This window comes from Neorhizobium sp. P12A, from assembly GCF_008365395.1.
GTDB lineage: Bacteria > Pseudomonadota > Alphaproteobacteria > Rhizobiales > Rhizobiaceae > Rhizobium.
In genome coordinates, this window is sequence record NZ_QOVX01000022.1 from 1 (window position 1) to 83681 (window position 83681).

77 protein-coding genes and 5 pseudogenes are annotated in these 83681 nt (G+C 57.0%); 46 read left to right on the top strand and 36 right to left on the bottom strand.

What is annotated here, in order from left to right; genetic code table 11:
• The first annotated feature begins 159 nt into the window (after window positions 1-159).
• Together DTW90_RS31430 and DTW90_RS31435 are read left to right on the top strand one after the other, a co-directional pair.
• Window positions 160-651 carry a hypothetical protein gene (locus DTW90_RS31430; protein ID WP_149343472.1) on the top strand — a complete coding sequence of 164 codons (492 nt, stop codon included), beginning with the start codon at window positions 160-162 and terminating at the stop codon, window positions 649-651.
• Window positions 652-1070: 419 nt separating this feature from the next.
• Window positions 1071-2786 (top strand): GGDEF domain-containing phosphodiesterase, encoded by a 1716-nt coding sequence (locus DTW90_RS31435; protein ID WP_246665125.1) that lies wholly within the window; start codon window positions 1071-1073, stop codon window positions 2784-2786.
• Between the two features lie 113 nt (window positions 2787-2899).
• Here the strand turns inward: DTW90_RS31435 and DTW90_RS31440 are convergent, their stop codons facing one another.
• Complete coding sequence (locus DTW90_RS31440; RefSeq protein ID WP_149343476.1) at window positions 2900-3265, bottom strand: hypothetical protein; 366 nt, start codon at window positions 3263-3265, stop codon at window positions 2900-2902.
• A gap of 620 nt (window positions 3266-3885) precedes the next feature.
• On the opposite strand from DTW90_RS31440, the pseudogene DTW90_RS31445 reads away from it, so the two are divergent.
• Window positions 3886-4071, top strand: a pseudogene (locus DTW90_RS31445) (EAL domain-containing protein); the annotation flags it as partial.
• Window positions 4072-4615: 544 nt separating this feature from the next.
• On the top strand, window positions 4616-4864 hold the full coding sequence (locus DTW90_RS31450) for a hypothetical protein (RefSeq protein ID WP_132528773.1): 249 nt from the start codon (window positions 4616-4618) through the stop codon (window positions 4862-4864).
• 27 nt (window positions 4865-4891) lie between these two features.
• Here DTW90_RS31450 and DTW90_RS31455 read toward each other — a convergent pair whose 3' ends face one another.
• Complete coding sequence (locus DTW90_RS31455) at window positions 4892-5107, bottom strand: hypothetical protein (RefSeq protein ID WP_149343480.1); 216 nt, start codon at window positions 5105-5107, stop codon at window positions 4892-4894.
• A 291-nt stretch (window positions 5108-5398) separates the two neighbouring features.
• On the opposite strand from DTW90_RS31455, the gene DTW90_RS31460 reads away from it, so the two are divergent.
• Window positions 5399-5887, top strand: coding sequence for a BA14K family protein (locus DTW90_RS31460; RefSeq protein ID WP_149343482.1), 489 nt, complete (start codon window positions 5399-5401; stop codon window positions 5885-5887).
• A gap of 211 nt (window positions 5888-6098) precedes the next feature.
• Window positions 6099-6335: a hypothetical protein gene (locus tag DTW90_RS37375; RefSeq protein ID WP_188080115.1), complete on the top strand. Its 237-nt coding sequence runs from the start codon at window positions 6099-6101 to the stop codon at window positions 6333-6335.
• Between the two features lie 711 nt (window positions 6336-7046).
• Here DTW90_RS37375 and DTW90_RS31470 read toward each other — a convergent pair.
• The 3 genes from DTW90_RS31470 to DTW90_RS31480 all read right to left on the bottom strand — a co-directional run bounded on the left by DTW90_RS31470 (window position 7047) and on the right by DTW90_RS31480 (window position 10952).
• On the bottom strand, window positions 7047-7955 hold the full coding sequence (locus DTW90_RS31470) for a hypothetical protein (protein ID WP_149343485.1): 909 nt from the start codon (window positions 7953-7955) through the stop codon (window positions 7047-7049).
• Between the two features lie 270 nt (window positions 7956-8225).
• Window positions 8226-10373, bottom strand: coding sequence for a catalase C (catE, locus tag DTW90_RS31475; protein WP_149343487.1), 2148 nt, complete (start codon window positions 10371-10373; stop codon window positions 8226-8228).
• Window positions 10374-10445: 72 nt separating this feature from the next.
• On the bottom strand, window positions 10446-10952 hold the full coding sequence (locus DTW90_RS31480) for a ferritin-like domain-containing protein (protein WP_149343489.1): 507 nt from the start codon (window positions 10950-10952) through the stop codon (window positions 10446-10448).
• Between the two features lie 329 nt (window positions 10953-11281).
• Here DTW90_RS31480 and DTW90_RS31485 point away from each other — a divergent pair, with 329 nt between their 5' ends.
• Complete coding sequence (locus DTW90_RS31485) at window positions 11282-11761, top strand: MgtC/SapB family protein (protein ID WP_149343491.1); 480 nt, start codon at window positions 11282-11284, stop codon at window positions 11759-11761.
• An 80-nt stretch (window positions 11762-11841) separates the two neighbouring features.
• Here DTW90_RS31485 and DTW90_RS31490 read toward each other — a convergent pair whose 3' ends face one another.
• Window positions 11842-13056 (bottom strand): DUF2252 family protein, encoded by a 1215-nt coding sequence (locus DTW90_RS31490; RefSeq protein WP_149343493.1) that lies wholly within the window; start codon window positions 13054-13056, stop codon window positions 11842-11844.
• A 40-nt stretch (window positions 13057-13096) separates the two neighbouring features.
• Between DTW90_RS31490 and DTW90_RS31495 the strand changes: the two are divergent.
• Window positions 13097-14045 (top strand): annotated as a pseudogene (locus DTW90_RS31495) (zinc-binding dehydrogenase); the annotation flags it as partial.
• Window positions 14046-15121: 1076 nt separating this feature from the next.
• Here DTW90_RS31495 and DTW90_RS31500 read toward each other — a convergent pair.
• On the bottom strand, window positions 15122-15370 hold the full coding sequence (locus tag DTW90_RS31500) for a hypothetical protein (protein ID WP_149343495.1): 249 nt from the start codon (window positions 15368-15370) through the stop codon (window positions 15122-15124).
• A 312-nt stretch (window positions 15371-15682) separates the two neighbouring features.
• Window positions 15683-15988 carry a hypothetical protein gene (locus DTW90_RS31505; RefSeq protein ID WP_149343496.1) on the bottom strand — a complete coding sequence of 102 codons (306 nt, stop codon included), beginning with the start codon at window positions 15986-15988 and terminating at the stop codon, window positions 15683-15685.
• Window positions 15989-16136: 148 nt separating this feature from the next.
• Between DTW90_RS31505 and DTW90_RS31510 the strand changes: the two genes are divergently transcribed.
• Window positions 16137-16652, top strand: coding sequence for a GFA family protein (locus DTW90_RS31510; RefSeq protein ID WP_149343599.1), 516 nt, complete (start codon window positions 16137-16139; stop codon window positions 16650-16652).
• 778 nt (window positions 16653-17430) lie between these two features.
• On the opposite strand, the gene DTW90_RS31515 is transcribed toward DTW90_RS31510, so the two are convergent.
• On the bottom strand, window positions 17431-17688 hold the full coding sequence (locus DTW90_RS31515) for a hypothetical protein (protein ID WP_149343498.1): 258 nt from the start codon (window positions 17686-17688) through the stop codon (window positions 17431-17433).
• Window positions 17689-17713: 25 nt separating this feature from the next.
• The gene (locus tag DTW90_RS31520; RefSeq protein WP_149343500.1) at window positions 17714-17926 is read right to left on the bottom strand and encodes a hypothetical protein; all 213 of its coding nucleotides are present in this window, start codon (window positions 17924-17926) and stop codon (window positions 17714-17716) included.
• Window positions 17927-18322: 396 nt separating this feature from the next.
• Here DTW90_RS31520 and DTW90_RS31525 point away from each other — a divergent pair, with 396 nt between their 5' ends.
• The 9 genes and pseudogenes from DTW90_RS31525 (at window position 18323) to DTW90_RS31580 (ending at window position 28204) form a co-directional block, all read left to right on the top strand.
• Complete coding sequence (locus tag DTW90_RS31525) at window positions 18323-19213, top strand: DUF72 domain-containing protein (RefSeq protein ID WP_149343502.1); 891 nt, start codon at window positions 18323-18325, stop codon at window positions 19211-19213.
• Between the two features lie 154 nt (window positions 19214-19367).
• On the top strand, window positions 19368-19955 hold the full coding sequence (locus DTW90_RS31530; protein WP_246665126.1) for a nutrient deprivation-induced protein: 588 nt from the start codon (window positions 19368-19370) through the stop codon (window positions 19953-19955).
• Window positions 19948-20364 (top strand): phage holin family protein, encoded by a 417-nt coding sequence (locus tag DTW90_RS31535; protein WP_149343504.1) that lies wholly within the window; start codon window positions 19948-19950, stop codon window positions 20362-20364. Before DTW90_RS31530 ends, DTW90_RS31535 begins: the two co-directional genes overlap by 8 nt.
• Complete coding sequence (locus DTW90_RS31540) at window positions 20364-21362, top strand: DUF3618 domain-containing protein (protein ID WP_149343506.1); 999 nt, start codon at window positions 20364-20366, stop codon at window positions 21360-21362. Before DTW90_RS31535 ends, DTW90_RS31540 begins: the two co-directional genes overlap by 1 nt.
• Window positions 21363-21446: 84 nt before the next feature.
• Window positions 21447-22442, top strand: a complete 996-nt coding sequence (locus DTW90_RS31545; RefSeq protein WP_149343507.1) for a YihY/virulence factor BrkB family protein — start codon at window positions 21447-21449, stop codon at window positions 22440-22442.
• Between the two features lie 630 nt (window positions 22443-23072).
• Window positions 23073-23330 carry a GlsB/YeaQ/YmgE family stress response membrane protein gene (locus DTW90_RS31555; protein WP_149343511.1) on the top strand — a complete coding sequence of 86 codons (258 nt, stop codon included), beginning with the start codon at window positions 23073-23075 and terminating at the stop codon, window positions 23328-23330.
• 1112 nt (window positions 23331-24442) lie between these two features.
• Complete coding sequence (locus DTW90_RS31565; RefSeq protein ID WP_149343513.1) at window positions 24443-24883, top strand: PAS domain-containing protein; 441 nt, start codon at window positions 24443-24445, stop codon at window positions 24881-24883.
• Between the two features lie 746 nt (window positions 24884-25629).
• A pseudogene (locus DTW90_RS31575) lies at window positions 25630-26642 on the top strand (IS110 family transposase).
• A 599-nt stretch (window positions 26643-27241) separates the two neighbouring features.
• The gene (locus DTW90_RS31580) at window positions 27242-28204 is read left to right on the top strand and encodes an MYG1 family protein (RefSeq protein WP_149343604.1); all 963 of its coding nucleotides are present in this window, start codon (window positions 27242-27244) and stop codon (window positions 28202-28204) included.
• Window positions 28205-28282: 78 nt separating this feature from the next.
• On the opposite strand, the gene DTW90_RS31585 is transcribed toward DTW90_RS31580, so the two are convergent.
• Together DTW90_RS31585 and DTW90_RS31590 are read right to left on the bottom strand one after the other, a co-directional pair.
• Window positions 28283-28642 carry a type II toxin-antitoxin system RelE/ParE family toxin gene (locus DTW90_RS31585; RefSeq protein ID WP_149343517.1) on the bottom strand — a complete coding sequence of 120 codons (360 nt, stop codon included), beginning with the start codon at window positions 28640-28642 and terminating at the stop codon, window positions 28283-28285.
• Entirely contained in the window at window positions 28632-28901 is a 270-nt protein-coding gene (locus DTW90_RS31590) for a type II toxin-antitoxin system ParD family antitoxin (protein ID WP_149343519.1), read from the bottom strand. The genes DTW90_RS31585 and DTW90_RS31590 overlap by 11 nt, the downstream gene beginning before the upstream one ends.
• A 254-nt stretch (window positions 28902-29155) precedes the next feature.
• Between DTW90_RS31590 and DTW90_RS31595 the strand changes: the two are divergent.
• Window positions 29156-29587, top strand: a pseudogene (locus tag DTW90_RS31595) (transposase); the annotation flags it as partial.
• Between the two features lie 413 nt (window positions 29588-30000).
• On the opposite strand, the gene DTW90_RS31600 reads toward DTW90_RS31595, so the two are convergent.
• Genes DTW90_RS31600 through DTW90_RS31610 form a run of 3 tightly spaced genes read right to left on the bottom strand, consistent with a single transcriptional unit; the run spans window position 30001 to window position 33190 of the window.
• Window positions 30001-30834, bottom strand: a complete 834-nt coding sequence (locus tag DTW90_RS31600; RefSeq protein ID WP_149343521.1) for a TIGR01459 family HAD-type hydrolase — start codon at window positions 30832-30834, stop codon at window positions 30001-30003.
• A complete protein-coding gene (locus DTW90_RS31605; protein ID WP_149343523.1) occupies window positions 30831-32105 on the bottom strand; it encodes an FGGY-family carbohydrate kinase in 1275 nt (424 codons plus the stop codon). The genes DTW90_RS31600 and DTW90_RS31605 overlap by 4 nt, the downstream gene beginning before the upstream one ends.
• Window positions 32105-33190: a class II aldolase/adducin family protein gene (locus DTW90_RS31610; protein WP_149343525.1), complete on the bottom strand. Its 1086-nt coding sequence runs from the start codon at window positions 33188-33190 to the stop codon at window positions 32105-32107. The genes DTW90_RS31605 and DTW90_RS31610 overlap by 1 nt, the downstream gene beginning before the upstream one ends.
• Window positions 33191-33386: 196 nt before the next feature.
• Here DTW90_RS31610 and DTW90_RS31615 point away from each other — a divergent pair, with 196 nt between their 5' ends.
• The 6 genes from DTW90_RS31615 to DTW90_RS31640 all read left to right on the top strand — a co-directional run bounded on the left by DTW90_RS31615 (window position 33387) and on the right by DTW90_RS31640 (window position 40131).
• Complete coding sequence (locus DTW90_RS31615; RefSeq protein ID WP_149343526.1) at window positions 33387-34166, top strand: DeoR/GlpR family DNA-binding transcription regulator; 780 nt, start codon at window positions 33387-33389, stop codon at window positions 34164-34166.
• Window positions 34163-35572, top strand: coding sequence for a carbohydrate kinase (locus DTW90_RS31620; protein WP_149343528.1), 1410 nt, complete (start codon window positions 34163-34165; stop codon window positions 35570-35572). The genes DTW90_RS31615 and DTW90_RS31620 overlap by 4 nt, the downstream gene beginning before the upstream one ends.
• A gap of 8 nt (window positions 35573-35580) precedes the next feature.
• Window positions 35581-37119 carry a sugar ABC transporter ATP-binding protein gene (locus tag DTW90_RS31625; RefSeq protein WP_246665128.1) on the top strand — a complete coding sequence of 513 codons (1539 nt, stop codon included), beginning with the start codon at window positions 35581-35583 and terminating at the stop codon, window positions 37117-37119.
• A 34-nt stretch (window positions 37120-37153) separates the two neighbouring features.
• Complete coding sequence (locus DTW90_RS31630) at window positions 37154-38137, top strand: ribose ABC transporter permease (RefSeq protein ID WP_132528174.1); 984 nt, start codon at window positions 37154-37156, stop codon at window positions 38135-38137.
• 73 nt (window positions 38138-38210) lie between these two features.
• Window positions 38211-39149 (top strand): ABC transporter substrate-binding protein, encoded by a 939-nt coding sequence (locus DTW90_RS31635; RefSeq protein ID WP_132528175.1) that lies wholly within the window; start codon window positions 38211-38213, stop codon window positions 39147-39149.
• A gap of 85 nt (window positions 39150-39234) precedes the next feature.
• Window positions 39235-40131 carry a sugar phosphate isomerase/epimerase gene (locus DTW90_RS31640; RefSeq protein ID WP_149343532.1) on the top strand — a complete coding sequence of 299 codons (897 nt, stop codon included), beginning with the start codon at window positions 39235-39237 and terminating at the stop codon, window positions 40129-40131.
• A gap of 401 nt (window positions 40132-40532) precedes the next feature.
• Here the strand turns inward: DTW90_RS31640 and DTW90_RS31645 are convergent, their stop codons facing one another.
• On the bottom strand, window positions 40533-41417 hold the full coding sequence (locus DTW90_RS31645; protein WP_188080116.1) for a type 1 glutamine amidotransferase domain-containing protein: 885 nt from the start codon (window positions 41415-41417) through the stop codon (window positions 40533-40535).
• Window positions 41418-41606: 189 nt separating this feature from the next.
• Window positions 41607-42179, bottom strand: coding sequence for a TetR/AcrR family transcriptional regulator (locus DTW90_RS31650; protein ID WP_149343537.1), 573 nt, complete (start codon window positions 42177-42179; stop codon window positions 41607-41609).
• A gap of 385 nt (window positions 42180-42564) precedes the next feature.
• Between DTW90_RS31650 and DTW90_RS31655 the strand changes: the two genes are divergently transcribed.
• The 3 genes from DTW90_RS31655 to DTW90_RS31665 all read left to right on the top strand — a co-directional run bounded on the left by DTW90_RS31655 (window position 42565) and on the right by DTW90_RS31665 (window position 44293).
• Window positions 42565-42990: a MarR family winged helix-turn-helix transcriptional regulator gene (locus DTW90_RS31655; protein WP_149343539.1), complete on the top strand. Its 426-nt coding sequence runs from the start codon at window positions 42565-42567 to the stop codon at window positions 42988-42990.
• Between the two features lie 73 nt (window positions 42991-43063).
• A complete protein-coding gene (locus DTW90_RS31660; protein WP_149343540.1) occupies window positions 43064-43816 on the top strand; it encodes an SDR family oxidoreductase in 753 nt (250 codons plus the stop codon).
• Window positions 43817-43996: 180 nt separating this feature from the next.
• A complete protein-coding gene (locus DTW90_RS31665) occupies window positions 43997-44293 on the top strand; it encodes a DUF1330 domain-containing protein (RefSeq protein ID WP_149343542.1) in 297 nt (98 codons plus the stop codon).
• 91 nt (window positions 44294-44384) lie between these two features.
• Here the strand turns inward: DTW90_RS31665 and DTW90_RS31670 are convergent, their stop codons facing one another.
• Entirely contained in the window at window positions 44385-44576 is a 192-nt protein-coding gene (locus DTW90_RS31670; RefSeq protein ID WP_149343544.1) for a hypothetical protein, read from the bottom strand.
• A gap of 279 nt (window positions 44577-44855) precedes the next feature.
• Here DTW90_RS31670 and DTW90_RS31675 point away from each other — a divergent pair, with 279 nt between their 5' ends.
• Both DTW90_RS31675 and DTW90_RS31680 read left to right on the top strand, forming a co-directional pair.
• Window positions 44856-45473: a glutathione S-transferase gene (locus DTW90_RS31675; RefSeq protein ID WP_149343546.1), complete on the top strand. Its 618-nt coding sequence runs from the start codon at window positions 44856-44858 to the stop codon at window positions 45471-45473.
• 24 nt (window positions 45474-45497) lie between these two features.
• Window positions 45498-47570: a pyridoxamine 5'-phosphate oxidase family protein gene (locus tag DTW90_RS31680; protein ID WP_149343548.1), complete on the top strand. Its 2073-nt coding sequence runs from the start codon at window positions 45498-45500 to the stop codon at window positions 47568-47570.
• Between the two features lie 8 nt (window positions 47571-47578).
• Here the strand turns inward: DTW90_RS31680 and DTW90_RS31685 are convergent, their stop codons facing one another.
• From DTW90_RS31685 to DTW90_RS31700, 4 genes are all read right to left on the bottom strand, one after another.
• Window positions 47579-48475, bottom strand: coding sequence for a LysR family transcriptional regulator (locus tag DTW90_RS31685; RefSeq protein ID WP_149343549.1), 897 nt, complete (start codon window positions 48473-48475; stop codon window positions 47579-47581).
• Between the two features lie 109 nt (window positions 48476-48584).
• The gene (locus DTW90_RS31690; protein ID WP_246665129.1) at window positions 48585-49076 is read right to left on the bottom strand and encodes a hypothetical protein; all 492 of its coding nucleotides are present in this window, start codon (window positions 49074-49076) and stop codon (window positions 48585-48587) included.
• 84 nt (window positions 49077-49160) lie between these two features.
• Window positions 49161-50363: an MFS transporter gene (locus tag DTW90_RS31695; protein WP_246665130.1), complete on the bottom strand. Its 1203-nt coding sequence runs from the start codon at window positions 50361-50363 to the stop codon at window positions 49161-49163.
• Window positions 50364-50421: 58 nt separating this feature from the next.
• Window positions 50422-50979 carry a TetR/AcrR family transcriptional regulator gene (locus DTW90_RS31700; RefSeq protein ID WP_246665131.1) on the bottom strand — a complete coding sequence of 186 codons (558 nt, stop codon included), beginning with the start codon at window positions 50977-50979 and terminating at the stop codon, window positions 50422-50424.
• Between the two features lie 318 nt (window positions 50980-51297).
• Between DTW90_RS31700 and DTW90_RS31705 the strand changes: the two genes are divergently transcribed.
• From DTW90_RS31705 to DTW90_RS31725, 5 genes are all read left to right on the top strand, one after another.
• Window positions 51298-52257: an alpha/beta hydrolase gene (locus tag DTW90_RS31705; RefSeq protein WP_149343553.1), complete on the top strand. Its 960-nt coding sequence runs from the start codon at window positions 51298-51300 to the stop codon at window positions 52255-52257.
• Window positions 52258-53625: 1368 nt separating this feature from the next.
• Window positions 53626-55029, top strand: coding sequence for a glycosyltransferase family 39 protein (locus DTW90_RS31710; protein ID WP_149343555.1), 1404 nt, complete (start codon window positions 53626-53628; stop codon window positions 55027-55029).
• A complete protein-coding gene (locus DTW90_RS31715; RefSeq protein ID WP_149343557.1) occupies window positions 55019-55198 on the top strand; it encodes a hypothetical protein in 180 nt (59 codons plus the stop codon). The genes DTW90_RS31710 and DTW90_RS31715 overlap by 11 nt, the downstream gene beginning before the upstream one ends.
• A complete protein-coding gene (locus DTW90_RS31720; protein ID WP_149343559.1) occupies window positions 55165-56115 on the top strand; it encodes a glycosyltransferase family 2 protein in 951 nt (316 codons plus the stop codon). The genes DTW90_RS31715 and DTW90_RS31720 overlap by 34 nt, the downstream gene beginning before the upstream one ends.
• Entirely contained in the window at window positions 56112-56897 is a 786-nt protein-coding gene (locus DTW90_RS31725; RefSeq protein ID WP_149343561.1) for a ChbG/HpnK family deacetylase, read from the top strand. The genes DTW90_RS31720 and DTW90_RS31725 overlap by 4 nt, the downstream gene beginning before the upstream one ends.
• A 245-nt stretch (window positions 56898-57142) precedes the next feature.
• On the opposite strand, the gene DTW90_RS31730 is transcribed toward DTW90_RS31725, so the two are convergent.
• The 4 genes from DTW90_RS31730 to DTW90_RS31745 all read right to left on the bottom strand — a co-directional run bounded on the left by DTW90_RS31730 (window position 57143) and on the right by DTW90_RS31745 (window position 62245).
• On the bottom strand, window positions 57143-58252 hold the full coding sequence (locus tag DTW90_RS31730; protein WP_149343562.1) for a sulfite oxidase: 1110 nt from the start codon (window positions 58250-58252) through the stop codon (window positions 57143-57145).
• A 510-nt stretch (window positions 58253-58762) separates the two neighbouring features.
• The gene (locus tag DTW90_RS31740) at window positions 58763-60469 is read right to left on the bottom strand and encodes an adenylate/guanylate cyclase domain-containing protein (RefSeq protein ID WP_149343566.1); all 1707 of its coding nucleotides are present in this window, start codon (window positions 60467-60469) and stop codon (window positions 58763-58765) included.
• Window positions 60470-60860: 391 nt separating this feature from the next.
• Window positions 60861-61097 (bottom strand): hypothetical protein, encoded by a 237-nt coding sequence (locus DTW90_RS37550; protein WP_210251444.1) that lies wholly within the window; start codon window positions 61095-61097, stop codon window positions 60861-60863.
• A gap of 59 nt (window positions 61098-61156) precedes the next feature.
• Window positions 61157-62245: a GSU2403 family nucleotidyltransferase fold protein gene (locus DTW90_RS31745; protein ID WP_149343568.1), complete on the bottom strand. Its 1089-nt coding sequence runs from the start codon at window positions 62243-62245 to the stop codon at window positions 61157-61159.
• Window positions 62246-62685: 440 nt separating this feature from the next.
• Here DTW90_RS31745 and DTW90_RS37380 point away from each other — a divergent pair, with 440 nt between their 5' ends.
• Window positions 62686-62877, top strand: a complete 192-nt coding sequence (locus tag DTW90_RS37380) for a hypothetical protein (RefSeq protein ID WP_188080117.1) — start codon at window positions 62686-62688, stop codon at window positions 62875-62877.
• 304 nt (window positions 62878-63181) lie between these two features.
• Here DTW90_RS37380 and DTW90_RS31755 read toward each other — a convergent pair whose 3' ends face one another.
• Entirely contained in the window at window positions 63182-63628 is a 447-nt protein-coding gene (locus DTW90_RS31755; RefSeq protein WP_149343570.1) for a DNA-binding protein, read from the bottom strand.
• 381 nt (window positions 63629-64009) lie between these two features.
• On the opposite strand from DTW90_RS31755, the gene DTW90_RS31760 reads away from it, so the two are divergent.
• From DTW90_RS31760 to DTW90_RS31770, 3 genes are all read left to right on the top strand, one after another.
• On the top strand, window positions 64010-65260 hold the full coding sequence (locus DTW90_RS31760) for an ATP-binding protein (RefSeq protein ID WP_149343572.1): 1251 nt from the start codon (window positions 64010-64012) through the stop codon (window positions 65258-65260).
• A 105-nt stretch (window positions 65261-65365) separates the two neighbouring features.
• A complete protein-coding gene (locus DTW90_RS31765; protein WP_132528610.1) occupies window positions 65366-65608 on the top strand; it encodes a type II toxin-antitoxin system ParD family antitoxin in 243 nt (80 codons plus the stop codon).
• Window positions 65605-65898, top strand: coding sequence for a type II toxin-antitoxin system RelE/ParE family toxin (locus tag DTW90_RS31770; protein WP_132528611.1), 294 nt, complete (start codon window positions 65605-65607; stop codon window positions 65896-65898). Before DTW90_RS31765 ends, DTW90_RS31770 begins: the two co-directional genes overlap by 4 nt.
• 110 nt (window positions 65899-66008) lie before the next feature.
• Here the strand turns inward: DTW90_RS31770 and DTW90_RS37855 are convergent.
• The 3 genes and pseudogenes from DTW90_RS37855 to DTW90_RS31785 form a co-directional block, all read right to left on the bottom strand.
• Window positions 66009-66206 (bottom strand): annotated as a pseudogene (locus DTW90_RS37855) (hypothetical protein); the annotation flags it as partial.
• A gap of 182 nt (window positions 66207-66388) precedes the next feature.
• Window positions 66389-68086 carry a GMC family oxidoreductase N-terminal domain-containing protein gene (locus DTW90_RS31780; RefSeq protein ID WP_149343576.1) on the bottom strand — a complete coding sequence of 566 codons (1698 nt, stop codon included), beginning with the start codon at window positions 68084-68086 and terminating at the stop codon, window positions 66389-66391.
• Window positions 68087-68089: 3 nt separating this feature from the next.
• Window positions 68090-68818 carry an SDR family oxidoreductase gene (locus DTW90_RS31785; protein ID WP_149343577.1) on the bottom strand — a complete coding sequence of 243 codons (729 nt, stop codon included), beginning with the start codon at window positions 68816-68818 and terminating at the stop codon, window positions 68090-68092.
• 603 nt (window positions 68819-69421) lie between these two features.
• On the opposite strand from DTW90_RS31785, the gene DTW90_RS31790 reads away from it, so the two are divergent.
• From DTW90_RS31790 to DTW90_RS31805, 4 genes are read left to right on the top strand one after another with little or no spacing between them, the layout of a single operon-like run.
• Window positions 69422-70684 (top strand): toxic anion resistance protein, encoded by a 1263-nt coding sequence (locus DTW90_RS31790; protein ID WP_149343579.1) that lies wholly within the window; start codon window positions 69422-69424, stop codon window positions 70682-70684.
• A complete protein-coding gene (locus DTW90_RS31795; RefSeq protein WP_149343581.1) occupies window positions 70681-71067 on the top strand; it encodes a hypothetical protein in 387 nt (128 codons plus the stop codon). Before DTW90_RS31790 ends, DTW90_RS31795 begins: the two co-directional genes overlap by 4 nt.
• A gap of 12 nt (window positions 71068-71079) precedes the next feature.
• Window positions 71080-72018, top strand: a complete 939-nt coding sequence (locus DTW90_RS31800; protein WP_149343583.1) for a heavy metal-binding domain-containing protein — start codon at window positions 71080-71082, stop codon at window positions 72016-72018.
• Between the two features lie 2 nt (window positions 72019-72020).
• Window positions 72021-72836 (top strand): heavy metal-binding domain-containing protein, encoded by an 816-nt coding sequence (locus tag DTW90_RS31805; RefSeq protein WP_149343585.1) that lies wholly within the window; start codon window positions 72021-72023, stop codon window positions 72834-72836.
• A 504-nt stretch (window positions 72837-73340) separates the two neighbouring features.
• Here the strand turns inward: DTW90_RS31805 and DTW90_RS31810 are convergent.
• Entirely contained in the window at window positions 73341-74402 is a 1062-nt protein-coding gene (locus DTW90_RS31810) for a nitronate monooxygenase (RefSeq protein ID WP_149343587.1), read from the bottom strand.
• A 103-nt stretch (window positions 74403-74505) separates the two neighbouring features.
• Window positions 74506-74745: a 4-oxalocrotonate tautomerase family protein gene (locus DTW90_RS31815; RefSeq protein WP_132528617.1), complete on the bottom strand. Its 240-nt coding sequence runs from the start codon at window positions 74743-74745 to the stop codon at window positions 74506-74508.
• 477 nt (window positions 74746-75222) lie between these two features.
• Between DTW90_RS31815 and DTW90_RS31820 the strand changes: the two genes are divergently transcribed.
• Entirely contained in the window at window positions 75223-75753 is a 531-nt protein-coding gene (locus DTW90_RS31820; protein ID WP_149343589.1) for an NUDIX domain-containing protein, read from the top strand.
• A gap of 517 nt (window positions 75754-76270) precedes the next feature.
• On the opposite strand, the gene DTW90_RS31825 is transcribed toward DTW90_RS31820, so the two are convergent.
• The 4 genes from DTW90_RS31825 to DTW90_RS37385 all read right to left on the bottom strand — a co-directional run bounded on the left by DTW90_RS31825 (window position 76271) and on the right by DTW90_RS37385 (window position 80114).
• A complete protein-coding gene (locus tag DTW90_RS31825; RefSeq protein ID WP_348642673.1) occupies window positions 76271-77392 on the bottom strand; it encodes a HAMP domain-containing sensor histidine kinase in 1122 nt (373 codons plus the stop codon).
• A 35-nt stretch (window positions 77393-77427) separates the two neighbouring features.
• A complete protein-coding gene (locus DTW90_RS31830; RefSeq protein WP_246665132.1) occupies window positions 77428-78132 on the bottom strand; it encodes a response regulator in 705 nt (234 codons plus the stop codon).
• Window positions 78133-78179: 47 nt separating this feature from the next.
• The gene (locus tag DTW90_RS31835; RefSeq protein ID WP_149343593.1) at window positions 78180-79673 is read right to left on the bottom strand and encodes a DUF4173 domain-containing protein; all 1494 of its coding nucleotides are present in this window, start codon (window positions 79671-79673) and stop codon (window positions 78180-78182) included.
• Window positions 79674-79946: 273 nt separating this feature from the next.
• Window positions 79947-80114, bottom strand: coding sequence for a hypothetical protein (locus DTW90_RS37385; RefSeq protein WP_188080118.1), 168 nt, complete (start codon window positions 80112-80114; stop codon window positions 79947-79949).
• A 518-nt stretch (window positions 80115-80632) separates the two neighbouring features.
• Between DTW90_RS37385 and DTW90_RS31840 the strand changes: the two genes are divergently transcribed.
• Together DTW90_RS31840 and DTW90_RS31845 are read left to right on the top strand one after the other, a co-directional pair.
• A complete protein-coding gene (locus DTW90_RS31840; protein WP_348642675.1) occupies window positions 80633-82474 on the top strand; it encodes a methyl-accepting chemotaxis protein in 1842 nt (613 codons plus the stop codon).
• Window positions 82475-82868: 394 nt separating this feature from the next.
• The coding region (locus DTW90_RS31845; protein ID WP_149343597.1) for a cache domain-containing protein at window positions 82869-83681 on the top strand (813 nt) is incomplete at its 3' end.

An 83681-nucleotide genomic window follows, 5' to 3' on the forward strand; every position in this document is an offset into this window, starting at 1 on the left:
GCGTTGTTCCCGTCATACAGCACGGCAGGGTTTGCGACCGTTCCTAATTCGGGAAAAGCCTCTAGGGGGACTGATACTTTCATGATCAAACGCATTGCCGGATCGGTGGAACGACAACGCACGATTTGACGTAAATGGTCACTTTGTCAACAGGGCCTAGTGCTCCGCGCCATCGCCTCGATCGAATCAACGACGGGACAACGGATCAGGAGCTGGAATGTCAGGTCATTCCCCAGCGTCAACACCCGATCGATCCTTGTAGAGGAGGGCGGTTTTCTCTACGATTCCGACTCTACCAACGATGAACTTCCCTATTTTGTCGATCATGCCGGCAAACCACTTCTCGTCGTGCCTTATTCCAAGGTCTACAACGACGTGAAATATCTCGTCGCGCCAAGCTATGCGACGCCGAACGACTTTTTCACGACCCTGGAGCTTGCCCTCGACTACCTCGTAGATGAAGCTGATCGCGGTCACGGCGGCCGGATGATGACCGTTGGATTGCATCCCCGGTGGTCTGGTCAGGCGGCCCGCGCTTCTGCCGTGATGCAGTTCGTCGAATATGTTCTTGCCAAAAAAGGTGCAGGCTTTATGAGGCGACTCGATATCGCCGAGCACTGGGACAGGAATTTCCGCCCGCCCAGAGTGTAGGAGAGCCAAAACGAACAACAATCGCACTGAACCAAAAATCTATTGATTACAGTATCGGCTCTGTTTGATCGACGATCAGATTCAGTTGATGGGTGAAGTGTGTTTATCGATCGCCGCGTGCCTCCGTCTCAAATCGCTCTCATAACGATCGTTCCGCGAGCTCGCGTTTAATCGTCCCACAGTGTTCATTGCCCTTGTAGATCATAATCCGGTGCCCACGGAAGCAGCGCTCCGGTTCGAAACGGAACATGATCGGAGACTATCGGTAGGTGCAGGCAGCGTTTGTCGGGATCTCGTCTGAAGCTCTCTTGGCGTATTGTCTGGATTCATGAGAAAACAAAGCATATGTCTCTGTTTAGCTTTAGTTTTCGATAAGTACTTTGTGCCACGATACTTCCCTATGCGGGGATGGGATGGTTATGGGCAATAGCAAGCTGTCGACGAGCGACGAATTGGAAAACCTGATCAGGCAGCTTGGGTTGGCCCTCGAAGCATCTGGAATTGGCATATGGCAACACAACATCAGCCGAAACCAGACGCGTTGGGACGAGCAATTGAAAGCAATCTACGGCGTTCCGAAGGGGCCACTGGACGTCGTGTGGCTGGAGAGCCTGCATCCGGAGGACGTAGAGGCAACCAACCATATCTTTCAAACCGCCATCAGACAAAAGACAGATTACGCTTCGCAATTCCGTATCATTCGACCAGACCACTCCATCCGCCACATACGTTCACGTGCCAGGTACTTCATCGATGTCAACGGCGAACCGTGCTTCATCGGGGCCGAGTGGGACGTTACCGAGGATGTGCTCCGCAATCAGGAGCTGCAGCAACGCCAAGCCGAAGCCCGCTATGCCGCTGACCATGATTATCTCACGGGGCTTCTTAATAGGCGTAGTTTCGATACAGCCTTGGCCACGCTGGCACAGAACCCCGATACCCATGTCTCCATTTGTCATATCGACATTGATCGGTTCAAGGAGATCAACGATCGACTCGGTCACGCCGGCGGTGATATCGTCCTGCACCATCTCAGCCTAATTTTGTCGCAAACTGTCGGTGACAAAGATGTTGCCGCGCGGCTGGGCGGTGATGAATTCGCGGTGCTTTGCGTTGATTCAAGTGATTGTTCGATCGATGGCGTCGCCAAACGTATTCAATCAGCTTTGGAGCAACCGATCCCAGTCAATGGCCAATTTCTGACAGTTCAATGCTCGATCGGCATTGCCAGCGCCAAAAGCAATGATCTGACAAAACTTTTGTCACATTCTGACGTGGCGCTTTACCAGGCAAAAAGAAATGGCCGAAACCGCTGCGAAACCTTTTCACCGGCGATGGCATCGAACATGGCTGGTGAACGGCAATTGGTTGCTGACCTTCGAGCCGCATTGGAAGTTGGGCAAGTCGTGCCATTCTACCAAGTCCAGGTCGATGCCAAAACGCTTAAAATAAGTGGGATCGAGGCTCTAGCGCGTTGGCGTCATCCTTCAAGAGGCCTTTTGCAGCCGGCGGAATTTCTGGCAATTGCCACGACCAATAGCCTGATCGCGGCGATTGATGAAGCAATCCTCAAGGCCGTTTTGGCGGACGTTGATTTATGGTCAATGCGTGGGGTCGAAGTTCCTCGCATATCTGTGAATTTGTCGGCAGAGCGGCTCAATGATCCCCTTTTGATCGAAAAGCTCAATCGACTGAATATCCCGGCAGGACGCATCAGCTTCGAATTGATCGAAACCATTTTTCTCGATTCGCTAAACGACCAGATCAAGGCCAATCTCGAGGGCATCCGAGACCTCGGCATCGAAATCGAAATCGATGATCTAGGATCGGGTCACGCGTCGCTCTTGGGACTAGTGGAGCTTCGGCCAGATCGAGTTAAGATCGACCGCCAGCTCGTCGCGCCAATCCTGCAGTCGGTGACCCGACGCCGCCTCGTTGGTTCACTGGTCGATATTGCAAAGACGCTCGATATCCAGGTCGTCGCCGAGGGCGTGGAAACGTTCGAGCATGCCGACGTCCTTGCGGATTTGGGAGTGGAGTTTTTACAGGGATATGCGTTTGGACGCCCTGAAGTCGCCCATGATTTCGAAAAGCGGCTGCGGGGCACGCCGTTACCTGTGCGAAGGCTGGCCTGAAGACGACCGTCAGACTGGCACGAAGCCTACGCAACAGTCCGACAGGATCGTCCGAGGCAATCGCGATTCGGTCGAACTCAAATGGGGCGCCACTTTACATACGAAGGGAGCCCTCAGGCAAAGCTGCACGCCAGTCCCACCAATATCCCAAGCGCGATCAGGCCGACCGCGCCGCAAAGCATGGCCGACAATCCGACAGTGCGGCCGACCGGAGTGAAGTGAGTCTCGTTGTCAATTGGCTTCCCCTCGAATGTTTCCGCGCCAGGCATGCCCGATTCCGGAACTGTGCGATCAAATCGAGCCTCGGCTAGGTCGAGATCCCGTGCAGAAACGACCACCTGTCTGACGTTCTCGTCATCGAACTTCACGGTGAAAGCGATATCTTTGCCGTCTCGAAGATTTCTCACAACTGTTTTCGCGGCGGCGGCGGCGTCATCTGCTTCAACAAGCGAAGTGTGGGTCACCAGAAAATAAGGCATCGCAAGACTTTCTCCCGTGAGAGCGGAGCTCATCGACTACAATGGGTGAACGGTCAAGCTCTCCCGCAGCCATCATTGCAAGACCTGCCCCCGACATCCGTACCCGGCCACCTGCAGCATGGAACAGCTTGCTGGGAGCAGTCGATCCCGGTTTCCGCTCCTGGAGCGGCGCCACGCTAAACCTCCCGCGGCTGCCCCTTTAACCAGTCAAGCGGCGCGAAAGGGCTCCGGCCGCGGCGCGACCTACGACTGGTACGCTCATCTGAAGAAGGGCGGCGAGCCTGCGGCCATCCGGTAGAAGATGATAAAAAAACCGAGAGCGACCACCATACCTTCAGCGGCACGATAGACGCTCGCAAGAGGTGCAGATGCGGCTTCAAGGACCTGGTTGCGGCTGGCAAGCAGAATATGCCAGTCTTACAACGCGTCGATTGTGTGAAGGCGCCATTCAAAGCCAGCCGTTGCCCGGTTCCGAGGTGCGCCAGGGTACTCAGCACTTCTGGCATGACTTTAACAAGTTGCTCCTATTGCCGAACCGACTTTCAGCAAGAAGGGCTGGAAGTTACCGAGGAGGAGTTTTACAGGGTTGACGGTGAAAAACGATGATAACTTCGAACCGACGCCTCACTTTAGAAATCACCGAGGGCGTGTTGATATCGAATCCCGACCAGGCCCAACGAACGATTAACGATCTTCGTAAGGCCGGCGTTCGATTTTCGCTTGACGATTTTGGTTGCGGTTATGCAGGCATCGGCGCAATGCGGAAATTCGGCTTCGACAGCATGAAGATCGACCGCTCTCTTGTGTGCAGCCAAACAGGGACGCGGGGCAAACGCAGCCAGGGATGAGACGATCTGGAATCATGAAAAAGCCCGCCTGACCGGGGGTGGGATAGGCGGGCTCACTGGGAGCCGTCAGATTCGACGGCAGCTATTACCTACACCGTCATGCAACAGGCTTGCTTTGCAATCTACGTGGCTCTGGTATGCGGCTGTGTGTTGGCCAGCTCATGGAGCCTAAACCGTGGAGCACTGCTAGATGCAACCAAGCGGTAACGATTGCTGTGCCAGGGGCTTCCCGGCGCATCTCCGGTACCTCTTGTTGAATTACGGGCAATTTGAAGTCGCGGCCCGGTTTGCTGCCTGATCCTGAGACATTCCACTGGTGTTTTGACGGTGGCTTGACCGTTACAGTCGCTAGCCCTGCCATTGTTGTTGCTGCCGGTGGTGTCACTTCCTCTTCCGTTGTTGGAATTGCTGCCGCCGTTGGCAGAGCCTGAAAGCGATGGCTGATCATTTTATCGCAATCCCGATCGCGCGCTCTATTTCCATCTCCAGAAGGAGCCCGAACATGGAAAATATTAGAGAGTTTGCGACCAGCACGAATGGCGACCGCTGGTTCTTGGGTATCGATCAGTTGACCAACAAAGAGGTGGTTGTTCATCTGGGCAACCCATCATCCGGCGGTCATGAAACGATAACCTCCGTCGCCTCGTTCTTAAATCAACGCCCTCTCGGCCCGGAGCATAAGGCTTTGGATATGTTGCTTGCGGATCGAAGGGCAACCGAGGGCCAAGTGACCCCAGCAAAGCCGGTCTGATCAATTCCGAGGCATGCGACCGTTCCGCTATCGTTTCGCTCTCAAGCCCAGGGCCTTATCGAATATTTGGGCTATCTGCAGGCCTTCGAAGTATTTCCAATCTTCTGCGCTTAGCTCGGTTGGTGAGTGCAGCCCGAACAATTCACCTTCGCCCATATTGGCTTTGATGAAGGCTGCAGCATCCCTGGCGCTGTCGAATGTGCGGTCGCCATTCGAAATCGTAACCGTCCAATTCGTTCTCATCTTGCCGTCCTGCCAGCCATCTACGTCTCCTCCGGTTGCAAGGTAGAAAACAAATATCGCTCATGAGTCGCAACATCATTTCGGAATAAGCGAGACCTATTCACATTCTTCAACTAATCCAGGGGTGTTACGACGCATCCTTCAACCTGCGAGTTTCTGTGGCCGTCCGATCAGCAGATTGCCCGCCGGTCGGCCCAACTCGGGTTCCATCACATTCGCGTTACTCAGATTAAATACGGCACAAAGCGCCGCACCGAACGTTGGTCTGTGGAAGGCAAATGGTGATCTAAAATGAGAATTCTCGCAGTCATGAGCCTGTCTCTGGCGACTGCCCTGTCAAGCGTGCTGCCGGCTCAGGCTTTCCCTTCCATCAACAGCCCGGCGCTTCAGTCCTCGGATGTCCAGTTGATCCAATATCATGGGCGCGGATCGGGCGGTCGTGGTCATGGCGGATATTGGCCGCGCGGCGGCAGGCACTACGGTGGCTACCATCGTGGCTACGGACGCCATGGCGGTTACTACGGCGGGTATCGCCGGTACGGAGGCTATGGCGGCCACGGCTATTATGGCGGTGGCTACGGCTACGGCAATAACTACGGCGGCCTAGTAATCGGTGGGCTGGCAGCAGGCGTATTGCTCGGCAGCATGCTTGCTCAGCCAAGGTACTACGGCAATTCCGGCCAAAGCTGGTGCTATTCGCGATATCGTTCCTACAGAGCGTATGACAATACCTTCCAGCCTTATCATGGCCCGAGGCGCCAATGCATTGCACCGTACTAGGCCGTGAACTCAAAGACGCTTTGGGCCTTCTTCGGTCACGCTCCGGGGCAGAGCGGTGTGATCGTCGATGGGGTCGCGGGCCTCTTGCGGGAGGTTCACTTGTGCCGCGAATCGTTTGCCCCTCCGAAGCAGCGGATGACCAGCTTCGGTATCGTTGAGCGACGCGCGTGAAGGGGAAGCGGTCCTTCCGTGGCCGGCCGGCATTTATCGCATGACTCATACCGCCGACGGGCTACTGCAGAGCACTCGGTATTCCATCGGCTTCGCAGCGATTGAGCTCTTCGGCGATCTCTTTGGCGTCTCGCTTGCGGAGTTGCACGAATTCCTTACCGTTCGTTGCCGCGGCCTGTCCCGTGGCAGTATCAATAATCTGCCACGTTCCTGCAACTTCGACAGTCGCCACATAGCGCTCGCCGACCTGCCCTGGTTGCCGGGTTGTTCGCACTGAGTTGGAAGGATCGGTCTTAAAGGACATGTGACGCGACTGCGGCGATTATGACCAGGCACACTATGCCGACGCCGAGAGTCCACATGACTGCCTTCACGCGTGGGTTGGTCCGGATCCGCGTCTGTAAGTCAGGTGTGGGCGGAAGGCTGCTTGATTGCGAAGTGTCGAGACATCTTGCCATTGTGGCCCCTCGCCAGGATAACGTCCCCCACTCGTGCCCTGTTCCGACGCCGAGGCAGCGGGCATTGTCATTGATCATAAGTGATCACACTTTCTCCTTTGGCGGTCATCTCTTGGGCCTGTCTAGACGGCATCGCGCTCGTCGGGATATGTCGACGTGCACGGGGAGAAACCAACCTCTTCGGTTTTTCCACCGCATCTTCGTGCATCGTCACTCAAACCAACATCTCCACTGGCGCCGACCGGAGTGGGCGCGCTAGCCGCTTCATAGAACCGAGGCGCAGCCACGCAGCCCCGCGCAAGCCCTGCGATCAGGACCAGCCGCAGCGGCAGTTCGATCCCCATGCCCCCGAGAGGAGACACGAAGGCCCTGTCGAACTCTCTTGCTTTGAGATGCAGGGAAATCGATCTCGCATCTTACAGCGTCGCCGCCGCCCGGCCCGAATAGTTGTCGACAAAGCGTTCGCATCCCCAAGGTAAATAGAATTTAATCCCGACGACAAGTCGTCGTCGGGACTGGAACCCCAAACGTTATGCGAGCGGCCTGCGACCCGTCAGCAGCAAGTCTTCCTCTTCGTCACGTTGACGGCCTCCGAGGGCGGCGGCTGCACTTGCGATGAAGGCGCCGATCAGAAGCGAGATCGATCCGATCAGAGCTGTTGTCGCAGCGACCTTCCTCGCTTTGTCAGCGGCTGTCTGGGCTGCCACCTTGGCGTCGTCAATCTGCTTCAAGACGGTGTCCACACGACTGCGCGCGTCGGCTTCCGACAATCCGGTCCGTGCAGATACGATGGAGGCGATGTAGGTCCTGTCGCCATCGGGAACTTCTCCCGATATCGCATCGTGCATGAGAATGCGCGATACTTCTGCGGAGGCTGCGCCGTCATCATTCCTGGCGTTCGCGCTCGCACGCTCCGGCCGAAGAAGTGCGTCAGTGAAGTAGGATGTCGACAGGTCGGGCGCGCTCGAAGAGGACGAGGCTGCTGCTGCCCCGGTGGCGCCTGCCGCGGAAACGGCTGCCCCCGCTGCGCTCGCGCCCGCCCCTGCGAGTGAACTGAGCGACGATGCCAGGAATCCAGCGACGAAGATCGTGGCCACAGCCCAGCTGATGAACCCGTGCGCGGTGTCGCGGAAGAATACCTCATCCGTATGGACTGCTGCCCATTTCGTGCGCAGGCGGCCTGTGAGGTATCCGCCCAGTGCCGAAGAGAGCCATTGTACGACGATCAGCCATATCGCGGCGGTCGCTCCGATGCTTGTTGCCGAGCTGCTTTGTCCAGACCAGGGAGAGACCATTGTCAGGCCGACGCCGGATCCAAGCAAGAGAAGAATGAGGGTGATGCCGATGGCCGCGAACGCGCCTCCGGATATCGGCCCCCACGACATTGCAGACTTCGAGGACTCGACGGGCATTTCTCCCCGCGTTTCTGAAAGAGACATAACGTCTTCCTCCTATCGCATGAACAGAGCGAGGAGGATGATGATCGGTAGAGGAACACCGAGAAGCCAGAGTAGAATACCGCGTCCCATGATGGGATCTCCTTTTGAAATTAATATGTTGTGCAGGCAGAACGCTTACGTTGCGCAATTGTTCCGATATGTCCGCCTGATTGAATCTGTCGTTTCACTGAGCGAGCCATTTGAATTCCTCCAAATGGCTCGCTGGCATTTTTAGTGCCGTGATCACAATCGTTGCTTACGCCCCTGCGCTTACTTCGGCGGGGGTGAGGCCTTACCAACTTTCACCGATGGTTCCCTTGCCCAGACACGCAGTTTTCCAAGCTCGGATACAAATGCTGCAGACCCATCTTCTCCCGGCAGCGCAAGAACGCCTTCATCGAGCGCGTTGGCGATCCCGGCCTTTTCCAGAAGCGGCATCGCCGACTGTTCGTAGCCAATGAACTTGCAATGCTGGAACGCGTCGGCAACGAAGTCGCGTGCCGCTGCCTCGTTGACCAAATCTTCGATCGCGGCTGTCGATGTCAGAAGAGCAACGGCGTCGAACAGGACAGAGGGGCCACCGTCGATCATGTGATGTGCCTCGATCAGCCTACCGTCGGAGGCTACAACGCCCCCGACCTTGGGAGCGATCAGTTCGAAGGTGGCCTTCTGGTCAACGACAGCGTCGGCGAGTTCCTTCAGCAACCTGGCGTCGACACCGTCGGTGACAAGAATGCCGAGCTTACGGCCTTCGAAGCGTTTGGGACCGCGTTCTACGATGCTGAGCGCTGGCGACGGCTCCAGATCCTGACGGGTGGGCATCGCCGCCTCGGCAGGGTTCGGCATTTGCTGAAAGCCGAGCTTCTGGGCAACGGTGGTTGCCAGCGTTTCATCAATGTTCAGCAGATGGGAGACCATCCGCTCGCGGATGACCGGCATCTCGACTTTACTGAGTTCGAACGTCAATGCCGCCGCGATGTGGCGCTGCTCGGCACCCGTCTGGCTGATGTAGAACTGACGCGCCTGGCTATAGTGGTCGGCAAAGCTCTCCGGCCGCAGCCGGGCTTTGGAACCCTGTTCCTCTTCGGGGAAATGGCGGTAGCCGCGCGACGGGGATTCTCGCGGGCCGTCGCGACGCGAGTTCGGTTGATAATTCGTCCGCCCGACAGGGTTGCGCATCGCCATGTGCCCGTCCTGCTGGAAGTTATGCATAGGACACTTTGGCGCGTTGATCGGCAGATGGGTGAAGTTCGGTCCGCCAAGACGCTTCAGCTGCGTGTCGAGATAGGAAAAGTTGCGCCCCTGAAGCAGGGGGTCGTTGGAGAAGTCGATGCCTGGCGGCACGTTCTGGGTCATGAACGCCACCTGCTCGGTTTCCGCAAAGAAATTGTCAGGCATGCGGTCGAGTACCAATCGGCCGATCGGCTGTGGCGGGAGAATTTCCTCCGGAATGATCTTGGTCGGATCCAGCACATCGAAGTCGAAGCTGTCGGCAAATTTCTGGTCGAAGAGCTGGACCTGCAGTTCCCATTCCGGGAAATTGCCAGACTGGATGGCGTTCCACAGATCGCGGCGATGGAAATCCGGATCGGCCCCGTTGATCTTGACGGCCTCGTTCCAGGCCACCGACTGCAGACCAAGCTTCGGCTTCCAATGGAATTTGACGAAGGTGGACTCCTCCTTTGCATTGACGAGGCGGAACGTGTGGACACCGAATCCTTCCATGAACCGCAGCGATCGGGGGATCGTGCGATCCGACATGATCCACATGACCATGTTCATGCTTTCCGGCGTCAGGCTGATGAAGTCCCAGAAGTTGTCGTGGGCCGTCTGCGCCTGCGGAAATGCCCGATCCGGCTCCTGCTTGGCAGCATGGATCAGGTCGGGAAACTTGATGGCATCCTGGATGAAGAAGACGGGGATATTGTTGCCAACCAGGTCCCAGTTGCCTTCGTTGGTGTAGATCTTCACCGCGAAGCCGCGGACGTCGCGCGCGAGATCAGCCGAGCCCTTGTTGCCAGCGACAGTCGAAAAGCGAACGAAGGCCGGGGTCTTCTCGCCGGCGCGCTGGAAAAGATCGGCGCGTGTGTATTCTGCCAATGACTCGTAGGTTTCAAAATAGCCATGCGCCCCGTAACCGCGCGCATGGACCACACGCTCCGGGATGCGCTCATGGTCGAAATGAAAGATCTTCTCGCGGAAATGAAAGTCGTCGACGACCAGCGGCCCGCGCGGGCCGATACGGAGCGAGTTCTGATCGTCTGCGACCGGCCCGCCCTGAGCGGTTGTCAGAACAGGCGTGTCGCCTTCCGCAAACTGATGAAGTTCGCCGCCGTTGCCGCGGGCCATCTTCTGGTCGTGGATCGTCGCGGATGCTGCCATTTTAGCAGTCTGAGCGGGTGCTGGCTTTTTAGCCATGAGGCGTTCCTTTCAACATGAAGACAAAGCAAAAAGCCACCTCGAAAGGCGGCCTTGTGTCGATGTCAGCGATCAACTGGCTGTCTTTTGCGAGCCTTTGTCATTGGCCGAACCCTCGGCAAGCACGGACAGCTTCCGGTCGGTGGCGATCTCCTCCTGCAAGGTCGCATCCAGCAATGAAACCGCTTCCTTCATCCCAAGCTGGTTGGCCCAGGACTTCAGCGTGCCGTAGCGAGCAATCTCGTAATGCTCGACGGCCTGCGCCGACGAGATGAGGCCAGCGTCGAGCGCTGCGGTCCCCTTGTACTCTTCCATGATTTCCTCGCCTTCAGCGAGAATGCCTTGGATGGCCTCGCATGTCTTGCCACGCGCTGGCTTGCCGAGGAGTTCGAAAATCTGTTCAAGACGCTCGATCTGGCCCTGGGTCTCGTCGCGGTGCTGCAGGAACCCTGCCTTGCCGTCTTCCGACTGTGCAGCACGAGCCATCTTCGGCAGCGCTTTCAGGATCTGCTTTTCGGCAAAGTAGATGTCCTTCAGCGTGTCGAGGAAGAGGTCGTTTAATGTCTTTTCGGTTGCCATGTTGAGATCCGTTCAATTTCTGGGTGAGGGGTAGCGACAGGCAAACCTTTGAATGCTTCCAAGGTTCCACCGCTGACCGAAGATCGCCTGCGTTCGGAACACGAAAATCTTCGCAATTGGCCGGACCGTCGCGATCGGGGAAAAGACGCAGGCCATTAACTGTCATGGCAAGGCCGCGCGCACAGGCGCGAAGGATTGATCGCGTCGCCGACGCACTAGTGTCCGTTCGTTAGTCCTTGGTTTAATCGCTGCGTCCTGGTGAGCGGGCTTGCCGGACCGTTGCCGCCGCCCATGTTCGTTCAAATCGAAACGGGTGGGGAAACGACGTGATGGATTGGATAGTTGACCTCGGGTTTCATATGAACCTCCTCCGACATCTTGTCGTGCTTCTCCTTGCTTACGTGCTTGCTCTGCCGATCGCCTGGGATCGCGAGCGCAACGAACGAAGCGCTGGCCTTCGAACTTTTCCACTGGTGGCGATCGCGGCGTGCGGGTTCATTCAGGCAGCCGAGACCGTGACCAAAGAGAATGCCGAGGCAACGGCAAGGATTGTCGAAGGCATAATCAACGGCGTTGGCTTCATCGGCGGAGGCGCGATCCTCGTCGGCAAGGCCAGCATCCGGGGGACCGCGACGGCTGCTAGCCTATGGGCCACGGGTGCGATCGGCGCAGCGGTCGGTCTCGGAGCCTATGAGACCGCCGTCGTACTTTCCATCGCCACGTTCGTCACGTTGCGCGTGATGACGAACTTCAAGGTCGAGAAGAAGGAAACGGGTCCGGAGGGCACGCCGGCTAGCGAGAAGGATTGACGCGTGGGCTGGCATTTCATCACCTATGCATTGGAATCGACCGTTGTCCGACTGGCCATGAAGTCTTCCTCAAAGTGGGGTTAGGCCGCAGCGTTCTCCTCCAAGGCGTACCTGCGGCAATGTTGCAGGTATGCCGCTTCATGCGCTGAGACGAGATCAACGACGCTGTTCCAGAGCCAGGAAGGAGCATCGAGGGCGCGAGATCGCTTGCGTTGAAGCTCCTCAAGCCATGCCGCGCGCTGGAGCGAATTCATCTGTCTTGCATGAGCGACACCAACCACATGCGCGAGGAATTCGGCGACGCTCAAGGCTTCATCGCGCGTCAAGGCCTGGATCTCCAGTTTCAGGTCCTGAGGGAGCAGCTCTCGAACAAAAACCGGCTTTCCCATTAGAAGCGCACTCTTCATTCGACCGCCAAGAAACGGGGAAAGATGCCTTGCGCCCGTGACGACCCGATCTGCGTTGTCCAACGGAAGCGGGCTCGCCAAATCGTGCGGCGAGGCGGGATCGATCGCTTCCTTGATGTCGATGAGACAATGCCGGGCATTATTGCCGCGGCCGACCTTGGCCAGAACCGCGATCCGCAAGCGTCCGAGCGAACTGCAGCCCTTTCGCCAGTAGGCGGCATCCACCACTCTGACACGCGCTTCTTCTTCAGGCTTTCTGAGCGCGTTCGCCAAGCCACGAATGGCATCGGTCATGAACAGATCGTCGACGGCGCTCCGTTCTTCCGCTGTCAGAGGCCAGAAACGAGAGCCTAGCGGGAGTTCCGGCTCGATCCCTTCGATCCGCTCATCAGCGAGATGCTTCCAAGACCGCTGGGCGGCCTCTCTCATCACCAGCTTGACGGTCTTTGGAACGGAGACGACGTCGCTGAGATTTTCAGGTTCGGCCCCGGGCACAAACGCCGCGCCATACCCATCCATCATTCGCTCCAGCATCAGAGCGGTGGTCACGCCCGGAAGGTCGGAACCGCGGGCCGCCATCGCCAGCGACAGCGCCAGCCGGACGAGGTCGTGCGCGGGGTTGCCGATTACGGTCTGGTCGAAGTCGCGGATCTGAACGGCCAGCTCGCCGGACTTGCTGGCAACTGGGCCGAGATTGCCAACATGACAGTCTCCACAGATCCACACGGGAGGGCCCTGCGGAAGAGGCGGTCGGTCGGAGTTTTCGAGCCATTCGTAGAACCGAGCGGTGCTTCCTCGGACATAGGCATGGGCAGAGGCCGCCATCTTGCGGTTTCGATCGGATATCAGTGTTTTCATCCGATCGGCAGGCTGAACGAAGATTTTCATAAAAGTCTTTCAACGGAACGAGGCGGCACATGTCGCAAGCCTAGAAATAGGCACGCGGCAAATGGTTCCATTCTGCGATTATTTGCAGCATCGGCGGCGAATGCTCCATCTGCCGGCGCAGCCTGTTCTCTCTATGCCAGCGGTCGAATCCTTCCGGTGCCAAACAGGCCGAGCAGATCGGGTATCCGACTGCAGGCCTCTTCGGCTATTCCGACATGTATGGCCGCTTTCCGGGCGGCCAGGCGCAGTACCTTCGCGTCCCGTTCGCCGACGTCGGCCCGATCAAGGTCCCCGAAGGTCTAAGCGACGAACAAGTACTGTTCCTGAGCGACATCTTTCCGACCGGCTACATGGCGGCGGAGAACTGCAACATTCAGCCCGGTCAGACGATCGCAGTCTTCGGCTGCGGCCCGGTTGGCCTCTTCGCCATCAAGTCCGCGTTCCTTCTTGGCGCCGAGCGCGTCATTGCCATCGACACCGTCCCGGAGCGGCTCGCGCTGGCTCGGGAGGCCGGAGCTGAAACACTCGACTACACGGACGAGGACCTGCAGAAGAAAATTGGTGAGACGACAGGTGGCAACGGCCCCGACGCCGTCATCGAGGCCGTCGGCATGGAAAGCCATGGTGCCGGTGGCATGATGGAAGGACTGCAGACCAAACTCACCTCCACGGAACGGCCCTATGCGCTTACCCAGGCGATCCTCGCCTGCCGTCCCGGCGGGACGGTCTCGCTTCCTGGCGTGTTCGTCGGTCCCGCGGTCCCCGCGCCCCTGGGAGCTTTCGTTGGCAAAGGTCTAACGTTGAAGACCGGGCAGACGCATGTGCAACGCTATCTCGAACCGCTAATGAAGCTGATTGTGGCAGGCAAGATCGACCCCTCATTCCTGGTCACCCATCGCATTGGCCTGGACGAAGGTCCCGCTGCCTACAAAAAATTCCGAGACAAGGAAGACGGTTGCGTAAAGGTCGTCATCCGGCCCAACGGCTGATGCGGCAGGCGCGATCGCGGGTTTCCGGACCAAGGATCGCGATGCCCAAGCCCCAATTGTCTAAGCGGCCTCATGACACGTCCGAATTGGCCGACGTCAGGTTTAACGTCAAAGGGAGATCCTACATGCAACTCATCGATATTCAGGTTGGCGACGTCATCGACGGAATGGTGACCGTGGAATTTCGGTGAGGGGGCGGCGAGTTGGTCTCAGTTCGGACTGTCGCCGCGCACGCAGATGATGACGACGCCGGCGATAGTTCATGCCAAGGCGGTGTTGGTGCAACTCGCGTCTTTTGGTGAAGGCGCCGACCCGAAATAGGCGACCTCGGTTGTCACTGGGCAAACACCGATGTCGATATCCCGAATACCAGCGCTCCCAGTATTCCAAGGATCATGGGGCATAGCGTCACATCAAGCGCTCTGGCAAATAGCGCGGTCACGATAGCGGCCGTTAGGAGTTGAAATGCCACGGTCGGAGCCACGCCAGCAAACACTGGGGCGATAAACGCGATAAGAACGCCAATGAAACTTGATGCCAATGCATTGACTGTGCGCCCGGCTGGATCAAAACCGTGTCCAACACAGCTTCCAACTAGAACTGACAGACAGAGAAATGACATCGCCTAGTTCTGAACGTCATCGCGGCTCGGCCGCGCGGGCGTACTTTTGATGTCTAATTGGTTGTTCTCACTTTTATCGATCGCTGTCGACTGCGGGGTCTGACTGCCCGGAGCCGTATCGGCTTGCTTCGCGCTCGGGTTGGCCGATGGGCCTGGCGCGGAAGCGGACGTCGCAGATTTGTCTGGATCGATATGCCTGCCCCACATTTCAACGCCGAGCCATCCTACCGCGGAAAGGACCAACGCTGCGACGAGTACGATGAGCACTGGCTTACCTAACGCAGCTTGCCTTGCTTCTGCGGCGCAAGCGGTGTTGCGTGCTCGTTCTTGATGGTTGTCATTGGGTCGGACTTCCTCGGTGCTATTCCTCAGCACGGCGGGGGATGAGTTTGGATATCGCAAATGGCTGTGAGAGCAGGCCCGCGTTAAGCGGGCCGCTCTCTTCTCAACGCTGCTATTTGCTATTCTTGTGGCTCTGCTCGCCAGCTTTCACGTGCTGCTCGTGTGAGCCGCCACGCATACCGCCGGATTCGCTTTTGGAATCCGATCCGGATCCGGAAGCTTTTTTCTGATCGGCAGCCTTAGCGTGTTGGTCGGGAGAGCCGCCACGCTTGTCGTCGGATCCACTCTTCGAGTCCGAACCCTTATGGCTCTGGGATCCTGTTTTCGAATGCTGATCGGATGAGCCGCTTTGGTTGGCCATTGTGTTTCCTCCATGAGGACCATGATTGGCCTCACACGATAACCAGCTCGTCTATGCATTGTTCCTTACGAATGCGGCGGTTATCGAAAAGGCTGCCGATCAGAACGCCCAACCCCTAAAGATCAAGCGGCGCCCATGCAGAAGATGAGCGCCGAAGCAAATGGCCCGCGCGACATATAGAATGCGACGGATTGGAAGCGGGGTGAGCTGGACGGTCGGTGGAAACAAGGAGAGCACCACCCGGTTTTCCTTGAAAGGACTAAGCATTCACTAAACCAGCACCTGGTGATGTGGTTCACGCCGTCAATGTCTCTATCGGGTGAGACCCCAAGGGAAGCCCACTGCAGCGACGACGCCCACTGTAGCGAGTGGCCGCTCCTTGATGATCGTTTTGAGGTCTTTGAATACAGTTCGCGCATCCGCTCTTGCGGGGGAAGCGGGCGGGTCGACATCGGGTTTGGCTTTCGTTCGTTCGGCCTCGTCGGGGTCTGTTCGACCGGAAGGAATGCTGGTGCGGATCATCGAAAGAGGGTCGGAAGCTGGAAAGGAATCTTTGAGACCCTTATCGAGGTCGCTGTCGGCGGCGCGATCGCGCTGAAGTGCCTGTTCATTCTCCATCGACTGCACTGCGGCGAGGTCTTGGGATCGTCTGGCACAATGGTTTCCTCCGGTTGGTCCCCGTTAACCCACGCAGGGTGTCGAAGTTCCGCCGATCCGAATCTATGTCGGATATCCCGGAAGTTGTCTTGTCTGGATGGGTCCTTAAATACCCTTAGAGGAAGCAAAGGAGCACGGCCATGCACCAACTCATACTGGTGGATGCCGATGTGGCCCAGTCAGGTTTGAGGCGAGCGGAGAACCGTTTTGCGCGACCTACTGCCACTGCGGCGATTGCCGAAGGGCAAGTGGCGCACCCGTCGCCACATTCGTTGGATTTATTGCCAGCGACGTGTGTTTTCAAAATGAGAGAGGGGCTACCTGTGGAAATCATCCCCTTCAGCGAACCTTCTGTTCGACTTGCGGAGCTCCGATCGCATACGTCGACTCTCGGCTGGATGATCAGATTTTCTTCATGTTGGGTGCGATGTCCTCCGTACAACCTGATACCCCGAAGCCACGGCTCGTCGGCATCGACCACGTCTCCTTGGAGGTCGGCAGCATCGAAGAAGCGGTGTACTTTTACGGCCGGATCTTCTCGTTCGAGCTCAGAGGAACGCACAAGGGCGACAGCGAAGAATGTGTGATGGCTTTCATCGATATGGGGACCAATTCCTTGCTTTGACCAAGGGCCGACACCAGGCCCCCGAATACCAATAGGCACTTCGGTCTCGTTATAGACGATCGGCCCAAGGTCGCGTCGATCGCAACGAATGCGGGATCTGTCCTGCTGGAACGACCCTTTCTTGATTTCCTTTACCCCTGGGGCAACCGGATTGAGGTGGTCCAATACGACGAAGTCGAGTTCACGAAGACAGAGGGCGTGTTGCACAGGCAGCACCCATGTCGGAAAGTCCGCGGCGATCCAACGTGAAATCGAGAAAAAGGCATGAACTGAATTTACCTGGTGAATGCTGGTCGGTGCCCGCAGGAACGCGACCAGCTGGAGCCGGATGGGATCGGCCCCGCCATTCAACTCTTTCGGTGACATACCGTTCCGACGCTAATCCAAAGGATGATGTCGTTGACCGAACCAGACGCCACGCCGTAACCGCGACCCCTTCTCAATTCGATGCTCGATATCCACTTCACCGGGGTTGAAGGGAAAGTCGCCGTCACGCCGCGGATAGGAGTTTCCAATGCGAGTGACGACGCGGTCATCTTGCCAGTCGAGCGATGAAATTGCCAATATAACCTGTCGCCAGCACCATCATCATGTCGAGCGATGGTTTGAATTGTTCGAAGCGGAGTCGGACGCGAAGACGCACAGAAGCTGTGCGATGCGGCCGTCGGGTTTACAGAGGTCACCGGAAGGCCGACGATATCGCGACCATTCGGATGGGATGCGCGCGTGAACGCACCCACTTCAGCCAGTATGCACTAACCGCGAAGCGAACGATTACTCACATCGACGACGCCGACACGAGACCGATCGTAGGTTTCATACCGCTGGGCTCCTGTCCGCCATTCAAAGCCGTTCTGACCTCCTCCTCGTTCCATCCGGCCTCAACCGCGGAGGAAATAATATCGTGCTCCTTTTCGGCATTTGAAGACTTCGAGACTTCGTCCAGACGCCTGCGCGCCGTTTCCAGACACTGCCGAAGGTTGTCGGCTCTGGCGGGATCGTCAGTCGCGTGACTTGGGGATGCAACGTAGGTCATCGCGGTATCTCCAATTGGATGTTCTTCAAGCGGTTCCGTGCTTTGAGCGTTCAAGCTGACGCTCCAGTTCAATGTTTTCGGATGGATGATCGCCGCTCCGCAACTTGCGCCGAGCACCCTTTATCTCCTTGGCTGACACAGTAACACGGGTACTACTGTCGTCGGCAATGCCAGGTCGACTTTGGGCGATGCTTTCCTCCTTCGGGCGGTCGTTCGGACCGTTTGTGATCTTGGACATATTGCGCTCCTTTCCCAACACAACTCCCTGGCCGCGATGGTGTTCCGCGCGGTCGGAAGGTGCTCGGTTTTCGCGCCGGAGCCTCCAGGGCTGGAACGACGAGGGCGGTAGGAGGTTTAAAGGTCGACACCCGGTCAAGGAGGAAGACATGAGGAAAAAAAACCGCAACGCGGCCTCGGGAGCGGGGGGACTCGCGCCGCGAAGTCGAAGGTTTAACAGGTCGTTTTGACTAACCCGGCGGTTATCAATGCCATCCGCGGGTGAAACGCGCGTTCCAAAGGTTCGCCGCGCAGCGCGCGGAAACGCGTCACAGTAACGTTTCCGTAGACAATGGCGCTGGCGATCGACACGCCGCGGGAATTCCGACCGGATCGCTGGGCGCGAAGAAGGGCTTGAATGGTGGAGCGAACAGAAGAGGAAATCGCAGATCGCCGAGCGCGTCGCGCCGCACGCCGACAAAAACAGCGTGAAGGTAATGTCGATCGGGCCGCGAAAATGCACCAAGCGCGCCTTGCCACTCCGCGCGGCGTCGAAGTCGCAACCGGGGATCGTCAGGCGGGACACATCTATATCGGTTGCTCGGGGTGGTACTATTGGCATTGGAAAGGGAAGTTCTATCCTGCGGATGTCCCGTCGAGCAAATATTTCTCGATCTATCAGGACCACTTCAAAACCGTCGAGCTCAACGCTTCATTTTATTCGTGGCCCACAATCGGAGCGGTGAAGACCTGGATCCGACAGGCAAACCCTGGTTTCGTTTATACCGTCAAGGTCTGCGAGCTGATCACTCACATCAGGCGGTTCGTGGATACAAGAATTCTGATCGAGGATTTCGGGTATATCGCCGACCTTCTCGGGCCGCAGATGGGATGCTTTCTGTTCCAGCTGCCGCCGAGCGTCCGTTACAGTCCGGAATTGTTGCGCTCCGTATTGTCGCAACTTGACCCCCGTCGCAGGAACGTCGTCGAATTCCGTCACGTGAGCTGGTGGAATGAGGATGTGTTCAGCGCCTTCAAAGCAGCTAAGGTGATTTTCTGCTCTTGCAGCGGACCTCGATTGCCGGATCAGCTCGTGCGGACAACCGATGACATCTACGTTCGGTTTCACGGGATCAAGCAATGGTATCGCCACGATTATGCCGATGCCGAGCTCATGGTGTGGGCCGAGCGCATAAAGCAGTGCGGCGCCAAGACCGCGTGGGTCTATTTCAACAACGATCGCGACGGTCATTCCATCAAAAACGCACAGCGGTTGTCTGAGCTGCTCAGCGAAACCCCATCGAACTAACGAAATAGGCGGTTTGCTTTTGGGGGCGACCGACCCGGTAACGTCGAGTTACTGGCGCGACCATCGTTCTTGAGGGGCCACGGAACAAACGCCCATTCCCCTGGTTGAGGATAGAGCTAGCGGTTGTTCCGCTGCCCCTTTTGGAGGAATCCCCATGCCCAGCGACATCAACTCAAAACCTGGGGGCGATGTGTCACCGGTCGCGTCATCCAACGGCGCCGACGGTAGTGTAATCAAGACCCCATCAGCAGACCTACACGAGCTTAAAGACAAGGTCCGTGACGATGTGACGGTAGTCACGGAGGCCGTCAAACAGAGCGCCGATAACGCCATGCAGAAAGTGGAGGACACGGTCGCCGAACAGACGACCTTCGCCGCCCGCCAGGTCGGCGGAATCGCAACGGCTCTTCAGAAGGTGGGTGCCGAACTCGAAAACGGTGAGCAGGCGTCGATCGGCCGCTATGCCACGCAAATCGGCGAAAGCGTTCGATCAATCGCGGACAACATGGAAGGCCGTGATCTCCGCGAAATAGCTGCAATGGCCGAGGACTTTGGCCGCAAGCAACCGTTGGCCTTTCTCGGCTTTGCGGCCCTTGCGGGCCTGGCAGCAAGCCGATTCCTGACCGCGTCCGCAAGTCATCCTACTTCTGGTACCACGCCAACCATGGCGATCGCCTCTGATGATTTCAGGTCCCCAGAGGCTAGCTACGTCGTGTCACGAGGAGGGCAGAACAATGGTTAGCTCGACCGACAATATCCCTTTGTCTGAACTCCTCGGGGGCCTTGTCTCCGACGTCTCGGGTCTTCTGCGGAAGGAGATCGATCTCGCAAAAACAGAAGCTTCGGAAAAAGTATCGAAAGCTATGACCGGCGTTGAGGTGCTGGTGATCGGCCTTGTCCTTGCAATCGGCGCGGTCGGCGTTCTGTTGAGCGCTGTGGTCAGTGCTTTGGCGACTGTTATGGTCCATCAAGGCATGGCGGAAACGACCGCGCACGCGTTGTCTGCCCTGATCGTCGGGCTCGTAGTAGCGGGCCTCGCCTGGGCACTGGTTTCAAAGGGCATCGCAACATTGCGTGGCGCCGCCTTCAAGCTGGATCGGACAAGTGCTTCGCTTCGCCGCGATGTCGACGTCGTCAAGGAGAAAATGTGATGGACAACCTATTGGAAAAATCCTCCGCTGACATCCAGCTGGAAATCGATGCAGATCGCCGGAGGATCGAAGATCGACTCGACGCCATCCAGGAGCGGATGTCACCTGGACAGCTCGTCGATGAGGTGCTCGCCTATGCCAAAGGCAGCGGGGGTGGAGAATATGTCAGCAACCTTGGTAAAGCGTTGAAGGCCAACCCTCTTCCTGTCGCGTTGATAGGCGTCAGCCTGACATGGTTGATGGCTAAGCAGGGAAGCTCGGCAATGACGCCGGCCTCCAACAAAGCATCGCTTCAGAGATATCCTCTCTATTCCGCTCGTGGAACAATACGGCGCCTTGGCCCACCGGAAGACATGGAGGGTGCGCGCTACAGTCACTTCACCGATGACGCTGGTCAGCAATTCAAGGCATTGACGGACGAGGCGGGCCGTCGAGCCGGCAACTTTGTTGATGCGACGGGACAGGCATATCGCGGCTTTGCCGATGCGACAGGTAAGCAAATTACCCAGATCGCGGACGAAGCTGGATCAATGCTTGATGCATCAACTGGCTGGGCATCGGAAAGCTGGCAGCAGGTGAAGGAAACAGCTAGCAACATTGGTCAGAAGGTCAGTGATGCAGCGAACTCGGCATCCAGTTCAGTATCAACGGCGGGTTCGACAGTCATGGACCAATCAGCTCGCCTCAATGAGGCCATCCTGAAGCAATTTCGAGATCAACCCTTGGTCGGAGGTGCGTTGGCTTTCGCGGTAGGTGCCGCGATCGGCGCAGCGCTTCCACACACCGATCAGGAAGATCAAGTCCTGGGGGACGTATCTGACTCTGTCAAGGCCAACGTCGCTGCGACAGCCTCCGATCTCGTCGATCAGGGAACAGAAATCGCGTCGGACGTCTACGACAAAGCTGTCAACGTCGCATCCGACGTCCATGACGCCGCAAAGGATCGGATCGCCGAGGAAGTTGACCGTGTGAAGGAACAGAACGCGACCGAACAATAGGCAGGTTGATGAGCGCGCTTTGCGGTGTTCGCGGAAGATGTCCTTCAATCGTCGCCTGAGGGGCAACAAGGAGCTACGAATGCGATGACAGCGCGCGACAGGGAGTATCCGAATACCGTTGAAGGCGTGGACGGCGCTGACCGAGGACGCCAGGCCGATACTCCAAACCAGATTCCAGTTAAAGGACTACGCGACGTGTTCTGGCGCGTAGTCGAGTCTGTCATCGCAGATCGGGTGACCTTGATTGCCGCGGGCGTTACCTATTTCCTTTTGCTGTCTTTATTCCCGGCACTCGCCGCTCTTGTCGCTCTTTATGGGTTTATCGCCGATCCCACGTCAATCATGGGTCACATCGGTTTTCTCGCCAGTGTATTTCCGCCGGGTTCATTCGATCTCATCCTCAATCAGCTTACAACATTGACGCAGCAGAAACCGTCGGCACTCAGTTTTGCTTTTGTCGGCGGTCTGGGCGTTGCGCTGTGGAGCGCCAATAGCGGTATGAAGGCGTTGTTTGACGCCATGAACATCGCCTATCAGGAGGAAGAGAAACGGAGCTTTCTATGGCTCAATCTTTTGTCTCTGATGTTCACGATTGGCGCCTTGTTTATCGCCATTGCTCTTGTTACGGCTATCGGCTTACTGCCTGCACTGCTGGCTTATTTTTGGCTCGATCGCTGGCAGGAGCTGCTGGCGCGCTTTGCTCGGTGGCCTTTTATCCTCATCTTCCTCGGATGTGGGATCGCCGCCATCTACCGGTATGGACCCAGCCGCGAACGCGCGAAATTGACATGGCTGAGCTGGGGCGTCGCATTCAGCACGCTGTTATGGCTCGCTGCTTCCATCCTGTTCTCCTTCTATCTTGAGAACTTCGCGAACTACAACGCGACCTACGGCACACTCGGCGCACTGATCGGATCAATGGTGTGGGTTTGGATATCCGTCATCATTTTGATTGTCGGAGCAGAGCTCAACGCCGAACTTGAGCATCAGACGGCGCGTGATTCCACAACCGGAGCACCTTTACCGATGGGCGAACGCGGCGCTTTCGTTGCTGACACCGTCGGCAAGACTTCGGATTGAGGTCTTTTCGCTAATTCGAAAGCCTTTGCGGTCAATCATCGCCGCCGTACCTGCCTTGATCAGCAGTTCTGCCGTGTCACGAATGATGCTTGTGCAGGTGGATTATTTGGGAAGCCACAGAGTCCGGATCACTGCTATCCGGATTGATACCTGCTTCGGGACGCACAATATCAAAAACTTGCTGGCTACTTCCGCGTATGATCAATCATATCTGAGCGTGCTCTAATCTGTTCCTGAGTAGTCGGGGCCAGTGTCAAGTCAACATTATAGGGCGGCAAAACCTGAACATTGCGCCAAGCGTTCGGCCGGAAGGTGTCGACCCGCCTCACTGGCCTTTTGTTTGCTGAGCCGCGCGCGATTAAACATGTCATAATTGGTCTCCTTGGCGCTCGATAGAATTTCTATCATGCTTATGAGACAATCTTCGCAACTGATAATAGTTCCCTCCGTGCGACATTCGCGTGGATGCAATTTCGAGAGCAAAAGACTCCTACGATTATACGGTCCGCCTAGCAGCGGGCATCCTCAATATCGCGTTGGTGGAACCAAGCAATCCTTGGAGGGTTACTGTTTTGGCCGTTTGGCGTCATCCGCCGGACGAGGCCGATAACCACTATCAGGGGATTTCACATGGAAAACGCAGGAATCGGCTGGATCGCCGCAATCATCATCGGCGGCCTCGCCGGCTGGCTCGCCGAAATGTTCATGAAGAGCAACATGGGTGTGCTCATGAACGTCCTTCTCGGGATCGTCGGCGCGGTCGTCGCGAACTTCATCCTGTCTTTCTTTGGCGTAGTCCTGGGCGGATGGCTAGGCTACCTGATTGCGGGCTTTATCGGCGCGTGTATTCTTATTGCTCTCGCCAGAATGGTCAGGCGTACCGCCTGAGAAAAAGAGAGGCGGGCCGTGGCTCGAAAACCGCAAAGCGCTCCGAGACTTGAGCCCTGGCGCCTAGCCATGCCAGGGCTGGTCGCCAATTCCGGGATGGTCATGAGAGCGATTTCGGTCCTGCCATCTTCAAGGTTTACCAGCGAGGCAGGGACTTTCCGCCCTTTGGTTGGTGATAGATCGGTTCAAGCTTAGTCAGAGAGCGATGCTTGTCGGTTTCACCAGGAGGTCGCTCCGTGGTCGGGTGAGTGCGCCGTTCTCCGATGCCCTTTCGGGCTGCCGTCGGTGCATCTAGTGGCACGCTTGGTAAGCATGTTTTGCGCTGAAGGGGTCGCTCTCCAATATGGTGTTGCAGGTGGATAGCAGGAGCTTCGAGACAGTAAAGATTCCGGCACGATGATCGTCACAATCCCACGATGTATCTGACACTCCGGCAAAGCCGCTCACTCCCTGTAGCTTCCTCATGGCCGCCGCGCCTTCGACGGGCGGCGCCGGCGAATCGAGGTGAAGTTTTCACCAGTTGTCGAATGTCGGTTCGTAGGTCTGACAGTTATACAGGCGGCAGCTACCGCCCTTGGCAGGAACGTAGTCTTCAGTGGCCACATCGCTTGGATCGCAGTAGCCGCTGTCGTTAACATAACGATCGTAGAGTGTTCCCGACCCCCGCGATCCAGGATGGGTGATAATGACCGCTCCCTGCCTTGCTATCATGCTGCGAAGCTCCCGGCACGTATGGCTAGTCGCGCTTACGCGCGATATCGCGGAAGCGGGACCAACTCCGCAGGCTAAAAATGACAGCGTCACGAGGACAAAACTGAAGAGGGCGATCGATTTCATTGTAGGAATCCTTTGCGCTACCATGCAAAACGAGCGCGCAAGGCCATAGTTCCCCGCTGCGATCTGCGAGCGGGAGCTGTATAAGGCGAGGGCCAACTCAGGCCCGGTCATGCGCCTCGACGGGATGGATATGAAACGAGCGCTTGAGGGGATCGACCTTGTGACTGAAAACAGCCACTCATAGCACCTCCGGCCGGACATAGGGTGGCGCTTATCGCACTTTTGCTGTCGAGATCGCGACCCGCCGCAACCGAGGCTTGTCCGGATACCCGTTCATGTCCGCCACCGGCCAGGGTGATTTAACTGTCCTCGCCGTACCTGGTTCGACGTATATTCTTTCGATGGCAAATATATGGGATCCGCTGATGGGCACGGAAGTTGACGAGCCTGGAATTTGGATATGGTCTATTGATGAGGACCTGGTGTACGGCGATACGACGTTGGCCCGTCTCTTTGGGCTCGACCCCACCGAAGCAATCATTGGCCTACCGTCCGCGGATTATCTCATCAGAATACATGCGGATGACAGAGAGCGTGTCGCTCGGGAGGTTACCGACGCTGTCGTTACCGGGTCATCATATTTTGCAGCGTATCGAGTACGCGATTATCTTGGGATGACACGTCGCGTTATCGCGCTTGGACGTTGCTTTCGAAACCGGGCAGGTCATCCGGTTCAATGTGCCGGGATCACCTACCCAGTGGACCTCATGATTTAGGGGGCTGCCTACATTGCGATAGCTCCCAACGCGTCATGCTACCTGGGAAGCATCTGGCATGACCAGACGCCGACCGGCGCATCGCGCGTCAACGGCGAAAAGCGAGGTCCCGGGTACTGGCCGCGTCATATTCTCTGGGGAATACCGTTGTAGCCCGACATGTGGCGGGAGGCGGGTTCTCCTCGTGAAAGCAAGCGAGATTTTCGAGCCAGATAACAACGTCGTCTGGAATTTCGATCTCCCCTGATTCCAGCGCCTCGATCCAGGCGAGATCGCATTGAAATGCGTTGACGATGTCGATGGATGTCCAACGAATGGTACGTAAGCATTCTCTGAGTCGGGCAGGGGTCATGTCGAAGCCTCCGGGCCTGTCGTGGCTAAGGCAGAATATGGGTCATCGCTTGTGCATTGCAACATGAGAACTTTCTTATCAGATGCTGTCTCTACTGCGGCCGGCGAATTCGGCGATGGAAACGTCTCGCGAGTTGCGGACTGGACAGAGGAGGGCATTGCACAACCCGACGACTTCGCTACCCAAGGCGGCTGCAACCAGATCTAGACTACCGGCGCACCCGAATGTTCCCGATCACCCCAGAAAAACTTGTGTTGACGGACCTGTTTTCCGCAAGATGCCATCTCTGGAAAGGCGGCTGTTGGTTATGGGATGGCCCGCCCTTCCGAGGACATCGGGTATGATGTCGTTCTCTTGAAGGGAAGGAGCCAAGCCATACAGATTTCCATATTGTATCGACATTGGGAAGAACAGCTGCAGCGTTGTTGAGGTAGATGACCGCGGTAGTGTGGTTGTCCGTCGAACGATGCGCCGGCTGACATTGATCGAATTCGTTGAGAAGCTGCCAAGCTGTGTTATTGCGATGGAGGCCTGCTGTGGCGCTCACCATCTTGGCCGGCTCTTTACCGCCAGAGGTCATGAGATCCGGCTGATGTCGCCGGAATATGTCCGCCCCTATGTCAAAGCACAGAAGAATGATGACAGAGATGCCGAGGGCATTGCTGAGGCGGCATCTCGCCCGACGATGCGATTTGTCGAACCGAAGAGCCAGGAGCAGTTGGATATCCAGACGTTGCATCGGGTTAGATCGCGGTTGGTTGCGGAGCGAACGACCTTGATCAATCAGCTCCGTGCGGTTCTTCTTGAGAGAGGTTTCGTATTCGCCGCAGGCCGCGTGAAGTTCGAGAGCGCTCTGAATAGCCTCCTCGCCGAAGCTGATGAGATCCTGTCTCCGGGGATTCGCAACGTGATCATCGAATTGCGGGACGAATGGCGAATGCTTGACGAGAAGGTCGAGGCGTTGAACGCTGAGTTCGTATCGCTCGCCAGGCAGAACAGCGCGATGCGCCGCTGACATCGATTCCGGGTATCGGTGTGCTCAATGCTACGGCACTCGTTGCCGCAATTGGTGACGCCGGTAGTTTTAAGCGTGGCCGAGATCTCGGAGCATGGTTGGGCCTTGTGCCACGACAGTTTACAACCGGCGGCAAGGCGCACCTGCTTGGAATAACAAGACGCGGCAACACCTATCTGCGAACCTTGCTGGTCCGCGGCGCTGGAGCGGCAATGCACACGCTCAGTCAAAGTGACTCCACAATCGGGCAATGGCTCCAGACTATGTTGTCCCGAGGTGTCCAGCGCAATGTCGTGATCGTGGCCCTAGCAAACAAGCTCGCGCGTATCGCCTGGGCGGTGTTGCGCAAGGGGCAGCCCTATGAACGGGCCTATGGCGTAGCGGCAATCTGAGTTATTGGTTGTCAGAAGCGCAGCCTACGATGTTTGCGAGTGGAATGGAGATGGCCTGACAGTTAATCGACGTTCAGATAGCCCAGGCGCGGAAATGGTTCATTGAAACCGTGTTGGTTCGAACGTGCGGATATCCATCTTGGCTACGGCCTGACCGTAAGACCGAATACGTTGAAGCAGACTGCACAGGAATCTAAAAAACAACTTGCAAACAGGGCGGGCCATACGTTTCACGCAGAACTGAGCCGGTTATGGAGTGAAACCCTCGCAGCTCACCACGAGCTAGCGCGGAGACGTGCACGAAAAACGTCCCCACCGCTGTCGTCGGGGGTGATGAAGCCAAAATAATGAAGGGGGCCGGGGCCTCGATGAAATCGCTCCTTTCTTGCCTCGGCGCGCAAGTGTCTGGTAACGGGCGTAAGCCTCCTTCGACGTACACAAAGTCGATAGCCTGCCAGCAGGAAAATGCGGACCTTGAGCGAGTCGAAAGCTGCCTCCTCTGCCTGACTGGGCCATGGTGGGTTGAGGTCGTGTCCGACAAGGGCTATCTGGTGCAGACCATCAGCATATTCTCTTCAGACAACAGAGTGCTTCCCGGCATGATCCCAGATTTTCTCGTAACCCATTCCGGTGGCTTCCATGCCGACGAATTGCTGTCCAGCGTCATCTTGACCCGACTTTTCCCACGGGCGCGTCTGATCCGTAGCAGAGAACGGGAATGGACATCCCCATCCCAGGATCGCATCGTCTATGATGTGGGCGGCGTCTACGATGCAGCAGCGCACATCTTCGATCATCATCAGCGCGGCGCGCCGCTGCGTGACGATGGCCAGCCTTACAGTTCGTTCGGATTGATCTGGAAACATTATGGTCACGATTATCTTGTCGCTTCGGGCGTTCCCAGAAAGGATATCGAGGCGATCCATGGCTCGTTCGATGCCGGCTTCGTCCTGCCCGTCGATCTGGTCGATAATGGCGCCCTCAGCCCCGCAACGGCAGGGCCGCTGGCAGGGCTAACGCTGCCGGCTCTTCTGGAAACGCTGAAACCGGTTTTCGACGAGCCCGACGTTGAGGCCGACGATCGCGCGTTTCACGCGGCGCTCGCCGTTGCCCGGTGTTTCGTTGAGGCAAAGATTGCCCAAATTGCCGCAAAATCCCGGGCCGAGAAGCTTGTGCTTCAGGCAATCTTGAATACGGGGGAAGGGCGCGTACTGGAGCTTCCGATCGGCATGCCGTTCCGCCCCGCTGTTGTGAAGTCCGGCGCCGACCACTTGCTATTTGTCGTCCATCCGCGGGAAAAGGACTGGTGCCTGACCGGTATCCGCCGTGCAGATGAGGGGTTCGAACTGCGGGCCGATCTGCCGACAGCCTGGGCAGGCCTCACCGGCGATGATCTGGAGGCGGCATGTGGCATAGAGGGGGCGAGCTTCTGCCACAACGGCCGCTTCATTGCCGCTGCCCGGACCCGTGAGGCCGCTCTGGCCATGGCGGAGTTGGCGGTGAGGGAGGCTCTCTCCGACCAGCAGACATCGATGGCCGAAAAAGACCTCGTGGAAACCTGATCACTCCGGTCCCGCTGACCAATCTCTGATGTGGACATTACGCGCTCGCGCCGCAGCCCCAGAGCTGGGCGCCGACCCTTATGGAGTCGGACTTTGTGAGGACATGCGCATCAGCATATAACGTCTGTGGTCCTGTCGCCCGAAGAAGACCGCCAGGATGCGAAGGAGCCGATCGCTATCATCAACCTCAAAATAAAACACAGCCTGACACTTTGTGACCTGACGCATGCCCGAGCCGAGTTCAGGCCGAAGGGTTCCTTGATGTGGCAGTCGCGCCAGGCCATGCATGTCTGCTTCGATAGATCGAATTCGAAGCACCGCGCGCTCGAATGCATCCGGCAGAGGATCTCCGAGTGCGACGTAGGATTGGACCAAATGATCGAGGATCAGGCCGAGATCGCTATCGCACGCTGCCGAGCGTACGATCTCATAGACCATACGCGGCTTTCTTTGCCGAAAGCATTTCCTCGATGCGACTTTGGCTTTCTTCGATTGTCAAAAACTCACCTGCTTGACGATCAGAGAGTAAATTCCTAAGTGCGGCGAGCTCTGCTTCTTTCAGCTGCGTTTCTTCCCGAACAAGTTCAAGGCCATGCTGTACCACGGCGCTCAGGCTTGCAAAGCGTCCATTTTCCACGAGCTTGCGGGCAAAAGACTCCTGGCGGTCGGAAATGGATATCGAGGCTTTTACGGACATTGAGTCTGCTCCTTTGTTCGAAAACAAAATACTACTGAGTAGCATATCATTCAATAGCCGCGTTGATAACGCCTTCTGCAGCTGCGGCTGCGTGGGCTCTTCCGCAAGACTATGAAGGCTGGACATTGCGGATCGCACGATGACGCTAGCCGGAGACTCGGAGCTTCGGATTTCAAAGGCTCCGGTCGCCCAAACAGATAGCCTTGGAATGCCGTGACGCCGGCGATCTTCACCAACTGATGGTGGTGCTCCGTCTCGATCCCTTCGAACTTATCGTTGTCGAAACCGCTCGGCTATATCTTGAGCAGATCGAAGCGCTGTCCTCTCGAATTGCCAGTTGGAGAAAGCGCTCAGGTCGGAAGCAAAAAGCTCTGAGAACACAACCCGATTGATGTCCATGCCCGGGATGGGGCCGATCACCGTCATGGCCATCGAGGCCTTCGCTCCCACGATGACAACATTCCGAAAGGGCGAGACTTTGCCGCTTGGCTCGGCCTGGTGCCTAAACAGCATTCGAGCGGTGGGAAGCAAGTACTAGGCCGAACGTCCAAGATGGACCAGCGCGACATCCGACGGCATGGCTGGCACGCATGCTGGAGCGCAAACCTCGCATGCTTGTTGCGATCGCTCTCGCAAACAAAATGGCTCGGTCAATCTGGGCGATGAGGACGAAGAATGAGAACTAGGGATTCCGGTCTCGCCGCGGCTTGGCAAAGCGCTGGGCTGCGGCGAGGACGAATCGTCGGCGTGTGAGGACGTCAGCGAACGGTAAGGACAAAGATCGGTGAGAGTGGGTCTGGGAATGCATCCGGATCAGTGAGCCACGAGCTCGCAGAAGTGATTTGCACCAGATCCGCGTAGCTCCATAGCGACGTGCCGATTCCGGCAAGATAGTCGCGCGACCGCCAGCCAATTTTGCAGCAGCTTGCTGCAAAATTCGATTTCGCCGAGATCATTGTAGCCGTCGTTTGGGACGGCATCGATCTCGTATCTCTTGCGATCAGGAACGTAGCCAAAGAGGGCTAAAAATTGGCATGGGACTCAGCCGTGGCTGGGCAAGGCAAGCCTACCCTGAAGCATTCGGTCGGATCAGTCAGTTCTAGCGAAAAGCACTCAAGAGATATGTTGGGGTCGCCACGGACAGAAACAGATCCTGCTTTTCTGCCTCCGTGGAAGAAGATAACACACCCGTCTCGACAAGGACGGATGCAAGCCCCACGCCTTGTGCGCCAAGAATATCGTGCTCGACACTGTCACCGATACAGACGACCTGCCGACGGTCGGCTGCGGATGCCAGCGTGAGGGCGAAATCATATATTTCGCGATACGGCTTCCCGAGCCATCGGACGTCGCCGCCGAGTGACTCATAGAGCTTGGCGATACTGCCAGCGCCTGGAGCGATCGATCCACCCACAAGTTTATGAATGTCAGGATTCGTGCAAAAACACGGCAGCTGCCGCTGCGCCGCAGGTTGAAGGAGCTGCCGATAGTCATCCATCGAAATGCGTTCGGCCTCGCTGCCCGATATCACCAGTAAGTCCGCTTCCAATGCCGTCTTGGCGACCTTCAAACCCAACCGTTCCGCAAGGTTGGTATCATCGCCACTCGAGATCGTGAAACATAGAGCCCCTGACTTGATCGGTGAATCCGCCGCGGACAGAATCGAAAAGGCGACGTCCCCGGATGTCACGAAATGATCAAAGCTCGATGCCGAAAACCCCAGCTTAACGAGGCGTTTCGCGTTGTATTCTCCGCTTCGGCCCGAATTCGAAAGGACCACAACAGTCTTGCCCGCATCTTTCACCCGTTGCAATGCCGAGGTTGCGCCGTCGTAAGCACCGCGATCGTCCCGAAGGACCCCGAACTGGTCAATGAAGAACACGTCGTATAGCTCGATAAGCGCATCGAGAGTTATTCGCGGAACGGTTATCACTCGGCTGTCCTTCGCCTTGCCAAAATCAGAGAGGCAGTCCCGACGGCGGCGTCGGCCGACTTTGGCTGCACCAGATCGATCCCGAGAGCTTCGGCTCTCATTCTAGCCCAGACCTGGTTCTTGGCTCCGCCGCCGACAGTCCGAAGGCTTCGCAACTGAGGCCCGCCAAGCGATCGAAGACGCTCGTACCCCAAACGCTCAATCTCGGTCATGCCTTCCAAAATAGCTTGAAAGAATTCCGCATCGTCATGTGGTCTTGGTGTAAGGCGAGGAGGGTAGGTGGGATCGTTGATTGGAAATCGCTCGCCGGGTTTCAACAAGGGGTAATAGTCGAGACCCGTCGGCCGATCCGGGCGAAGGCGCTCCGTCAATTCTGAAAGACGTTCATCGCCGACGAGAAAGCGAATGACGGCTCCGCCACTGTTGGATGCTCCACCTATGAGCCAGAAATCGAGGACACGGTGAGCATAGACACCATATTCCGGCGCGTTGATTGGCTGATCAGATGCGAGCTTGAGCACAATCGTTGAGCCAAGCGCTGTAACGCCATCCCCGACTTCCGAAGCCCCGGTCGCAAGAAAGGACGCACAGCCGTCTGTTGTTCCAGCGTGAAAATGGCATGATGCAGCAACGCCCATTGTCCTGGCGTATCCCTCAATTTCCGTAAGTCGCTCCCCAGCGGGCTTGACGGATGGAAACTTACCAATGTCCATTCCCGCGAGCTCGACCCACTCCGGCCACATTTGTCGCTGGAGATCATATCCTGACTTCAAGGCATTGTTCTCATCCGACACCACCGACGGTTGTCCAAGTTTCATCAAGATCCAGTCCGCCTGATGGACAACGTGGCAGGCACCTGGCGCTCGCGACAGGTAAATCGAGCGAGCAAGGCCGGAATTGGATCCTCGCGCCGGGCTGTCTGAGGGCGCTGTCGCAGCGATCCGCCGTACGATGTCATCGTCCGGACAAGGATCATTGTACATCAGGACTTCGCCCAGGGCCTGACCATGTCTATCAAGCGACAAAACAGTGCCAGAGGTGCCGTCAACGGCTATGCCTTCAACGGCACCTAAATCGGTAGTCCGCGACAATTCCTCCAGGCAGTGAGATATACGTTCCCACCATACATCGGGCCGGCGAGCTTCGTGAGGATTATTAAATCGCGCTTCGGTCAAAGCGATTGCTTCACCGGCGGCATTCACCGCGACTGCCCGGGCGCCAGAGGTTCCAATGTCCAGACCGATGGCAATCGCTTCTTCGGAATTTGCCATCAGGCTGTCATTCCCGCTGCTTTACGATCGAGCGCTTGCCGATATTGTTCGGCCTCCCAGTGCGTCAATTCGTATTCCTGCTCGGCAGTGAGATAGCTCACTTTCTCCCCTTCAGGAATACGGGTTACAACTTCGGCCAGGCATCGCGCCATCGCTTCGCCACCTTGCGTCAAAGTTCCCGAGAGCAAGACACCGACACCGGGGACGAGTATAATTTTGGGCGCCTCTTCCCCTTTGTCTGCGTAACTTTGAGCAAACTCGATCGCCGACCGATCATCGTCGAGCACACCGATCTTCGTGCCTAGGAAGATTACATGGTCAGGGTACATCGAACCGCCAAGCGCGAAAGCCATACTGATGGGGCAGAGGGCGGTTTTATGGCTGCCTGCATCCGAGGCAGGGTGATAATCTGATCCTTCCGCGATCGCGGCCAGGGCTGTCATGTCGGGATCGGGTGTTTTCCTGGGTGTGATCGACAAAGCCGCCGTCACCTGTTCCACTCTGTCGGCAACTTGCTCGACATTGTCACCACAAACAATGATTCCGTGATTGAAGAGTGTGAGCACCACTGGCCGAGCCTTGGCAACCTTGTCAATTTCGAGCGCAAGCGGCGTTCCGGGTCGACGATAAGGTATCGTGGTCCAAGGCAAGTCGGGTATCCTGGCCATCCTTTCGGCCAGCAGTTCCTCACGACGCTCCAGTACTGATAAGGCGATTGTGTTCACGCAGTGATAGTGGGCTACTACCGAATTCATCAGTGCGGCATGAAAACTCGTTTCAATTGAAGGGCGTAAGCCGCTGGTGTTGAGATCCGCGACAACGAAGTCAATTGACTTCTCGGCCCTCGGATCGCCTTGACGCAATGCGTCGACCAACGGGTCGACGACAACAGGAACCATGATGTCGCGCTCCCCGGCATGGGCGAGCCATGTCCCTGACGCTTTCACCCACATCACCCCTTCCGCTTTAATCGATGTGTTACCTCCGGCTCCTTGCGTCTTCAGGATGTCCGACCCGACCTGATTTGAAAACTGGAGAAACCGCGCGAACTCCTTAGTCTCGGTGATATCGCCAATGGTGGTCATTTTAGCGCTTCCTCCTCCTGTTCATTCGCATGCGGAAGCCACCCGGGGTTGGGTGATCAAACTTTCCGCCCAATCCTATAAACGTGATCATATATCGTCAATGATGAAGTTTCTGCATCTAATATCTTGCTAGATGAGCTCCGTTGTGATTATTGTTAATCAAAGGCGCAGGGAGAAGCGCCAATGGGAGGCTACGTTGAACGACTCCGATCGTCACCGGATGATCACAGATCTGTTGCGTGAGACGCCGTTCGCGAGTGTTCGTGACCTGCAGGAACGCTTGGGCGTATCTCCCGCGACCATTCGTCGTGATATCGACAAGCTTCACGAGATTGGCAAAGCGCGAAAAGTCTACGGCGGGATCTCGGCCAATGAGGCAGGCGGCGCGACGCGGCTTTCGGCCAAGCCCTATGACGAAAACCGGGACATTGCTGTTGAAGCAAAGCGAGCTATTGCCGAACTTGCCGCAGGCCTGGTGCGTGATGGTGACTCCATCATCGTGCATGCTGGATCAACCTGTTATCAACTCGGCATCCAACTGGCGCGACGCAATGTCCGCCTTTATACAAATTCGATGCCGCTGGCCGCCTATCTTGGCGAGCATGGTAGTTGTCACCTGACACTCGCCGGCGGTGAGCTGTACCGTGAGCCGGGAATTGTCCACGACCCGTCGGGTGGCGTTCCGAGCTTTTTTGCGTCGCGTTTCTTCGTAGGAACCCAAGGGATCAGTAGTGATGGTCTACTTGAATCCCATCCCTTGCTGACCAAGGCGATTAGAGAACTGAGTGAATGCGCCGACGAGATCATCCTTCTTGCCGACAGTCGTAAACTCTCAATTCAGCCTCGCAACATCGTGTTGCCGCTGTCGCGCATCGGAACGATCGTCATTGACGATGGGCTTTCCGACACCGGAGCGAAAATGCTCGAAGAGGCTGGTATCACTATTATGATTGCGACCGTGGGAGGACAGAATTGACCGCCCGCGCTGCAATTGCCGTTTTTGATCTGGGAAAGACAAACTCGAAGCTGTTTGTGCTGTCGCCTGAGGGACGCGTACTGGATCAGAGCCGCACGAAACCACGATGGCACGATAGTAATGGCGTTCGCGTCCTAGACGACGCTGCGCTGTTTGAGTGGATGCGCGGCGCATTGGCGTCCGCCGTCGCGGATCACGATGTCGGCAGAGTTATGTTCTCAGGGCACGGCTGCACCTTCGCACTCGTGGCCGGAAACGAACTTTCCCATCCCATCCTCGATTACGAGCAAGAACCACCGCTCGAGATCGCGCGGAAGATCGACGCGCTCATACCGGACTACTCGGAAACCTATTCGCCAATCCTGCCTCTTGGTTTCAATTACGGGCGACATATTCTGTGGCTGAAAGAGAGAGACCCTGCACTCGTCGACAATACGGACACGATCCTCTCCTATCCGCAATTTTGGTCTTGGCGGTTCTCGGGTCGAAAGGCTTCTGAGGTTTCTTATCTCGGCTGTCATTCCCATCTGTGGGCCCCCTTGGCAGACGACTTCAGTAGCTTGGTGGATCGCCAGGGTTGGCGGGACAAGATGCCCGGTTTTGCGAAGGCTGGTGAGCAGCTCGGTACGTATCGTATCGAGCTTGAAGACGGAGCGGTTGCAGACATCGCGGTCCATAATGGCGTTCATGATAGTAATTCGGCTCTCCACTACTACCGATCGCTCGGCTTTACAGATTTCACACTCGTCTCAACCGGCACTTGGGTAGTCATCTTCAATTCGTCGTGCCCGCTAAGTGCGTTGGACAAAACACGAGACATGCTTGCGAACGTCACAGTGGAGCATCGGCCAGCGCCAACGATCCGCTTCATGGGAGGGCGCGAGTTCGACATCGCGAGATTTGGCTGGTCGAAATCGATATCTTCCCAATCCATTTCCTCGGTCATCGCAAAAGGCATATTTGCTCTCCCCTCGTTCGCCCCGGGCGGGCCGTTTCCGGGCGCTGAAGGGCGTTTCGTAGGCCCTGAGCCAAGTGATGAGGAGCGGGCGGCGGCAGCGCTTATCTATGTCGTGCTGATGACCGATCATTCGCTTGACTTGATCCGCTCAAGCAACCCGATCGTTATTGACGGCGGTCTCGTTAAGACCGGCCTGTTTGCTGGTCTGCTTGCGGCACTGCGTCCCGGACAAGCCGTCTTTACGAGCGCTAATGCCGAGGGCAGCGCGTTTGGTGCTGCTGCTCTGGTGTTCGAGCAGATTGGCGGAAAGCCTTTTCCCGACGAGACAAAGGCTGTGGCTTCGGCCGACGTGTTTGGCCTGGATGCTTATCGGCGGGCGTGGCGAGGTTTGATCGAGATTGATCAGGCTCGACAGGGCGAAGCTGAGAAGAAGGAGCTTCTGGCATGAAAACGACAATGAGCGAAGCCGTTGCCGGCGCACCCGTTCTCGAGATGCGGAATATCAGCAAGACCTTCGGCAACGCGAAAGCTCTATCAAACGTGTCGTTGGTCGTTCACGCTGGTGAAGTTCACGCGCTCATGGGTGAGAACGGGGCTGGCAAATCCACGTTGATGAAGGTGCTATCGGGTGCATATAAGGCCGATCCCGGAGGCACTATTCTAATCGACGGGCATCCGATCGTAACCGGTGATCCGATCCGCGCCAAAGCGGGCGGTATTTCAGTTATCTATCAGGAATTATCGCTCGCGCCCAACCTTACCGTCGCTCAGAACATGTTTCTTGGAGCAGAGCCGGCGCGATATGGCGTGCTCGACCAGAAGACCACAAGAGAGCTCGCCGGACCGATCTTGAAACGCCTTGGTATTGAGTTTGGCCCTACTCAGCTTGTGGCCAACCTCTCCCTCGGTGAGCGGCAGATGGTCGAGATTGCGCGGGCATTGACGACGAATGCGCGGATTATCGTCATGGATGAGCCGACGACATCGCTGACCTCTCGGGAGACTGACCGGCTCTTTGAAGTCATCGCCGGACTGAAGTCCCAAGGCATTGCGATTATCTATATCAGCCACCGCATGGAAGAAATCTACCAACTCGCTGACCGCGTAAGCGTACTTCGTGACAGCGCCTACGTTGGCACCTTGGATCGCAGCGAGCTTTCGGCATCAAAACTTGTATCGATGATGGTTGGTCGCGACCTATCGTCCTTTTACAAGAAAGAGCATCGAACGTCCGATGGTCAAGCTAAGACCGTCCTGTCGGTGAGCAATATCGGCGACGGACGGCGGGTGCATGGTTGCTCGTTCGATGCACACGCCGGAGAAGTGCTCGGTGTTGCCGGTCTCGTTGGCTCCGGCCGAACCGAGCTCGCGCGGCTGATCTTTGGGGCCGATCAAAAGACATCCGGTACCGTTTCCCTCGACGGACGGGAGCTGACGATCACCGGGCCGAGAGATGCGATGGACGCCGGCATCGCGTACCTGACGGAAGACCGCAAAGGTCTTGGTCTTTTTCTCGATATGACCATCAACGAGAACATCAACATCGGCGTCATTGGTAAGGATGCGTCGAGAGGGGGTGTGTTGAACTTTGCGGCCGCAAAAGCCAGGGCAGCGCACGCGATTTCTTCCCTATCGATCAGAACACAAAGCGCGAGCATCAATGTCGGCGCACTGTCGGGTGGCAATCAACAGAAGACATTGATCGCTCGCCTGCTGGAAACGAAACCGCGTGCCATCATTTTCGACGAACCCACGCGCGGCGTCGACGTCGGCGCCAAGTCCGAAATATATCGCATCATTGATGAACTCGCTCACACCGGCATCGCCATCGTCGTGATTTCCAGCGACCTGCCTGAAATCATTGGCATCGCTGATCGCGTGTTGGTCATGAGAGAGGGGCGCATCGCGGGAACTATCACCGGTTCAGCAGATCAACCTATTACCCAAGAGGCGATCATGGCCTTTTCGACGGGTTCGGCCGCCGAAGTCGCGTGAGCCTACACGAAATTAAAAAAGACGGGATGAGATCATGACCGCAACTTCCGCTGAGCAGCCCAAGGTTACTAAAAGTCGGTTTCGATCGACACTCACCGCGCTTGGGATGCTTCCAGTCCTGGTGATCCTGGCGATCGGATTTCATTTGCTGAGTGGCCGCTTTTTGAGCGTCAACAACCTGTCGATTGTCATGCAGCAGGCGTCCATCAATACAGTGCTCGCCGCAGGCATGACGTTCGTCATTCTCACCGGAGGCATAGATCTTTCGGTCGGTTCGATCCTTGCAGCTTCCGCCATGATCGGCGTCATCGTCTCACTCGTTCCTGATGTCGGAATGCTCGGTATTCCAGCAGCGATCGCCGTTGGTCTTGCCTGCGGCATCGTCAATGGCGGGATCATCGCATTCCTCAAGTTGCCGCCATTTATTGTCACCCTCGGGTCGTTGACTGCGATGCGCGGCATCGCTCGCCTGCTCGGCAATGACACGACGGTCTTCAACCCAGACCTGCCGTTCGATTTCATTGGCAACGGAAGTTTCTTTGGCGTTCCGTGGCTTGCGATCATCGCGCTGTTGACGATCGTCATTTCGTGGTTCGTGCTGAAACGCACCGTTCTGGGAACCTGGATCTATGCCGTTGGTGGCAACGTCGAAGCCGCCCGACTGACCGGCATCAAGGTCCCGCTGGTCCTGCTGTTCGTCTACTCCATGTCCGGCCTTTTGTCCGGCCTCGGCGGTGTGATGTCAGCTGCTCGCCTCTACGCCGCGAATGGTCTTCAACTCGGCCAGGCTTATGAACTCGACGCCATTGCAGCTGTAATCCTTGGCGGGACCAGCTTCGTCGGGGGTGTCGGCTCAATCTGGGGCACGTTGATCGGAGCGCTCATCATCGCGGTGCTCTCCAATGGCCTCATTCTCGTCGGCGTGTCCGACATCTGGCAGTACATCGTCAAAGGACTTGTCATCATCATCGCCGTAGCGCTCGACCGCTATCGGTTGAAAGGGCTTAGCCGCACGTGAGGTGCGACTGAAGAGACCGGAATCTTACCGGAAACAGGGGTGCGCCGGGAGTGCCACCACAAAGGAGGAAAATATGCGTATGATTTCCAAGCTTCTTATGGGAACGGCACTCGCGGCGGCGATTGCGATGCCCGCAGCCGCCAAAGATCTCCAAAAGATCGGGATCTCGGTTGGCCTTCTCGGCAACCCATTCTTTGTCGCGACGATCAAGGGTATCGAAGACAGCGCCAAGAAGATAAATCCGAATGTTCAAGTGACCTCGGTATCAGCCGACTATGACCTGAACAAGCAGGTTTCGCAGATAGATAGCTTCATCGCAGCTGGCGTCGATATCATCATGCTGAACGCCGTCGATGCCAAGGCGATCGCACCCGCCGTGAAGAAGGCCCAGGCCGCTGGCGTTATCGTTGCCGCGTTCGACGTTTCCGCACCGGGCGCTGACGTTACCGTGATGACCAACAACATCAAGGCTGGTGGGGAAGCCTGCCAATACATCGTCGATCAGCTTAAGGGTAAGGGCAACGTCGTCATCATAAATGGGCCGGCCTCCTCGTCTATCATTGACCGGGTCCAGGGCTGCAAGGCTGTCTTGGCGAAAAGCCCTGACATCAAGATCCTGTCCGACGATCAGAACGGTCAAGGTTCGCGCGACGGTGGCCTCGCAGTAATGCAGGGTCTCCTGACACGCTTCGACAAGATCGACGCCGTTTTTGCGATCAACGATCCGACCGGTATTGGCGCGGAACTGGCTGCCAAGCAGCTGAACCGCAATGAATTCTTCATCACCTCGGTCGACGGCGCACCAGATATAGAAAAATCGCTTGCCAGCGGCAAGTCGATGATCAAGGCGTCCGCCTCGCAGGATCCGTACACCATGGCCGGCGACTCCCTGAAGATGGCTGTCGACGTCTTGAACGGCAAAAAGCCCGCAGAGCCGACGGTACTCCTCGATCCGAAGTTGATCACGGCTGACAACATCAAGGATTACAAGGGTTGGACAGCAGCTCGCTAAGAGCCTCCTAAACGAGGGACCCGCTCAGCGTAATTTTCTGTAGCGGGCCCTCAAACTCTGACTGCAAGCAAGGAACGGTCGTCACATGTCCAAAATCGGTGTTCATTCATTCGTCTGGAGCGCAGGTTCATCTAGAGATGAGCTGGAAAGAGCTCTTACCCGCACCCATGAGCTTGGATACAAGCTGATCGAGTTTTCCTATCTTGATCCTCAGCAAGTGGACGTGAAGTGGCTCGCCGGCAGACTACAAGAGCTCGGCCTTGATGTTGCAATCAGCATGGGACTTCCACCGGAGGGGGATATATCGAGCACAGACCCATCGGTCGTACGAAATGGCGAAGATATCCTAGACAGGGCAGTCGGACTTGTTCGGGATCTAGGCGGCACGAAACTCGCAGGCATCCTTAGTTCGGCGCACGGGAAGCAAGAACAAGCACCGACGAGAAGAGCCTGGGACACCAGTGTCTCCGCCCTGACGAAAGTTGCCGATCGAGCCAAGGCATCCGGCGTCACCCTTAATCTTGAGATCGTCAATCGCTTCGAAAGCAATATGCTGAACACGGCCGCACAAGGCATGGCCTATATCAGGGACACTGGAGCCTCGAACGTCCTACTGCACCTCGATACGTTTCATATGAATATTGAGGAGGCTGACGTTGGCCTGGCGATCCGCCATGCAGCTGATAAGATTGGATACGTTCATATCGGTGAAAGCCACCGCGGCTACCTCGGAACAGGCAACATCGATTTCGCCGCGATATTTGACGGTCTTATTGCTATCGGTTGGAACGATTACGTCACCTTCGAGTCGTTTTCGACTACGATTGTCGATAAAGATCTGTCTCTCAAGACGGCCATCTGGCGAAATCTTTGGACCGACAACGTGTCTCTTGCAAAGCACGCCCGGACATTTATTGAGATCGGACTGGAAACGGCAAAGCGTAAGGCTGATCTGGTCAAAAGTGCGCACTTGCCTGGCTGACGATTCATGGCTGGTTGACAAGTTTCAAAAATGCGTTGTGCCACGAAGAATGTGTTTTCAGACACTTACGCGATCTAGCCAAGCTGTCGCCGTTTCGATCACTTTCAAGAGCAGATTACTTATTGAGCGACTGGATGTTTGAATGTTCAGACTGCCCAGGATGGAACATAGCGTGTATTGCGCTACCCTTGATCAGGATCCATCCGGACGGATTAAACAGGGCATATTGTGCTTGGATCAGCACCTCATCTCCTCCCGGAGCGTTTGGTTCTGGAATGTCAATGATGCTGACACTCGCCAAGGGGCTGCTGGAAAGTGAGGATGAACTGCTTTGACGGTAACATCCTTTGAGCTCGGGTGGTCGCGGCAACTCGGGCCGCGACGCTGCCCCAATGCGGCCTCTAGAGAGATTTCGCAGCCTTCAGCTTCTTGACGAAGGCGTCACCGAATGCTTCGGAAGAGAACGGTTGCTGACCGCTGACCACCTCACGGTCTTCGATCACGTTGACACCCCATAGACCCACGCGGTCGACATGGGCACCCGCCTGTGAAAGTGCGTCAGCCGCGTAGAACTGCACCTGGCCGCCCAGCTGATTGCCTTTGCCCTCAATTGCGTGTTCTTCACCGGATGAGAAAACCGTTAGACGATAGCCGGCGTAAGGCCAGCCTGCAGCGAGGCTGGCTGCTTTAAGCTGATCGCCATCGACCATTGCCCTCCGGAAAGCGGCCGGATCAGACATCGTCGAGAGTAGGGCAGTTGGACCGTGACAGATTACGCCAGTCGGGCGACCGGTAGTGTGGAAGGAGGAAAGGATCTTTCCAAGCGTCGCGTCCTGCGACAGATCCTGCATGGGCGCGTGTCCGCCGGGAATGAAGATACCGACAAAGCCGCTCGTCCCTTCATCGAGGACGCTCTGGAGGGTTTTCGGCTTATGCAGTTCTTTGTAGTCGGCAATGAACTTTACAGCGTCGTCAAGTGCCTCTTCGTTGTTCCCGTAGAAGATCTTGTCCTTTGATACCGGGTCGTATGTCGTATCTTCGCCCTTCGGGTTGGCAAAAACCGGGGTGAACCCGGCATCGACGAGCTTTCGCAGGGGAATTTCGAGCTCATCGAGATAGTAGCCCGTGTTGTATGTCTTGCCATCGCGCAGCTGAAGTTTCTGGGCGCTTGAAAGCACAACGAGAACCTTGCCACCATCGGCCGCCTGCGTAGCCAATCCGCCCGCGAGCGACATGAACGCTGCGAGCCCTGCGAGAGCTATATTACGCCCTCTTGGATATTTCATTTTGTCATTCATGAATGGAGAGAGGGGGGAGACCCAGATTTTCGTCTTTGGCATATCAGAACTCTTTTCAATCTGATGCAGGATAATGTGACCGGTCACTTTGAAATATTGCAGAGAGAGCCGGACTACGGCCTTCCGTAGCGATACTTATATATGACCGGTCACCTTAATGAGTCAAGCGACACATGGTTATTTGAGGAGAACTCGGAACGCAATCTTGAAGAATTCATCGACGGGCTTGCGGGTCCTCGTCACCTTCAATTGCATGGCAACGCCCTCCCAAGCTGTCACTAGAAAGCGCCCTAACTCGTCCGCATCTAAAGCCGTCGAAACGGTGCCTTCAGCTTGCGCTTCCCTGAGAACTGCTGCAACGGAACTGCTCCACAGGCCATATATGCGATCAAGAGCCTGCCGCATCAGCGGATAATCCGCGGACATTTCGGTGCCGAAATTTCCCAGAAGGCAGCCGCGCTCGAACTCCCACGCTGCATAACCATCAGCCAGAAATTCGAAATGCGTCTTCAATCGATCGAGGGGTGTTTTTGTTTTGTCAAAGAGCATGTCTATTCGGCTGCTCTGGCCATAGGGCTCCAAAACCTCCAAGGCCAGAGCCTCTTTACTTTTGAAATGGTTGAAAAACGAGCCCTTAGGCACGCCGGCCGCTTCAGTGATGTCTTGTATCGAACTGCCGTTGAAACCCTTCGCGTGGAAGGTCTCGAGGCCGGCTGCGACTAACTTCCCACGTACACTCGGTCTTGGCATTCTGTGTCTTCCTTCAAAAGCTACCATTTATATGACCAGTCACTTTGAATGTGACAAGTGGAAATTTGGGATCATTCGAGTTGGGGGAGAAGTCGCCGGGACCTTCGGACAATTCGCCTCTGCCAGGATCAAACTTCCCAGCGTTGGCACCTGGCAAGCCGGACGGCATTCTTCTCGCGAAGAGCGGTATCCGTATTCGCGCCGAGCTCAAGCTTCGTCGGCTTCCACTTTGGTCGTTTGTCCGTCGCCAGTATTTGCCTGCCAAGGTGACGTTCCTGCCCAAAAGGTCGAAGATCGGGTTGATCCTGCCGAACGCCCCCTGTGGACCTAATGATGCGATAGAAACCACTTGCGTCTGTGCATATACACAGATAGGTGTTTGCATATGGATGATCTTGGACCTTTCGCTTGCCACTGCGTCGCCACCCGACAGATGTCTCGCCACATATCGCGCATCTATGAGCGTCACATGGCACCATCAGGCATTACAACGACCCAGTTCGCGATTTTGAGTTTCCTGGAGGGGAAACCGATGTCGGCAAATGAGCTGGCCGATATTCTGCTCATGGATCGAACCACCCTTCTTAGGGCCCTCAAACCGCTTCGCGAGAAGGAGCTTGTCGTCAGCGCCCACGACACTGCGGAACGACGACGTCACCTGTTTTCGCTCACTCTCCTGGGTCGCGCCAAGATCGAAGAAGCCGAACCTTTGTGGCAAGCCGCGCAAGACGAATACGAGCAGCAGGTCGGAGCGGAAAATGCGTACCGCCTGCGCAGCGAATTTCTGAGCCTGACAGGCGCAAAAGTATGAATACGCAAACCGAGCGAAAGATTCACTTCAAACTGTGCATATACACATATAGTACGTAGAAAAGGATAAGAGCATGACATCGAGATTGGCTGGAGAAGTTGCGGTCATTACCGGCGGTGCAACAGGTATCGGTCTCGCGACCGCGAAGAAGTTCGTTTCCGAAGGCGCTTTCGTGTTCATCATGGGGCGGCGCAAAGCCGAGCTTGATGCGGCGGTGGCAAGCCTTGGCGAGAATGCCTACGGAGTTCAAGGCGACGTAACCAAGCTTTCCGATCTCGACCGCCTCTATGAGGTGGTCTCAACGCGCAAAGGCAAGCTTGATATCCTGTTTGCGAACGCCGCGATCGCAGAGGGATCAACGCTCGACCAGGTGACCGAAGAGCATTTCGATCGCCATTTCGATATCAATGTCAAAGGCATGGTCTTTACGGTTCAGAAAGCGCTTCCGCTGCTGACATCAGGGGCATCGATCATCGTCACCGCCTCGATCTCCGGCGTCAAGGGACAGGCCGGTCTCGGAATTTACTCGGCGACGAAAGCAAGCATTCGCAACCTCGTCAGAACCTGGGTGCTAGACCTGAAGGGGCGCGGTATTCGCGTCAACGCAATCAGCCCCGGCACAACAGTCACGCCAGGTCTGGACGGACTTGCCGGCCCCGATGCCGACCTGAAGGGCTTCTACGAATATCTGGGGAATCTGGTTCCGCTTGGACGCAACGCCGAGCCTTCAGAGATCGCAAACGTGGTCGTCTTCCTGGCGTCCGATGAGGCGAGCTATGTGAATGGCGCCGATATCCAAGTAGACGGCGGCCTGGCCCAGATATAGCGCAGCCCTCTATCCCCGGACATTCAAATCATGGCGAGCACGTCAATTGAGGCGTGCCCGCCCTTGGCCGTCCATGTCTTGAAAAGTGGGATAAACGTCATTTACGCCATGGCGCAGGCCACAGATCATAGCCACACCCTGTGCCGGTGGAACCGCCCGGGCGCCACAAAGGAAATCTCAATGTCAGCCTATATCGTACTCACGCGCCTGCGCATCAGAGACCAGGCCGAATTTGATCTTTATGCGCAGCAGATCCCGCAGTCGGCCGTTGGCCACAACGTCAAGCGCCTGGCGGGAGGCACGAAATTCGAGGTCGTCGAGGGACCTGATGTCGAAGCTGTCTTTATCCTCGAGTTTCCCACCTATGACGAGGCAAAGGCCTGGTACGACAGCCCGCTTTATCGGGAAGCAAGCAAGCATCGTTATCTCGGCGGCGATTTTACCGCCGTCATCGTGGACGGCGTGCCTTCCGCATAGCGATGCCGGTTCGCTGCCGATCGGGAAGGGGCTCTGAGAGGCCGCCTACGGCGCCTCTCAGATACATCAATAGAGCCGGGACCTGGTGTTCCTAGTGGGTGGAGAGCAATTCCTCATAGGCATTCAGCAGATAGTCACGGCGACCTCGACGGTCCTCGTCTTTTTCCCGATGCCGTTTAAAGCGGTTTCGATCGCCATCGGCAAATTCAACACCCGCTGATTGCTTTCCACTCATTGCGAGCTCGGCTTCGATCCACTCGATCATGAAAATGCTGCTGTCCATAGTGCTTCTCCGCTCCTGATCTGGTCCAATCCGTATCGGCCGAGCCACTATTCGATCAGTGGGAGGCCAAGATGAAGCATGTCTCTATGCAAGACACTGTTCCAATCCGTGGACGGAATTGGGATGTCCGATACAGAGAAAGCAAGCACCGCGCGGCATTGCCCTCATTTTTTGGAATAGTCCCTTTCGTCAAATCTCTCTTCATTAAAGTCCGGTGTGGCCGCACGTTCCGTGTCGATAGCTGCCACATGTCGAGGCCGCTCGAATGGAGATCCAGTCATGAAACTCTTCTATCATCCCCTCTCCGGGCACTCGCATCGAGCCCGCCTGTTTCTCTCGCTGGCCGGCCAGGCTTTCGAACCCATCGAAGTCGATCTGATGAAGGGAGAGCACAAGCAGCCGGAATTTCTGAAGCTCAACAGCTTCGGCCAGGTGCCTGTGCTGGTGGACGGAGAGACCGTTGTCCAGGATTCGAACGGCATCATGATCTATATTGCCAAGAAGCTCGGCAAGACGGATTGGCTGCCCGAGGATCCGGTCGGTGCGGCGAGGGTGCAGCGATGGCTTTCGATTGCTGCCGGTCAACTGGCCTTCGGGCCAGCCGCAGCGCGGCTGATCACTGTGTTCGGCGCAAAATTCAATGAAGATGAAGTCATCGGACGCGCACATGCCCTGCTTGGGGTGATCGAGAAAGAACTATCGCAAAGCAAGTGGCTTGCGGCGGGTCACATCACGATCGCCGATCTTGCGATCTACAGCTACACGGCCCGGGCGCCCGAAGGAAATGTCGATCTGTCGGCATATCCGAACGTCGGCGCATGGCTTGCCCGGATCGAGCAGCTCCCCGGCTTCATCCCGTTCGTCAAGACGCCGGTCGGCCTGACGGCAGCAGCCTGATCCCTCTGAAAGCGAGTCACGGCGATGAGTACACAAACTTCCATCGTGGCGCAGTCGCCATGGCACAAGGGCGAACTCGAGATCCAGAAGAGGGTCGGGGTCGCGGAAAAAATGGACGATATCGGCCGGCGCTTCATCCGCAACAGCCTGATCGAACAACATCGGCTCTTCTACCCGCAGCTGCCGTTTCTCGTGGCCGGCACGGTCGATCCTGACGGAAATCCCTGGGCGACGCTGATTGTCGGGCGCCCAGGTTTTCTGCAGGCGGCGGACGAGCATACCCTGAATATCTCGGCTCATCGTGATCCGACCGATCCGGCGGATCAAGGGATGGCAAATGGAGACCCTATTGGCCTCCTTGGCATCGAACTGCATACTCGCCGTCGCAATCGCCTCAATGGCAACATCGCCCGGACAGACGGGGCCAGCTTCGACTTGAAAGTGGTCCAGAGCTACGGAAATTGCCCGCGCTACATTCAGCTCAGGGACTTTTCCTTCATTCGTGAACCGGGCGCTCCTTTTGCGGGAGAGGTGGAAACGCTCAGCGCTCTCGATCCAGACGCCCGTCACCTCATCGTGGCGGCGGACGCCTTCTTTGTTGCGTCCTATTCCGAAGAGTCCGGAATTCGCCAGGTGGACGTCTCCCACCGCGGAGGAAAGCCCGGTTTCGTCAGGATCGGACCGGATGACGTTCTGACGATTCCCGACTTTGCCGGTAACCTGTTCTTCAACACGCTGGGCAACATCCTGGTGAATGGCCGAGCCGGCCTTGTCTTTACCGATTTTGTGACAGGCGACTTGCTGCAACTCACGGGCAGGGCAGAGCTTGTTCTGGACGCCGCGGAGATCGAAACCTTCCAGGGCGCAGAGAGGCTTTGGCGCTTCCGGGCCGAAAGGCTCGTTCGTCGCAGAGGCCTGCTTCCCATCCGGTGGACTGCTCGCGAGGGCGGTGAAAGCCCTTACTCGACCATGACCGGGGACTGGCATCAGGCGGCTGAGCGATTGATTGCCCAGGAACGTGCCACGCAATGGCGCCCCTTTCGCGTCGATCATATCGTGGACGAAAGCACGGTGATCCGCTCGCTGTATCTCTCCCCGACTGATGGCGCCGGCCTTATTCCGCACAAGGCCGGGCAGCACCTTCCCATTCGCGTTTTGCTTCCAGGCGAAGATGCCGCGACGATCCGGACTTATACCTTGTCGGTGGCGCCGTCGGACGGGGTCTACCGCATCAGCGTCAAGCGCGATGGCAAGGTCTCGCAATATCTGCATCAGCTGTCTGAAGGCGCGATAATCGAGGCCCGTGGCCCCGCGGGCGCCTTTACGGTCGATGCGCTGCAGGCCCGTCCCGCTGTGCTTCTGGCCGCCGGTGTCGGCATCACGCCGATGCTCGCGATGCTTCGCCATATCGTCTACGAAGGTCTGCGCAAACAAAGGGTCCGCAAGACCTGGCTCTTTTACGCGGCTCGTTCGAAAGCCGAACAGGCATTCATTCCGGAACTTTCCGAACTCGTTACGGCAGCCAATGGAGCGGTGCGCGTCGTCCGCGTGTTGAGCAACCCCGAGGGGGCTACCGACGGTGTCGATATTGACCAGGCCGGCCGGATCAATATCGATCTATTGAAACGATCATTGGCGCTCGATGACTACGACTTCTATCTCTGCGGTCCGCCGGCGTTCATGCAGGAAACCTATTCCAGCTTGCGGTCCCTCAATATCGCCGATGCTCGCATCCTTGCAGAAGCCTTCGGACCGGCTTCCATTCGCCGAATACCGGATGCCGTACGACAAACTGCCAAACAGCTGCGTCCGGCATCACGCTCCGTTCCGGTCATCTTCGCAGGATCATCGAAGGAAGCCCGCTGGACGCCGGAAAGCGGCACCCTGCTGGAACTCGCGGAGGCCCGTGGTCTCTCTCCGGCGTTCAGTTGCAGAAACGGTTCCTGCGGCACCTGTGTCACAAAGATCCTCAAGGGGGCCGTTGCCTACAAGGAGACACCGGCAGCCCCTGTCGGTGACGATGAAGTGCTCATCTGCAGCGCCTATCCAGCCGCCGAGGGCAATGAGGATGCCGGGGGGCTGCAGCTTGCGTTATAACGGTTGGCTCAGTTGAAGTGCCGGTTGGCCCGCAATTTTGCCACCGCGAAATCGATGAAGCTGCGGACCTTGGCCGATGCCTGCCGGCCATCCGGATGGACGACATGGATCGGCAAGGCCTCCTCGTCGTAATCCGACAATACCGTGTGCAGCTGACCCGCTTCAAGCTGGGTTGCTATCTGGTAGGACAGCACGCGCGTCAGCCCCCATCCCTGCACCGCCGCTGAAATCGCGGCATCATTGGTATTGCAGAACAAGCGTGGATTGACGCGAACCACGGATTTTTGTTCCGCCCCGAAACGCCATTCGAGAGAAGCCCACGCCCCCGTGGGCGCAATGATGCGATGGCGGGGGAGATCGGCGGGTTCAGCAGGCACGCCGTGCTTCTCGAAATAGGCCGGCGACCCGCATATGACACGCTTCACCTGGCCGACGCGTGTCGCGGTGAAGCCGGAATCAGGCAGGTGGCCGATGCGGATCGCGACGTCGGCGCCCTCATCGACGATATTGACGACGCGATCGACGAAAAGGGTGCGCCCGATGACATCGGGGTAAAGATCCAGATATTCGGTCATCAAAGGCAGCACGAACATCCCGCCGAATAGGACCGAAGCGGTGACGGTGAGCGTGCCGGTCGGCTTTCCGTAAGCGCCTGCAGCCGCCGCCTCGGCGTCAGCGAGGTCCGCAAGAAGCCTTTGGCAGTCGGCAAAATACCGGGCCCCGGCTTCCGTCAGTTTCACCGATCGTGTGGTACGGGTCAGAAGCCGCGTCCCGATGACCTCTTCGAGCACAGACACTGTGCGCGTGACTGCGGGCGGGCTCATATGGAGCTGTCGCCCCGCATCCGCAAAACTCTCGGCTTCCGCGACCTTCACGAAAACCTTCATTGCCTGCCATCGATCCATGCGATCCACATTCGTTTGATCCGTCAGACTCCATCTGGAGATCTGAACGCTTCTTCATTCGTCGAACCACATTGATCCTAGGTACCGCAAGGCATTTATCAAAATTATCTTATCGTGAGGACGGCAACTCCGACCGTCTTACGATGTCAAAGATGTCGCAAGCGATAGCGGCTAGACCGAAGACAGTCAGCTTCCGCCTGGTACGGGCGATTGCATCCTCATCGTCGGCCTGAACCGCGAGCGCGAACTTTACGGCGATATCGATGACCGCGTCGAAGCTTCCGCCGCGCTTTGCGGCGTCGACCTCCGCCCCTGTCAGCGCTATCCGCCTGCCCTCAATCTCGAGCACTTTGAGAGAGGTGAGATCGTTTCTCCGGCTTGCAAGGGCAAGTTCGATCTGCACGCGCATGGCCGGTTTCATGGGTTCCTTGACCAAGTTGCCCTCCGCAAACCATTGCGCCTTCGGCGTGGCTGAGGTTGCTATTGCTGGCGTATTGTCACGCATGGGATACGACGGCTTGCCCGACACCGTGATCGCGGAACCCTTTTCGTTGAAGAGCGGATTCCACGCTACATCCGTACGGCCTGCCGTTCCTTTCATGAAGAATGCTTCTCTTGAATGCTTTCTTCCTGTCGGTGGAACAATCGGGTGCAGACATGTGCCCGCACCCACCGTTACGCACGATTATTTTTCAGTTGCGAAGTAGAGCAGAGCGACGACTGGAAGGCCCAGGCCGATCCAGGATGGCAGGTTCCAGCCGCCATGCGCATATGCCCAGCCTCCGACGGCAGAGGCGATTGCACCGGCGATATACCATGTCGTCATATAGACGGCATTGAGCCGCGCGCGCACCTCTTGTCCCTGTGTGAAGATGGCGCGCTGGCCGGTCACCAGCGTGGTGGTGATACCGAAATCGAGCAGGATTGCCGCGGCAACGAAGAATGAGAGAGAAAGCGTCGATCCCTGCTCCGCGATATGGGTGATCAGGAATGCCGCACCGACAGAGACCATGCCCAGGCCCGTGGCCGGACGGCTCCAGCCCCGGTCGGCCATACGTCCCGCGATCGGAGCGGCAATGGCCCCGGCGACACCGGCAAGAGCAAACAAACCGACCCCGGCCTGCGATAGATGAAACATTGGACCGGTCAGCAGCAGCGGCGCCACCGTCCAGAACATGGTGAAGGCCGCAAATTGAAAGGAATGATAGATGGCGCGGCGTTGCAGGACACGGTTCGTGCGTGCGATCGTCCACATCGAGGCGAGAAGTCGTCCATAGGTGAGCTTGCTATGTGGTTGCCGTTTGGGCAGGGCGACGCGTAGGGCAACGGCCAAGGCCATCATCGCTATTGCCGAGAGGATGAAAACCGTATGCCAGGAGCTGAGATCAGCAAGAAAGCTCGAAAGCGGGCGCGACAGCATGATGCCGATCATCAGGCCGCTCATCACATTGCCGACGGTTCGTCCACGGATGGATTCATGGGCCAGGTGCGACGCGTAGGGCACCAGAATCTGAACCGAAACGGATGTCAGGCCAACGAAGAGCGCAGCCACAAGAAAGGTCTGCGGATGGTTGGTCAATCCGGCGGCTGCCAGCGCGATGACACTGGCGCCGATCATCGCGAAAACCAGGCGGCGATTTTCGATCAGATCGGCCAGAGGAACGATCAGGATCATACCGGCGGCAAAACCGAGCTGTGTCAAGGTGACGATCAGCCCTGCAGTCTGCGGCGTCATACCAAGGTCGCCGCTGATCAGACCGATCAGGGGTTGGGCATAATAGACGTTGGCGGTAATCATACCGCAGGCAGCGGCAAGCAATAGGGTCAGCCATGCGGGAAGGCGATGGACGCCCGATACCGCATGGTCGACAGCGGCTTCTACAGTCACTATTTTTCTCCTTGGTTGCGAATTTAGGAAGCGATCGCTTCCTAAATAAATAAAAAAATTAATCGAGCGTCCTCATTGCTGCGTCGACGACGGCGATGAACTCTTCGCGCGTCCTGCCAGTCTTGCCGATAACCCGCAGCCCCTGCAGCACGCAAAGCATCAGACGTGCCGTGCCCCGACTGTCGATCTTGATCGAGATTGAACCGTCGGTCTGTCCAAGCCGTAGCAGCTCTTCCAGATGGGACTCTCGCCGCTTGAAGACCTGCTCGGCCCGTTCGGCGATTTCCCGATCCGAGGTTGCAAGCTCCACGGCGGTGCTGATCGTAAGGCATCCCTGAATACCGGCCGTTCCATGCGAAAGGCCGACATAGAACAACAGCGCTGCGTGAATTTTATCTCTCCCAGAAGAGGCCGAGGCCAGCACCTCACGCAGGCGCGCGTCACGTAGGGAGGATTCGCGTTCAAGAGCCGCAAGAAACACGCCGCGCTTATCCCCGAATGCCTTGTAGAGACTTCCCATCGTCAACTGCATGACCTCTGCAAGATCGTCGATTGACGTGCCATGGAAGCCGCGCTCGCAGAGCAAGGGGATCGCCCGATCTACCGCCTCGGTCATGTCAAATGCACGCGGACGGCCGCGCGGCTTCGAAACTGTTGCTGAGGTCGGATCACTTCTTCTCATAATAGAAATATGGGAGCGATCGCTTCCGAAGTCAATAGGAAGCGATCGCTCTCTAAAGCTTACGCAACCTTCGGACGGGCTGAGTGCAATGGAGATTGGACGCCCCCAATCGCAGAAGGGTTGGCGCGGCGCAATTATTCCTTTGTCTGCAACGGTGCATTGCCGAAAGATGGAATTCTCTTCCATCCGGTCATCGGCGAACATCGCCTCATCGATCAAAGCATTGGTTCGCAACGATAAAAGGAAATTATGATGACCAGGAATCCTCTGACCACTCTCGCTGTAGCAAGTGCAACGCTCGTCATGGCGGCAGCCAGCTCCACTGCCTATGCAGCGCCGGTTCTCTATCGCAGCATCACCATCGACGGCGTGAAAATCGCCTATCGCGAAACGGGTTCGACCGACAAGCCTACACTCCTTCTTCTGCACGGCGTTCCCAGTTCGTCGCGAATGTATGATGGCTTGATGCAGAAATTAGGTGATCAATATCACATGGTCGCCCCGGACTATCCGGGGTTCGGTAACAGCGATGCGCCTTCGGCAGCAGATTTCTCCTACACTTTCGATCATCTTGCGCAGATGATGTTGAAGTTTACCGATGCCCTTCATATGCAAAGTTACGTGCTGTTTATGCAGGATTATGGCGCCCCGGTCGGGATGCGCCTTGCGATGGCTCGTCCTTCCGCCGTCCATGGGACCATCTTCCAGAACGGCAATGTCTATGCGGAAGGGCTAGGCCCGATGTGGGAGAAGCGGAAGGCCTTCTGGAAGGATCGTGCGGCTCATGAACAGGAAGTTCGCAAAGGCCACCTCTCGCTGGAGCTTACACGAACCCGCCATCTCGGCAGCGATCCAAACGTTGAGGCCTACAATCCTGACCTCTGGATGGACGAGTTCGCGTATTTGAACAGGCCTGGGCAGGCGGAAATCCAAGCCGACCTAATCTACGATTACCAGTCCAATATTGCCTCTTACCCCCTCTGGCAGAAATGGCTACGCGATCACGGCTTGCCTGCACTCGTGATTTGGGGAAAGTACGACCTTGCCTTCACACCCCCAGGGGCCGAGGCGTTTAAAAGAGATCTCCCGGATGCGAAGATATTCCTTTTAGATGCCGGCCATTTCGCAATGGACACGCGACTCGAGGAAGTTTCCGAACTGACCGATGCCTTCATGCAAAACCCACAAAGTACTTTTGGGGGTCGGCCATGAGGTGGGCGAGCCCGGATGCACTCACTAAAGCGCCGCCAAGCGAGGTGCGCACTTCGGTGGAGATGAAATGGGGGATAGCTTGGTCCCCACGATGCATGACGCCTATCGATCAGTCATCGACCGACGTCGTTCGCAAGGCGGCAGGAGCCGTCAAGAGCGGCTGAAACCGCTGTTAAGCACGAGGATCTGGAGAGACTGCCAGGAAGCGGTCTCTCTAGTCTGACGGCAGCCCGGATCTCGCGCAAGTCTCCGCTGCAGGGCTGCATACATGTCCGCGACCTACCAGCGTCTTCGCGCTATCTGAGTCCAGCAGATCGCTCACCCACCTTTTGAGAGCAATATAATCGCAGTGGGGCGGTTGCTTAGTCAGCGAACCCAAAATGCTGCTTCTAAGCACATAGCTGTTTCGCATTAGTCGCCCGTGGTTCAATCCCCATCAAGGCGCGACCATTATTACCGGCAGGTGTGGAAATCGATCCACGCCTGACCGGAAGCGGGAAATAGGAGCGTAGTTTTAAGAAATGATGTATTGGGGGACAGCCCATTGGTTAGCGGCGGCCAGGTCCATTGGCACAGATTTTATGGATCCGTGCCTTTCGTCGTGCGTCCTCCCGACATCGCTACGCGCAGGTTTGCAGGGTTGGCTAATCTCGACATCTTCATCACAAGCATATTTCGAATGCTGATACCTTACAGCGGCAGCCGCTCCAAGCACCATGGCCGACTCATTCAGCTGCCTTGCCGCGCCGGCTGCGCAACGCGAGTCGTCGGTCGCAAGGCAGGCGTCGCGGCGTCTGATATCGAGATTGTCGATATGCTAAAGTCGGCAGGCGCGCACTTGTGTCTAGGCTCTTCGCGCCGCCCGAAGTTGGCGCGCAAAACGCGGGAAGGACAGAGATGAAAGTTCGGCCGCGATGCGTCCGGATAGGAAAATGAAGAAAGACGAAAGCCCGACTGCGGGAGACTGTAGGGCGCCAGGTGGTATTCGAGGCCGCCGGTTCCCCGATGGGAAAGAAAGCACGAAACGCGCGATGCAGTATCGTCGCGGCCGCGCAAAATTTCGCCGCCGCTGACGGTGACGCCTGTGAATAAAACTCCAATCCGCATCCTAACTCCATTTGCTGAGAGTCTGATCCATTCTCTTCAGTTTGATGTCAGCCTCCCATGCGATGGGTTCTAGATTGCACGGAAGTTGGCGGCTCGGCCGCTATCTTGGGACAAATTGACGATTGAAGGCTTTGACCTTGCAAACCAGCAAAAGCTCCGCGAGCTGCGTGACTACCCTAAATGTTGAATTCCGACATGACAGGCACTTCCGCCTGCTGACCAATCCTCCCGCCGCCGAGCGACTTTTGAAAGCAACGCAATATGACCTCTAACCGAGCTCTGGTCTCGGGACTGTTCTTTCTATTAGCTATTCGCCTATTGGCGATGATCTGGGTTCCTCTGACTGATCCTACTGAGGCACGTTACGCTGAGATCGCCCGAATCATGGTCGACACCGGCAACTGGATTACGCCCCAATTCGATTATGGTATTCCTTTCTGGGCGAAGCCGCCGCTGCATACCTGGCTCGCGGCGATCGGTATTGAAGCGTTTGGTTCCTCGCCGTTTGCTGCACGCATAGGCATATTATTCTCAACCATTTTGACCCTGGCGATCGTGTGGCGCTGGACGCGAAGTGTCAGTGATTCCAGATCCTCCATTGTCGCCACTTTGGTGACAGCTAGCACCGGCGTATTCTTTTTCTCTGCGGCTTTCGTACAAACCGACATGGTGTTGACGCTCGGCGTTGTCGCGAGCATGGCCGGCTTCTACAATGGTCTGAAGGGCAGCCGTTCCTGGGGTTGGCTATTTTTTCTCGGGCTTGCTATCGGGCTTCTTGCCAAGGGTCCCATTGCGGTAGTTCTGTCAATGACGCCCATCGCGCTCTGGATGATATGGCGGCGCGACTGGCAAACACTGACGCGACTGCCCTGGATCGGCGGAACAATCCTGTGCCTAGCATTGGTCTTACCCTGGTATGCATCCGCAGAAATAGCCACGCCCGGATACCTGCGGTACTTCTTGATAGGGGAACATATCGAGCGCTTCTTGGTGCCCGGTTGGAAGGGCGATCTTTACGGCTCAGGGCGCGAACATGCCAAGGGTACGATATGGCTTTTCTGGATCATCGCCACTTTGCCCTGGAGTCCGCTACTGCCGGTTTTGCTCTGGCGGTATCGAAAGACACCCATTTTCGACGATGAGGGCCTTCATCTATATCTGCTGTTGTTCGCGCTGACGCCGCTGGTGTTTTTCACTGCGGCGGCGAACATCCTTATCGCCTATGTTCTCCCTGGCATTCCTGCCGCGGCGATACTTGCTGTCATCCTATGGACCCGGATGAGAAGCCCGGGAGGTTTCTGGCTCAAGTTGGGACTGGCTGAAATCACGGTGTTCACAGTCGGTCTGATCTGTATCTCTATTTTTGACGGTACGCGTACGTTGCTTCCAACAGAAGACAGGCTCGTTGCCGTCTACCAAGGTAGGGGTCGCCTCGCGATATTGCGGGGTCGCAGTTTCTCTTCCGAATTTTACAGCAAGGGTGAGGTCACCAAGATAAAGTCCATGGACGATCTTTCCAAATGGCTCGCTGCTGGCGACGGCGTATTGGTGCGTAGGGCTGATAGAGATGCGCTCGACACGCGCTTTGGCAGCGCTCTCAGCTTCCTATCGGAAGACAAGAACTATGCACTCTACATCAGCAACGGAGCACCAAATGTCCAGTAGGCCGTTCTCCGTATTCAACGTCTATCAGAGCCGCGTTGTCGACCGCATGAACTATGTGCGCAACCTGCTAAAGCAGGATTTCGATGTCAGCGTTTCGTTCTTCTCGCCCACCTGCATTTTCGAGTATTTCAAACGATGCCACTGTTGTCAGTCATATCGCCTTTCCTAAACGAGTGGGACACCGCTGAGGCCTTCGCGCGGTTCGTGAAATCCATGTCCCTTGAGGTTCGCCAGCGCTTTGGCCTTGATGTCGAGGTCGTGCTGGTTGACGACGGCAGCACCGATGGCAGCACTGCCCGTTACCGCCAGGTGCTCGAAGGCAATTGGCGGATCGTCGAGCTCAGCCGCAACTTCGGCAAGGAAATTGCTCTCGTTTCGGGCGTCGAGGAAAGCCGCGGCGACTACGTGCTTATGATTGATGCCGATCTGCAGCATCCTTATGAGGTTTGCATTGATATTATCAACACCTTGCTCGCCGACCCCGATCTTGATGTTGTTTACTCAATACGTGCTGACCGCATGCAGGAATCATGGCCGAGAGCGTTTGGTGCCAAACTCTTTTACCGGCTGATCAATGGCGGCCAACGTTTCGTCATCCCCGAAAACGCTGGGGATTTTCGCATCATGCGCCGTGAAGCAGCAAACGCTCTCCTGACCATCCGTGACAAGCGGCGCTTCAACAAAGGTCTCTATGCTTGGATGGGTTTTCGCCAGAAAGGAATTCCCTATACTCCTGACCCACGCGCGGCCGGGAAGACCAAATGGCCCAGGCTCGCCCTGGCGGCCCTTTCCCTGGAAGGCATTACCTCATTTTCTGCCGTGCCGCTTCGGATTATGTCAGCGATCGGCGTAGGGATCGGCTGCGCGGGGATGGCTTATGGAGTTGAACTCATCATGAAGGTTCTGCTCTTTGGCACAGATGTTCCAGGTTATCCGAGCTTGATGGCCTCGATTTCCGTCCTCGGCGGTTTCAATCTCGCACTTCTAGGGCTGCTGGGCGAATACATCTGGGTGACGATCGCGGAAGTGAAGGACCGGCCACTTTACATCGTACGGCGGATTCATCGATCAGGGCCGTCGCAATGAACGGTCGTAACGTCAATATCATTGCTGATGATTATGGTCTCTCGCCCACTGTCGATAGTGCAATCAGGATGCTTATGGGTTGCGAGGCGATCGATGGTACGTCTTGCATAACTGTCTTTCCGGAATGGATGGCGCAGGCGAATTTATTGCGCCAACAGGCCTCAAGATCCAAAAGTCAGATCGGATTACATCTTACCTTGACAGATTTTAGACCCGCCTCGGGACGGGGAGATGAAGAACCCATGCCAAAGCTTCGACGCCTCTTGATATCTAACCTATCTAGCACTCTCCATTGCGAGGACATTAAAGCAGAACTCGATGCGCAACTGGAGCGCTTCATCGAAGGTATTGGCAAGCTGCCAGATTTCATTGACGGTCACCAGCATGTTCATTTTCTTCCGATTGTGCGCCGATGGTTGGAAATGCGCGTTGATAGGCTTAGGCACGACAATCGCTTGCCGTGGTTAAGAGGTGCCCCGTCGATAGCTTTTGCGAGCGGCACTCGGACGAAGACGAAGGTTGCTGTTGTTCGTATGCTCGCTAATGGCTTTGATCGACAGATGACGGCTGCAGGATATGTCGTGCGTGGACCACTTGTTGGATTTTATAATTGGGCAAAGCCGAACAAGTTCTCCGACGTCCTTCAGCTAGTCGAGAACAAGTCACCAAAAGGGGCAGTACTGATGTGCCATCCCGGTTGGGTAGACGAGACGCTTATCAGTAGAGACACGATGGTGACGGCGAGGCCATACGAATTTGAGCAATTGATGCGCCGGATGTAGCCACCTGCGTTGCGATTTTGGTTGGTGGAGACGTCATGTCGGGAATGTAGAACAGTGAAGTGGCCCCGATATCGCCGGACAGATCAGCTATTGAGACAATGCTTTGATGAACTCCCTTGGCGAGGCCATCTTCAGCGCTGAGTGTGAATAATTTCCGCCTTTGGCAGCAAGGTCGCCGTCCTGCAACCACCAATCGTACAGCAGCTCCGCGCCCCCAAATCCGCCATTCCGCCCCATGCGGATGATTAGATCACGAATTCCTCTTCGTACGTCTGTAGCTCGGGAACGACAGTAACCTCCACCGGAACAATCCAATTGGCCACGTAGCTCTCGCAGTCGGAACGCTGGAGGTCGGGCTGGACACATCCCGCCCCATCGATCGCGCGACATCGCAGCATATATCGCCCCACTTCTTCAGGGGTCCAAATGTACTCCCACAAGCGCCATGCAAAGGGACGTTCTGTTTCGAGAAGCCTTCCCTCGCGCCACCCCCTCCCATCTCCGGTGCAGAGCTGCACCTGCCGGATTGCAGCCTCTCCGCTCCAGGCGGCTCCGAAAATCCGGTACGGCTGGCCGGCGATGAGACGCGCCCCCTGTACGGGACGCGCGATCTGCGCCTTGACCTCCATCTCCGCAAGGGGGACCAGCCTGGGTTCCCCGAGACTGCGCTCCCAACGGAAATAGTCTCGCGCCTGCCAGTAGCCAAGGAACGGTTGCTCGACAACCGTGATATGCGTGATCCACTTGACCCAAGCCATGCCGAACCAGCCACCCACGACCGCGCGTAGCGGGTAGCCGTGATCGCGCGTCAACGGCTCCTCGTTCATCGAATAGGCAAGGATCGTGCTGTCAGCGATGGCCTTCTCAAGCGGTAAACTGCGCGCAAAAGCGATGGGGCCGGGAGAAGCCGTTTTCTTGTTCGTGTCGACAACGCCGCAGTCGGCGCCTGCAAGCAGGACCTCACGCGCTGCTGGCTTAACGCCCGCCATTTCCAAAATCTCGCGCAGGAGAACACCTGTCCACGCGGCATTGCCGACAGCTCCGTTCTGCCACTGCAACCCTTCCTTCGGCGGCTCATAGTAGACGCGCCCGTTCCCTGCACACTCGACGACGGCGGTAAGTGTCGTGCTCCGCATCGCCTTGATGCTGTCGAGATCAAGCTCGATCGGCCGCTCCACCGCCCCGTCAACGCGCAATCTCCAGTCTCGCGCATCGAGGTCCGGCGACGGGAAATGGTTTCGCACGAAGAACAGCTCGGTTGGGACCAGCCAATCGAAGAGCGACGCAAACGGAAACTCGATGTTCGGTGGGGATTTCTGTCGAACTATTAGACTGGGTTGCTGTGGTGTCGGCATGGTCCTCGTCTCCCCCTTTTAAGAGCACAACGTCGGGTCTCGGTCGCGCGATTTCCAGTGCGATCACACCGCCCCTCGCAGTGCGTCTTTCGCATTCCGCCTTCGGGCCGCATCGTAGCACATACGCACGTTCCTCGGATCGACCTCGAACGGCAGCAAAAAGGCGGCGGCGGTCTTGCGTTCCATTGTCGGCCGTTGAAGCAGACCTTGCACCCTGTTGGAAGGCAGACATTGTCTAGTTTCAGGATAACGGCATCTTTAAGCCGCCGACGGCGGAAGTAAGCGTCGTCGCCTTGATGTTTCGCAAAGCATCCTGTCTTTATTCTGGGCTACCGGCCCATCGCCACCATGATGCAAGGCGGTCCAGAGGAAAATGTGAGACTCGGGCTGGTTGACGCGTTTTGGGGAGCGTCTGAAGGTGCTTGGCGCTGCGATCCAGACCGCGGTTCTCGCTTCGCGCATATCCGTTGATCAAGTCCTCGAACGCGTCGGGATTGTCCCCACCCGCTGTCACATCTCCGGCAGGCCGGCCTTTCGGAAGCCGTCGACAAAGTGGTCTCGTACAGATGCATCGCGCAGTGGCTGGGAGCTGAGCCAATGGCCGATCGTGAAATGAGGATGGGCGATCAGGAACAATTCTGCTTCTTGCCGCGCCTCCTCAAGGTGGCCCAACTGCGCAAGCGTAGCAGCCAGGAATTTGCGTGAGTTGGTACGATAGGTGTCTTTCCTGCGGAGCGTAGCGGTTGCCGCCTCATAGTCACGCGCTGCGTATTGCGCCTGCCCAAGATGACAAAGATACCAGCAGGTTGGGTAGGGATTGAGCCGCAAAGCTTTTTCGATCTGCGCTAGTCCGTCGGCAACCCTGCCGTCCAGCACAGACAAGTCCGACATGGCGGCCCAAGTGTCGGCGTGGTTGGGGTCCAGCTCCAGAGCTTTGGCGAAAGCGGCCTCCGATTCCTCCCATCTCCGCTCATAAGCCAAAATGGTTCCCAGAACGTAACGGCAGCCGGCATCGTTGGGATCCAGGTCGACCGCCTTCTGCGCGAACGTCGCCGCCATCCGACGGTTAGGATCTTCGGGCTCGCCGAAATGAGTCCAGGCAAGCCAACGGTTATAGGCGAGCAGACCGAGCGCCTCGGCATATGATGGCTCGAGCTTAACCGCGCGTTGGAGCAGCATATGGGCCTCACGCTCAGTTTGCGGTGACTCTTCCGTCAGGAGGCGGGCGCGCACACACAGATCGTACGCCTCAAAGTTCATCGGCCGATTGCGCTGCGTCGGGATGGTCAGCCTGCCGACGAGGGCTTCAACAATCTTGGCGTTAACTTCATCCTGTAACTCGAAAACATTTTCCACCGTCCTGTCAAACCGTTCGGCCCACAAGTGCTGGCCGCCAAGCGTGTCGAACAATTGGGCATTGATACGGACACGGCCCATCGCGCGTCTGGCGCTCCCCTCGAGGACATAGCGGACGCCCAGTTCCTGGGCGACCAGCCGTACGTCGACCGGCTTGCCCTTGTAGCCGTATACGGAATTGCGCGCGATGACGAACAGGCCAGCCGTACGGGAAAGGTCAGTGATCAAATCTTCGGTCAAGCCGTCGACGAAATATCCGTCCGTTTCATCCCCACTCATATTCGTGAACGGCAATACAGCGATCGAGGGACATTCGGGCAGCGGCAATATGCTCTGCAGTGCATCTGGCCAATGCCACACGTGGACCGGGCGAGTCAGGTTCTTTAGGTAGCGTTCGCCTGCATCAAAGAACCGGTCGCTAATCTTGCCGACGATCTCGCCGTGAACATTGGCTGAAATGCAGATACCTCCCGGTGCGGCCTGCGTCTGGAGGCGCGCCGCGACGTTGACGCCGTCCCCGAGGACGTCTGAACCGTCGTCAAGGACATCTCCCAGATTGACGCCTACACGCAGAAGCAGCCGCCGGTCTCCGGCAGCCCCAACAGCAGTGGTGGCCCGTTGCATTTCCAACGCTGCTGCGACCGCGTCCACCGCACTACAGAATTCGATTAAGAATCCGTCGCCCATGACCTTGAAGATGCGACCGTTGTGACGCATCACAGCCGGCTCGATAACGTCAGAACGGAGTTCCCTGAGGTTCGCCAGCGTTGCGACTTCATCAGCCTCCATCAGGCGTGAATATCCCACCACATCGGCAACGACGATGGCGGCTAGGCGACGCTGAAAAGATTGATCCGTCATTTGAGGACAAGCCTAACGACCGAGATAGCAAGTTATTGGTCAACCGCGAGTGAGTCAACAAGTGGTAAGAGGCGATGTCCAGGCGATCTCCACCTCCATCGCGCCGTCATCCCCCTTTGTGACCGACGGCGTCGAAGTGGACGAAACGAAAATGAGCATCCACGGAAAGCGGACCGTTCTTGAACGTCTGGTATTGGGCGGCGAGCGGCGCTAAAGCAGGTGCTGAAATGACCCCAGGATGTTGAATACCGTCATGATTTAACCCTTTTTCCGCTTGACGCCGACCCTGCTCGGCACAGACAAGCCGATGGAATATCTAGATATTTTGAGGGACACTATGGGTCATCGCGAAACGGCAGTTGGGGTGAATTTAGTGTAGAATTCAACACCTTCATTTTTTTGCTCCTCGTTTGGCGTCAAAGTAGTTCGCAATACGCCATCGCATGATAGCGCCCACGCGACTCAAGTCTTCCAAGGCTGCTCGGGGACGTCGTGCAAGCCGTTCGGCAACAACATGCGGGCGGTGGAAATAACGTTCAGATATTCGCGCAGGAGCTTGATCTTGCCAGGTGGCTTCATTCCCGTGATGGACCAGGGTTACGCCATCATGGTCGTCCAGCTTCCTCAAGGATCGTCTCCTGAACGAACGGAGACCGACCCATCCGTCATACGGGTTGTCTTCTACCGTCATCTGTCAGTCGCCTTTTTCATCAGGTCTTCAATGATCGAGGGGCCGATTGCCTCTCCAAGGGCTTTCGCGCCCTTCGAAGGCAACCTCGCGAGGCCCTTGGTGATCGCTTCTCTCCATGCATCTCCTCGATCCCATGCTTCTTCCCACGCAAGGGCGATTGCATCGCTCTGACGCGTTTTCACGAGTCCTTCGAAGAGCAAGGCGGCCTGCGATAGGTCTTTGCCCGCTTTCAAACGTCCTAGCGTGTCTGTGAGCCTTCTTGAGGACACGATCAGCTTATGGACGGCATACCGCTCGGGAGCAGGGACCAGCACGTTCGCGCCTTCGCGGTGTAGAAGCACCGTTCGGACAGGCTCGTAGATCAGGTAATCGAGGAAGCGCAAGTTTTCCGCCGACGCGCCGCCCAGTGCGGGCATCGGCGACGGCTTGCCCGTGTATTCGTCTGATCCCCGGTTTCCCGTCAGGAACTCCACACGGTAGCCCCTGGCATTCTGGAAGGCGACAACCTTGGCTCGGTCCGCCCGGTGCGGGACCGCCCGGAAGTCGGGATCGACCGACTGGAGGACCTCCAGAACCGGAGGCAGGCTGTCTTCGACCCCGGCCGGGATCGCGAAGTCTTGGGCGAAATCCGCGTCACCTGTCTGCATTGCAGACGATGGCAGCCGAACGCCGATCATTCCGGCGTAGGTGCTGAACGCCACCGATCCAATGAGGACGGCTCTCAATCGGAACAATCCAGCGTCAGCAAGAGCCTTTGTAACATCTCCCGCAAACCCGTCTGGACTGGGGAAGCCTGCACGACGTAGGGTGCTGACCATCCGCCTCCGCTCCCGCAGGTCGTCCTTGATCTCCTTGTGGGCCGTCACCCGCGCCGTGATCTCTTCATCGCTCTGCGGACCGACATAGCTTCGCTTGTCTTTGCCATCTGTGGTAGGCAGATCGAAATACCAGTAATCGCGACCCTTCACGGTCACGGTGACGAACCAACCCTCCAGTGGGAAGTCCGCAAGGAATTGTCCGTCGTGCGTCCGCTGAACCAGCTCGGCAAACAGGGTCCGGTAGGCAATGTCGATCTCTCTCATCATCGGCGGCTCTTCTTTTTCGACAGGGGCCCTCTGGCGGCGGGCTCGGACATCCACCTTTCGAAGCTGCCCTTCGGTCGTTTGGCGAAGTCGTCGTCACTGATCTCGTTACCGCGTTATAAGTCTCTGTCAATACCTTATAACTGCCCGCGACGTTGTCAACGTCGCTGTTATGAGCCTCTGCCAAAACCCATAACGAGCCTATTATAAGTGTTCGCCGAGACCTTATAACCGCCAGCCGTTGAAATTCCGCCGGCGGTCGGCTTCTGCCGCCGGACGCGGAAGCGATCCTCATCCGGCATACGCTTTAGGATCTCGCGTGTTGAATTCCGTCCTGGGCCATCGCGAAACGGTAATTGTGGTGAAGCTAGGATGGAATTCAACACAACTGAAGATCAGAAGTCGAAATCTTCCATTGCTTGAATCGGCATCAGGAGATGGCCATGGATGAAACGATCAGGAGAGGACGTTGTTCGCGCAAAGAGCATACGATCCCCGCGATGCTTGTCGTTGAGTTGAGAACGCAGCCGGATGATCGGATATTCGCTGAACTGCTTTGGCTCGATGGCAACATGAAGGCACGACAGGCCAATCTCGATACTGAGCTGTTGGAGCATGTTCCTATGCAGGAATAGACAGATTTGGTTGCCCAGCGCCAATGTCCGTAGCGATCGGATGGCAATGATGTACCTGGGGCTATGTTTCGGCCCCGGCGCGTCTTTCGCCTCCTGCACCGTGGTGGCGGGGCCAGCTAGCCTTGATAGCCGGGAGGGGTGACTGCAACGAATTGTAGTGCTAACGTGGCGAGCTAATCGTTTAATCAAAGGATTTTGTCCACATTCGCTTCCGGGAGGACGGCCTTCGAAGGCGCACTGGATCAGGGTATTCCGGAGATGAAAGGGGTAGAGGACGCAGGCATCATAGACCGCGAAAGGCGGTTTAGAGGCCATGCGTCTCGATCAGGTCCTCGGTATCTTCGGCAAGAGCGTCGATCGCGGTTTGACGAACGTCTAGCTTAGATTTCAGCCTGAGCACATCCTTTAGAAGAGCACGACGGTGTTTGCCCACGTAGCGGAACGGCAGATCGCCCCGATCCATGCGTAGGACGACGAGGGGGCGAGAGATGCCGAGAATAGCTGCCGCCTCGGTCGGGCTCAGTTCTTGGTCTTCGGCCAGCACGGCAACACGTTCGCCGCGCATCATGTGCTCCAAAAGCGCCTCCACTGCCGCCGCGGCAGAGGGCGGTATCGACAGCGTCTGTTCCTTCCCGCCCTCACGATGAACGTGAAGTTCCAACCTGTCGCCTGCGCGCAGTTTCGGCAAAGGCGAGGCTATCTTGCGATCGCGATCCGAGAGTCCGGCGAAGTGAACAATTTGGCTGGCCACGGCGATATCTCCTATTTTGACTAACATAATGCCTGAGGCCCCTAACTGCAATATCTGAAAGTTCGTGAGCTTAGTTGAGTTGAGGGATTTAGCCTTCCAATCGAAGTGACGCAAACTCCGACTTGAAATCAATATCCAATCCATTGGACAGCGCGGCGGCGGTTCGATCTCATCAGGAGCCAGATACGATTTGAATCCCCACTCTAACATGCTCCCGCTCACTCTTCTCGATAGCTGACCCGTGTTCACATCAGGTTTCCGAAACGGACGGCTGCAGGCTCCGGATTGGACGAAGTTGAAATCCGAATCGGACGCATGGAAGCTCCGACCTGAACGCATCAGCAATCTTAGAACTTGGCAGCGATCAGGAGGAAAAATAGATTGAAAGCGGAAAGTCCTTCTGACCTACTTTATCCGAGAGGCGCAGCCGAGCGAATTAGGGTCGCGCTGGAAGATACGCCAGTTGTACTTGTGAACGGACCGCGTCAGTGTGGCAAGACGACGTTAGCTCGAACTCTGCTCCAGACAGATCGTCCGTATTTCACGTTAGATGACGAAACGACCTTACTATCAGCAAAGACCGATCCAGTCGGCTTCATTCGTCAGATTGATACCGCCATCTTAGACGAGGTGCAGCGTGCACCGGAGTTGTTGCGTGCCATAAAACAGGCTGTAGACAACGATCGGCGGCCTGGTCGATTTTTGTTAACCGGCTCAGCAAACATTCTCGCACTCCCGACGATTTCCGACAGTTTGGCAGGACGGATGGAGGTCGTTACCTTGTTGCCTCTAGCTCAATCCGAAATTCGGCGCAACCAGTCGAACTTCCTCGATTCCGCTTTTGCTGGAACGGTTATAGTCCCTCGCAATCCAATGGTCGGAAACGCCCTGATCGAGCGGGTGCTCATCGGCGGATATCCTGAGATGGTGGGTCGTGGCGATCCCCGCCGTCGATCCGCATGGGCTAGAGAATACATACGCGCTATCGTTGAACGAGATGTGCGCGAAATTGCCGACGTCGAACGCCTGGATCAAATGCCGCAGCTTCTTCGGGCGCTCGCGCATCATTCCGGACAGTTGCTCAATTTCACCCAATTGGCCGGCCAGGTCGGCATCGATGACAAGACCGCCCGGCGTTACATTGGACTATTTGAACAGTTGTTCCTCGTTCGTCGCATCGAGCCCTGGTATCGAAATCCGTTGAAGCGTCTTGTTAAGACACCAAAGCTCCTGTTTCTCGATAGCGGTCTCTTAGCTGCGCTTGTCGGATTGACAATTGATCGAATTTCACGTGACCGAGGGTTATTCGGTTCATTGCTCCAGACGTTTGTCGCCGGCGAAATCCTCCGGCTTGCGGCCTGGAGCGAAGTCCAATCAACCTGCCATCACTATCGGGGTAAGGATCAGGACGAAGTAGATATCGTTCTCGAAGACGAAGCTGGCAATATGGTTGCACTTGAAGTCAAGGCTGCGGCAACGGTGATCGCAGCAGATTTCAAAGGCTTACGCAAATTAGCCGTGGCCACTGGGCGCGCCTTCAAGGCGGGCTGGGTGCTATACGACGGCGACAAGATCCTGCCATTTGGCGATAATCTTGCGGCGATACCGCTATCTTGTCTCTGGGGCGATTAAGGTAAGCGGCAGGAATTAAGTTCGAGTCTCTTCAAGAGCGAAGCTAAGGCTTTTGACAATCTTTGCCAAAAGAGTCTATAGTCATTCATTGAATGGAGTCCGCCAATGGCAACGATGAATGTATCCCTACCGGATCGGATGAAAGACTGGGTTGAGGCACAGGCTAAGACGGGAAGATATTCCAATGCTAGTGACTACGTGCGCGATTTGATCAGACGTGACCAGGCTCGGAATGACAAGATCGCCGCCATGCAAAGCTTCGTTGACGCCGGGCTCCAGAGCGGGGTTGGAACCCGATCGAAGGATGAGCTGTTCGCTGAGGCTGAAGCTCGTTCTAATAGAACATGAGCTATAGGCTTTCTGTCGAGGCGGAAGAAGACATCATCGCGATTGCCGAGCAAGGTGTGCGTATGTTCGGCGCCGAGCAGGCGCGTCGTTACCACAATGATCTTTTTGTTGTACTGGATTTGCTAGCCAATAATCCGCGTATTGCGCGCGAAAGAGTTGAAATTGAGCCGCCGGTCAGAATTCATCCCTTCAAAGCGCATCTGATCGTTTATCGGATAGCCGACGATGAGAGTGTTTTCGTTATACGCATCCGGCACGGGCATGAAGATTGGGTGAGCGATTCAGCATAGCGCACGCCGGACGAACCTCTGTTTTTGGCACGCCATTGGTTCGATTCTACTCAAGGTGACAAATCTACTCAGAGCAACCGCGCCCGCTCACCAACTTCTTGTCGTGCATATCAATCCATTCGGTTGATCCGGCGTCCCGACTTTCTGGAAGCTTCATCGAACGACGCCGCGATCTTCATCATGAACGCCTTGCTGAAACGGCCGAGAACGTTTTCGTCGGGCTCGATGTACTACGACCGCTCGGCGATATCGTAATTGTATTCGTCGACCATAACCCAGCAGCGCTTCAGGTCGCTCAAGCCGGCTCGGCCCGGCAGCTACGGTGCCACCGATCGCGCCGATCCCATACACAACAATTCGCATCTGATCCCCTTGGTGCAATACAAGGCCGGCGTTCGACGTCAGCGGATTGGTAGCACGGTTGATATGAAGCGACATTTCGATATTGATGTGAGGCGTTCATATCTTCGTGCGGTTGGGAGGGCACTCTCTAGGCCGCGACACCGTCATCGTCAGCGGCAAGGATTAGGTCGGCTGCCTTTTCAGCCAGACAATAAGTTGCCGCAACGGTGTTGGCCGAAACGATGCTCGGCATGATCGAGGCGTCGACTACGCGCAGGCCCTGCACTCCATGTATCCGCATGGTCACAGGATCGACAACCGATCGCTCGCCGCGTCCCATGGCGCAGGTCCCAACGGGATGAAAAAGCGTGCCGACGCGCTCGCGGATGAAGGCATCAAGCGCGCCGTCGCTTTCGATGTCCGGCCCCGGGTCGATCTCTGTGTCGAGATGCGGCGCGAAAGGCGCCTGAGCGGTGATGTTCCGTGCCAGCCGGATTCCTTTGCGCAGCGTTTCCATTGTACTGTCGCCGCGAAAGAAGTTGTAGAGGATCGCCGGCCTTTCGCCAGGATCGGCGCTTTTCAAGGCCACGCGGCCGATGCTACCCGGTCGAAGCTGGCAGACGTGCATAAGAAAGCCATGACCGGTAAAGCCTGACGCAGCCTGCGTGTTGGCGCGACCGGTGCAGAAGAAGAGCTGAATATCGGGCCGATCGCTTGAAGGATCGGTGGAGATAAACGCGCCGCCTTCGCCGGTGGTCGATGAAAAAAGCCCGCGCTTGTTGAATACCCAATTGAACACGTGGCCGGCATTGCGCGGCGCCGCTCGCCAGGAGACGCCGTAAGGTGCTATAGATCTCGCCCGATATTCTATCGTGACGTCGAGGTGATCCTGAAGATTCTCGCCCACTCCCGGAAGGTGCGCGACGAGGGGAATGCCATGGCGTGAGAGTTCTTTGGCGTTGCCGATACCCGACAACATCAGCAGATGCGGCGAAACGAAAGAGCCTGCTGAGAGGATGATTTCGCGACCGCCCACGACACCTTGCTCGCCATTCCGCCGGAAGGCGATACCGGTCGCCTTTCGCGCCGCAAACACAATGCGCGTAACCTCGGTCTCGCTCATCACAATGAGATTCTGTCGATGCCGTACTGGATCGAGATAGGCTCCTTCGGAGGTAACCCGCTCACCATTCTTCTGAGTAAAAGTATAGAGGCCAACTCCGTTCTGGCGCGCGCCGTTGAAATCGGCATTGAGCGGGTGACCGGCCTGCTGCGCAGCTTCAAGGAAGACCTCTGCCATAGGATTGACGCTCCGCAGTGGAGCGATGTTCAGCGGCCCGCCTAAACCGTGATAGGTCGGATCGATCTGCCCTTCGAGAGGCTTGTCGCCGAAACGTATGTGGCGGGCCGATCCCGGCTCGGCCAGAATATCGAAGCGCTCGAGCTTGCGAAAATAAGGAAGCAGGTCGTCGTAGCCCCAGCCCGGATTGCCGCGGTCGCGCCAATGGTCGAAATCCTCGCGCTGGCCGCGAATGAAGATCTGACCGTTGACGTTCGTCGAGCCCCCTGTGCCCTTGCCGCGCGGCAAGGCTAGTGAACGCCCCTGCAGGCCGGGCTCGGGTTCGGTTTGGAACCAGGACATGAATTTCGGGCCGCCAAGAAAGGCAAGCGTCGGCGCCATAAAGGTCACCATGGCCAGGGGGATACGGACGATGGCCTTGCGCGCATTGCCATCCACCCCTGCCTCGACGAGACAGACACGTGTAGCCGGATTTTCACTTAGCCGATTTGCAAGCACACAGCCCGCGGCACCCCCACCGACAATGATATAGTCGAATTCGGGCAAGGCTCAGATATCCTGAATTTGCGGCAGGATCACGAGATCGCGAATGGTCACATTTGCCGGCCTCGTCAACATAAAGATTACCGCATCGGCGACATCTTCGGACCTCAGGCCCTCGCGCGACGCAACCTTCGTGTCGATGGCGATTGGATCGGTGTAGCCCCATAGCTCATTCAGCACGACGCCGGGCGCTACCGAGCCAACTCGGATATTGTGCCTCATCGTTTGCCGCCGCAATCCGTGCACGAAGGCCTGGATCGCATGTTTGGATGCTGAATAGATCGGCTCCCAATGGATGGCCTGATGCCCCGCAACCGAGGAGGTCACGACGATCTGCCCGCCGCCGTGGGCAATCATGCCAGGCAACACTGCGCGGACCAGCCGAAAAACCGAATTGACATTGATTGAAATCAGTTCGTCCCAGGCATCTGGCTCACCCTCTGCGACGTCGCCGGGGATGTAGAGGCCGGCGTTAGGCAGGAGAATGTCGATACGACCGAAGTGCTGAGTTGCGGCATCGACAGCGTTTTGGAGGGCGTCCGGTTTGGTGAGATCCGCCGGCAACACGATGACGTCACCACCCGCCTTGTCGGCCACTGCCTCAAGCCGTTCTGCGGAGCGGCCGATAAGTGCCAGCTTCGCGCCCTCTTCTCGCAGAGCCAATGCTGTTGCGCGCCCGATACCCGAGCTCGCGCCTGTGACGAGCGCGACCTTGCCTTTAAGTTTCTGTCCCAAGATTTCCTCCACATCGGCGGGATCTTGGAAAGCCCTCGCCGATGGGAATGCTAGGCAGGCTGCTTCTACCCGTCAATAAAAAGCTTCGCTGATATGAGCTTCACGGTCAGAGCATCAAACCCACCTTCGTGGGTCCACGATGCAACCGCTTGAAAAACTCGGGCATCGCTCCGTGCGCCACGTGCCCGTGAATTTCACCAGCGGGCGCAGACCAGAATGTGGAGCGATCACCCAATCTGGTCTCAATCAGCTTCCGCGTTTGAGAGCATTTTGGTCGGGAAAGATTCATGACCTTGTCTGCTCATTGGGCGCTACCTCCACCGCCACCTCGAGATCAAGCCACCAGAGGCGTTCGCGATCGAAGCCCGCCGAGCCTATGAATTTCGAATAATGGCCTTTCTTGATAGCGATCGAAACGCGGTGCGACTAGGGCGGGCAATTGTGAATTGGGTCCGAACAAATTCTGCCGATAGGTTCACAATGACGCAGATCTTGGCTCTGTTGTTTCTATAACTTTCAGTCTAAAAATCGGCACTCGGAAGTTGTCGGCGTTCGAGTTAGAACTGACGTCGATGGACATCAAATCGCGCGAGGAGGACGGCGATGCCTGAAGAAAAATCGACGGAGCCGCTCGATCTTTCTGCCTTCGATGATTTAACGGAGACCTTCGGTTCGCCGCAAGTGTTGCCGTCACAGCCTTCCGACAATGCGCTGACGCCGGCAACAGACGCGCGGCTGCTGGCGGATGCACCGCCTGCCCGCCTCGTGGATGTGTCCACCCTTTCGCCCGAAGATCTGACCGCGGCCAATCGCTCGGCGGCAAATCTGGATTTTAGGAAAACCAATACACTTCTGGCGCATGGCGACGGCACCCTTGCTGAGATTGCGCAGGCCTCGCGTCAGCTGCTCACCGGGGTGCGTCTCGGCGATACCGGCGAAGTGGGCCGGATAGCGGCCAGTGTGATTGACGGCGTGAAAATCCTCCGGATCGACGAGTTGCAGGCGGAATCGTCCGGTGCGACGTCTGGCGCCCCGCGCTTCGGCCTGATCGGCAAACTACTTGGTGCCGCCGCCAACGCCCACACAGCGTTCAAAAGCTTTCAGGAAAATCGCAAGAAGTTTCTGGATCTCATGGACGCGGAACAGGCCAAGGCGCGAAAGACGAAAGCGGACCTTGCCGTATCGATAGACCTGCTCGACCAGCAGGCCTCGGCGATACGCAAGAGTCTTTATGGTTTGAAAATCGATATTGCCGGCGGGCAAATCGCCTTGGATCGTGGTCAAGAAGAATTGGAATTGCTGCGTCAGAATGCCTTGAAGTCCGGGGACCCGGCCGATGCAGCCGATGTCATGGAGTTTCGCAGCGCGTTGGCCAACTTCCGCGGCAAGATTGCGGAAATGCGCGAAAATCTGGTTGGCTCGGCATTGCTAATACCGATCATAGGGCAGAACAAGAAAGCCGCCGAGACTCGATTGATGAAAATATCGAATGGGATGCTGGTCGTCATCCCACGCTTGATGGCGGTCGCCTCGCAGGCGGTCGTGCAGGTGGATATTCGGCGTGCTGCAGACGAGGCGGAAAAGTTGGACGAAGCGTCGCGCCAAATCACGCTGCTCGCCTCCAAGGGCGCCCATGATGCCGCCACGAGCGCGGCGCGCAGTCTTGGCGGAGATCAGCGCAACCTCGATGTCCTGTCACAGGTTGCAGACGAAGCCATTCGCACGATGAATGAAGTCATCGATATCGAGCACGAGGTCGCGCAGGGTGATCGCGAACGCGAGGCCAAGCTCGCCGCCATTCGCGATCGGATATCGCTCGGCATGCGCGGCGTCAATCAGCGTGCCCTGGAGAAGCCTGCTGGATGAGCGAAGAACGCAACGTCGATTTTGATATGCAGGCGGCATGGCTGCGGCGGTTCAATTCCGATGCCGAAAGCAATCTGAAGGCCTTTGCATTACGGCTGAAGGAAGCCTTGCCGCACCAAGTCTCGATCCTGGAAAGCAAGTCGTTTTTCAGCAAGCCGCGACTGACTGGCGTCAGTATCCACATTGGTGACCATAAATACACGCTTGAAGTGACGCGCGGTGAATTGAAGGCGAGCGTAGCCATGGTGGTTCGAGGCATCACGCTCAACACCAAAAGCGTTGCGCCTGCCGATTGGTTCACGCAATTGGCAGCGGAAACGAAGGCTGCCAGCGCGCATGCGCAGAGCCTCAGCCAATCCCTCTCCGCTTTCATGACTTCCTAAGGAGCTCCTTCTTTGGGCCTGTTCGATTTTCTCAAGAAGCCCGATGCGGAAACAGTCGCGCGTCAACAGGCTGCCGCCGAACGACAGGCCGACATCAGACGTGCAATAGAGCGCGGTGGCGTTCCTGAGATAACGCGCAAACGGCTCAACGGCATTCAGGCAGGAACGCTCCCTTGGCTGGCAACACTCACACCTGCCGAATTGCTTGTGATGCGCTCGCACGGCATCCGCCCCATCTCGTCCGTTTCCGCGACCTGCTGGATCCATTATGGATTTTCTTGGACCACTGGTCATATGCAGGGCTGGAACAGCGCCCTCCAAAGATTGGCAGAAGAGGCGAGGGCAGCGGGCGCCAACGCCGTTGTCGATGTCAAGATGCGCACTGTGCCGCTCCGCATTGGCCAGAGCATGGACTTCACGCTCGTGGGTACTGCCGTCAAGGTTGATGGCCTGCCGCCTAGCGGCGCCCCCGTCATTTCCACGGTTTCGGCATTGGAGTTCGCCAAGTTGCTGGATGCCGACATCATTCCGGTTGGCATCGCCGTCGGCGCCGCCTACGAACGGCGGACCGATTGGTCGGGCAGAACCCGGCTGACCTTCATCGGCAACATCGAGTGCCTCGATTTGTCTCGCCTTTGGGGAGAGGTCAGAACGCGGGCGATGAGTGAACTTCGCAGCAGCGCCAAGCGTCAGCATGGCAGCGTGCTCGCCCATGTGAATTTCAGTCAGTCGTTCAAAATCGAACGCGACAAGCTGCCGCCAGATTTTCTGTTTCGCCATATCATCATAGGTACCGTAGTGGACATGTCCGTGGAGTCTGCCAAGAGAGCGGTAAAGGATCGAGGACTAGACACCAGCATAGTCGTAGACATGCATGCCGCAGGAACCCCCTTGAATGGGCACGTTCCTCACCACCAGTCCTATGGCTCTGATAGAGAAGGGGGAATTTGAGAATGACCAACCCGATGCCCGCACATGTCCTCGAGCGGCTCAAGGGCCTGCGAAGTTCAACGCATTCGTCTGGCGTCTTCACTTCGGATTTCAGTGTCAACGAATTTCTGTTGGTGCGTAAAGCTGGCTTCGAACCTGTCGGTCTCTGTGTCGGCAGTTGCGTTTATCATGTCGGCATTCAATATCGGTCGTGGAGCAAAAACCAGGAACTGGAGGTCCTTTCAAAGGCAATGTATCACGCCCGCGAATTGGCGATGTCGCGGATGCGCGCTGAAGCGACGGCGATGGGTGCGGACGGTATCGTCGGCGTCAAGCTGACGATAAAGAGAATGGCATGGGACGATCACATGCTGGAATTCATTGCATTGGGCACCGGCGTCGTGCATGCCGAAGGCCATTCAGGATTTCGAGCACACGACGGCGGACCCTTTACGTCTGATCTGTCCGGTCAGGATTTCTGGTCACTTCTTCATGCGGGCTATCGACCCGTGGAGATGGTCATGGGGTCCTGCGTCTATCATGTCGCACATCGCGGCATGTTTGCGACGGTAGCTACCGCAGGGAGCAACGTCGAGCTCGAGAACTACACCGCTGCGATGTATGAGGCACGAGAGATCGCCATTGACAGAATGCAGGCTGAGGCGTCGGCGGCGAAAGCCGAAGGTGTCGTCGGCCTTGATATCCACGAAGGCAGCCACGGATGGGAGACGCATGTGATCGAGTTTTTCGCGATCGGCACAGCCGTTCTGCCGCTGGCGCAGGAATTGGCGCCTGAGAAAATTGCAGATCCGATTATGGTGCTTTCTGTCAACGACTAATGTCGGCGCCGCCTTGCGCACCGCTCTTGTGGTGCTCGCGATGCTCCTGAGCTTACTCGTTCACGGTGATTTTGCCTTTGCGGAACCTCTGCCGCCTCAAGAACGACCGATGGTTTCGCACTGGTCTATAGTGGAACTGCCGGGAGGCTTGCTTCGAATGGATTTCCGCAGAAGGCAGGATTTCCGCCGGCACGCCTGAGCTCTTCAAAAAGCTGCAGGACAGCCGGCGCTTCCATATGCGATACCTTCCATTGCCATTTTAGGACGTTTTAATGGCGGCCGCACCGGCTTTGGTCAACATATTGACGGTGCCCGGGCGCACTGGAAAGCCGATAGGTGCCGCCGCCTGATCGCAGACAGCAGCGCGATTGTTCGAGCACCGATCCATAACGCAAGAACGCCATTACGACCATCGGTTTTGATATCGCAAGGAATGCTTTCCGGCTTCAAGGGCGACAGCATCTGCTGTCGCCCTTCCATTCACTTTCTTCCCGGAACCTGCTTTTAGGATAGATCAGCTTCAACGAGGTAGCGTGTCAGCGCCGCCGTCGACATTTCGCGCGCAAGGCCTGCTGCCTGGCCCGACCACATGTTGCTGAAGTCGGATCTGGCATTTTTCTCGGTGAGCGCACGCAGCGGCGCAAGCACGCCACCGGCCGTCGGAAAGGCCGGTGCCAGATTAGACATCGGTCCGATTTCCCGCATCAGCCGATTGAAGATGCCGCGGGCGGGCCGGCCGGTGAAGAGGTTTGTCAGTGCCGTGTCATCGCCTTGAGAGGCCTGAAGTGCCTTGCGGTGAAACTGGCTGATCTTGGCTTCAGGGGTCAGCAGATAGGCGGTCCCGATTTGAACGGCCGATGCCCCCAGCGCGAAAGCTGCCCGCACGCCGCGAGGATCGGCAATACCACCGGCCGCAACAACAGGAACGGACACGGCATCGACAATCTGCGGAACAAGGGCGATCGTGCCAATCTGCGTGGACATGTCATCGGAGAGAAAGTTGCCGCGATGGCCGCCGGCTTCCTGGCCCATGGCAATGACGGCATCGATGCCACGCTCATCCAGCCATTTGGCCTCGGCGACCGTCGTTGCTGAAGCGATGATCTTCGCACCGGTTCGCTTGACCCGCTGAAACAGGGCTCCGTCAGGCAAGCCAAAATGGAAGCTCACGACTTCCGGCCGATAGTCTTCAACGACGGTGCAATAGGCGTCGTCGAATGGGGCGCGATTGGAAGACGGAACCGGATCTGCGGGATCGATACCCATTTCGACATAGTAGGACGCCAATGCCGAGCGCCAGGCCATCTGGCCAACCGGGTCGGGTTCCGGCGCGACGTGAGAGAAGAAATTGACGTTGATCGGCTTGCTGGTCGCGCTGCGGATCTGGTCCAGCGCGGCCTTCATCGCATCGATCGAGAGCATCGCTCCCGGCAGCGACCCGAGACCGCCCGCATTGCTGGCGGCAATCACCATTTCGGGCGTCGTTGCTCCGGCCATCGGTGCCTGAATGATAGGCAGCTCGATGCCGAACAGATCGAGGATGCGCTTGTCTTGCCAGTTACCCATGCTCGAGACTCCATTGCTGTTTAGCATATGAAGCACCCCGGCCTGAGGGGTCGAGGTGCCGGTCACATTCCAACGTCCGGCTGCCAATGCGCCGGCAATATAGTCATTTTGACTTGGCTTCGGCCATCTGCTTTCGGTATTCCGGCGTCGTCACACCACCGACGCCCCAATTTTCGAGCTCCACCTCATCGATAACGACGAATGTGGAATTGTGCGGCTTGCCCATGACTTCGAAAAGCAGGTCGCTGACCCCCTTGATGAGGGCCTTCTTCTGCTCGGGCGTGGTGGCCGATGCCCCAGGAGCGGTGCCTTCCCTGGTAACCTTGATATTGACGTATGGCATTTGCGTTTCCTTTCCGGGTGCTGATGTTACAATCGCATTGGCATGCAGCAGCCCAGGTCAAGCTGCGATCTTGAAGCTGACAGATTTTCATCTTTCGAACCGCCGAAGCCGGGAGACCATGTTAGACTGCAAGAAGACGCTCGCCAGCTGTTCCTGGCTTTCGCGGTAGTGGTCCGAGATTCGATCATCACAGCCGGTCCGCCGACAAGCGTCAACTTCAGTTTTGGATAGGGACATCGGATATACTTTCCGGTTCGCGTTCCACCCACCCTAAATCCGTTCGATAGTTAGGATAATTCGCAATTGTCGCTCAATCGCTGAGAAAAAACCCACAGCAATCGAACCGCCCGCGGCAGGATCTCTTTCCACCGTCTCATCGGGCGATTGGTCGAGTTCCCACAAGGCCTCGCTTGAAAAGGGCGCTCATCTTTCCCGTCCATTCAAGGCGGCCAACAATCATCACCGGGGGGATGAGCCTTGCCAGACGTCGACGACACCGGAATAGCACGCCTCAGTTCCACGCATGAGCTGAGCGTCGAGGAATATGAACGACAATACCGAAAGTTTCTCGATCATGGACGGACAGGAGGCGCGCTTGGCGTTCTCTTGACGTCGGGTTCCAAGGTCGTGCTGATCAAACGGACAGGTCTTCATGCCGGCTGGGCGATCCCTGGTGGAACCCTGGAAGAGGGGGAGGAGCCGGAAACCGCCCTGCGGCGCGAACTTCAGGAAGAGCTTCGTTTTCAACCATCCGATCTGACGATGACCCTCCTTGAGGAAAAGGTCTTCAGGTCTCCGTCCGGCGAGGAGCTTCGCTTTGATCTTCACGTCTTCATCGGCCGTCTCGACTTCGATTTCGACGAAATGACCGCGCCGGAGGACGAGCTCGACATCGAATGTATCAAAGCGTTCGCTGTCGATCTCCTGCCAGGCAACATGATTCTCTCCGACCGCGCCAAGCTGGACATCATCCGCGGATCCTTGGAAGGGGCGCCGACTTATACGTAGACAGACCAACGACGTGACCTTGTCGCACGGATGCGTGGCTCGAGATGTCGGTAACCCACCGCACACGATCAGAAACGAACGTGCTTAAAGAAATCTCGAACGGCCGTAAAAGCGACGATCGCCATGCAAAGTACTGATACATATTTGGTCAGGCCTGTAGCGCGCCCACTAATTACTCCATCCACTACGGGCAAAAGGCCGAAGACAAGCTGTAAAAACAGTATCGGCAGCCAAGGCCGTTCTTCGATCTTCTGTACCGTTCCGTCGCGATACGGATCCTCCCGACTGCCTGGTTCTGGAGACAAGTTCAATCTCCAGGTCACAGTTCTCCCACGAAGAAAATACGTGATAATGAGGCAAGTAAGATACAGCGCCGGTAGCCAGATGCTCCCTCTGCCCAGCAACCAGACAGGAATAAGCAATAGGTGTAGGCCGAGCAAAAACCAAAATGAACACCCCTGAAGCCTATTACTCTCAGCTTCTTGAGTGGAGGAATTGTTAGCCACTGCTGTTTCTTTCATTCTCGTCGACCGAGTGAGTGTCCGTCGCCTGATCGGTTATCGCTTTTTGATCTCCCGAGGCTTGCACTGTCCGTTTCATCGAGCAGTGCCGCCGGGCTTGCAAAGTCTCGACGAAGTGCCTCTTCCTTCCATTTCGCGGAGAAAGATTGGGCCAAAGGGACAACAATCCGGAAGGCCGCACCGATGTCTTGCGATTGCAGCAAGGTTATCTCGCCCCCGTGCGATAGTAAGATCGTCCGCACGATACCCAGTCCCATTCCCGTCCCCCCGCTACTACGGCGAGTCGAGAAAAACGGCTGAAACACACGGTCGCGGTCGGCTTCGGAAATACCGCCGCCGTTGTCGCGCGCGATGACGACCGCTGAGCCGGACTCGGTGAAGGCCTCCAGATCGACCCGTCTTGCCCCGTGTTGTGTGGAGTTCTCCGCAAGATTTGCAAATACGATGTTTGCGGCTTCCGGAGGCAAGGCCATGCGCAGATGCGTCTGACCTGTGCCGACGATCTCGAGTTCCGGGAAGCGCTTTTTCAGGGCTGCCGCGATATCGTCGACGGTCGAGTGATCGACGGAATCGGGGACCTCGGCGTGGGCGAGGTCTCTCAGCCGCAGCAACAGGGTATTCAGCCGTTCGGCATCTGCGATGATATTGTCGAGGAAATGCTGGCGCTGACCATTCGTCATCGCCTGCTCGTGGAGATCGTCCCGCAGCAGTTCTGCAGCCCCTTGGATCGCCGTCAGCGGGGACTTCAATTCATGGGAAACATGCGCTGCGAAGGTGCGAACATAAGTGCTGCGATCCACCAGCTTGGTCGCCAGGTCCAGAAAGCTCTGCGATAGCGTCGCAACCTCTCTTGAACCATAGCTGGAAAGCGGTCGAATATCTCTCTTCCGGCCGCGGGCTATCTCATCTGCTAGGGCGACGAGCGCATTGATGGGGGCCGTAATATTCCGACTGAACACGTATGCGACGGAAAGCGTTACTCCCAGTGCGACGAACAGTGCACCGATCTTTGTCGGCGTCCAGAAGAACTGCGGTTCTTCGCTGTGAAATCCAAGGACAATAATGGCGATCGGCAAGATCATGGTCGCAACGAGCACGGCCGATGCAATCATCGCCATAGGCGGGCGCCATTTTGATTTGACCCGAGGCGCACTCACGATTTCTCCCTCGCAAGCTCGCTGCTCAGCCTGAACCCCACTCCATGAACGGTCGTGATGATCTCCGGGGCTCCGGCGGAGGCGAACTTGGCTCTGATGTTGCGAATATGGCTGTCGATCGTGCGGTCGGCGACATAGGTGCCCGCGCCATACGCAGCCTCCATGAGCTGGTCGCGTGTGAAGACCATGCTTGACCTTGCGAGCAATGTTTCGACGATGGCGAATTCGATCGCGGTTGCTGCGATCGCGTTGCCCTTGAAAGCGATGCTTCGTCCGGCTCTATCCAGACGGAGCTCTCCCGCACGCAATGTCTCGTCCCGTAGGTCGCCCGAAGACGTGTTCCCAGTACGCTTCAGGATCGTCTTGATGCGTGCCACGAGTTCGCGAGGACTGAACGGTTTCGTGACATAGTCGTCCCCACCGATTTCGAGACCCAGTATACGATCGATCTCTTCGTCCCGTGCGGATAAAAACAGGATCGGAAGCGAGGACGTCTTGCGGATCTGACGACAAATTTCCAGGCCGTCGATATCAGGCAGACCCACATCCAAAACGATGAGGTCGACCTCGTCCCTTCGGAAAGCCGTTAACGCGTCCGCTCCGCGCCCGACCGTTATCGCCTTCATCGCCGCCCGCTCCAGCGCAAACGAGATCACGTCGCGTATATGAGGTTCGTCATCGACGACAAGAATTCGGTGCACTGCCAGTCCCTCAAATCTGCGATCCCGCCCGTGATATCCCTCTTCCATCATCTTGCAAACGGAATGGTTGAATTAAGGTAAGCCGCCATCCGGGCCGAGCGATAGTTCCAACTGCGCCAATCATCAGTGCGTGCATTAAACTCCTCCGCGAGCTGCATCCTGATCCGGCTGGCAAATTGTCTCTTTCCGAATTCGCTGGTCAAGGATGCAGCAAGATAGGTGTCAAGCGCAGGAATTGCGGAGGGGCCGAGGGTCGACAGGTATTGGATGTCCAGGAGAACACCTGTCTGGCTGAGCTCGGCACAGTGCTCGACATTGAAACGCGCGATGAAGGCGGGAAAATCGACGAAAGCCCCGACATAGGGGACCAAGGTCAAAACCATGAGGTTCATGGCGATGAGCCACCGGTTCGAGCGTCGGAATGCAATCCTCAGAAGGATCAGAACGAGGCCCACCGCCACCAAGCCCATCCATATCCCGGCTGCGACCCTTAGCCAGGTAAGGGAATACGCCTCGACGTAGAGATCGAGCCTGAGGATCGATGATGCGCAGAGGAGCACATTCTGGCCGATCCAGACAAGGACCAAGTTTCGAATGAGCGGACTGCGATCGCCGGGACCGTCCCGACGCATGGCGATAAGAACGAAGACGGCCGCAAGCAAAGCCGTTGCCAACAGCGGATAGGCACCTCGATGCGCATATTCGGCGTGGCTCATTCCGTCCGGAAGTTCGGCGCCACCCCAGAGATACACGATATCCATTGAGGTCTGAACAGCAAACAACACATTGAAGATAGCAAGCGATCGAACCAGCGAGCCATAATCGAAGAGCGATCCAACCAGGGTCCCGGCGGTGTGGCCGGAGCTCGGAACTCGGCGCCTTCTTCGGGCAAGCCGCGGCTTCATTAGAACCCCGACAGACCCGCCAATGGCGATCCAGAAGGTGATGCGCCAGGGATCCAGAAATTGTAGCAGGAATGAGAAGTCGATGTCCTGCAACAGGGCCTCGATCACGGGATTGGCCGCCCTGAAGAGAAGGAGGAATGCTGCAGAAAGAGTTATCGGAAGAATCCAGACAGCGAGACGTTTGCCGAGCGGAAGCGCGGACGTGCGATCAAGCCGCAGGATGAAGAATCGGGGAAACACCCTGACGAATTGACGTGGAACCGCCAGCACAAACCGAGAGAGGACAGAGGGCAGGGAGGTCCAGTTTCGTGGGAAAAGCCTCGCGGCCGCAAGAGAAGTGCAGATGACGGCTCCGGCAGAGAGTGCGATGGCTGCTGCCGTCGGAGCTTCCAGGAGCGGGAGCGACGCGACAATGGTCAGCCCGAGCAATTCTATCGGCGGCCCTGCTCTAAGCGGCTTAGTGGTCCAAAGCATGGATGCGGTCGCGACGGAAATTGCGAAGAAAAAGAGATTGAGACCGAGCGAATTGCCGTAGAACAAGATGTCCGCAAGCACAACAAGACCGAGGCAAACAACCCTTCGCCCTTTGTTGTACGCGTTCGGGAAAGGGGTGCTCAGATGGATTTGGGACTGCACGCTTGGCTCTCCTGGGTTTGCCGTCCCGCAGCGATATTGTTCGCAGACGATTGAGGATCGATGCCGTCCGCCAAGGGCGGGTCCACCAGCCACCAGCCCTCGTTGAGAAGACGATATGGTAGTGTGGGACGGGGATGGTCAGATTGTTGGCTGGGTTTTTTCATGCCGACAATCTGCCGGGCCGAATTGCAGATTTTGTGCAGACGATGAGGAGTTATTCAGGTTTCGCGGCGAAGCCGAGACAATGCCTTCGCGGCATCCATGGGAGCGAAGTCAGTCTTCGCCGTCACTGCCTGATTCTTTGAGACTGTCGCGGAAGACCCACGCCGTCGCGCCGAGCAATGCGACCAGCCCCCAGGCGATCCATTTCTCGTCCACTTCGAAGTGCACGAGAAAAAAGATCGTGAAACCCGTCGAAACTGCGAATACGGCCGCTGGCACAAGCACCTCCACACGAAATATTAGTTGAGCAATATATTTAGATCGAGAAATTATCAACAGGCGACCGTTGTTGATTACGCGACGGCGCACAGAGACGTTTCAGACCTAGGCCGGCGCCGCCCACAGGCAAAAGAAACCCCGCGCGGCTGGGGCCTGTGCGGGGCTAGTTGGAAGGTCTTTCACCACGGTCGCCTGGACAATAGGCGGCGACCCTGTCCAAGCGGCATCGGTAAGTTAATTTGATATTCTGATTGAACGCAATTCGTCCTCGCGAGGTACTCCATCTGGCGATCAGAGCGGGGCGTCGCGCCGAAATGGTCCGTGCCAATGGGCGGTGATATCGCCGGTTCATGCGAAGCTGCGAACGCTGGCCGGTCATCTTTCCAAAGCTATTAAATATCTTTTTAGTTATTTAGGATTCAATCTGTTGCAACGGTGCGATGCAGGCACCTGGCCTGCGCAGGAAGCGCATTCCCCCTTTTAGCTGAGGTTTGCCGCGGAACTCCCGCCGCCAGAAAGTGAATCGCACGATGAAGAATCTCAAGATCTCTCGCCAGCTGCTCAGCCTGACGGCTGTCCTGATGGCCGCTTTTATCACAGTTACCTGTTATCAGATCCATAGCTCCATCAATGCGATCTATGATGAGCGCTACGGAATGCTGCGCACGCAGGTGGAGTCTGCAATATCGATTCTTCAGTCCTATTATACCCGCGAAAAGTCCGGCGAACTGAGCCATGAACAGGCACAGAAAGCTGCTTTTGCGGCAGCCGCCAACATGAAATTCGAACCTGCCGGCTACGTCTTCGGTCTTGACTACGACGTGACGACGATCTTCCACTACAATCCGAAGCTCATCGGCGTTCCGCAGAAAGGGCAGCCGGACAAGACTGGCCACCTTTTCCGCGAGGACATCGTGGCGAAGGGCCGGGCCGGCGGCGGCATCACGGAATACTACTATGGCAAGCCGGGCATGCCTGAAGACCAGGTTTTCAAGAAGGCGGTCTATTCGCGCGCATTCGAGCCCTGGGGTGTCGTCGTCGCGACCGGCGTCTACACCGACGATCTGGATGCCAAGATCAATGTTACAATCCTTGCAGTGACAGGCGTCGGTATCGTGGTCTTCCTGATCGCATTGGGTTTTGCCTTCTTCGTGATCCGCGGCATTTCGAAGCCTTTGGCCGATGTGCATGAGGCGCTGAAGGCTGTTGCCGACGAAGACGTCAAGATCGCCATCCCGCATACATCAATGGGCAACGAGATCGGCAAGATGGCCAAGGCGACGGCGTCGCTGCAGGAGAAGGTGCGCGAACGTCACGCCATGGCGGAACGCCAGACGGCCCAGGAACTGGCCCTCGACAGCGAACGCCAGCAGAACCTGCGCCAACAGCAGGACGAGGCCCAGATCCAGGCCCGCGTCGTCTCCACCATCGGCCAGGCGCTGGAACAGCTCGCAGGCGGCGACCTCACCATCCGCTGCGGCGATATCGGCCAGGGCTATGCGGGTCTCCGCAACAACTTCAACGATGCGCTCTCCCATCTCGAAGCCGCCATGGGCCGCGTCAATGCCAAGGGCAACGATATCGGCCTGTCCAAGGAAGAGATCCGCCGCGCCTCCAACGAACTGTCGCAGCGCACCGAGCGCCAGGCTGCAAGCCTGGAGGAAACCTCCGCGGCCCTCGACGAGCTCACCGTTGCCGTCCGCCAGACCGCAGATGGTGCCCACGAGGCTTCCAAGCGCGTCCATTCCGTCTCGACCGAAGCATCGCGCAGCGACGCCGTCGTTGCCCAGGCGATCGAGGCCATGAGCGGCATCGAGAAGTCCTCGGAAGAAATCGGCAAGATCATCGGCGTCATCGACGAGATCGCCTTCCAGACCAACCTGCTTGCCCTCAACGCCGGCGTCGAGGCAGCGCGTGCCGGCGAAAGCGGCAAGGGCTTTGCCGTCGTCGCCCAGGAAGTGCGCGAGCTTGCCCAGCGCTCGGCTGCTGCCGCCAAGGAGATCAAGGACCAGATCGCCCGCTCCTCCGGCCAGGTCGACCAGGGCGTTCGCCTCGTCGGCGAGGCCGGCGAAGCCTTGAAGCGCATCTCCGACCAGATCAAGGCCGCCAACGAGATCGTCTCGAAGATCGCACACAGCGCCTCTGAGCAGGACACCACGCTGCGCTCGATCTCGTCGTCGATGAACCAGCTCGATGCCGCAACCCAGCAGAACGCCGCCATGGCCGAAGAGACCACCGCATCGGCAGAGACGCTTGCAGCCGATACCGAGGATCTCCTCGACCTTATCAGAGGCTTCCGCGTCAACAATGGCAGCGCTGCTGCTCAGGCATCGCACCAGCAGAGACGCAGGGCGGCTTAATCACGCAGAACACTCAAGGCGATTTCAGTACGAAACTCTTAGGGGCCGCCGGAGAAATCCGGCGGCCCTGCCGTTTGGGGCGATCGGCGGCTCCATTATTTACAGGTAAAAATATGCTCGACTAACTGCCAAATCCATGGAGTCTTCTATAAGTCTTCCCCGGGAAGATCTTATGTTTTTCTCCCGCAATGCAGCAAAACGCTGATTAAAGCCGATTTAATCATGCTCTTTTGAGTATGATTAAATATTTATTAGATCAAACCGGCCAATTTTAGCAGGCCGGAAGCAGCATGTGATTAAGCAGCGGTAGACGCACCGAGATTACTCGAAGGCGCTCGCACAGGCGGTAGGAAACCGCGCCGGAATTCCCGTCATTCCGTAGCTGTGAGGCGTCATGAAGAATTTTAAGATTTCAAACCAGCTTATATTGCTTGTCACCGGACTTATGATCGCCTTCGGCGTCGCTACATATCTGCAGATCCGCTCTTCTGCGAACTCCATCTACAACGAACGCTACGAGATGCTTCGCACACAGGTCGAGTCCGGCCTTTCGATCATCAAGGTTTATTATGCCCTTGAGCAATCCGGAAAGCTTTCGGAAGCCGATGCGAAGGCCCAGGCCTACGCTATGGTCAACAGCATCAAGTATACGCCTGATGGCTATCTCTTCGGGTACGACTACGACATCAACATGGCCTTCCACTACGACAAGACCAAGATGGGCCAGAACTTCAAGGGCCAGCCTGACCCGACTGGCCATTACTACCGCGAAGAACTGGTCAAGCTCGGACAGCAGGGCGGTGGTCTTACCGATTTCTACGCCAGCAAGCCCGGCCATCCGGCGAGCGAACTATTCCGCAAGACCGCCTATGCCCGCGCCTTCGAGCCCTGGAAGATGGTCGTGATAACGGGCGTCTACATGGATGACCTAGACGCACAGGTGAACCACACCATCTGGATGACGCTGATGTACAGCCTCGGCCTGTTCGTCGTCGCGATTGCCGCTGCCTTCTTCGTGATCCGCGGCATCTCGAAGCCTTTGGCCGACGTGCATGAGGCCCTGAAGGCCGTTGCCGATGAAGACGTCAAGATCGCCATCCCGCATACGTCGATGGGCAACGAGATCGGCAAGATGGCCAAGGCCACGGCGTCACTGCAGGAGAAGGTGCGCGAACGCCATGCCATGGCGGAACGCCAGGCAGAACAG

Coding starts and splice junctions, on each gene's coding strand:
- DTW90_RS31435 (WP_246665125.1), top strand. CDS start 1,071: ATGGGCAATAGCAAGCTGTCGACGAGCGACGAATTGGAAAACCTGATC.
- DTW90_RS31440 (WP_149343476.1), bottom strand. CDS start 3,265: ATGCCTTATTTTCTGGTGACCCACACTTCGCTTGTTGAAGCAGATGAC.
- DTW90_RS31450 (WP_132528773.1), top strand. CDS start 4,616: ATGGAAAATATTAGAGAGTTTGCGACCAGCACGAATGGCGACCGCTGG.
- DTW90_RS31455 (WP_149343480.1), bottom strand. CDS start 5,107: ATGAGAACGAATTGGACGGTTACGATTTCGAATGGCGACCGCACATTC.
- DTW90_RS31460 (WP_149343482.1), top strand. CDS start 5,399: ATGAGAATTCTCGCAGTCATGAGCCTGTCTCTGGCGACTGCCCTGTCA.
- DTW90_RS37375 (WP_188080115.1), top strand. CDS start 6,099: ATGACTCATACCGCCGACGGGCTACTGCAGAGCACTCGGTATTCCATC.
- DTW90_RS31470 (WP_149343485.1), bottom strand. CDS start 7,955: ATGTCTCTTTCAGAAACGCGGGGAGAAATGCCCGTCGAGTCCTCGAAG.
- catE (WP_149343487.1), bottom strand. CDS start 10,373: ATGGCTAAAAAGCCAGCACCCGCTCAGACTGCTAAAATGGCAGCATCC.
- DTW90_RS31480 (WP_149343489.1), bottom strand. CDS start 10,952: ATGGCAACCGAAAAGACATTAAACGACCTCTTCCTCGACACGCTGAAG.
- DTW90_RS31485 (WP_149343491.1), top strand. CDS start 11,282: ATGGATTGGATAGTTGACCTCGGGTTTCATATGAACCTCCTCCGACAT.
- DTW90_RS31490 (WP_149343493.1), bottom strand. CDS start 13,056: ATGAAAATCTTCGTTCAGCCTGCCGATCGGATGAAAACACTGATATCC.
- DTW90_RS31500 (WP_149343495.1), bottom strand. CDS start 15,370: ATGGCCAACCAAAGCGGCTCATCCGATCAGCATTCGAAAACAGGATCC.
- DTW90_RS31505 (WP_149343496.1), bottom strand. CDS start 15,988: ATGGAGAATGAACAGGCACTTCAGCGCGATCGCGCCGCCGACAGCGAC.
- DTW90_RS31515 (WP_149343498.1), bottom strand. CDS start 17,688: ATGACCTACGTTGCATCCCCAAGTCACGCGACTGACGATCCCGCCAGA.
- DTW90_RS31520 (WP_149343500.1), bottom strand. CDS start 17,926: ATGTCCAAGATCACAAACGGTCCGAACGACCGCCCGAAGGAGGAAAGC.
- DTW90_RS31525 (WP_149343502.1), top strand. CDS start 18,323: ATGGTGGAGCGAACAGAAGAGGAAATCGCAGATCGCCGAGCGCGTCGC.
- DTW90_RS31530 (WP_246665126.1), top strand. CDS start 19,368: ATGCCCAGCGACATCAACTCAAAACCTGGGGGCGATGTGTCACCGGTC.
- DTW90_RS31535 (WP_149343504.1), top strand. CDS start 19,948: ATGGTTAGCTCGACCGACAATATCCCTTTGTCTGAACTCCTCGGGGGC.
- DTW90_RS31540 (WP_149343506.1), top strand. CDS start 20,364: ATGGACAACCTATTGGAAAAATCCTCCGCTGACATCCAGCTGGAAATC.
- DTW90_RS31545 (WP_149343507.1), top strand. CDS start 21,447: ATGACAGCGCGCGACAGGGAGTATCCGAATACCGTTGAAGGCGTGGAC.
- DTW90_RS31555 (WP_149343511.1), top strand. CDS start 23,073: ATGGAAAACGCAGGAATCGGCTGGATCGCCGCAATCATCATCGGCGGC.
- DTW90_RS31565 (WP_149343513.1), top strand. CDS start 24,443: ATGTCCGCCACCGGCCAGGGTGATTTAACTGTCCTCGCCGTACCTGGT.
- DTW90_RS31580 (WP_149343604.1), top strand. CDS start 27,242: ATGATCCCAGATTTTCTCGTAACCCATTCCGGTGGCTTCCATGCCGAC.
- DTW90_RS31585 (WP_149343517.1), bottom strand. CDS start 28,642: ATGGTCTATGAGATCGTACGCTCGGCAGCGTGCGATAGCGATCTCGGC.
- DTW90_RS31590 (WP_149343519.1), bottom strand. CDS start 28,901: ATGTCCGTAAAAGCCTCGATATCCATTTCCGACCGCCAGGAGTCTTTT.
- DTW90_RS31605 (WP_149343523.1), bottom strand. CDS start 32,105: ATGGCAAATTCCGAAGAAGCGATTGCCATCGGTCTGGACATTGGAACC.
- DTW90_RS31610 (WP_149343525.1), bottom strand. CDS start 33,190: ATGACCACCATTGGCGATATCACCGAGACTAAGGAGTTCGCGCGGTTT.
- DTW90_RS31625 (WP_246665128.1), top strand. CDS start 35,581: ATGAGCGAAGCCGTTGCCGGCGCACCCGTTCTCGAGATGCGGAATATC.
- DTW90_RS31630 (WP_132528174.1), top strand. CDS start 37,154: ATGACCGCAACTTCCGCTGAGCAGCCCAAGGTTACTAAAAGTCGGTTT.
- DTW90_RS31635 (WP_132528175.1), top strand. CDS start 38,211: ATGCGTATGATTTCCAAGCTTCTTATGGGAACGGCACTCGCGGCGGCG.
- DTW90_RS31640 (WP_149343532.1), top strand. CDS start 39,235: ATGTCCAAAATCGGTGTTCATTCATTCGTCTGGAGCGCAGGTTCATCT.
- DTW90_RS31645 (WP_188080116.1), bottom strand. CDS start 41,417: ATGAAATATCCAAGAGGGCGTAATATAGCTCTCGCAGGGCTCGCAGCG.
- DTW90_RS31650 (WP_149343537.1), bottom strand. CDS start 42,179: ATGCCAAGACCGAGTGTACGTGGGAAGTTAGTCGCAGCCGGCCTCGAG.
- DTW90_RS31655 (WP_149343539.1), top strand. CDS start 42,565: ATGGATGATCTTGGACCTTTCGCTTGCCACTGCGTCGCCACCCGACAG.
- DTW90_RS31660 (WP_149343540.1), top strand. CDS start 43,064: ATGACATCGAGATTGGCTGGAGAAGTTGCGGTCATTACCGGCGGTGCA.
- DTW90_RS31665 (WP_149343542.1), top strand. CDS start 43,997: ATGTCAGCCTATATCGTACTCACGCGCCTGCGCATCAGAGACCAGGCC.
- DTW90_RS31670 (WP_149343544.1), bottom strand. CDS start 44,576: ATGGACAGCAGCATTTTCATGATCGAGTGGATCGAAGCCGAGCTCGCA.
- DTW90_RS31675 (WP_149343546.1), top strand. CDS start 44,856: ATGAAACTCTTCTATCATCCCCTCTCCGGGCACTCGCATCGAGCCCGC.
- DTW90_RS31680 (WP_149343548.1), top strand. CDS start 45,498: ATGAGTACACAAACTTCCATCGTGGCGCAGTCGCCATGGCACAAGGGC.
- DTW90_RS31685 (WP_149343549.1), bottom strand. CDS start 48,475: ATGGATCGATGGCAGGCAATGAAGGTTTTCGTGAAGGTCGCGGAAGCC.
- DTW90_RS31690 (WP_246665129.1), bottom strand. CDS start 49,076: ATGAAAGGAACGGCAGGCCGTACGGATGTAGCGTGGAATCCGCTCTTC.
- DTW90_RS31700 (WP_246665131.1), bottom strand. CDS start 50,979: ATGACCGAGGCGGTAGATCGGGCGATCCCCTTGCTCTGCGAGCGCGGC.
- DTW90_RS31705 (WP_149343553.1), top strand. CDS start 51,298: ATGACCAGGAATCCTCTGACCACTCTCGCTGTAGCAAGTGCAACGCTC.
- DTW90_RS31710 (WP_149343555.1), top strand. CDS start 53,626: ATGACCTCTAACCGAGCTCTGGTCTCGGGACTGTTCTTTCTATTAGCT.
- DTW90_RS31715 (WP_149343557.1), top strand. CDS start 55,019: ATGTCCAGTAGGCCGTTCTCCGTATTCAACGTCTATCAGAGCCGCGTT.
- DTW90_RS31720 (WP_149343559.1), top strand. CDS start 55,165: ATGCCACTGTTGTCAGTCATATCGCCTTTCCTAAACGAGTGGGACACC.
- DTW90_RS31725 (WP_149343561.1), top strand. CDS start 56,112: ATGAACGGTCGTAACGTCAATATCATTGCTGATGATTATGGTCTCTCG.
- DTW90_RS31730 (WP_149343562.1), bottom strand. CDS start 58,252: ATGCCGACACCACAGCAACCCAGTCTAATAGTTCGACAGAAATCCCCA.
- DTW90_RS31740 (WP_149343566.1), bottom strand. CDS start 60,469: ATGACGGATCAATCTTTTCAGCGTCGCCTAGCCGCCATCGTCGTTGCC.
- DTW90_RS31745 (WP_149343568.1), bottom strand. CDS start 62,245: ATGATGAGAGAGATCGACATTGCCTACCGGACCCTGTTTGCCGAGCTG.
- DTW90_RS37380 (WP_188080117.1), top strand. CDS start 62,686: ATGGATGAAACGATCAGGAGAGGACGTTGTTCGCGCAAAGAGCATACG.
- DTW90_RS31765 (WP_132528610.1), top strand. CDS start 65,366: ATGGCAACGATGAATGTATCCCTACCGGATCGGATGAAAGACTGGGTT.
- DTW90_RS31770 (WP_132528611.1), top strand. CDS start 65,605: ATGAGCTATAGGCTTTCTGTCGAGGCGGAAGAAGACATCATCGCGATT.
- DTW90_RS31790 (WP_149343579.1), top strand. CDS start 69,422: ATGCCTGAAGAAAAATCGACGGAGCCGCTCGATCTTTCTGCCTTCGAT.
- DTW90_RS31795 (WP_149343581.1), top strand. CDS start 70,681: ATGAGCGAAGAACGCAACGTCGATTTTGATATGCAGGCGGCATGGCTG.
- DTW90_RS31805 (WP_149343585.1), top strand. CDS start 72,021: ATGACCAACCCGATGCCCGCACATGTCCTCGAGCGGCTCAAGGGCCTG.
- DTW90_RS31810 (WP_149343587.1), bottom strand. CDS start 74,402: ATGGGTAACTGGCAAGACAAGCGCATCCTCGATCTGTTCGGCATCGAG.
- DTW90_RS31815 (WP_132528617.1), bottom strand. CDS start 74,745: ATGCCATACGTCAATATCAAGGTTACCAGGGAAGGCACCGCTCCTGGG.
- DTW90_RS31825 (WP_348642673.1), bottom strand. CDS start 77,392: ATGGCGATGATTGCATCGGCCGTGCTCGTTGCGACCATGATCTTGCCG.